Source organism: Scandinavium sp. (assembly GCF_036271055.1).
Taxonomy (GTDB): Bacteria; Pseudomonadota; Gammaproteobacteria; order Enterobacterales; family Enterobacteriaceae; genus Scandinavium.
Genome location: NZ_DATBBJ010000024.1, coordinates 57,672 through 170,961, shown reverse-complemented (window position 1 = coordinate 170,961; position 113,290 = coordinate 57,672). Strand labels below are relative to the sequence as shown.

General features: G+C 53.8%; 97 protein-coding genes, 1 pseudogene and 1 riboswitch (1 of these 99 running past the window's edge). Of the genes and pseudogenes, 53 read left to right on the top strand and 45 right to left on the bottom strand.

Translation table 11 applies throughout. The annotated features are described in order from the left end of the window. The 5 genes from carB to folA form a co-directional block, all read left to right on the top strand. Positions 1-2,228 (top strand): carbamoyl-phosphate synthase large subunit (gene carB, locus VH187_RS02960; RefSeq protein WP_329699988.1); only part of this gene is annotated, 2,228 nt, incomplete at its 5' end. A gap of 187 nt (positions 2,229-2,415) precedes the next feature. After that, positions 2,416-2,649, top strand: coding sequence for a YgdI/YgdR family lipoprotein (locus VH187_RS02955; protein WP_329699987.1), 234 nt, complete (start codon positions 2,416-2,418; stop codon positions 2,647-2,649). A 105-nt stretch (positions 2,650-2,754) separates the two neighbouring features. Next, complete coding sequence (gene kefF / locus VH187_RS02950; RefSeq protein ID WP_329699986.1) at positions 2,755-3,285, top strand: glutathione-regulated potassium-efflux system oxidoreductase KefF; 531 nt, start codon at positions 2,755-2,757, stop codon at positions 3,283-3,285. After that, complete coding sequence (gene kefC, locus VH187_RS02945) at positions 3,278-5,143, top strand: glutathione-regulated potassium-efflux system protein KefC (RefSeq protein WP_329699985.1); 1,866 nt, start codon at positions 3,278-3,280, stop codon at positions 5,141-5,143. The genes kefF and kefC overlap by 8 nt, the downstream gene beginning before the upstream one ends. A 112-nt stretch (positions 5,144-5,255) precedes the next feature. After that, on the top strand, positions 5,256-5,735 hold the full coding sequence (gene folA, locus VH187_RS02940; protein ID WP_329699984.1) for a type 3 dihydrofolate reductase: 480 nt from the start codon (positions 5,256-5,258) through the stop codon (positions 5,733-5,735). A 72-nt stretch (positions 5,736-5,807) separates the two neighbouring features. Here folA and apaH read toward each other — a convergent pair whose 3' ends face one another. The 6 genes from apaH to lptD are packed head-to-tail and all read right to left on the bottom strand — an operon-like array spanning position 5,808 to position 12,538. Then, on the bottom strand, positions 5,808-6,656 hold the full coding sequence (gene apaH / locus VH187_RS02935) for a bis(5'-nucleosyl)-tetraphosphatase (symmetrical) ApaH (RefSeq protein WP_329699983.1): 849 nt from the start codon (positions 6,654-6,656) through the stop codon (positions 5,808-5,810). Positions 6,657-6,660: 4 nt separating this feature from the next. After that, positions 6,661-7,038, bottom strand: a complete 378-nt coding sequence (gene apaG, locus VH187_RS02930; protein WP_329699982.1) for a Co2+/Mg2+ efflux protein ApaG — start codon at positions 7,036-7,038, stop codon at positions 6,661-6,663. 3 nt (positions 7,039-7,041) lie between these two features. Further along, entirely contained in the window at positions 7,042-7,863 is an 822-nt protein-coding gene (gene rsmA / locus VH187_RS02925) for a 16S rRNA (adenine(1518)-N(6)/adenine(1519)-N(6))-dimethyltransferase RsmA (RefSeq protein WP_329699981.1), read from the bottom strand. Then, positions 7,860-8,849, bottom strand: coding sequence for a 4-hydroxythreonine-4-phosphate dehydrogenase PdxA (gene pdxA, locus VH187_RS02920; protein ID WP_329699980.1), 990 nt, complete (start codon positions 8,847-8,849; stop codon positions 7,860-7,862). Before pdxA ends, rsmA begins: the two co-directional genes overlap by 4 nt. Next, on the bottom strand, positions 8,849-10,135 hold the full coding sequence (gene surA / locus VH187_RS02915; RefSeq protein WP_329699979.1) for a peptidylprolyl isomerase SurA: 1,287 nt from the start codon (positions 10,133-10,135) through the stop codon (positions 8,849-8,851). The genes pdxA and surA overlap by 1 nt, the downstream gene beginning before the upstream one ends. 54 nt (positions 10,136-10,189) lie before the next feature. Continuing rightward, on the bottom strand, positions 10,190-12,538 hold the full coding sequence (lptD, locus tag VH187_RS02910) for an LPS assembly protein LptD (RefSeq protein ID WP_329699992.1): 2,349 nt from the start codon (positions 12,536-12,538) through the stop codon (positions 10,190-10,192). A gap of 261 nt (positions 12,539-12,799) precedes the next feature. Here lptD and djlA point away from each other — a divergent pair, with 261 nt between their 5' ends. Continuing rightward, positions 12,800-13,615, top strand: coding sequence for a co-chaperone DjlA (gene djlA / locus VH187_RS02905; protein WP_329699978.1), 816 nt, complete (start codon positions 12,800-12,802; stop codon positions 13,613-13,615). Between the two features lie 234 nt (positions 13,616-13,849). Here the strand turns inward: djlA and rluA are convergent, their stop codons facing one another. From rluA to araB, 7 genes are all read right to left on the bottom strand, one after another. Further along, a complete protein-coding gene (rluA, locus tag VH187_RS02900; RefSeq protein ID WP_329699977.1) occupies positions 13,850-14,509 on the bottom strand; it encodes a bifunctional tRNA pseudouridine(32) synthase/23S rRNA pseudouridine(746) synthase RluA in 660 nt (219 codons plus the stop codon). A gap of 10 nt (positions 14,510-14,519) precedes the next feature. Continuing rightward, on the bottom strand, positions 14,520-17,426 hold the full coding sequence (gene rapA / locus VH187_RS02895) for an RNA polymerase-associated protein RapA (RefSeq protein ID WP_329699976.1): 2,907 nt from the start codon (positions 17,424-17,426) through the stop codon (positions 14,520-14,522). 131 nt (positions 17,427-17,557) lie between these two features. Continuing rightward, positions 17,558-19,915 carry a DNA polymerase II gene (gene polB, locus VH187_RS02890; protein WP_329699975.1) on the bottom strand — a complete coding sequence of 786 codons (2,358 nt, stop codon included), beginning with the start codon at positions 19,913-19,915 and terminating at the stop codon, positions 17,558-17,560. 75 nt (positions 19,916-19,990) lie between these two features. Next, entirely contained in the window at positions 19,991-20,584 is a 594-nt protein-coding gene (locus VH187_RS02885) for a YdcF family protein (protein ID WP_329699974.1), read from the bottom strand. A gap of 59 nt (positions 20,585-20,643) precedes the next feature. Next, positions 20,644-21,339, bottom strand: a complete 696-nt coding sequence (araD, locus tag VH187_RS02880) for an L-ribulose-5-phosphate 4-epimerase (protein WP_329699973.1) — start codon at positions 21,337-21,339, stop codon at positions 20,644-20,646. Between the two features lie 84 nt (positions 21,340-21,423). Further along, positions 21,424-22,926, bottom strand: coding sequence for an L-arabinose isomerase (gene araA / locus VH187_RS02875; RefSeq protein ID WP_329699972.1), 1,503 nt, complete (start codon positions 22,924-22,926; stop codon positions 21,424-21,426). Positions 22,927-22,936: 10 nt separating this feature from the next. Continuing rightward, a complete protein-coding gene (gene araB, locus VH187_RS02870; RefSeq protein WP_329699971.1) occupies positions 22,937-24,643 on the bottom strand; it encodes a ribulokinase in 1,707 nt (568 codons plus the stop codon). 215 nt (positions 24,644-24,858) lie between these two features. On the opposite strand from araB, the gene araC reads away from it, so the two are divergent. Next, positions 24,859-25,710, top strand: coding sequence for an arabinose operon transcriptional regulator AraC (gene araC / locus VH187_RS02865; protein ID WP_329699970.1), 852 nt, complete (start codon positions 24,859-24,861; stop codon positions 25,708-25,710). Between the two features lie 122 nt (positions 25,711-25,832). Continuing rightward, positions 25,833-26,600, top strand: a complete 768-nt coding sequence (locus VH187_RS02860) for a DedA family protein (RefSeq protein WP_329699969.1) — start codon at positions 25,833-25,835, stop codon at positions 26,598-26,600. 21 nt (positions 26,601-26,621) lie between these two features. On the opposite strand, the gene thiQ is transcribed toward VH187_RS02860, so the two are convergent. The 4 genes from thiQ to sgrR all read right to left on the bottom strand — a co-directional run bounded on the left by thiQ (position 26,622) and on the right by sgrR (position 31,825). Beyond that, the gene (gene thiQ, locus VH187_RS02855) at positions 26,622-27,320 is read right to left on the bottom strand and encodes a thiamine ABC transporter ATP-binding protein ThiQ (RefSeq protein WP_329699968.1); all 699 of its coding nucleotides are present in this window, start codon (positions 27,318-27,320) and stop codon (positions 26,622-26,624) included. Next, positions 27,304-28,914 carry a thiamine/thiamine pyrophosphate ABC transporter permease ThiP gene (gene thiP, locus VH187_RS02850; RefSeq protein ID WP_329699967.1) on the bottom strand — a complete coding sequence of 537 codons (1,611 nt, stop codon included), beginning with the start codon at positions 28,912-28,914 and terminating at the stop codon, positions 27,304-27,306. The genes thiQ and thiP overlap by 17 nt, the downstream gene beginning before the upstream one ends. Further along, on the bottom strand, positions 28,890-29,873 hold the full coding sequence (gene thiB, locus VH187_RS02845) for a thiamine ABC transporter substrate binding subunit (RefSeq protein ID WP_329699966.1): 984 nt from the start codon (positions 29,871-29,873) through the stop codon (positions 28,890-28,892). The genes thiP and thiB overlap by 25 nt, the downstream gene beginning before the upstream one ends. Before the next feature lie 31 nt (positions 29,874-29,904). Further along, a riboswitch (TPP riboswitch) is annotated at positions 29,905-30,010 on the bottom strand. Positions 30,011-30,169: 159 nt separating this feature from the next. After that, entirely contained in the window at positions 30,170-31,825 is a 1,656-nt protein-coding gene (gene sgrR, locus VH187_RS02840) for an HTH-type transcriptional regulator SgrR (protein WP_329699965.1), read from the bottom strand. A gap of 87 nt (positions 31,826-31,912) precedes the next feature. Here sgrR and sgrT point away from each other — a divergent pair, with 87 nt between their 5' ends. The 5 genes and pseudogenes from sgrT (at position 31,913) to arsC (ending at position 35,652) form a co-directional block, all read left to right on the top strand. Then, positions 31,913-32,068 carry a glucose uptake inhibitor SgrT gene (sgrT, locus tag VH187_RS02835; protein ID WP_329699964.1) on the top strand — a complete coding sequence of 52 codons (156 nt, stop codon included), beginning with the start codon at positions 31,913-31,915 and terminating at the stop codon, positions 32,066-32,068. 117 nt (positions 32,069-32,185) lie between these two features. Then, on the top strand, positions 32,186-33,364 hold the full coding sequence (locus VH187_RS02830; RefSeq protein WP_329699963.1) for a sugar efflux transporter: 1,179 nt from the start codon (positions 32,186-32,188) through the stop codon (positions 33,362-33,364). A 192-nt stretch (positions 33,365-33,556) separates the two neighbouring features. Next, positions 33,557-33,877, top strand: a complete 321-nt coding sequence (locus tag VH187_RS02825) for a metalloregulator ArsR/SmtB family transcription factor (RefSeq protein WP_329699962.1) — start codon at positions 33,557-33,559, stop codon at positions 33,875-33,877. A 44-nt stretch (positions 33,878-33,921) separates the two neighbouring features. Then, positions 33,922-35,211, top strand: a pseudogene (locus VH187_RS02820) (arsenic transporter). Positions 35,212-35,223: 12 nt separating this feature from the next. Continuing rightward, a complete protein-coding gene (gene arsC, locus VH187_RS02815; protein ID WP_329699961.1) occupies positions 35,224-35,652 on the top strand; it encodes a glutaredoxin-dependent arsenate reductase in 429 nt (142 codons plus the stop codon). 85 nt (positions 35,653-35,737) lie between these two features. Here arsC and leuD read toward each other — a convergent pair whose 3' ends face one another. From leuD to leuL, 5 genes are all read right to left on the bottom strand, one after another. Then, positions 35,738-36,343 carry a 3-isopropylmalate dehydratase small subunit gene (gene leuD / locus VH187_RS02810; protein WP_329699960.1) on the bottom strand — a complete coding sequence of 202 codons (606 nt, stop codon included), beginning with the start codon at positions 36,341-36,343 and terminating at the stop codon, positions 35,738-35,740. A gap of 10 nt (positions 36,344-36,353) precedes the next feature. Then, positions 36,354-37,754, bottom strand: coding sequence for a 3-isopropylmalate dehydratase large subunit (gene leuC / locus VH187_RS02805; RefSeq protein ID WP_329699959.1), 1,401 nt, complete (start codon positions 37,752-37,754; stop codon positions 36,354-36,356). A 2-nt stretch (positions 37,755-37,756) separates the two neighbouring features. After that, positions 37,757-38,848 carry a 3-isopropylmalate dehydrogenase gene (gene leuB / locus VH187_RS02800; RefSeq protein ID WP_329699958.1) on the bottom strand — a complete coding sequence of 364 codons (1,092 nt, stop codon included), beginning with the start codon at positions 38,846-38,848 and terminating at the stop codon, positions 37,757-37,759. Beyond that, positions 38,848-40,419 (bottom strand): 2-isopropylmalate synthase, encoded by a 1,572-nt coding sequence (leuA, locus tag VH187_RS02795; protein WP_329699957.1) that lies wholly within the window; start codon positions 40,417-40,419, stop codon positions 38,848-38,850. Before leuA ends, leuB begins: the two co-directional genes overlap by 1 nt. Before the next feature lie 92 nt (positions 40,420-40,511). Next, entirely contained in the window at positions 40,512-40,598 is an 87-nt protein-coding gene (gene leuL / locus VH187_RS23430; RefSeq protein WP_414713897.1) for a leu operon leader peptide, read from the bottom strand. A 639-nt stretch (positions 40,599-41,237) separates the two neighbouring features. On the opposite strand from leuL, the gene leuO reads away from it, so the two are divergent. The 23 genes from leuO (at position 41,238) to mutT (ending at position 68,418) form a co-directional block, all read left to right on the top strand. Continuing rightward, a complete protein-coding gene (leuO, locus tag VH187_RS02790) occupies positions 41,238-42,188 on the top strand; it encodes a transcriptional regulator LeuO (protein WP_329699956.1) in 951 nt (316 codons plus the stop codon). A 384-nt stretch (positions 42,189-42,572) separates the two neighbouring features. Then, positions 42,573-44,297, top strand: a complete 1,725-nt coding sequence (gene ilvI / locus VH187_RS02785) for an acetolactate synthase 3 large subunit (protein WP_329699955.1) — start codon at positions 42,573-42,575, stop codon at positions 44,295-44,297. Between the two features lie 2 nt (positions 44,298-44,299). Continuing rightward, the gene (ilvN, locus tag VH187_RS02780; RefSeq protein ID WP_329699954.1) at positions 44,300-44,791 is read left to right on the top strand and encodes an acetolactate synthase small subunit; all 492 of its coding nucleotides are present in this window, start codon (positions 44,300-44,302) and stop codon (positions 44,789-44,791) included. A 180-nt stretch (positions 44,792-44,971) separates the two neighbouring features. Further along, positions 44,972-45,976 (top strand): catabolite repressor/activator, encoded by a 1,005-nt coding sequence (gene cra, locus VH187_RS02775; protein ID WP_329699953.1) that lies wholly within the window; start codon positions 44,972-44,974, stop codon positions 45,974-45,976. A gap of 600 nt (positions 45,977-46,576) precedes the next feature. Continuing rightward, complete coding sequence (gene mraZ / locus VH187_RS02770) at positions 46,577-47,035, top strand: division/cell wall cluster transcriptional repressor MraZ (protein WP_329699952.1); 459 nt, start codon at positions 46,577-46,579, stop codon at positions 47,033-47,035. Between the two features lies 1 nt (position 47,036). Further along, positions 47,037-47,978: a 16S rRNA (cytosine(1402)-N(4))-methyltransferase RsmH gene (rsmH, locus tag VH187_RS02765; RefSeq protein WP_329699951.1), complete on the top strand. Its 942-nt coding sequence runs from the start codon at positions 47,037-47,039 to the stop codon at positions 47,976-47,978. Continuing rightward, positions 47,975-48,340 (top strand): cell division protein FtsL, encoded by a 366-nt coding sequence (ftsL, locus tag VH187_RS02760; RefSeq protein WP_110510760.1) that lies wholly within the window; start codon positions 47,975-47,977, stop codon positions 48,338-48,340. The genes rsmH and ftsL overlap by 4 nt, the downstream gene beginning before the upstream one ends. Before the next feature lie 15 nt (positions 48,341-48,355). After that, the gene (locus VH187_RS02755; RefSeq protein ID WP_329699950.1) at positions 48,356-50,122 is read left to right on the top strand and encodes a peptidoglycan glycosyltransferase FtsI; all 1,767 of its coding nucleotides are present in this window, start codon (positions 48,356-48,358) and stop codon (positions 50,120-50,122) included. Then, on the top strand, positions 50,109-51,596 hold the full coding sequence (gene murE / locus VH187_RS02750) for a UDP-N-acetylmuramoyl-L-alanyl-D-glutamate--2,6-diaminopimelate ligase (protein ID WP_329699949.1): 1,488 nt from the start codon (positions 50,109-50,111) through the stop codon (positions 51,594-51,596). The genes VH187_RS02755 and murE overlap by 14 nt, the downstream gene beginning before the upstream one ends. Beyond that, a complete protein-coding gene (murF, locus tag VH187_RS02745; RefSeq protein ID WP_329699948.1) occupies positions 51,593-52,951 on the top strand; it encodes a UDP-N-acetylmuramoyl-tripeptide--D-alanyl-D-alanine ligase in 1,359 nt (452 codons plus the stop codon). Before murE ends, murF begins: the two co-directional genes overlap by 4 nt. After that, positions 52,945-54,027: a phospho-N-acetylmuramoyl-pentapeptide-transferase gene (gene mraY / locus VH187_RS02740; RefSeq protein WP_329699947.1), complete on the top strand. Its 1,083-nt coding sequence runs from the start codon at positions 52,945-52,947 to the stop codon at positions 54,025-54,027. Before murF ends, mraY begins: the two co-directional genes overlap by 7 nt. Positions 54,028-54,029: 2 nt before the next feature. Beyond that, complete coding sequence (gene murD, locus VH187_RS02735) at positions 54,030-55,346, top strand: UDP-N-acetylmuramoyl-L-alanine--D-glutamate ligase (protein WP_329699991.1); 1,317 nt, start codon at positions 54,030-54,032, stop codon at positions 55,344-55,346. Further along, entirely contained in the window at positions 55,346-56,590 is a 1,245-nt protein-coding gene (ftsW, locus tag VH187_RS02730; RefSeq protein ID WP_329699946.1) for a cell division protein FtsW, read from the top strand. The genes murD and ftsW overlap by 1 nt, the downstream gene beginning before the upstream one ends. After that, positions 56,587-57,654 carry an undecaprenyldiphospho-muramoylpentapeptide beta-N-acetylglucosaminyltransferase gene (gene murG / locus VH187_RS02725; RefSeq protein ID WP_329699945.1) on the top strand — a complete coding sequence of 356 codons (1,068 nt, stop codon included), beginning with the start codon at positions 56,587-56,589 and terminating at the stop codon, positions 57,652-57,654. Before ftsW ends, murG begins: the two co-directional genes overlap by 4 nt. 57 nt (positions 57,655-57,711) lie before the next feature. Continuing rightward, positions 57,712-59,187, top strand: coding sequence for a UDP-N-acetylmuramate--L-alanine ligase (gene murC, locus VH187_RS02720; protein WP_329699944.1), 1,476 nt, complete (start codon positions 57,712-57,714; stop codon positions 59,185-59,187). After that, positions 59,180-60,100: a D-alanine--D-alanine ligase gene (locus VH187_RS02715; protein WP_329699943.1), complete on the top strand. Its 921-nt coding sequence runs from the start codon at positions 59,180-59,182 to the stop codon at positions 60,098-60,100. The genes murC and VH187_RS02715 overlap by 8 nt, the downstream gene beginning before the upstream one ends. Before the next feature lies 1 nt (position 60,101). Continuing rightward, positions 60,102-60,941 carry a cell division protein FtsQ gene (ftsQ, locus tag VH187_RS02710; protein ID WP_329699942.1) on the top strand — a complete coding sequence of 280 codons (840 nt, stop codon included), beginning with the start codon at positions 60,102-60,104 and terminating at the stop codon, positions 60,939-60,941. Beyond that, the gene (gene ftsA / locus VH187_RS02705; protein WP_329699941.1) at positions 60,938-62,194 is read left to right on the top strand and encodes a cell division protein FtsA; all 1,257 of its coding nucleotides are present in this window, start codon (positions 60,938-60,940) and stop codon (positions 62,192-62,194) included. Before ftsQ ends, ftsA begins: the two co-directional genes overlap by 4 nt. A 62-nt stretch (positions 62,195-62,256) precedes the next feature. After that, positions 62,257-63,408, top strand: a complete 1,152-nt coding sequence (gene ftsZ / locus VH187_RS02700) for a cell division protein FtsZ (protein WP_329699940.1) — start codon at positions 62,257-62,259, stop codon at positions 63,406-63,408. Between the two features lie 100 nt (positions 63,409-63,508). Continuing rightward, positions 63,509-64,426, top strand: coding sequence for a UDP-3-O-acyl-N-acetylglucosamine deacetylase (lpxC, locus tag VH187_RS02695; protein ID WP_329699939.1), 918 nt, complete (start codon positions 63,509-63,511; stop codon positions 64,424-64,426). 264 nt (positions 64,427-64,690) lie between these two features. Continuing rightward, a complete protein-coding gene (gene secM, locus VH187_RS02690; protein ID WP_329699938.1) occupies positions 64,691-65,191 on the top strand; it encodes a secA translation cis-regulator SecM in 501 nt (166 codons plus the stop codon). A gap of 61 nt (positions 65,192-65,252) precedes the next feature. Further along, on the top strand, positions 65,253-67,955 hold the full coding sequence (gene secA, locus VH187_RS02685; protein WP_329699937.1) for a preprotein translocase subunit SecA: 2,703 nt from the start codon (positions 65,253-65,255) through the stop codon (positions 67,953-67,955). 70 nt (positions 67,956-68,025) lie between these two features. Continuing rightward, on the top strand, positions 68,026-68,418 hold the full coding sequence (gene mutT / locus VH187_RS02680; RefSeq protein WP_329699936.1) for an 8-oxo-dGTP diphosphatase MutT: 393 nt from the start codon (positions 68,026-68,028) through the stop codon (positions 68,416-68,418). On the opposite strand, the gene yacG is transcribed toward mutT, so the two are convergent. From yacG to coaE, 3 genes are read right to left on the bottom strand one after another with little or no spacing between them, the layout of a single operon-like run. Next, positions 68,415-68,609 (bottom strand): DNA gyrase inhibitor YacG, encoded by a 195-nt coding sequence (gene yacG, locus VH187_RS02675; RefSeq protein WP_329699935.1) that lies wholly within the window; start codon positions 68,607-68,609, stop codon positions 68,415-68,417. The genes mutT and yacG overlap by 4 nt on opposite strands. 9 nt (positions 68,610-68,618) lie before the next feature. Continuing rightward, complete coding sequence (zapD, locus tag VH187_RS02670) at positions 68,619-69,362, bottom strand: cell division protein ZapD (RefSeq protein ID WP_329699934.1); 744 nt, start codon at positions 69,360-69,362, stop codon at positions 68,619-68,621. Continuing rightward, on the bottom strand, positions 69,362-69,982 hold the full coding sequence (gene coaE / locus VH187_RS02665; RefSeq protein ID WP_329699933.1) for a dephospho-CoA kinase: 621 nt from the start codon (positions 69,980-69,982) through the stop codon (positions 69,362-69,364). Before coaE ends, zapD begins: the two co-directional genes overlap by 1 nt. Positions 69,983-70,210: 228 nt before the next feature. Here coaE and VH187_RS02660 point away from each other — a divergent pair, with 228 nt between their 5' ends. After that, on the top strand, positions 70,211-71,254 hold the full coding sequence (locus VH187_RS02660) for a GMP reductase (RefSeq protein WP_329699932.1): 1,044 nt from the start codon (positions 70,211-70,213) through the stop codon (positions 71,252-71,254). 36 nt (positions 71,255-71,290) lie between these two features. Here the strand turns inward: VH187_RS02660 and hofC are convergent, their stop codons facing one another. The 4 genes from hofC to nadC form a co-directional block, all read right to left on the bottom strand. Then, positions 71,291-72,490, bottom strand: coding sequence for a protein transport protein HofC (gene hofC, locus VH187_RS02655; RefSeq protein WP_329699931.1), 1,200 nt, complete (start codon positions 72,488-72,490; stop codon positions 71,291-71,293). Then, entirely contained in the window at positions 72,480-73,865 is a 1,386-nt protein-coding gene (gspE, locus tag VH187_RS02650; RefSeq protein WP_329699930.1) for a type II secretion system protein GspE, read from the bottom strand. The genes hofC and gspE overlap by 11 nt, the downstream gene beginning before the upstream one ends. A 10-nt stretch (positions 73,866-73,875) precedes the next feature. Next, positions 73,876-74,313, bottom strand: coding sequence for a prepilin peptidase-dependent pilin (gene ppdD, locus VH187_RS02645; protein WP_329699929.1), 438 nt, complete (start codon positions 74,311-74,313; stop codon positions 73,876-73,878). A 161-nt stretch (positions 74,314-74,474) separates the two neighbouring features. Then, positions 74,475-75,368: a carboxylating nicotinate-nucleotide diphosphorylase gene (gene nadC, locus VH187_RS02640; protein WP_329699928.1), complete on the bottom strand. Its 894-nt coding sequence runs from the start codon at positions 75,366-75,368 to the stop codon at positions 74,475-74,477. An 87-nt stretch (positions 75,369-75,455) separates the two neighbouring features. Here nadC and ampD point away from each other — a divergent pair, with 87 nt between their 5' ends. Both ampD and ampE read left to right on the top strand, forming a co-directional pair. After that, on the top strand, positions 75,456-76,019 hold the full coding sequence (ampD, locus tag VH187_RS02635; protein ID WP_329699927.1) for a 1,6-anhydro-N-acetylmuramyl-L-alanine amidase AmpD: 564 nt from the start codon (positions 75,456-75,458) through the stop codon (positions 76,017-76,019). Next, a complete protein-coding gene (gene ampE, locus VH187_RS02630) occupies positions 76,016-76,870 on the top strand; it encodes a beta-lactamase regulator AmpE (protein ID WP_329699926.1) in 855 nt (284 codons plus the stop codon). Before ampD ends, ampE begins: the two co-directional genes overlap by 4 nt. Before the next feature lie 126 nt (positions 76,871-76,996). Here the strand turns inward: ampE and VH187_RS02625 are convergent, their stop codons facing one another. The 3 genes from VH187_RS02625 to aroP form a co-directional block, all read right to left on the bottom strand. After that, positions 76,997-77,956, bottom strand: a complete 960-nt coding sequence (locus tag VH187_RS02625; protein WP_329699925.1) for a glycoside hydrolase family 43 protein — start codon at positions 77,954-77,956, stop codon at positions 76,997-76,999. Further along, positions 77,953-79,356 carry an MFS transporter gene (locus VH187_RS02620; RefSeq protein ID WP_329699924.1) on the bottom strand — a complete coding sequence of 468 codons (1,404 nt, stop codon included), beginning with the start codon at positions 79,354-79,356 and terminating at the stop codon, positions 77,953-77,955. Before VH187_RS02620 ends, VH187_RS02625 begins: the two co-directional genes overlap by 4 nt. A gap of 225 nt (positions 79,357-79,581) precedes the next feature. Then, entirely contained in the window at positions 79,582-80,949 is a 1,368-nt protein-coding gene (gene aroP / locus VH187_RS02615) for an aromatic amino acid transporter AroP (RefSeq protein ID WP_329699923.1), read from the bottom strand. A gap of 544 nt (positions 80,950-81,493) precedes the next feature. On the opposite strand from aroP, the gene pdhR reads away from it, so the two are divergent. The 5 genes from pdhR (at position 81,494) to VH187_RS02590 (ending at position 89,055) form a co-directional block, all read left to right on the top strand. Continuing rightward, positions 81,494-82,258 (top strand): pyruvate dehydrogenase complex transcriptional repressor PdhR, encoded by a 765-nt coding sequence (gene pdhR / locus VH187_RS02610; protein ID WP_329699922.1) that lies wholly within the window; start codon positions 81,494-81,496, stop codon positions 82,256-82,258. A 134-nt stretch (positions 82,259-82,392) separates the two neighbouring features. Next, positions 82,393-85,056: a pyruvate dehydrogenase (acetyl-transferring), homodimeric type gene (gene aceE, locus VH187_RS02605; RefSeq protein WP_329699921.1), complete on the top strand. Its 2,664-nt coding sequence runs from the start codon at positions 82,393-82,395 to the stop codon at positions 85,054-85,056. 14 nt (positions 85,057-85,070) lie between these two features. Next, entirely contained in the window at positions 85,071-86,966 is a 1,896-nt protein-coding gene (aceF, locus tag VH187_RS02600; protein WP_329699920.1) for a pyruvate dehydrogenase complex dihydrolipoyllysine-residue acetyltransferase, read from the top strand. A gap of 201 nt (positions 86,967-87,167) precedes the next feature. Beyond that, positions 87,168-88,592 carry a dihydrolipoyl dehydrogenase gene (gene lpdA / locus VH187_RS02595; RefSeq protein ID WP_329699990.1) on the top strand — a complete coding sequence of 475 codons (1,425 nt, stop codon included), beginning with the start codon at positions 87,168-87,170 and terminating at the stop codon, positions 88,590-88,592. 190 nt (positions 88,593-88,782) lie between these two features. Next, entirely contained in the window at positions 88,783-89,055 is a 273-nt protein-coding gene (locus VH187_RS02590; protein ID WP_329699919.1) for a hypothetical protein, read from the top strand. A gap of 75 nt (positions 89,056-89,130) precedes the next feature. Here the strand turns inward: VH187_RS02590 and VH187_RS02585 are convergent, their stop codons facing one another. After that, positions 89,131-90,039, bottom strand: coding sequence for a LysR family transcriptional regulator (locus VH187_RS02585; protein ID WP_329699918.1), 909 nt, complete (start codon positions 90,037-90,039; stop codon positions 89,131-89,133). Positions 90,040-90,222: 183 nt separating this feature from the next. Here VH187_RS02585 and VH187_RS02580 point away from each other — a divergent pair, with 183 nt between their 5' ends. Further along, positions 90,223-91,425, top strand: a complete 1,203-nt coding sequence (locus VH187_RS02580) for an MFS transporter (protein WP_329699917.1) — start codon at positions 90,223-90,225, stop codon at positions 91,423-91,425. 294 nt (positions 91,426-91,719) lie between these two features. Here VH187_RS02580 and VH187_RS02575 read toward each other — a convergent pair whose 3' ends face one another. Together VH187_RS02575 and VH187_RS02570 are read right to left on the bottom strand one after the other, a co-directional pair. After that, a complete protein-coding gene (locus VH187_RS02575; RefSeq protein WP_329699916.1) occupies positions 91,720-92,514 on the bottom strand; it encodes a DUF2950 family protein in 795 nt (264 codons plus the stop codon). A 9-nt stretch (positions 92,515-92,523) separates the two neighbouring features. Further along, on the bottom strand, positions 92,524-94,203 hold the full coding sequence (locus VH187_RS02570; protein WP_329699915.1) for a DUF3300 domain-containing protein: 1,680 nt from the start codon (positions 94,201-94,203) through the stop codon (positions 92,524-92,526). Positions 94,204-94,560: 357 nt separating this feature from the next. On the opposite strand from VH187_RS02570, the gene acnB reads away from it, so the two are divergent. Next, complete coding sequence (acnB, locus tag VH187_RS02565; RefSeq protein WP_329699914.1) at positions 94,561-97,158, top strand: bifunctional aconitate hydratase 2/2-methylisocitrate dehydratase; 2,598 nt, start codon at positions 94,561-94,563, stop codon at positions 97,156-97,158. A 171-nt stretch (positions 97,159-97,329) separates the two neighbouring features. Beyond that, the gene (gene yacL / locus VH187_RS02560; protein ID WP_329699913.1) at positions 97,330-97,692 is read left to right on the top strand and encodes a protein YacL; all 363 of its coding nucleotides are present in this window, start codon (positions 97,330-97,332) and stop codon (positions 97,690-97,692) included. Positions 97,693-97,731: 39 nt separating this feature from the next. Here yacL and speD read toward each other — a convergent pair whose 3' ends face one another. The 3 genes from speD to VH187_RS02545 form a co-directional block, all read right to left on the bottom strand. Further along, positions 97,732-98,526: an adenosylmethionine decarboxylase gene (gene speD / locus VH187_RS02555; protein ID WP_329699912.1), complete on the bottom strand. Its 795-nt coding sequence runs from the start codon at positions 98,524-98,526 to the stop codon at positions 97,732-97,734. Next, complete coding sequence (gene speE / locus VH187_RS02550; protein WP_329699911.1) at positions 98,513-99,400, bottom strand: polyamine aminopropyltransferase; 888 nt, start codon at positions 99,398-99,400, stop codon at positions 98,513-98,515. The genes speD and speE overlap by 14 nt, the downstream gene beginning before the upstream one ends. 97 nt (positions 99,401-99,497) lie before the next feature. After that, positions 99,498-99,845: a YacC family pilotin-like protein gene (locus VH187_RS02545; protein WP_329699910.1), complete on the bottom strand. Its 348-nt coding sequence runs from the start codon at positions 99,843-99,845 to the stop codon at positions 99,498-99,500. 145 nt (positions 99,846-99,990) lie between these two features. Here VH187_RS02545 and cueO point away from each other — a divergent pair, with 145 nt between their 5' ends. Then, complete coding sequence (gene cueO / locus VH187_RS02540; RefSeq protein ID WP_329699909.1) at positions 99,991-101,565, top strand: multicopper oxidase CueO; 1,575 nt, start codon at positions 99,991-99,993, stop codon at positions 101,563-101,565. An 80-nt stretch (positions 101,566-101,645) separates the two neighbouring features. Here the strand turns inward: cueO and VH187_RS02535 are convergent, their stop codons facing one another. After that, complete coding sequence (locus VH187_RS02535; RefSeq protein WP_329699908.1) at positions 101,646-104,036, bottom strand: glucose/quinate/shikimate family membrane-bound PQQ-dependent dehydrogenase; 2,391 nt, start codon at positions 104,034-104,036, stop codon at positions 101,646-101,648. 206 nt (positions 104,037-104,242) lie between these two features. Here VH187_RS02535 and hpt point away from each other — a divergent pair, with 206 nt between their 5' ends. Beyond that, a complete protein-coding gene (gene hpt, locus VH187_RS02530; protein WP_329699907.1) occupies positions 104,243-104,779 on the top strand; it encodes a hypoxanthine phosphoribosyltransferase in 537 nt (178 codons plus the stop codon). Positions 104,780-104,864: 85 nt separating this feature from the next. On the opposite strand, the gene can is transcribed toward hpt, so the two are convergent. Further along, positions 104,865-105,527 (bottom strand): carbonate dehydratase, encoded by a 663-nt coding sequence (can, locus tag VH187_RS02525; RefSeq protein ID WP_329699906.1) that lies wholly within the window; start codon positions 105,525-105,527, stop codon positions 104,865-104,867. Positions 105,528-105,633: 106 nt separating this feature from the next. On the opposite strand from can, the gene VH187_RS02520 reads away from it, so the two are divergent. From VH187_RS02520 to VH187_RS02505, 4 genes are all read left to right on the top strand, one after another. Beyond that, on the top strand, positions 105,634-106,560 hold the full coding sequence (locus VH187_RS02520) for an ABC transporter ATP-binding protein (protein WP_329699905.1): 927 nt from the start codon (positions 105,634-105,636) through the stop codon (positions 106,558-106,560). After that, positions 106,557-107,327 (top strand): ABC transporter permease, encoded by a 771-nt coding sequence (locus VH187_RS02515; protein WP_329699904.1) that lies wholly within the window; start codon positions 106,557-106,559, stop codon positions 107,325-107,327. The genes VH187_RS02520 and VH187_RS02515 overlap by 4 nt, the downstream gene beginning before the upstream one ends. Before the next feature lie 161 nt (positions 107,328-107,488). Beyond that, positions 107,489-107,929: a PTS sugar transporter subunit IIA gene (locus VH187_RS02510; RefSeq protein WP_329699903.1), complete on the top strand. Its 441-nt coding sequence runs from the start codon at positions 107,489-107,491 to the stop codon at positions 107,927-107,929. A gap of 62 nt (positions 107,930-107,991) precedes the next feature. After that, positions 107,992-109,239, top strand: coding sequence for a polysaccharide deacetylase family protein (locus VH187_RS02505; RefSeq protein WP_329699902.1), 1,248 nt, complete (start codon positions 107,992-107,994; stop codon positions 109,237-109,239). A gap of 2 nt (positions 109,240-109,241) precedes the next feature. On the opposite strand, the gene panD is transcribed toward VH187_RS02505, so the two are convergent. The 5 genes from panD to pcnB form a co-directional block, all read right to left on the bottom strand. Beyond that, entirely contained in the window at positions 109,242-109,622 is a 381-nt protein-coding gene (gene panD / locus VH187_RS02500; protein WP_329699901.1) for an aspartate 1-decarboxylase, read from the bottom strand. A 126-nt stretch (positions 109,623-109,748) separates the two neighbouring features. Then, positions 109,749-110,603 (bottom strand): pantoate--beta-alanine ligase, encoded by an 855-nt coding sequence (panC, locus tag VH187_RS02495; protein WP_329699900.1) that lies wholly within the window; start codon positions 110,601-110,603, stop codon positions 109,749-109,751. Positions 110,604-110,613: 10 nt separating this feature from the next. Beyond that, the gene (gene panB / locus VH187_RS02490) at positions 110,614-111,405 is read right to left on the bottom strand and encodes a 3-methyl-2-oxobutanoate hydroxymethyltransferase (RefSeq protein ID WP_329699899.1); all 792 of its coding nucleotides are present in this window, start codon (positions 111,403-111,405) and stop codon (positions 110,614-110,616) included. A gap of 75 nt (positions 111,406-111,480) precedes the next feature. After that, complete coding sequence (gene folK, locus VH187_RS02485) at positions 111,481-111,960, bottom strand: 2-amino-4-hydroxy-6-hydroxymethyldihydropteridine diphosphokinase (protein WP_329699898.1); 480 nt, start codon at positions 111,958-111,960, stop codon at positions 111,481-111,483. After that, a protein-coding gene (gene pcnB, locus VH187_RS02480; RefSeq protein WP_329699989.1) for a polynucleotide adenylyltransferase PcnB crosses the window boundary here: on the bottom strand, positions 111,957-113,290 show its 3' portion. It continues 64 nt past the right edge of the window; the window shows 1,334 of its 1,398 coding nt (coding positions 65-1,398); its start codon lies off the right edge, out of view; its stop codon occupies positions 111,957-111,959. The genes folK and pcnB overlap by 4 nt, the downstream gene beginning before the upstream one ends.

The following is a 113,290-nucleotide window of genomic DNA, read 5'->3' as shown; positions in this document are numbered from 1 at the left end:
ACGAACTGATGAACGACATCACCGGTGGCCGTACGCCAGCCTCGTTTGAACCGTCCATCGACTACGTTGTGACAAAAATCCCTCGCTTCAACTTTGAGAAGTTTGTGGGCGCGAACGACCGTCTGACCACGCAGATGAAGTCCGTCGGCGAAGTGATGGCGATTGGTCGCACCCAGCAGGAGTCCTTACAGAAAGCGCTGCGCGGCCTGGAAGTCGGCGCGACCGGTCTGGATCCGAAAGTGAACCTGGACGACCCGGAAGCCCTGACCAAAATTCGCCGCGAGCTGAAAGACGCCGGTGCCGAACGTATCTGGTATGTGGCCGACGCTTTCCGCGCGGGCCTGTCCGTCGACGGCGTGTTCAACCTGACCAACATCGACCGCTGGTTCCTGGTACAGATTGAAGAGCTGGTGCGCCTGGAAGAGAAAGTGGAAGAAATCGGCATCACCGGCCTCGACCACGACTTCCTGCGCATGCTGAAGCGTAAAGGCTTTGCCGATGCGCGCCTGGCTAAACTGGCTGGCGTTCGCGAATCCGAAGTTCGCAAGCTGCGCGAGCAGTACAAGCTGCACCCGGTTTACAAACGCGTGGATACCTGTGCGGCGGAGTTCTCCACCGACACCGCCTATATGTACTCCACCTATGAAGACGAGTGTGAAGCCAACCCGAATAACGACCGCGATAAAATCATGGTGCTGGGCGGCGGGCCAAACCGTATCGGCCAGGGTATCGAGTTCGACTACTGCTGCGTTCACGCCTCGCTGGCGCTGCGCGAAGATGGCTATGAAACCATCATGGTCAACTGCAACCCGGAAACCGTCTCCACCGACTACGACACTTCCGACCGCCTGTACTTCGAGCCGGTCACCTTCGAAGACGTGCTGGAAATCGTCCGCGTTGAGAAGCCTAAGGGCGTCATCGTGCAGTACGGCGGCCAGACTCCGCTGAAGCTTGCGCGTGAGCTGGAGGCCGCAGGCGTGCCAATTATCGGCACCAGCCCGGATGCGATTGACCGCGCCGAAGACCGCGAGCGTTTCCAGCATGCGGTTGACCGCCTGAAGCTGAAACAGCCTGCGAACGCCACCGTAACGACTATTGAAATGGCGGTAGAAAAAGCGGCACACATTGGCTATCCGCTGGTGGTGCGTCCATCCTACGTGCTGGGCGGCCGCGCAATGGAAATCGTCTATGACGAAGTCGATTTACGCCGCTACTTCCAGACCGCGGTTAGCGTGTCCAACGATGCGCCGGTGCTGCTGGACCGTTTCCTCGACGATGCCGTAGAAGTGGACGTGGACGCGATTTGCGACGGCGAAACCGTGCTGATTGGCGGCATTATGGAGCACATCGAGCAGGCGGGCGTACACTCCGGCGACTCCGCATGTTCTCTGCCGGCCTACACGCTGAGCCAGGAAATCCAGGACGTTATGCGCCAGCAGGTGCAGAAGCTGGCCTTTGAACTACAGGTTCGCGGCCTGATGAACGTGCAGTTTGCGGTGAAAGATAACGAAGTCTACCTGATTGAAGTCAACCCGCGCGCCGCGCGTACCGTGCCGTTTGTTTCCAAGGCTACCGGTATGGCGCTGGCGAAAGTTGCGGCGCGAGTGATGGTCGGGCAAACGCTGGTTGAGCAGGGCATGACGAAAGAAATCATCCCGCCTTACTACTCGGTGAAAGAAGTGGTGCTGCCGTTCAACAAGTTCCCGGGCGTTGACCCGCTGTTAGGGCCAGAAATGCGCTCTACCGGGGAAGTGATGGGCGTTGGTCGCACCTTCGCGGAAGCCTTTGCGAAAGCGCAACTCGGCAGCAGCTCCACCATGAAGAAGCAGGGCCGTGCGCTGCTCTCCGTGCGTGAAGGTGACAAAGAGCGTGTGGTTGACCTGGCCGCGAAACTCTTGAAGCAGGGCTTCGAGCTGGATGCGACCCACGGCACCGCTGTCGTGCTGGGCGAAGCGGGCATTAACCCGCGTCTGGTGAACAAGGTGCATGAAGGTCGTCCGCACATTCAGGACCGTATCAAGAATGGCGAATACACCTACATCATCAACACCACCGAAGGGCGTCAGGCGATTGAAGATTCCAAGCTGATTCGCCGCAGCGCGCTGCAATACAAAGTGCACTACGACACCACCCTGAACGGCGGTTTCGCAACAGCCATGGCGCTGAACGCGGATGCCACCGAGAAGGTGATTTCGGTGCAGGAAATGCACGCACAAATAAGTAAATAATCTCGCTGTAGGCCGGGGCAGGCGTAGCCGCCACCCGGCAATATTGACCGGCGGCGCTCTGCCGCCGGGTCTACAAAACACCCTGCTTCAGTTAAGAACCTTCTGGTTTCCCATCTGCGTTCAGTCAGTTAGCCTAAAATGGTTAGACAGATAATCATTCATAAACTGAAGAGCACGGGAGAACACCATGCGTAACCACCTTTTAGTCACCTCACTTTTTGCCGCCGCAGCACTGTTTACCGTAGCCGGCTGTTCCTCTAATCAGGCGGTGAAAACCACCGACGGTAAAACGATCGTCACCGACGGTAAGCCAGAAGTAGACAGCGATACCGGTCTGGTGTCCTACAAAAATGCTGAAACAGGCAAGACTGAGCAGATTAACCGCGATCAGGTTAAATCGATGGGTGAATTAGATAACTAGTTCAGAATTCCCCGATTAGCCCGTCAAGATTATTGACTATTAGCCTGTTGAATTACTGACTACACTCTTTGGTGAAAAGAAGGCAGTAAAACAACAGGCTAATTCATGATCTTAATTATTTATGCGCACCCTTATCCGCAGCATTCGCATGCGAATAAGCGGATGCTTGAGCAGGCAAGGGACATCGACGGCGTAGAAATCCGTTCGCTTTATCACCTCTACCCTGATTTTAATATCGACATCGCCGCGGAACAGGAAGCGCTTTCCCGCGCTGATCTGGTTATCTGGCAGCATCCTATGCAGTGGTACAGCATGCCGCCGCTGCTCAAACTCTGGATCGACAAAGTGCTTTCTCACGGCTGGGCCTACGGGCACGGCGGCACGGCGCTGCGTGGCAAAAGCCTGATGTGGGCGGTCACGACCGGCGGCGGTGAAGATCACTTTGCCATTGGCAACTTCCCGGGATTCGAAATTTTGGCGCAGCCGCTGCAGGCCACGGCGTTGTACTGCGGCCTGAAATGGCTGCCGCCTTTTGCTATGCATTGCACTTTCATCTGCGATGACGAAACGCTGGTCGCTCAGGCACGGCACTACAAACAACGTTTGCTCGAGTGGCAGGAGGTGCGTCATGGATAGTCATACGCTGATTCAGGCGCTGATTTATCTCGGCTCGGCGGCGCTGATTGTGCCGATTGCGGTGCGACTCGGGCTCGGATCCGTGCTTGGTTATCTGATTGCTGGCTGCATCATCGGGCCGTGGGGTTTTCGTTTGGTGACCGATGCCGAAGCCATTTTGCACTTCGCGGAAATTGGCGTGGTGTTGATGCTGTTTGTCATTGGTCTTGAGCTTGATCCGCAACGACTATGGAAACTACGCGCCTCGGTGTTCGGCGGCGGGATGCTGCAAATGGTGGCCTGCGGCGTGCTGATTGGCGTGTTCTGTATGCTGCTCGGCCTCGACTGGAAAGTCGCGGAGCTGATTGGCTTAACGCTGGCGCTTTCTTCTACCGCCATTGCGATGCAGGCGATGAATGAGCGCAATCTCACGGTGTCGCAGCTTGGGCGCAGCGCATTTGCTGTGTTGCTGTTCCAGGATATCGCGGCGATCCCGCTGGTGGCGATGATCCCGCTGCTGGCGGCAAGCGGGGCGTCCACCACACTGGCGGCATTTGGCCTGTCGGCGTTGAAAGTGGCGGCGGCGTTGTTGCTGGTTATTCTGCTTGGACGCTATGTCACTCGGCCTGTTTTGCGTTTTGTAGCCCGTTCTGGCCTGCGAGAAGTGTTCAGCGCCGTGGCACTATTTTTGGTTTTCGGTTTTGGTTTATTGCTCGAAGAAGTCGGCTTGTCGATGGCGATGGGCGCATTTTTGGCAGGCGTTTTGCTGGCAAGCTCCGAGTACCGTCATGCGCTGGAAAGCGATATCGAGCCGTTTAAAGGGCTGCTGCTGGGGCTGTTTTTCATCGGCGTTGGGATGTCTATCGACTTCGGTACGCTAGTGACGCACCCACTGCGCATTCTCATTTTGTTGGCTGGTTTCCTGATCATCAAAGCCGTCATGTTATGGCTGATTGCCCGTCCGCTCGGCGTGCCGAAAGCGCAACGCCGCTGGTTCGCGGTGCTGTTAGGGCAGGGCAGTGAATTTGCATTTGTGGTGTTTGGCGCAGCGCAGATGGCGAAAGTGCTCGACCCTGAATGGGCGAAAGCGCTGACGCTGGCGGTGGCACTGTCGATGGCGGCAACGCCTATTTTGCTGGTGCTGCTATCGCGGATGGAAAAAAATGCCAGTGGCGATGAGCGCGAAGCCGATGAAATTGACGAAGAGCAGCCACGGGTAATCATCGCCGGGTTCGGCCGTTTTGGGCAGATAACCGGGCGTCTGCTGCTGTCCAGCGGGGTGAAAATGGTCATTCTCGATCACGATCCGGACCACGTCGATACGCTGCGTAAATTCGATATGAAGGTCTTTTACGGCGATGCGACACGTGTCGATATGCTGGAATCAGCTGGCGCCGCTCACGCAGAAGTGCTGATTAACGCCATCGACGATCCGAAAACGAACCTCGAGCTGACGGAGCTTGCCAAAGAACATTTTCCGCATTTGCGAATTATTGCCCGTGCGCGCGATATCGATCACTACATCCAACTACGTCAGGCGGGCATTGATGCGCCTGAGCGTGAAACGTTTGAAGGCGCGTTGAAGTCAGGTCGCATGGCGCTTGAAGCGTTGGGGCTTGGTGCGTATGAAGCCCGCGAACGCGCCGATGTGTTCCGCCGTTTCAACGTCAGAATGGTTGAAGAGATGGTGGATATGGCCGAAGAAGACGATGCTTCCTTCGCGGCGGTGTTCAAACGCACCAGCGCGATGCTGACCGATATTATTAATGAAGATCGCAGTAATATGTCGCTCATTCAACGCCACGGCTGGCAGGGAACGGAAGAAGGGAAACACACCGGAAACCCGGCAGACGAACCTGAAACGAAACCTTCGGCTTAACGGGCACTTAGCAAGAAGACGAAAATATTTCGTCTTCTTTACTCTACCGCCAGTCGACGAAGGATTATGCTTTCCGTATAGTGGCGGCAATTTTTACATCCGGGATATTTAAATGATCAGTCTGATTGCGGCGTTAGCGGTGGATCGCGTTATTGGCATGGAAAACGCCATGCCCTGGGACCTGCCTGCCGATCTCGCCTGGTTTAAACGTACGACGTTAAACAAACCAGTGGTAATGGGTCGCCTGACCTGGGAATCCATTGGCCGCCCGTTGCCGGGGCGTAAAAATATCGTCATCAGTAGCAAGCCGGGTACTGACGATCGCGTAGTGTGGGTCAAATCCGTTGATGAAGCCGTTGCTGCCTGTGGCGATGCGGAAGAAATCATGGTGATTGGCGGCGGTCGCGTGTACGAGCAGTTCCTGCCGAAAGCGCAGCGCCTGTATCTGACGCATATTGATGCAGAAGTGGAGGGGGATACCCATTTCCCGGATTACGATCCGGACCATTGGGAATCAACGTTCAGCGAGTTTCATGATGCCGATGAGCAGAACTCTCACAGCTATTGTTTCGAAATTTTAGAGCGTCGTTAAAATTGTAGCCCCGGCAAGCGTAGCGCCGCCGGGGAAAATGCCTGATGGCGCATTACGCATCAGGCCATTCTGTTAAGAAGCGACCGCTTCGTTCTCACCCAAATCGAGATGACGATTCGACGGCTGGGTGAAGATTTTCTTATCTTCCCAACGCAAGCATGTCAGATCCCCGCCCCAGCAGCATCCGGTGTCCAGACCGTAAATCCCTTCTGGCGTACCTTTACCTTCAAGCGATGCCCAATGACCGAAAATCACGCTGTACTCTTGCGTGACCGGACCCGGGATGGCAAACCATGGTTTCAGCGGTGCGGGTGCGTTTTCCGGCGACTCTTTGGTGTACATATCGAGCTGCCCATTCGGGAAACAGTAGCGCATACGCGTGAAGGCATTAGTGATAAAACGCAGTCGTGCCAGGCCTGACAGTTCCGGCGACCAGTGATTCGGCAAATCGCCGTACATTGCATCGAGGAAGAAAGGGTAAGAGTCGCTGCATAAAACTGCTTCAACATCGTGGGCGCAGAGTTCGGCGGTGTCGAGATCCCATTGCGGGGTGATCCCGGCGTGCGCCATCACCAGCTTTTTCTCTCTGTCGACCTGCAACAGTGGCTGGCGACGTAACCAGTTCAGTAATTCGTCAGCGTCGGGTGCTTCGAGCAGCGGCGAGAGCCTGTCTTTCGGCTTGTTACGGCTGATCCCGGCGAAGACCGCCAGCAGATGCAGATCGTGATTACCGAGAACCAGACGGACGCTATCCCCGAGAGATTTCACATAGCGCAGCACCTCGAGCGAGGCCGGGCCACGGGCAACCAGATCGCCTGTCAGCCACAGCTCGTCTTGCCCCGGGGTAAACTCTACCTGCTTTAATAACGCGATCAGTTCATCGTAGCAGCCGTGAACGTCGCCAATAAGGTATGTGCTCATTTTATCAATGGATGAGAGCTGGCACGGCCAGACGGAAAACGGGAATATCGATGCTGAACGGTTTGCCGTCAGCGTCGATCATTTCATAGTGACCCTGCATGGTGCCGAGCGGGGTTTCCAGCACGGCACCGCTGGTGTACTGATATTCATTGCCGGGTTCAATGTGCGGTTGAACGCCAACCACACCTTCACCCTGCACCTCGGTTTCACGACCGTGTCCGTTGGTAATCAACCAGTAGCGCCCAAGTAGCTGCACCGATCCTCGCCCAAGATTGCGAATCGTGACCGTATAGGCAAAAACATAGCGCTCATCATCCGGTGAGGATTGAGACTCAATGTAGACGCTTTGTACCTGGACACAGACGCGGGGCGAATTGATCATGGTTTAGCTCTCCTTCGGGGACGCATTTTCTGACAGCCAGTTTGCCATCCGGCAATACTGAGCCACAGAGATATTTTCTGCACGCATCGTCGGATCAACGCCAAGTTCAGTCAACAACTCGACAGAGAAGATATTGCCGAGGCTGTTGCGAATGGTCTTACGGCGCTGGTTGAACGCTTCGGTGGTGATTCGGCTTAACATGCGAACCTCTTTCACCGGATGCGGCAGCGTGGTGTAAGGCACCAGACGAACCACGGCAGAATCCACTTTCGGCGGTGGCGTAAAGGCGGTTGGCGGTACTTCCAGCACAGGGATAATGTTGCAGTAGTACTGCGCCATCACGCTCAATCGACCATACGCCTTACTGTTTGGCCCTGCAACCAGACGATTGACCACTTCTTTTTGCAGCATAAAGTGCATGTCGGCAATGGCATCAGTATAGCTAAACAGGTGGAACATCAGCGGGGTAGAGATGTTGTACGGCAGGTTACCGAACACGCGCAGTGGCTGGCCTCGTTCCTTCGACAGTGCGCCGAAGTCCATGGTCATGGCATCTTGCTGAAAAATCGTCAGCTTTGGCCCGAGGAACGGGTGCGTTTGCAAACGAGCGGCCAGATCGCGGTCGAGCTCGATGACGGTCAGTTCATCCAGACGTTCGCCAACCGGTTCGGTCAGTGCAGCAAGACCGGGGCCGATCTCAACGATCGCCTGACCTTTCTGCGGATTAATGGCCGAAACGATGCTGTCGATAACAAACTGATCGTTGAGGAAGTTTTGCCCGAAGCGTTTACGGGCTAAGTGGCCCTGATGGACTCGATTATTCATTTAGAGTTAACAATCATTTTGATGGCGAGATTAAGCGCCGTAATAAAACTGCCGACGTTCGCTTTTCCCTGGCCCGCAAGTTCAAGCGCGGTGCCGTGGTCAACGGACGTACGGATAAAAGGTAAACCGAGCGTGATGTTCACAGCGCGGCCGAATCCCTGGTATTTTAGCACGGGCAGGCCCTGATCGTGGTACATTGCCAGCACCGCATCGGCATGGTCGAGATATTTCGGCTGGAACAACGTATCCGCCGGTAGCGGCCCACTCAGATTCATGCCCTTCGCACGCATTTCCTCAAGCACCGGAATGATGGTGTCTATCTCTTCCATCCCCATATGCCCGCCTTCACCTGCATGCGGATTCAGCCCACACACCAGAATATGCGGTTCACGGATGCCAAATTTTGTCCGCAGATCGTGATGAAGGATAGTGATTATCTCACGCAGCAAATCGGGTGTTACCGCATCGCTAATGGCTTTCAGCGGCAGATGAGTCGTCGCTAGCGCCACTCGTAGCTCTTCTGTTGCCAGCATCATCACGACTTTGCGGGTGTGCGAGCGCTCTTCGAAGAATTCGGTATGACCGGTAAACGCGATACCTGCATCGTTGATGATGCTCTTTTGCACCGGTCCGGTAATCAATGCCGCGAATTCGCCTTCAGTGCTGCCATCACAAGCGCGCGCCAGTGTTTCCACCACATACGGGCCGTTCAGAACGTTAAGCGTGCCTGGGATAACGGGAGCCTGAAGGGTGACAGGAAGGAGAGTTAAGGTTCCGGCTTTTTGCGCCACAGGAGTCTGTGAAGCGTCGTAGGGCAGGAGCGTTAACGGCAAACCGAGCATTGCTGCCCGGTTTGTCAGAAGCGTTTCATCGGCGCAGACCACCAGTTCCACAGGCCAGTCAAGCTGAGCCAGTTGTACCACGAGGTCTGGGCCAATCCCGGCGGGTTCGCCGGGCGTGATAACCACACGTTGGGGTTGTATCATTAGTTGCTCAGAATTTTGACGTACGCGCTGGCACGTTGTTCCTGCATCCAGGTTGCAGCTTCTTCAGCAAACTTACGGTTCATCAGCATGCGGTACGCTTTGTCTTTCTGCGCAGCATCGGTGCGGTCAACGTTACGGGTGTCCAGCAACTGGATCAGGTGCCAGCCGAACGAAGAGTGAACCGGAGAACTGATTTCGCCTTTGCTGAGTTTCATCAGCGCATCGCGGAACGCAGGATCGTACATGTCTGGCGTGCCCCAGCCTAAGTCTCCGCCCTGGTTCGCTGAACCTGGATCCTGAGACAGCTCTTTCGCTGCTTTATCGAAGCTGGTTTTGCCGCTCTTAATATCAGCCGCCACTTCTTCCAGTTTCGCGCGAGCCTGGTCGTCAGTCATAATTGGCGACGGTTTCAGCAGGATGTGACGGGAATGCACTTCCGTAACCGAAATATTCTGGCTCTGACCACGCAGGTCGTTCACTTTCAGAACGTGGAAACCGACACCGGAACGGATTGGGCCGACAACATCGCCTTTCTTCGCCGTGCTCAGCGCTTGTGCGAAGATGGATGGCAGTTCCTGAATACGACCCCAACCCATCTGACCGCCTTTCAGCGCCTGTTGGTCTGCGGAATAGGTGATCGCGAGCTTACCGAAATCGGCACCTTTGTTCGCCTGATCGACGATAGAACGTGCCTGAGTTTCAGCTTCACTTACCTGATCGGAAGTCGGGTTTTCTGGCAGTGGGATCAGAATATGGCTCAGATTCAGCTCGGTGCTGGCATCGTTCTGGTTGCCAATCTGTGACGCCAGTGCATCAACTTCCTGCGGCAGAACGGTGATACGACGACGCACTTCGTTATTACGCACTTCAGAGATGGTCATCTCTTTACGGATCTGCGCACGGTAAGTGTTGTAGTTCATCCCATCGTAAGCCAGACGGCTACGCATCTGATCCATCGACATATTGTTTTGCTTAGCGATGTTTGCGATGGCCTGATCAACTTGATCGTCCGTCACTTTTACGCCCATTTTCTGGCCCATTTGCAGGACGATTTGGTCCATGATCAAACGTTCCAGAATCTGGTGACGCAGTGTGGCGTCATCCGGCAACTGCTGACCAGCCTGATTGGCGTTTCCTTTAACGGATTGCATCAAACTATCGACGTCACTTTCCAGTACAACGCCGTTGTTCACGACGGCTGCTACTTTATCGACAACCTGTGGGGCAGCGAAACTGGTATTCGCGACCATGGCGATACCGAGAAGCAGCGTTTTCCAGTTCTTCATACTCTTTCCATTTCAATTAACCGCAAAAGCGGATTACGTTTCTAAACTGTGGCGTTACAAAGAGCTTTGATACGGCATTATGCTCGAGCGCAGCATCTGTTGAGTGCCGAGGCCATAGTTAGAGCTCAGGCCGCGCAGTTCAATATTGAAGCCGATGACGTTATCGTATACGCCCTGGACATTTTTCGAATCCCAACCGTTGAGCTTACGCTCATAACCGAGGCGAAGGGCATAACAGCACGAGTTGTACTGCACACCCAACATTTGATCGGCTGGCTTATTGGCGTTGGTGTCATAGTAATACGCACCGACCACCGACCAGCGATCAACCACTGGCCAACTGGCTGTCATACCGACCTGGGAAATCCCGTCTTTGTACTGTTGCGCCGTGGAGTATGAAGGCAGTGTGGCCTGAATATACTCCGGGCTGGCGTAACGGTAATTCAACTGGACTAAACGGTTTTCATCACGGCGATACTCGACGGTTCCGTTACCGGTCGCAACGTTATCCAAACGGGTATCGTACTGAATGCCACCGCGCAGACCCCATTGATCACTCATGCGCCAATAGGTATCACCGGCCCATACCAAAGAGCCTTTCTGATCGCTTGAAGTCCAGTCGGCACCTTCATCCCCGGTACGTGTTGGGGTGAAGTAGTAGATTTGACCCACAGAAACGTTAAAACGTTCAACTGCGTTTTCATCATATACACGAGACGTAACGCCCGTGGTCACCTGATTCGCCGAGGCGATACGGTCCAGGCCGCTGTAAGTACGGTCGCGGAACAAGCCGCTGTAGTCCGACTGCAGGAGTGTGGAGTCGTACGGCAGAATGTCGCTTTGGTCTTTATACGGGACATACAGGTACTGTACGCGTGGCTCAAGCGTCTGAGTGAAGCCCTGTGACCAGTCCATATCGCGCTCAAAGACCATCTTACCGTCGACTTTGAACTGCGGCAGTACGCGGCTAACGGACTCTTTCAAATCAGTACCATAGCGCGTGTTGTACCAGTCGACATCTTCCTGCTGATAATGTGTGGCCATCAGCTTGGCTTCGGTATCAATACTGCCCCAGCCGTTAGACAGTGGCAGATCGATAGTCGGCTCAAGGTGGACACGCGTCGCTTCTGGCATGTTGTCGTTGGTATTGACGAAATGCACTACCTGACCATAAACGCGCGTGTCGAACGGACCCACGTCATTTTGATAGAAGTTGACGTCAAGCTGTGGCTGAGCGGCGTAAGAATTCGAATTTTGAGTATCAAAGACCTGGAACTGCTTGCTTGATACCGTCGCGTTAAAGTTCTCGACGAAATAGCCAACGCTGAATTTCTGCGTGGCGTAGCCGTCGGTACTTGAACCGTACTTAGAATCGAAATCGTTGAAGTAGTGTGTGTCACTGACCTTGGTATAGTCGGCGTTGAAGCGCCATACCTGGTCCAGAACGCCTGCGTGACGCCAGTAGAAGAGCCAGCGACGGCTATCGTCTTCTCCCGGATAATCATCTTCGTAGACTTTATCTTTATTCAGATAATCGAATTCGAACAGGCCCGAACCGGCTTTGGTCAGATAGCGGAATTCATTCTGCCACTGAATATCACCACGCTTTTCCATATAGTGCGGCGTAATGGTGGCATCGAAGTTCGGGGCAATGTTCCAGTAGTACGGCAGATAAAATTCAGTGCCGTTGTTGCTACTGTATTTCGCGTTCGGGATAAGGAAACCAGAGCGACGCTTGTCACCAATCGGCAATTGCAGATAAGGGCTATAGAACACCGGCACTGGGCCAAGCTTAAAGCGAGCATTCCAGATCTCGGCGACTTGTTCTTCGCGATCCTGAATGACTTCACTGCCGACAACGCTCCAGGTATTTGAACCAGGCAGGCAGGAAGTAAACGTGCCGTTATCGAGAATGGTGTAACGGTTTTCGCCGCGCTGTTTCATGACGTCGGCGGTGCCACGACCCTGACGGTCTACCATCTGATAATCGCCTTTCCAGACGTTCGTATCTTTGGTATTCAGGTTTGACCAGGCTTTAGGACCTTTCAGGATCACCTGATTATCGTCATAGTGTACATTGCCCAGAGCATCCACGGTGCGAACCGGATCCGCCTGACCAGGCGCTTGCTTCTGATGCAACTGCACTTCATCTGCCTGTAAGCGGCTGTTACCCTGATTAATATCGACATTGCCGGTAAATACGGCATCATCAGGGTAATTCCCTTTGGCATGATCGGCGTTGATGGTGACAGGCAGGCTATTAGTATCCCCCTGTACCAGCGGACGGTTATAGCTTGGTACCCCCAGCATACATTGTGATGCGAGGTCGGCCGCCGCGCCCTGTTGACTATACAGAGCACTGGCGATCAGGGTAGCCAGAAGGGTGGGAATACGTTTTTTCATACGTTGTATTTGTTGTTCCGTCATCTGTGGCTTCGCGGCTTGCAAACGGTCTGAGACTAACGTACTCATCGTTAACGCGCCAGTGTTTATCCTGTCGCGTTGAGTCAGTGGCGTTAGGCGCCGTGTAGAATGACGAGTATGATAAAGCAAATTATAGGTTATGTCCTGCACTGACCATCAGGTCATCGCAGTGAAAGTCGTCTTTTATCAAGGCGGAAGCCATTACCTGCGGCATGATGATTTTGACTATCCGGGGAGTCTATGCAGTATTGGGGTAAAGTGATTGGTGTGTCCGTGGCGCTCATGATGGGCGGCGGGTTTTGGGGCGCGGTTCTCGGGCTGTTGATTGGTCATATGTTTGATAAGGCGCGCAGTCGTCGACTCAACTTTTTTGCCAACCAGCAAGAGCGTCAGTCGTTGTTCTTTGCCACGACTTTTGAGGTGATGGGACATCTGACCAAATCCAAAGGGCGTGTCACCGAAGCGGATATTCAAGTCGCCAGCATTCTGATGGATCGCATGAACTTACACGGTGAATCCCGCGTTGCAGCGCAGCATGCGTTTCGCGTGGGGAAAGCGGACAACTATCCGCTGCGTGAGAAGATGCGGCAGTTCCGTGGCGTCTGTTTTGGTCGCTTCGATTTAATTCGGATGTTTCTGGAAATCCAGATCCAGGCAGCCTTTGCCGACGGCTCTTTGCATCCGAACGAGCGTGAAGTGTTGTTCGTCATTGCCGACGAGCTCGGTATTTCTCGCGCCCAGTTCGAACAGTTCCTGAAAATGATGCAAGGCGGTGCGCAGTTTGGCGGAGGCTATCAGCAGCAATCGTCCGGCGGCGGCTGGCAGCAGGCGCAGCGTGGTCCAACGCTTGAAGATGCGTGTAATGTGCTGGGTGTGAAATCGACTGACGATGCCACCACGATCAAGCGCGCGTACCGCAAGCTGATGAGCGAACATCATCCGGACAAACTGGTGGCGAAAGGGTTGCCGCCGGAAATGATGGAAATGGCGAAGCAGAAAGCGCAGGACATTCAGAAAGCGTACGAGCTGATTAAAGATCAGAAAGGATTTAAGTAATTTACAGAAGATGGCTCATTACAGTGCCAGATAAAAAGTAAATCCCTCTCTGCATAACGCCGTTGGTTTTAGAACGAGTTACCCGGGGCGACCACCGGGTTTGGCGTCCCTCCGGGAACCAAATCCCGGTGTTTCCCCTAACTCATTGGCTAAAATGAACGGCGTAATCTCTTAAGAGGTTTTTTTAGTGTATGCAACCTTCTCTTATTGGAGAAGGTCTCCGACCGTTGTGAATCAAAAATCCACAGGTGCTTTAAACGTCATGCTATTACCGAATTGCGGATGAGTAATGGTCAGCATTTCTGCGTGCAACAGCAGACGTGGAGCCATCGCCAGCGCTTCTGGTGTGGCGTAGAAGCGATCGCCCAGAATCGGATGTCCCAGCGCCTGCATATGCACGCGTAACTGGTGAGAACGCCCGGTAATGGGTTTTAGTACCACCCGCGCCGTATTGTCATCGGCGTAATCCAGCACTTCATATTCCGTTTGCGCTGACTTGCCTGTCTCGAAACAGACTTTTTGTTTTGGGCGGTTTGGCCAATCACAAATCAGCGGTAAATCGACCAGACCTTCCGCTTTTTCAGGATGTCCCCAAACTCGCGCCTGATACTGTTTCTTCGGTTCGCGTTCGCGGAACTGGCGTTTCAACTCCCGTTCCGCCGCTTTGGTCAGAGCCACTACAATCACGCCGCTGGTTGCCATATCGAGGCGATGTACCGATTCGGCCTGCGGGAAATCACGCTGAACGCGCGTCATCACGCTGTCTTTGTGATCGTCCAGACGGCCCGGCACGGACAACAAACCGCTCGGTTTGTTGACCACCATGATGTGCTCATCCTGATAAAGCACCACCAACCACGGATCCTGTGGGGGATTGTAGGACTCCAGTACCATAACCTTTTCCTTATTGATGCGTGACGACAATCAGTCGCAGTGCATCGAGACGCCAGCCAGCCTGCGCCAGGGCTTCCATTACCTGCTGACGGTTGCTTTCAATCGCTTCCAGTTCGTCATCACGAATGTTCGGGTTGACGGCTTTCAGCGCTTCCAGACGCGACAGTTCGGCACTCAGTTTGTCGTCGGCTTCCTGGCGTGCGGATTCAATCAGCGCTTTGGCGGTTTTTTCGACCTGTGCTTCGCCCTGTTGCAGAATCGCATGCACGTCCTGCTGCACCGCGTTCACCAGTTTGCTGCCGGTATGACGATTCACCGCACTCAACTGACGGTTGAAGGTTTCAAACTCCACCTGCGCCGCGAGGTTGTTGCCGTTCTTATCAACCAGCATACGCACTGGGGTTGGTGGCAGGAAACGGTTCAATTGAAGTTGTTTCGGCGCTTGCGCTTCAACCACGTAAATCAGTTCAAGCAACAGCGTGCCTACCGGTAACGCTTTGTTTTTCAGCAGAGAAATCGTGCTGCTGCCCGTGTCGCCGGAAAGGATCAGATCCAGACCGTTGCGGATCAGCGGGTGTTCCCACGTCAGGAACTGCGCGTCTTCGCGAGACAGTGCTACGTCACGCTCAAAGGTCACCATGCAGCCATCTTCTGGCAGCCCAGGGAAATCAGGCACCAGCATATGATCACCAGGGGTCAGTACAATCAGATTTTCACCGCGATCGTCCTGATTGATACCAATGATGTCGAACAGGTTCATCGTGAAACTGATAAGTCCGGTGTCGTCATCCTGCTCTTCAATGCTTTCTGCCAGAGCCTGCGCTTTTTCGCCGCCGTTGGAGTTGATCTCCAGCAGACGGTCGCGGCCCTGTTCCAGTTGCAGTTTCAGTGCATCGTGCTGATCGCGGCAGGTTTTGATCAACTCATCAAAGCCTTCGGTGTTTTCCGGCGCGGCCAGATATTCGATCAGCTGCGGGTGGACGCTGTCATAAATAGTGCGGCCCGTCGGACAAGTATGCTCAAACGCATCCAGGCCTTCGTGGAACCAGCGTACCAGAACGGATTGCGCGGTTTTTTCCAGATACGGCACGTGGATCTGAATATCGTGCGCCTGACCGATACGATCCAGACGACCGATACGCTGCTCCAGCAGATCCGGGTTGAACGGCAGATCGAACATCACCAGATGGCTGGCGAACTGGAAGTTACGGCCTTCGGAACCGATTTCAGAGCACAGCAGCACTTGCGCACCGGTATCTTCTTCGCCAAACCACGCGGCGGCGCGATCACGTTCAACAATCGACATGCCTTCATGGAACACGGCGGCACGAATGCCTTCACGCTCGCGCAGCACTTGCTCAAGCTGAAGTGCGGTGGCGGCTTTGGCGCAAATCACCAGCACTTTCTGCGAGCGATGGCTGGTCAGGTAACCCATCAGCCATTCAACGCGCGGATCGAAGTTCCACCATGTACCGGTATCGCCTTCAAATTCCTGATAAATCTGCTCCGGATACAACATGTCGCGGGCGCGTTCTTCCGAAGATTTACGAGCGCCCATGATGCCGGAGACTTTAATCGCGGTTTGGTACTGCGTCGGCAGAGGCAGCTTAATGGTGTGCAGTTCGCGTTTTGGGAAGCCTTTCACGCCGTGGCGGGTGTTACGGAACAGCACGCGGCTGGTACCGTGGCGGTCCATCAGCATAGAAATCAGCTCCTGACGCGCGCTGTCTGCGTCGTCACTCCCGCTGTTTGCCGCATGCAACAATGGCTCAATATCTTGCTCGCCGATGAGTTCACTCAGAGCGTTCATCTGCTCATCTTTCAGTTTCTCACCGCTCAGCAGCAGTGAAACGGCATCCGCGACCGGGCGGTAGTTTTGCTGTTCTTCAACGAACTGCTCAAAATCGTGGAAACGGTTTGGATCCAGCAGGCGCAGACGCGCAAAGTGGCTTTCGAGGCCAAGTTGCTCAGGCGTTGCGGTCAGCAGAAGAATGCCAGGAACGCGTTCGGCAAGCTGTTCGATAGCCTGATATTCGCGGCTCGGTGCGTCTTCGCTCCAGACCAGGTGATGGGCTTCATCGACCACCATGATGTCCCACTCGGCGTCGCACAAGTGTTCCAGGCGCTGCTTGCTGCGGCGCACGAAATCCAGCGAGCAAATCACCAGTTGTTCGGTTTCGAACGGATTATCGGTGTCGTGCTGCGCTTCGGCGTAACGGTCGTCATCAAACAGGGCAAAGCGCAGGTTGAAGCGGCGCAGCATTTCGACCAGCCACTGGTGTTGCAGGGTTTCCGGCACGATGACTAGCACGCGTTCGGCCGCGCCAGAGAGCAATTGTTGATGCAGGATCATCCCGGCTTCAATGGTTTTGCCGAGGCCCACTTCATCGGCCAGCAAAACGCGTGGCGCGTGGCGACGACCCACATCGTGGGCGATATGCAGCTGATGTGGGATCAGGCTAGTGCGCTGACCGCGCAGGCCGCTCCACGGCATACGGTACTCTTCGCTTTGATATTTACGTGCGCGATAGCGCAGCGCAAAGCGGTCCATGCGGTCAATCTGCCCGGCAAACAGGCGATCCTGCGGCTTGCTGAAAATCAGCTTGCTGTCGAGCAGCACTTCACGCAGCACCGTGTTTTCTTCTTCGGTATCCAGACGCATGCCGATGTATACCAGCAGGCCGTTTTCTTCTTTTACCTCGTCAACGCGTAACTGCCAGCCGTCATGGCTGGTGATCGTGTCACCTGGATTGAACATCACGCGAGTGATAGGTGAGTCGTTACGTGCGTACAGGCGGTTTTCCCCGACAGCCGGGTAGAGAAGGGTAACCATGCGCGCATCCAGCGCTACTACTGTCCCTAATCCCAGTTCGCTTTCTGTATCGCTGATCCAGCGTTGACCAAGTGTAAAAGGCATATTATTTGGGCTCTATATCTTCGATTGCAGGCAATAAGTGTCCTCCGCGGAAAAAACCACGGAGCGTCAAAATTGGGGGCCAGGAATGGAAAGGGCGCTATGGTACTGGAAGCCAGGGTGTTAGTCACCTGTCAAAATAGCCCCAGTTGTCCTGTCAGTAGTGTAGCAAAATCGTCGTGGACGAAGGGCAAAATTCCATCGGCGACGGGTTCAAGTTGCTTCGTGAGGTAGTGTTCGTAGTCCAGTGGCGACTGTTGATAAGCCAAAGGTTCGGGGCCGCTGGTGGTCCAGACGTACTTGATGCTGCCGCGCGATTGATACTGCAACGGTCTCCCCAGCCGTGCATTATGCTCATCCGCAAGCCTTGCAGCACGCACGTGGGGTGGAATATTGCGCTGATATTCCGCCAGCGGGCGGCGCAGTTGTTTGCGATACACCAACTGGTCGTCAAGTTCGCCCGCCATCAGCTTATCGACCGTTTCGAGAATGAATTCTTTGTACGGTTCATTGCGGAAGATGCGCAGATACAACGCTTGCTGGAACTGCTGCGCCAGCGGTGTCCAGTCGGTGCGCACGGTTTCCAGCCCTTTAAACACCATTCGTTGTTCATCGCCGGTTTGGATCATTCCAGCATAACGTTTCTTGCTGCCGGTTTCGGTGCCGCGAATGGTGGGCATCAGGAAGCGACAAAAATGGGTTTCGAATTCGAGTTCCATTGCGCTGGTCAGCCCTTGCTTTTGCAGTTCACCGGACCACCAGTTATTGACGAATGTCACCAGATTACGGCCAATTTTCGCCGCATCTTCTTCACTGTGCGCGCCCTTTAGCCAGACAAAGGTGGAATCGGTATCGCCATAAATCACGTCATAGCCCTGCGATTCAACCAGCGCTTTGGTCTGGCGCATGATCGCATGACCGCGCATGGTGATCGACGAGGCAAGGCGAGGATCGAAAAAGCGGCAGGCGCTGGTGCCGAGCACACCATAAAAGGCATTCATGATGATTTTCAGTGCCTGAGAGAGCGGTTTATCGCTGTGGATTTTGGCTTCGTCACGCTCATGCCAGATCTGCCCGACGATATCCGGCAGACAGTGTTTGGTCCGGGAAAACCACGCGCCGAGAAAACCTTCGGTGCTGTGTTCGGCATCCGGCTGCGCCATGCCTTCGACCAGACCGACCGGATCGATAAGGAACGTGCGAATGATCGACGGGTACAGACTTTTGTAATCGAGCACCAGCACCGAGTCGTAAAGACCGGGACGGGAATCCATGACATAACCGCCGGGGCTGGCTTGGGGCGGCACTTCACCAAGATTGGGGGCGACATAGCCGAGTCGATGCATGCGCGGAATATAAAGATGCCCAAAGGCCGCGACTGAGCCGCCGTGCCGATCCGCAGGCAGGCCGTTCATCGTCGCGCGGGCCAGTAAAAATGGCATAATTTCCGTTTTATGGAAAATACGCGTCACCAGCTCGCAGTCTTTGAGATTATATTTCGCGAGTGCAGGCTTATCTTCGGCGAAACGGCGGTCAATTTCGTCCATTCTGTCCCACGGGTTGTCGATAGACTTACCTTCGCCAAGCAACTCGCGTGATACCGATTCCAGTGAAAAGGAAGGGAAGCTCCAGAACGCCGATTTCAGCGCTTCAATGCCGTCAATAATCAGTCGGCCATTCGCCTGCGCGAAGAAAACGCCATTTTTGAAACCGTGCTCTCGCCAGTCAATTTCGACATTCCCGCGCCCAAGCGTCAGCGGGATTCGGTAACGTTCGGCGTGTTTTTGCAGCACTTTGAGATCAAACTGCACGACGTTCCAGCCAATAAGCACATCGGGATCGTGTTCGGCAAACCAGGCGTTAAGCTTTTCGAGCAACTGCGGGCGGCTGGAGACATATTCGAGGGTGAAATCGACCTGTGAGGCGTCGCCGTTTTCCGGCCCGAGCATATACACGATTCGCTGGCCGCAGCCTTCGAGCCCAATGCAATAAAGCTCGCCGTGACGCGTGGTTTCGATATCCAGCGACACCCATTTCAGTGGCGGGCGATACTCCGGGTTCGGTTTCAGGCGTGCGTTGACGAGGGCATTGCCCCGACTTTCGCCTTCAACCCAAACCGGCGCGGTGATGAATCGCTCCATCAGATAGCGCTCAGGTGGACGGATATCCGCTTCATACACGGTAATACCGTCGGCACGCAGCAGTTTTTCCAGCCGCATCAGCTGGCGGTGCGACTGGCAATAGAGGCCAAAAACGGGCTGGCGATGGAAATCTTTCAGGGCGAGCGGCGCAAGACGGGCATCTTTTTCACCGCGCAGCAAACGCTCCGTTTGCGGACGAAAAGATTCAGGAATAAACGCGACGGATTCTTGCGGCGCAAGAGTGACCTGCAGCGGCCCGTTGTCGGTTGCCAGCCAGAACGTCACTTCCGTTCCCTGCGGGGTATCCCGCCAATGACGGGTTAATAGAAAACCTTCTCGCGCCTGCGTCACACACTCTACTCAAATAAAAAAACCAGGCCTGAGTATAGCCTGGTTTAGGTGAGTTTACTGATTTTTTGTACAGTATTATAGCAACCGAAGCGCGGAGTAGCCTGTGTAATAAAAGGCCTCGCGCAGCATAAATGCTGCTTTAGCGGACCATGACTGGATCCGCGATGTGCGGGTTGGCGAACTCCAGCCGTGAATACCATCATCCTGTGCCATCAACATAATGCGCCGCATATGGAGCGGATCGCTGACCAGCAGCGCGGTCTGGAAATGATGTTCATCCATGATGATTTTGGCATTACGCAGATTCTCCCTTGTGATGGTTGAGGTTTCCTCAATCAGCACATCTCCCGGAGGCACACCTTTATCTACCAGGTATAGACGGGCAACCTCGGCATCAGAATACCGGGCTCCAGGGCTCAAACCACCGGTCAGAATCAGGTGTCGCGTGTAGCCATTTTGCCAAAGCCATAGGGCGTGATTGAGCCGCTGCTGGAAAATGGGTGAGGGAACATTTCCAGAAATACCCGCGCCCGCGACGATGGCACAGTCTGCCTGGCGAGTTTCATCTGTTTCGCTGTAGCGATACACGTAAGCAAGGTTGAAAAGGAAAAGGGCTACGACAAACGTAGCAAGCGCGGTAAGGATCCGTTGGGTTATTGTTAGCTTCATGCTGCACTTCGCTGTCCCTCGATAACGATGAGGCGAAGAGTAACATGAAGCTCGTCATGTCACTGCCCGTAATAAGCCTTCGCGCCGTGTTTGCGCAGGTAATGCTTATCCAGCAGCGTTTGTTGCATATCGGGTAGCTGCGGGGCGAGTTGGCGGCAGAAAATCCCCATGTAGGCGACTTCTTCTAGCACGATGGCGTTGTGCACGGCGTCTTCGGCGTTTTTACCCCAGGCGAATGGGCCGTGGGAATGGACTAATACCCCGGGCATTTGCGCGGCGTCGATACCTTGTTTTTCGAAGGTTTCGACAATCACATTTCCTGTTTCCCATTCGTACTGACCGTTGATTTCGGCATCAGTCATTCTGCGGGTACAGGGAATCGCGCCATAGAAATAGTCGGCGTGCGTGGTGCCCGTTGCCGGAATCGACTGTCCGGCCTGCGACCAGATCGTCGCATGGCGGGAGTGGGTGTGAACGATGCCGCCAATAGTCGGAAAAGCCTGATACAGCAGGCGGTGCGTTGGCGTATCGGACGACGGTTTTTTGTTACCTTCCACCACTTCACCCGTCGCCAGACTGACGACAACCATGTCATCGGCGGTCATCAGCGTGTAATCGACGCCGGAAGGTTTGATGATTAACACGCCCTTCTCGCGATTGACCGCGCTGACGTTGCCCCACGTCAGCGTCACCAGATTGTGTTTGGGGAGCTGGAGATTCGCTTCCAGCACCTGTTGTTTTAACTGCTCTAACATGTGCCCTCCTTGCCTGACGGCGCGTTGCTTACCGGGCCTACTACTGCGTAGGCCCGGTAAACGCAGTGCCACCGGGCATCAGCTTCAGCGTTTTGAACCGTAATAGACTTCATTCCAGCGCAGCGCATCTTTAAACGCAGGCAGGCGAGTGTCATTGTCGATAACGGTCAGTTCGATGTTGTGCAGTTCAGCAAACTGGCGCATGTCGTCCAGCGTTAACGCATGACTGAAGACGGTGTGGTGTGCGCCCCCCGCGATGATCCAGGCTTCGGATGCGATTTCCAGATCCGGATGTGCCTTCCACAGCGCGTTCGCCACCGGCAGTTTCGGGAGATTGTGTGGCGTTTTCACGGTTTCGATGGTGTTGACCAGCAGACGGAAACGATCGCCCAGATCAATCAGGCTTGCGACCAGCGCCGGGCCAGTTTTGGTGTCGAAGATCAGACGCGCGGGATCGGCCTTGCCGCCAATGCCGAGATGTTGCACATCGAGGATCGGTTTTTCGGCGGTGGAAATGGTCGGGCAGATTTCCAGCATGTGCGAGCCGAGCACCAGATCGTTACCGTTGTCGAAGTGATAGGTGTAGTCCTCCATAAAGGAGGTGCCGCCCTCGAGGCCAGTCGACATCACTTTCATGATGCGAAGCAGGGCGGCGGTTTTCCAGTCGCCTTCGCCCGCAAAGCCATAGCCCTGCTGCATCAGACGTTGCACTGCCAGCCCCGGAAGCTGCTTAAGGCCGTGCAAATCTTCAAAGGTGGTTGTGAATGCATGGAAACCACCGTCTTCAAGGAAGCGCTTCATGCCGAGTTCAATACGTGCGGCATCCAGCACGTTCTGGCGCTTGTCGCCGTTAACCTGTGCGGCAGCCGTCAGGCGATAGCTGCTTTCATATTCATCCACCAGTGCGTTCACGTCGCCGTCGCTGACTTCGTTCACCACCTGGACTAAATCACCCACCGCCCAGGTATTCACCGAGAAGCCGAATTTAATCTGTGCCGCGACTTTATCGCCGTCGGTCACTGCAACTTCACGCATGTTGTCGCCGAAACGTGCGACTTTCAGATGGCGGGTGTCTTGCTTGGAAACGGCCTGGCGCATCCACGAACCGATTCGCTTGTGCGCCTGCGCGTCTTGCCAGTGACCGGTCACAACGCTGTGTTGTTGACGCATACGCGCGCCGATGAAGCCGAACTCGCGGCCGCCGTGCGCGGTCTGGTTCAGGTTCATAAAGTCCATGTCGATGCTGTCCCACGGCAGCGCGGCGTTGAATTGGGTGTGGAACTGCAGCAGCGGTTTGTTGAGGATCGTCAGGCCATTAATCCACATTTTTGCCGGTGAGAAGGTGTGCAGCCAGACCACCAGACCCGCACACTTATCGTCGTAGTTGGCATCGCGGCAAATCGCCGTTATTTCATCAGGGCGAGTACCGAGCGGTTTGAGCACCAGTTTGCACGGCAGTTTGGCCTCGGCGTTCAGCTCGTTAACGACGTGTTCCGCATGTTGCGTTACCTGACGCAGGGTTTCCGGGCCATACAGATGCTGGCTACCAATCACAAACCACACTTCATAGTTGTTAAAAATGGTCATTTTTATGTCCTTAATGAGTCAGTGCTGCCTGAACCGCCGGCTTGTTGCCCGCCGGGGTCGCAGAAGGGAGATAGTGTTGTTCGGCGCTTTTCGCCCATTGCTGGTAGCGCTGATAAAGCTGTTCGAAGCGCTGTGCCTGAGCAGGGCGAGGTTCGAGCGTATGCTCGACGCTGCTGGCCATTTTTTGCTGCGCGGTTGGAATATCGGCGTACACACCCGCCGCGACGGCGGCAAAAATGGCGGCACCTAATGCGCAGCATTGGTCAGAGGCAACGATTTGCAGCGGACGATTAAGCACGTCGCAACAGGCCTGCATGATCTCCACGTTTTTACGAGCGATACCGCCGAGGGCCATCACGTTGTCGACCGGAATGCCCTGCGAGGTGAAGCACTCCATAATCGCGCGCGCGCCAAAGGCCGTTGCCGCCACAAGTCCACCGAATAATGCCGGGGTGTCTGTCGCCAGATTCAGGTCAGTGATCACGCCTTTCAGACGCTGGTTGGCGTTTGGCGTACGGCGACCGTTAAACCAGTCGAGCACGACGGGCAGATGTTCGAGCGACGGGTTCTGCGCCCATGCGGCGGTGAGTGCCGGAAGTAGTTGTTTCTGGCTGGCTTTGATCTGATCTTTTAGTTCCGGATGCTGCGCGGCGAGTTGTTCCAGCGGCCAGCCGAGAATACGGCCAAACCAGGCATAGATATCGCCAAAGGCCGATTGCCCCGCTTCCATTCCGAGAAAGTCTGGCGTCACGCTGCCATCCACCTGCCCGCAAATGCCCTGCACCGCACGGTCACCCACGCTGGCTTTATCGGCAATCAGAATGTCGCAGGTTGATGTGCCAATGACTTTCACCAGCGTGTTGGGCTGTGCGCCTGCGCCGACCGCGCCCATATGGCAGTCAAATGCGCCGCCGGAGATAACGACGCTTTCCGCTAAGCCCAGACGCTGCGCCCAGTCGGCGTTCAGCGTGCCAACCGGAATATCAGCAGTCCAGGTGTCGGTAAACAGCGGGTAATCGAGATGCTGATTCAGAAGCGGGTCGAGTTCATCGAAGAAACTGGCAGGCGGCAGGCCGTTCCAGCTTTCGTGCCACAGAGATTTGTGCCCGGCGCTACAGCGTCCACGGCGAATATCCTGCGGACGTGTAGTGCCGGAAAGCAGGGCTGGCACCCAGTCGCACAGCTCAATCCAGGACGTAGCAGCTTGCGCCACGCGTTCGTCGGCGCGGGTGACGTGCAGAATTTTGGCCCAGAACCATTCGCTGGAGTAAATGCCGCCAATGTAGCGCGAGTAATCCACTTTGCCCGGTTGATGGCACAGGCGGGTGATGGCTTCGGCCTCTTCTACCGCCGTGTGATCTTTCCACAGCACGAACATAGCGTTCGGATTGTCAGCAAATTCAGGACGCAGTGCCAGCACGTTGCCGTCGGCGTCAATCGGCGCTGGCGTTGAGCCGGTGCTGTCCACACCAATACCGACGACTTCCGCCCGACGGGGGCCGAGGTCGTTCAGCACACTTTTCAGCGCGGCTTCCATTGATTCGATGTAGTCACGCGGATGATGGCGGAACTGGTTATTGGGCGCGTCGCAGTAGCGACCCTCTTGCCAGCGCGGATACCACTCCACGCTGGTGGCGATTTCCTTTCCGCTGGCACATTCCACCGCCAGGGCGCGCACTGAATCACTACCAAAATCGAGGCCAATTGCTATTGCCATCGTGTTGCTCCATGAAGAATGTCAGACATGGTGAAACAGTAGATATCGGGGAAAAAAAGCGTCAGGCGGGAACCGCTAATCTTATGGACAATAATGCTGTTGCGATACAAAGTGTGACGGCGTGCAAATATTCTCGCAGGCCATTTCGCGCTTTTTCGCTTCGCTGGCAATATGGACAATTGATTTCCTGATGAGCGTGCTGAGCGAGCGTTTTTATGCCTGAACTCCAGAATGATCCGTTGTTACCTGGCTACTCTTTTAACGCCCATCTGGTGGCGGGCCTGACGCCGGTTGAAGCCGACGGCTATCTCGATTTTTTTGTCGACCGACCGCTCGGCATGAAGGGCTACATTCTCAATCTGACGGTGCGCGGCGAAGGGGTCATTAACAATCAGGGCAATCAGTTTGTGTGTCGTCCGGGCGATATCGTTTTGTTCCCGCCGGGGGAAATCCATCATTACGGTCGCCATCCGGATGCGAAAGAGTGGCATCACCAGTGGGTTTATTTCCGCCCACGCGCTTACTGGCATGAGTGGTTGATGTGGCCGACGCTGTTTGCTCAAACGGGTTTTTATCGTCCTGACGAAGGACATGACGCGCAGTTTGCCGAGCTGTTCGGGCAGATTATCGATGCCGGGCAGGGCGTAGGGCGTTATTCGGAGTTGCTGGCGATTAACTTGCTGGAACAGTTATTGCTGCGACGCATGGAAGTGATCAACGAGTCACTGCATCCACCGATGGACAACCGCGTGCGCGATGCCTGCCAGTACATTAGCGATCATCTGGCAGACAGCCAGTTCGATATCGCCAGTGTCGCGCAGCATGTTTGCCTGTCGCCGTCGCGCCTCTCACATCTGTTTCGCCAGCAGTTGGGCGTCAGCGTGCTGAGCTGGCGCGAAGACCAGCGCATCAGCCAGGCCAAGCTGTTGTTGAGCACCACACGTATGCCGATAGCCAGCGTCGGGCGCAATGTCGGCTTTGAAGATCAGCTCTACTTTTCCCGCGTTTTCAAAAAATGTACCGGAGCGAGCCCAAGTGAGTTTCGTGCGGGTGTAAACAACGTGTGAAAAAAGTGAACCCCAATGTCGGATTGTCGGTCCTAACCTGTAAACTATTCAGACAATTGATGGCTTGACGTAGCCAGCGCCCCTCGGGAGAATCGCTGCTTCGTTTTCCTACCGGATGCCCTATGCAAGCGTTGCTGGAACATTTCATTACTCAGTCGGTGATGTATTCACTGATTGCTGTCGCGCTGGTCGCGTTTCTCGAGTCTCTGGCATTGGTCGGCTTGATTCTGCCCGGCACCATCATGATGTCGGCGCTTGGGGCGTTGATCGGTAGCGGTGAAGTGAATTTCTGGCAGGCGTGGATGGCGGGGATTATCGGCTGCTTGTTGGGTGACTGGATCTCGTTCTGGCTCGGTTGGCGCTTTAAAAAGCCGCTGCATCGCTGGTCATTCATGAAGAAGAACAAGGCGCTGCTGGATAAAACTGAGCACGCGCTGCATCAGCACAGCATGATAACCGTGCTGATTGGTCGTTTTATTGGCCCGACGCGCCCGCTGGTGCCGATGGTGGCCGGTATGCTCGATTTGCCGATTTCCAAATTCATTATTCCTAACCTTATCGGCTGCCTGTTCTGGCCGCCGGTCTATTTCCTGCCGGGCATTCTGGCCGGAGCGGCGATTGATATTCCTGCGGATGCGCAAAGTGGCAGCTTTAAATGGCTGCTGTTATTGGCGGCGGGGCTGATTTGGCTGGTGGCGTGGCTCGGCTGGCGTCTGTGGCGCAGCGGCAAGTCAGGTGCCGATCGTTTGACTCGCTATTTGCCGCGTGGACGTCTGTTGTGGTTAACGCCAGTGCTGTCTGTGTTGGCGGCTGTGTCGCTGTATATGTTGTTTAAACACCCGTTGATGCCGGTGTATCTGGATATTTTAGGCAAGGTAGTGAGCCGCTAGTCTTGCCCGGTGGCGCTGTTTTTATTTCTGGATACCCAATAAATGCGAGGCACTGGCGTTGCCGCTCATCAGTTCAGCGGTCGCCCCATCCCAGGCAATTCGCCCATCGGCAATTACCAGCGAGCGCGGGGCAATGCTCAGCGCATCTTCCACGCTGTGTGACACCATCAACAGCGTGAGTTGTTGGCGACGGCAAACGTCGCTCACCAGTTGCAGCATCTCCTGACGCAACGCCGGATCGAGTGCCGAGAACGGTTCATCAAGCAACAACACTGGTTGTTCACGCACCAGACAACGAGCCAGGGCCGCACGTTGTCGCTGCCCACCAGACAATTCCCCCGGCAACCTTTCCAGTAAGGATTCAATCCCCATCTGTGAGGCAATCAAATCCAGCTTATGCCGCTGCCCGTCATTGAGTTTGAGCCCCGGATGCATTCCGAGCCCGATATTTTGCCGCACGGTCAGATGACTAAAGAGATTGTTCTCCTGAAACAGCATCGACACCGGACGTTTTGCGGGCGGCGTATAGGTATGCACCTGATTTTCGATAGAAATTGTGCCGCTGTCGGGCGTCAAAAAACCGGCAATCAAATTCAGTAGCGTACTTTTCCCCGCGCCGCTCGGGCCGAGCACGGCGATCTGCTCCCCTTGTTTAACAGAAAGGGTAAAGCGCATCGGCAGATGCTCATACAGCCAGGTGACATCATTGAGTTTTAGCATCACGACCCGGTAGTTTTTCAATCACAGTGAATAACAGGAAACAGAGCATCAGCAGGATGAAGGCCGTTACCGCGCCATCCTGGCTGCGATACGCCCCAATCTGCTGATAAAGATAGAACGGCAACGTGCGGAAATCCTCATTGCCGAACAGTGCCACCACGCCAAAATCGCCAATCGACAACACACAGGCAAACGCCAGCGCCTGAGCGATAGGGCGTTTCAGCGCGCGCAGTTCTACCACCCGAAAACGGGTGAAGCCCTGCATGCCGAGCGACTGGCACAACAGACTGTAGCGCGCGGTGGCATCGCGCATCGGGCTTTCCAGCACTTTCATTGCGTAAGGGATCGCCATCAACGCATTAGTGAAAATCACGATACCGTCGGCGGAAGTGGGCAGGCCGACGCTGTTGTTGAGCAATAAAAAGAAACCCGTTGCCAGCACAATCCCGGGCATGGCGAGGATCAGCATGCCGCTGAGTTCCAGCGCCTGTCCGGCGAAATCACGCTGTCTGGCGCGCAATTCGCGACTGCTCCACAGCAACATCAGCGTCAGCACAACAGATAAAAACCCTGCCGCCACGGCGATTCGCAGCGACGTCCACACTGCTTGCCACAATACGGGCTGCATTAGCACCTGCGGCAAATTGCGGTTCAGGCCGTCGACGATCACGGCTAAAAGCGGCGGCAGCAACAGCAATAACGCACACACAATCAGCAGCGTATCAATAACTCGACTGTGCAACCGGTCGTCCGGATCGCGCCAGCCAGTGTGCTGCGTGTTACCCGGGGCAAGCGATTTGCTTAACCGCTGGCTGATCAGCATCAAACCTAAACAGCACAGCATCTGGACGATGGCCAGCATCGCCGCACGCCCGGGATCGTAATCAAAATTGAGTGCCTGATAGATGGCAAGCTCAATGGTCGTCGCCTGTGGCCCGCCGCCTAATGACAGCACGGTGGCGAAGCTGGCGAAACAAAGCATGAAAATCAGCGCCGCAATAGCCGGGATTTGTCGCCGCATCCACGGCCATTCGATAAAGCGGAAAAACGTAAATCCGCGCATGCCGAGCTGTGCCGCAAGCTGGCGTTGTTCGCCGGGGATTTGTTCCAGCGCCTGCAATAGCAAACGTGTCGCCATCGGCATATTGAAAAACACATGCGCCAGCAAAATGCCCTGTAGGCCATACGGCGAGAAAGACCATTGCCAGCCGAGAAGCTGGAAGAGTTGAGCCAGCCAGCCTTGTCGACCATAAACGCTCAGAATGCCAAACACCGCCACCAGAACCGGCAGGATCAGCGTCATGGCGCATAAGCGCAGCAAGATCTGGCGACCGGGAAAACGACGGCGATACAACGAGCGGGCAAGGAAAATGGCGGGAACGACCGACAGCAGCGCCGAGAGAAACGCCTGCCAGAAAGAGAATCGCACCACGTGCCAGAGATAGCTATCGTGCAGGAAACTGCGCCAGCTTCCTGCCGGAGCGTTAATCCACAGCGCCAAAAAGGCGGCTAGCGCCACGGTCACCATCAACGTGGCGACCGTTACGCCTGGCATCAGCCAGCCAGCGATTACTGGCTGACGGCGCGTTGCCATGCAGCAATCCAGTTCTGGCGTTCAGAGGCGACCTGTTGCGGAGTATATTCCAGCGTCGTTTTCGGTTTCACCAGACCGTTAAAGCCGTCGGGCAGTGCAACCTGAGTCACCGGATACATCCAGTTACCAGCCGGGATCGCTTTCTGGAACGCCGGGCTAACCATAAATTGCAGGAATTTTTCAGCAAGTTGCGGTTGTTTGCTTGCCGCCGTACGCGCCGCCACTTCCACTTGCAGATAATGCCCTTCCGCGAAATCAGCCGCAGCGTAGTTATCTTTTTTCTCTTCGATAATGTGATACGCCGGAGAGGTGGTGTAGCTCAGCACCAGATCGCTTTCGCCTTTCAGGAACAGACCGTAGGCTTCGCTCCAGCCTTTGGTGACCGTAACGGTTTTCGCCGCCAGTTTCTGCCACGCTTCTGGCGCTTTGTCGCCGTACACTTTTTGCATCCACAGCAGCAGGCCAAGCCCCGGTGTGCTGGTTCGCGGATCTTCATAGATCACGCGCCATTTCTGCGGGCTTTCAACTAAATCTTTCAGGCTTTTCGGCGGGTTCTTCAGCTTGTTTTTATCGTACACAAAGGCAAAGTAGCCGTAATCGAACGGTACGAAGGTGTCGTTGTTCCAGCCGCCCGGCACGGTTACGCCCGTTGCAGGCACGCCACTTTTGGCGAACAGACCGGTTTGCGTTGCCGCTTCCAGCAGATTGTTGTCCAGCCCCAGCACCACATCGGCTTTGCTGTTTTTGCCTTCCATTCGCAGACGATTAAGCAGCGACACGCCATCTTCCAGCGCCACGTATTTCAGTTCGCAGTTGCAGTCGGCTTCAAACGCTTTTTTGACAGCAGGCCCCGGGCCCCAGTCAGCGGAGAAGGAATCGTAGGTATAAACGGTGAGAACGGGTTTCGCGAAAACAGGGACGCTAACCAGCGGCAGTAAAGGCAGGAGTTTTTTCAGCACTTTGCACCTCAAAATTAGGGGTGGCAAAGGATTTTGAGATAGCCTCAAATCCCTTCGCCGGCATTATCCGGATCAGGTTCGACGGGTATTATCTCAGCACGCATTCTTTGCAGAACGCAGCACCCCGTTGAGAACGGCGCTATTGTAATGAGTTTGTGACATTTCAGGAAGCCCCCGTCATACTTCGAGCCGCAGCTGCGTTGGCTGCACTCCCTCACCCCAGTCACTTACTTAAGTAAGCTCCTGGGATTCACTCTCTTGCCGCCTTTCTGCAACTCGAATTATTTAGGGGGTGGTTAGGGCTCCGGTGGCGCAAACCATGCAGACTTAAAATCAAACCAGCCTAATGTGTTCATGCGCAGGCCTCGCATACTGCGCTGGCCCTGAATTCTCAGCCAGTGGTGGATGAGCGGCACGATTGAACGCTGGGCGATCAACTGCTGCGACCAATTGGCGAGATTGATCTCCCCGGCCTGCCAGTCGGTAGCGGCCTGTTGCCAGTCCAGCGGAATACAGTGCTGGATAAGCGGCACTTCAAACAATTGAGCAAACAGCGAGAAATCCAGCGGCAGCGTGAAGTTAGCGCTATTGAGCCACATGTCGCTCTGCGCCTCGCCGCGATGCCATTCGTCGTAATCGACTTCCTGGATCTCCAGCGTCACCTGATGTTCAGCAAGCAGACGGCTCATGATAAGCGCGATGTTTTTATGCTCCAGATGTTCCCGATAATAAGTGAGTTTTAACGTTTCCAGGCCAGCGGGTTTATCGCCTTTCCCCGGACGGGCGTGATGCCAGCGCGGCAATAATCCGTACGCCGGGAACCAGTAACCCTGATATTGCTCGTCTGCGTGGTAAAGCAAATTGGCCGGGGAGAGGATCTCGCTCACCCAGCGGCGCACTTCGTCGGATAAACCTTTTTGGCTGCGGGCGTCGAAAAGCAGGTAATAACAACCTTCTTCGAGGCGGCTTTCTACCGCTTTTTCACCTTCTGTTGACCCTTCCAGCGTCAGGCCGCAGGTTACCTCGTCGCCAATTTCCGGCAGCACCCAGACGTTCACTTCGTCGATCAGCGCCCGATAACCGAAGAAATCATCAAAGGCGTGAATTTTTAGCTGGTTTTGATTATTGCGCGCGACTGCGTAAGGACCGGTGCCAATGGGGAGGCTGGAAAAATTGTTCATTGTTTCCCATTCGCGCGGCAGGATCATCGCCGGAATGTGTCCGAGCAGCCACGGCAGCCAGCAGTCCGGTCGAGCGAGATGAATATCCAGCGTCCAGGCGGTTGGTGAATCAATGCGGGAGATGTGGGCATACAGCGGCAAGCTGTTAATGCGCTGCAAAGAAACGATTACGTCATCCATTTCCAGCTCACGACCGTGATGAAAATGAATACCAGGACGAAGATAAAAACGCCAGTGTAAAGGGGAAATCTGCTGCCAGTGGTGGGCTATATCGGCTTCCAGTTCCCCGTTTTCCTCATTTATTCGCGTCAGGGCGCTGAAAATCTGACGCGCAATGTGGGTTTCCGAGCGTCGTAATGGCGTGCCGGGCAGCAGGTTTCGCATGGGGCGATAGTAAAGCACCCGCAGAATATGCCGCCCCTGGCGAAAACTGCGGCCCAAATGTGAGACCAGCATCTGCCGAACGGTGGCTTTATCGCCGACCAGTTGCACTAACTGATCGATACGATCCTGTTCGAGCAAATCTTCCGCGCGCTGTTGCTGGAGCGCCAGCCCGGTATACAGAAACGTCAGGTGTGAGCGCTTACCGCGTCCGGCTTCTGCTTTCCACGTCAGCCAGCCTCTGTCTTCCATGGTATTCAGCAGCGTGCGCATGTGGCGGCGCGAACAACTGAGCAATTCAGCCAGCTCGTTAAGCGTGGTGTCCTGGGATTTTCCGTCACAGCATTGCCATAAGCGGATGAACTGTTGTTGCAGACGACCAGAGGACATAAAAGGGGAACTCCCGGCGAAAACTCAGCAATTTATTTATCCTCATATTAAGCCAATAATTGATTTCGATGAAGTGAGGAGGTGAAGATGAAGAAGCCAACTGTTTGTCAGTTTTATCAACAGTACTTTTTGGCGACACAAGGAGTGTCATGGCTGGCCCGCCTGGTCGCAGGAACGCGTCTGAAAATGCTGGAAGAATTGATGCAGTGGAACGTTACATCCACGGTTTCGGATCGACATTAACTTGACTTGATCATGTGTGACTGAGTATTGGTATCAGGCGATAGCCTTGAAACACCCGCCAGCAGAATGCTACTGCTGGCTTTTTTCGTTTTCTCTTTTTGTACTTAAGGATGGAACATGCTCTGGCTGATGACGATGGGACGACGGCTGAATGGCGTATATGCCGCTTTTATGCTGGTGGCTTTTATGGTCGGCGTGGCTGGGGCATTGCAGGCGCCGACACTGAGCTTGTTTCTCAGCCGGGAAGTGGGCGTGCAGCCGTTCTGGGTCGGACTGTTTTACACCGTCAATGCGATTGCAGGAATTATCGTCAGCCTTGGGTTGGCGAAACGCTCCGATAACCAGGGCGATCGCCGTAAGCTGATTATGTTCTGCTGCCTGATGGCGGTGGGGAATGCGTTGCTGTTCGCTTTCAATCGCCATTATCTGACGCTTATCACCTGCGGCGTTTTCCTTGCCTCTCTGGCGAATACCGCGATGCCACAGCTTTTCGCCCTTGCGCGTGAATATGCCGACAGCTCGGCGCGTGAAGTGGTGATGTTCAGTTCGATTATGCGTGCGCAGCTTTCACTGGCGTGGGTTATCGGGCCGCCGCTGGCCTTTATGCTGGCGCTGAATTACGGCTTTACCACCATGTTTTCCATCGCCGCCGGGATTTTTGTCATAAGCCTGGTGCTGATCGCCTTTGCGCTGCCGTCGGTGGCGCGGGTTGAACAATCAGAAGCCGTGCCGGTTACGGAAATCAGCGGCTGGGGCGATAAAAACGTTCGCATGTTATTTGTCGCTTCCACGCTGATGTGGACCTGCAACACCATGTACATCATCGATATGCCGTTGTGGATCAGCGCAGATTTAGGATTGCCGGACAAGCTGGCGGGAATTTTAATGGGCACGGCGGCAGGGCTTGAGATCCCCGCGATGATCCTCGCGGGCTACTACGTGAAACACTTCGGCAAACGACGGATGATGATTACTGCGGTTGCCGCCGGAGTATTGTTCTATATCGGCCTAATCCTGTTCCACAGCCGTGAAGCGTTGCTGATGTTGCAGTTGTTTAACGCCGTGTTCATCGGCATTGTCGCCGGAATAGGCATGCTCTGGTTCCAGGATTTGATGCCGGGCAGGGCGGGTTCAGCGACGACGTTATTCACCAACAGCATTTCTACCGGTGTGATCCTGGCGGGCGTGATTCAGGGCGCGGTATCACAAAGCTGGGGTCATCAGTATGTTTACTGGGTGATTGCGGCGGTTTCTTTGGCGACGCTGGCGCTGACGTGTCGGGTGAAGGACGTGTGATTTTCTGCAAGTAAGTACGAGACTTCAGTATTCAAATCTGCCGACTGTTTTTGTGCTGCGCCTCAAAGTGGCATTGATGCTTTCATTCTGAGTGTCAATGCCCCCCATGTTTACCACTTTTTATAATCCGTGATATTCAAACAAACACATATGATTTATCATATGTGTATTCTGCGTTTATCAGGAGAAAAAATGCTCCAGCCTGTTCAGCTATTCAAAATTCTGTCGGATGAAACCCGGCTGGCTATCATCATGTTGCTCCGAGAATCCGGCGAACTCTGCGTGTGTGATATCTGTGGAGCGGTTGCCGAGTCTCAGCCCAAAATATCCCGTCATATGGCGATATTGCGCGAAGCGCAACTGGTTATTGATCGTCGGGAGGGAAAATGGATCCACTATCGCCTTTCCCCTCATATGCCTGCCTGGGCCGCAGAGACCATTACGACCACCTGGCATTGTCTTCGGGATGATGTGTGTGGCTGGCTGGCAAAATCGACGACCTCATCCTGCTAAAACACGTGAACACATCTATTTAAACATATGTTATGGAGCCGAAGATGATTCTGGCCGGGACTATTTTTTTACTGACGCTGATACTGGTTATCTGGCAGCCCAGAGGGCTTAATATTGGCTGGAGCGCCAGTATTGGTGCGGTGCTGGCGCTGATCACTGGGGTTATTCATGTGGGCGATATTCCGGTGGTGTGGAATATCGTCTGGAACGCGACGGCGACATTTATCGCCGTGATTATCATCAGTCTGTTGCTTGATGAGTCGGGCTTTTTCGAATGGGCGGCGTTGCATGTTTCCCGCTGGGGCAACGGTCGCGGGCGTTTATTGTTTACCTGGATTGTGCTGCTGGGGGCGGCGGTGGCCGCGTTGTTTGCTAACGATGGCGCAGCCCTGATCCTGACGCCGATTGTGATTGCCATGCTGCTGGCGCTGGGATTCAGCAAAGGAACGACATTGGCGTTTGTGATGGCCGCTGGGTTTATTGCTGATACCGCGAGCCTGCCGCTTATTGTGTCTAATCTGGTGAACATAGTCTCGGCTGACTACTTCCGACTTGGCTTCACGCAATATGCGTCGGTGATGGTGCCTGTCGATATCGCCGCGATTGCCGCCACGCTGGTGATGCTGCATCTCTTCTTTCGCCGTGATATTCCCGCGACTTACGACGTTGCGCTTCTGAAAGCACCCGCCAGCGCAATTTAAGACCCCGCAACCTTCAAAGCGGGGGCGATTGTGCTGGTGCTTTTGCTCGTCGGTTTCTTTGTGCTTGAACCGCTGGGGATCCCTGTCAGCGCGATTGCCGCTGTCGGTGCTGTGATTTTGTTTGCCGTTGCGAAAAGAGGCCATGCCATCAATACCGGGAAAGTCTTACGGGGCGCGCCGTGGCAGATTGTTATTTTCTCTCTGGGCATGTACCTGGTGGTTTATGGGCTGAGAAACGCGGGGCTGACGGAATACCTTTCCAGCGTGCTGAATGTGCTGGCAGAACACGGATTGTGGTCTGCGACGTTTGGCACCGGCTTCCTGACGGCCTTTTTGTCATCGGTGATGAATAACATGCCAACCGTACTGATTGGCGCGTTGTCGATAGACGGGAGTACCGCAACAGGCGTCATTAAAGAGGCAATGATCTATGCCAATATCATTGGTTGCGACCTGGGGCCAAAAATCACGCCGATTGGCAGCCTGGCGACTCTGTTGTGGTTGCATGTGCTGTCACAGAAAAATATGACCATCACCTGGGGATATTACTTCCGCACGGGCGTCATCATGACTCTACCTGTGCTGTTTGTCACTCTGACTGCGCTGGCGCTGCGGCTTTCAGTCACCCTGTAATGAGATACTGATATGAACAACATAACGATCTATCACAACCCGGCCTGTGGCACGTCGCGTAATACGCTGGAGATGATCCGCAACAGCGGCACTGAACCGACCATCATTCATTATCTTGAGACGCCGCCGTCCCATGATGAGCTGGTTAAACTTATTGCCGATATGGGGATTTCTGTACGTGCTCTGCTGCGTAAGAACGTTGAGTCTTACGAACAACTGGGCCTTGCGGAAGATAAATTCAGCGATGAGCAACTCATGGGCTTTATGCTCGACCACCCCATTCTGATTAACCGTCCCATCGTTGTGACACCGCTCGGAACCCGGCTGTGTCGTCCTTCGGAGGTCGTGCTTGATATTCTGCCTGAGTCACAGAAAGGGGCCTTCACGAAGGAAGATGGTGAAAGTGTGATTGATGAAGCAGGGAAGCGAGTAAAACCGTAATCGCTGGACAGTAAATTCAGCGGTACCTGAAAATAAAAAGGGTTCGCATCGGCGAACCCTTTTTGCGAAGCCGAAGCCCCGCACGTTAGCCCATAAACGCAGGCTGTTTGTTTTCGTACTCGGAAATAGCCGCTTCGTGTTGCAGCGTCAGCCCGATGCTGTCCAGACCGTTCAGCATGCAGTGGCGGCGGAAGGCGTCGATGTTAAAGCTGTAAGTCTTATCGCCTGCTTTCACCACCTGCGCTTCCAAATCCACTTCAAACGTCATGCCCGGATTTGCCTGCACCTGTATGAACAGATCGTCGACCTGTTCATCGCTCAGGGTGACTGGCAGCAACTGGTTGTTGAAACTGTTGCCGTAGAAGATGTCGGCAAAGCTTGGGGCAATCACCACTTTGAAGCCGTAGTCGGTCAGCGCCCACGGAGCGTGTTCACGGGAGGAGCCGCAGCCAAAGTTTTCACGCGCCAGCAAAATGGATGCGCCTTTAAACTCCGGGAAGTTCAGCACGAATTCCGGATTGGGCTGCTCGCCTTTGTCGTCGAGGAAGCGCCAGTCGTTGAACAAATGCGCGCCAAAACCGGTGCGGGTTACTTTCTGCAAAAACTGCTTAGGAATGATTGCATCAGTATCTACGTTAGCCGCATCCAAAGGGACAACCAGGCCAGTGTGTTGGGTAAATTTCTCTGCCATGATGCGGTCCTTATTTCATGCTACGAATGTCGGCAAAATGGCCGGTAACGGCAGCCGCTGCGGCCATCGCCGGGCTAACCAGATGCGTGCGACCACCACGGCCCTGACGGCCTTCAAAGTTACGGTTGCTGGTGGATGCGCAGCGCTCGCCCGGATTCAGACGGTCGTTGTTCATCGCCAGGCACATGGAGCAGCCTGGTAAACGCCATTCAAAACCGGCTTCGATGAAAATCTTATCCAGTCCTTCCGCTTCGGCTTGCGCTTTCACCGGGCCGGAGCCTGGCACCACTAACGCCTGCACGCCTGGAGCGACTTTACGGCCTTTAGCGATTTCCGCAGCGGCGCGTAAATCTTCGATACGGGAGTTAGTGCAAGAACCGATAAAGACTTTGTCGATGGTGACGTCGGTCAGCGGTACGCCCGGTTTCAGGCCCATATATGCCAGCGCTTTTTCAGCACTTGCACGTTCCACCGGATCGGCGAACGAAGCAGGATCAGGGATGCTGTCGTTGACAGAAATCACCTGGCCCGGATTCGTTCCCCAGGTAACCTGTGGCGCAATTTCTTCGGCCTGCAAGGTCACAACGGTGTCGAATTTCGCGTCTTCGTCGGTGCTGAACGTTTTCCAGTAGGCAACGGCGTCTTCATAGTTCTGGCCTTTCGGCGCGTGCAGACGGCCTTTCACATAATTAAATGTGGTTTCGTCCGGTGCGACCAGACCCGCTTTGGCACCCATTTCAATCGCCATGTTGCACAGGGTCATGCGGCCTTCCATGGTTAACGCCTGAATGGCATCACCGCAGAATTCCACTACGTGACCCGTGCCGCCAGCGCTGCCGGTTTTGCCGATAATCGCCAGTACGATGTCTTTCGCAGTAATGCCCGGTGCGGCTTTACCGTTGACTTCGATTTTCATGGTTTTGGCGCGGCCCTGTTTCAGGGTCTGCGTGGCCAGAACATGTTCAACTTCGGAGGTGCCGATCCCAAACGCCAGTGCGCCAAACGCACCGTGAGTCGCGGTGTGCGAGTCGCCACATACGATGGTCATGCCCGGCAAGGTAATGCCTTGTTCTGGGCCCATCACGTGCACGATGCCCTGATACGGGTGATTCAGGTCGTACAGTTCAACGCCGAATTCGTTACAGTTCTTGATCAATTCCTGCATCTGAATGCGGGCCATTTCACCGGACGCATTAATGTCTTTGGTCTGCGTGGAAACGTTGTGATCCATCGTCGCGAAGGTTTTGCCCGGCTGGCGCACCGGACGATGGTGCGCGCGCAGGCCGTCAAACGCCTGCGGTGAGGTCACTTCGTGAACCAGATGACGGTCGATATACAGCAATGGGGTTTCGTTTGGCGCTTCGTGCACGATATGCGCATCAAACAATTTTTCATATAACGTCTTCGCCATGATTACACCCCTTGAGCTACATAGCGGGCGATGATGTCGCCCATTTCATCGGTACTGACAGCCGCGTTGCCGCGAGCCAAATCACCTGTGCGCACTCCTTCTTCTAATGCGCGGTTAATGGCGCTTTCGATAGCGTCGGCGGCATCATTGGCATTCAAGCTGTAGCGCAGCAACAGCGCCAGGGAAAGGATCTGCGCAATAGGGTTAGCAATATTTTTGCCTGCGATATCCGGGGCTGAACCACCTGCTGGCTCATACAGACCAAAACCTTGCTCGTTCAGGCTGGCGGAAGGCAACATCCCCATTGAACCGGTGATCATCGCGCATTCGTCAGACAAAATGTCGCCAAACAGGTTGGAGCACAGCAGCACGTCGAACTGCGACGGGTCTTTAATTAACTGCATGGTGGCGTTGTCGATGTACATGTGTGCCAGCTCAACGTCCGGGTACTCTTTGGCGATTTCGTTGACAATTTCACGCCACAAAATGGAGGACTGCAGGACGTTCGCTTTATCAATGGAGGTCACTTTGTGACGACGCTTACGGGCGGATTCAAACGCGATACGCGCGATACGCTCGATTTCAAACCGGTGATACACCTCGGTATCGAAGGCTTTTTCGTGCTGACCGCTGCCTTCGCGACCTTTCGGTTGACCGAAGTAGATCCCGCCCGTCAATTCACGCACGCATAAAATGTCAAAACCGTTGGCGGCGATGTCGGCGCGCAGTGGGCAGAACTCTTCCAGCCCCTGGTACAGTTTGGCCGGACGCAGGTTAGAGAACAGTTTGAAGTGCTTACGCAGTGGCAGTAACGCGCCGCGCTCAGGCTGTTCTGCTGGTGGCAGGTTTTCCCATTTTGGGCCGCCTACGGAGCCGAACAGGATTGCATCGGCCTGCTCACAGCCTTCGACGGTCGCCTGCGGCAACGGTTTCCCATGCTTGTCGATGGCGATACCGCCCACATCATGGTGGCTGGTGGTGATGCGCATATCAAAACGCTGACGAACGGCTTCCAGGACTTTCAGGGCTTGCGCCATCACTTCCGGGCCAATACCGTCGCCCGGCAAAACAGCAATATGGTAATTCTTCGACATTACACGGTTTCCTTTTTGTTCTCGTTATTCTGCGCTTTGCGCTGCAACTCTTTTTCAACTTCATTGGCGCGCCAGATGTTATTCAGCACGTGAACCATCGCTTTGGCGGAGGATTCGACGATGTCTGTCGCCAGACCAACGCCGTGGAAACGACGACCGTTGTATGTCGCAACAATATCCACCTGGCCCAGCGCATCTTTGCCGTGGCCTTTCGCGGTGAGGCCATATTTCACCAGTTCGATGTTGAAGTTGGTGATGCGGTTGATGGCCTGGTAAACCGCATCAACCGGACCGTTACCGTTAGCGGCTTCGGCTTTCACTTCTTCGCCGCAGGCCAGTTTGACCGACGCAGTCGCGATATCGTTGGAGCCTGACTGCACGCTGAAGTAGTCCAGACGGAAATGCTCTGGCTCTTCCTGTTGCTTGTTAATGAAGGCCAATGCTTCCAGGTCGTAGTCGAAAACCTGACCTTTTTTGTCGGCCAGTTTCAGGAAGGCGTCGTACAGATTGTCCATGCTGTAATCGGACTCTTTGTAGCCCATTTCATCCATACGGTGTTTCACTGCCGCACGACCGGAACGAGAGGTCAGGTTCAATTGCACCTGATTCAGGCCGATAGATTCCGGGGTCATGATTTCGTAGTTTTCGCGGTTTTTCAGCACGCCGTCCTGGTGAATACCGGAGGAGTGGGCGAAGGCCCCGGTGCCAACAATCGCTTTGTTTGCCGGAACCGGCATGTTGCAAATCTGGCTGACGGTCTGGCTGGTGCGCCAGATTTCGTTGTGATTGATGCGGGTCTGCACGTTCATGATGTCTTTGCGGACCTTAATCGCCATGATCACTTCTTCCAGCGAACAGTTACCCGCGCGCTCGCCAATACCGTTCATCGCGCCTTCGACCTGACGTGCTCCTGCATGAACTGCGGCAATGGCGTTGCCGACAGCCAACCCTAAATCGTCATGGGTGTGAACGGAGATGATGGCTTTATCAATGTTGGGTACGCGCTCGTACAGGCCGGAAATGATGTTGGCGAACTCGAACGGCATGGTATAGCCGACAGTGTCTGGAATGTTGATGGTGCGAGCGCCAGCGTTGATCGCCGCTTCAACCACGCGAGACAAATCTTCAATCGGCGTGCGGCCTGCATCTTCGCAAGAGAACTCAACGTCGTCGGTGTAGTTGCGAGCGCGTTTAATCATATAGATCGAACGTTCGATGACTTCGTCCAGCGTGCTGCGCAGCTTGGTGGCGATGTGCATCGGCGACGTGGCGATAAAAGTATGGATCCGGAATGCTTCCGCTACTTTCAGCGATTCAGCGGCAACATCAATATCTTTCTCGACACAGCGGGCCAGCGCGCAAACGCGGCTATTTTTGATGGTGCGTGCAATGGTCTGAACGGACTCGAAATCGCCAGGGGAAGAGACAGGGAAACCGACTTCCATCACATCAACGCCCATACGTTCGAGGGCCAGCGCGATTTGCAGTTTCTCTTTCACGCTCAGACTTGCCTGTAATGCCTGTTCACCGTCACGTAAGGTGGTATCGAAGATAACGACTTGTTGGCTCATGGTTTTAGGTCCTTGTCAGTCTTTGGTCGCCTTGCTACGAGCATAAAAAAACCCGCGCTAAGGCGCGGGTTTTAGTCTTACTGGATGATGACTTAACGCAAAATGTCGCCCACCAGTCTACCGCGCAGAGTGAATGCGTTTAGTAGTAGTAGGCTGGTGAAACGAGAGGTGCGTGTCATTGCGTCATGCTCCAGATGAATTCGATGTCTATTAGTGGTACTGGATATGCAGATTGATGTCAATCTTTTCTGAGATGACCAGGTGGTTGTCTGACGCTTTAATCAGAAAATTCTTTGGCTAATTGTGCTAGTGTTGGTTTTTTTTATCGCATATTATTTCAGGGATCATTCATGTCTTTAATAAAATGAATCAAACAACAATATTTTTTTTCATCTGGAAACGGACAGTATTGCTGGGGCTGCGTTTGTAACGCAATGATATAGTGACAGTTAATGAAGTAAGATTGTAGGATTTAGGAATTTTCATAGATAATTGATAATCAATTGTTATGTGGCAACTGTTTTTTTAAATTGCAGCATTAAGAATATCGAATTGGTCTTGTGCAAAAGTGCTGTTGTTTATTTGCCTGGTTTATGATTAAAATTCATCTACAAAGCACGCGTTATTGTTTGGCGGTTAATTGAACGTGGTTGAGTCTCCTGTTTACCACGGTTCTTGTTGCTCTGCAGGTTGAACTTTATAAATTCCTAATTTTCTCTGTGTCTCTTCTTCTGAATGTATATGCGTGTTAAATCATATTCTCAGTATTTATTGCTGTACCCAGGTAAAGGGAGTTAAGTGTGACAGTGGAGTCAAGTATGATCGTTGAAAAAGAAGCCCCCCCATCAAGTTCTGGTCAGGAACATGCTCGCCTACAGCTCCGTTCAGTGGACCTCAATTTACTGACAGTATTTGATGCGGTTATGCAGGAACAGAATATTACGCGTGCGGCGCATCTGTTGGGAATGTCACAGCCTGCCGTCAGTAATGCCGTGTCTCGCCTGAAAGTGATGTTCAACGATGAACTGTTTGTACGCTACGGGCGCGGGATTCAACCCACGGCGAGAGCCTCTCAACTTTTTGGTTCAGTCCGTCAGGCATTGCAATTAGTACAGAATGAGTTACCAGGGTCAGGGTTTGAGCCTGTTAGCAGTGAGCGTGTGTTTAATCTTTGTGTTTGCAGTCCATTAGATAATTCATTGACCTCATTAATTCTTAATAATGTGAACGAGGTCGCACCGAATATCCATTTAGTATTTAAGTCCTGCTTAAATCAAAATACAGAACACCAGTTGCGTTACCAGGAGCTGGAGTTTGTAATCGGTTATGAAGAGTTCCGCCGTCCTGAATTTGCCTGTGTCCCTCTTTTCAGAGATGAGATGGTGCTGGTTGCCAGCGCAAACCATCCTCGACTTGTTGGGCCGCTGAAAGAAAGTGATATTTATCGTGAAGAGCATGCTGTTGTTTCTTTGGAACGTTATGCCTCTTTCAGCCAGCCCTGGTATGACACGGTAGAGAAACAGTCACGCGTTGCTTATCAAGGTATGGCATTAGTCAGCGTATTAAATGTTGTGTCACAGACCGAACTGGTGGCAGTGGCGCCACGCTGGTTGGCCGAAACATTTATTAATAAGCTTAATATTCAGATCTTGCCATTACCGATGAAATTAAACAGCCGAACCTGTTTCCTTTCGTGGCATGAAGCCGCTGGCCGGGATAAAGGTCATAAATGGATGGAGGAGTTGCTGGTGTCGGTGTGCAGCCATTAATTTCTGAGCGGTAAACCAGATGCGAATGTGTCTGGTTTATCCTGCTGATGTGCTTAATATCGATATATTATTCTAATGTGTTTTCCTTGAGTCTTTTACCGCTGCATTAAAAATGCATGATCCCCTGCTATTTGTCTTTTCCTCCGAGTTTTTTCCAGCATCTTTTCTCCTTTCTGAAGCATTCCACCATTTAGCGTGAATGCATCTTTCTTTTCTTCTGTATGGCGCTGTTCAGGCGACCAGATGGCTGATTGCCTGCCCGAGAGCGAGCGGTTATGTTAAGGAAATGCTGTCATTCTAAAATCAATGGGGCGCGATAAAACCCTGTTGTATGGCGATGCGAAAATGAGTTTCGCCGTCATTAACCAAGCCTGGAGGCAAAGCATGGAGATGTTGTCTGGCGCCGAGATGGTCGTTCGATCGTTAATTGATCAGGGCGTGAAGCAGGTATTTGGCTATCCTGGCGGCGCAGTGCTCGATATTTATGATGCGCTGCATACCGTTGGTGGAATTGATCATGTGCTGGTTCGCCACGAACAAGCCGCCGTGCATATGGCTGATGGCCTGGCGCGTGCGACGGGTGAAGTCGGAGTTGTGCTGGTGACGTCCGGTCCCGGTGCGACCAATGCGATCACCGGGATTGCGACAGCCTATATGGATTCTATTCCCTTAGTGATCCTTTCCGGACAGGTTGCGACTTCGCTGATTGGTTACGATGCCTTTCAGGAGTGCGACATGGTCGGCGTTTCCCGCCCGGTGGTAAAACACAGCTTCCTGGTCAAACAAACAGAAGATATCCCCGGCGTGCTGAAAAAGGCGTTTTGGCTGGCGGCCAGTGGTCGACCTGGCCCGGTGGTGGTTGACCTACCGAAAGATATTCTGAGCCCGGCCAATAAGCTGCCATACAGCTGGCCTGACGCGGTCAGCATGCGCTCTTATAATCCAACCACAACAGGCCATAAAGGCCAAATTAAGCGTGCATTGCAAACGTTAATTGCAGCCAAAAAACCGGTGGTTTACGTTGGTGGCGGGGCGATTACATCGTCGAGCGAAGCGGTATTACGCACGCTGATTGAAAAACTGAATTTGCCTGTCGCTTCATCATTAATGGGGTTAGGCGCATTTCCGGCGACTCACCGGCAGGCGCTGGGCATGCTCGGGATGCATGGAACGTATGAAGCCAACATGACCATGCACAACTCCGACGTGATTTTTGCCGTCGGGGTTCGCTTTGACGACCGCACGACCAACAATCTCGCAAAATACTGCCCGAACGCGACCGTGCTGCACATCGATATCGATCCAACCTCTATTTCCAAAACTGTGTCTGCCGATGTGCCGATTGTGGGCGATGCGCGTCAGGTGCTGGAACAGATGCTTGAGTTGCTGGAGCAGGAAACGACGACGCAGCCATTAGATGATATTCGTGACTGGTGGCAGCAGATTGAGCAGTGGCGTGCGCGTCAATGCCTGAAATACGACACGCAGAGTGAACATATCAAGCCTCAGGCGGTGATCGAAACCATCTGGAAACTGACCAACGGTGAAGCCTACGTTACGTCCGATGTCGGCCAGCATCAGATGTTTGCGGCACTTTATTATCCGTTTGATAAACCGCGTCGCTGGATAAATTCAGGTGGTCTCGGCACCATGGGCTTCGGTCTGCCCGCTGCGCTGGGCGTTAAGATGGCGCTTCCAGAGGAAACGGTGGTCTGCGTTACCGGCGATGGCAGCATTCAGATGAATATTCAGGAACTGTCGACGGCGCTTCAGTATGAGTTGCCTGTGCTGGTGCTTAACCTGAATAACGGCTATCTCGGAATGGTGAAGCAGTGGCAGGACATGATCTATTCTGGTCGCCATTCGCAGTCTTATATGTCATCACTGCCTGATTTTGTTCGTCTGGCTGAGGCCTACGGACATGTTGGGATCCGCATCAGCGACCCGAAAGAGCTTGAAGCGAGGCTGAGTGAAGCGCTGACCCAGGTGCGCAACAACCGCCTGGTCTTTGTGGATGTGATTGTCGATGGCAGCGAGCATGTCTATCCGATGCACATTCGCGGCGGCGGTATGGATGAAATGTGGTTGAGCAAAACGGAGAGAACCTGATTATGCGCCGGATACTATCAGTCCTGTTGGAGAATGAATCAGGTGCTTTATCGCGCGTGATTGGGTTGTTCTCTCAGCGTGGCTATAACATTGAAAGCCTGACGGTCGCCCCAACCGACGATCCCACGCTTTCCCGCATGACCATTCAGACGGTCGGTGATGCGAAAGTGATCGAGCAGATCGAAAAACAGCTGCACAAACTGGTGGACGTTTTGCGCGTTAGCGAATTGGGGCAGGGCGCGCATGTTGAGCGCGAGATCATGCTGGTGAAAGTGCAGGCCAGCGGTTATGGGCGTGAAGAAGTAAAGCGCAATACCGAGATCTTCCGTGGGCAGATAATCGACGTCACACCATCTATCTACACCGTCCAATTGGCGGGCACCAGCGATAAGCTGGATGCTTTCCTGGCGTCATTGCGCGATGTCGCACGGATAGTAGAAGTCGCGCGTTCAGGCATCGTTGGCTTGTCCCGCGGTGACAAGATAATGCGATAAGCCTACGTTTCCTCCGAAATACGTAGCCCGACCTCAGATGTCGGGCTTTTTTTTGCGAAATCAGCGGTAAGTGTCGATAAAAGCGGTTGCCGCTGTGGACATTCTGCGCTTAGATGTTATGGAATTTATTCCATGATTTAACAATGGTTATGGATCGTACATTTTAAGCAAGGGGCAATTGTGAAACTGGATGAAATCGCGCGGCTTGCCGGCGTGTCACGCACCACGGCGAGCTATGTGATCAATGGAAAAGCGAAACAGTATCGTGTCAGCGATAAAACTGTCGATAAGGTCATGGCCGTTGTGCGCGAGCATAACTATCATCCTAACGCCGTTGCCGCTGGCTTGCGTGCGGGTCGTACTCGCTCAATTGGCCTCGTTATTCCTGATCTCGAAAACACCAGTTACACCCGCATTGCGAATTACCTTGAGCGTCAGGCGCGCCAGCGTGGTTATCAACTGCTGATCGCGTGTTCTGAAGATCAACCAGACAACGAAATGCGCTGTATTGAGCATCTTCTGCAGCGCCAGGTGGATGCGATTATCGTCTCCACGTCTTTGCCACCTGAACATCCTTTCTATCAACGCTGGGCGAACGATCCTTTCCCGATCGTGGCACTTGATCGCGCGCTCGATCGTGAACATTTCACCAGTGTGGTCGGTGCGGATCAGGAAGACGCCGAAGCATTGGCTACTGAATTGCGTAAATTTCCTGCGGATACGGTGTTATATCTCGGTGCATTGCCAGAGTTGTCGGTGAGCTTCCTGCGTGAACAAGGTTTCCGCACGGCCTGGAAAGATGACCCACGTGAAGTGAATTATCTTTACGCCAACAGCTATGAGCGTGAAGCCGCGGCACAGTTGTTTGAAAAATGGCTGGAGACGCATCCTATGCCGCAAGCGCTGTTTACCACGTCGTTTGCGCTGCTGCAGGGGGTCATGGACGTCACGTTGCGTCGTGAAGGAAAACTGCCTTCTGAGCTGGCTATTGCCACCTTTGGGGATCACGAGTTGCTCGATTTCCTTCAGTGTCCGGTGTTGGCTGTGGCGCAACGTCACCGCGATGTAGCCGAACGCGTGCTGGAAATCGTACTGGCAAGCCTTGATGAACCGCGTAAGCCGAAACCAGGTCTCAGCCGAATTCGTCGTAATCTGTATCGTCGCGGTAGTCTCAGCCGCCGATAGGCCATTCAGGAAAGGCAATAGCGTTAAATTGCCTTTCCCTTTTCCTCCAGAAAAAGATGAAAATTCTTATTCAGACAATTCCCTAAAATTCCGTCATTCTCTATTAATTTTTCGTTATAAAAAGATTTAGCGGGATTAATTTAGGTTAATAAAAAGTAAAGAACGGTTCGTTTTGTATTGTTTTGTTACATTCATGTCGCCTTTTGCAGAATTAACAGTCACTTCATCGATCCTCACACATTTCCTCACGCTTTACGGGCCTCCGGCTGGTAGAAACAGTTCTGCCAAGGGCTATTAACGCGGGAGAGAATGTCCTAAAATGCCGCGCACGTCGCAAACTGACACTTTATATTTTCACCTTTGTGAAATTGGGTTGTTCAAAATCGTTACGAACCTGTTGGTTTTTTTCTTGCCACTATTCATGACGTTATTTTGCCTCGTTCGCTGGACAGAAATTAAACAGGGCGAATATTGGTGCCCTTTATTGAGTTTTTCAACTCGTATAGCACCAGTGCTGGCTTGACAAGCTTTTCCTCCGCTCCGTAAACTCCTTTAGTGGGGATTTGTGGGTGAAAGTGGAGAAAAAGGGGTGAGGCTGGCATGTTCCGTGGAGCTGCATTAGTCAATCTCGACAGCAAAGGGCGCTTAGCGGTGCCGACCCGATACCGGGATTTGCTGCTTGAGAACGCTACAGGTCAAATGGTTTGCACCATTGACATCCATCACCCATGCCTGCTGCTTTACCCTCTGCCTGAATGGGAAGTCATCGAGCAAAAATTGTCGCGACTGTCGAGCATGAATCCCGCAGAACGCCGCGTACAGCGTCTGTTGCTGGGACATGCCAGCGAATGTCAAATGGACAACGCCGGTCGTTTGCTGATTGCGCCGGTTTTACGGCAACACGCCGGACTGACGAAAGAAGTGATGCTGGTCGGACAGTTCAACAAGTTTGAACTGTGGGATGAAACGACCTGGTATCAACGGGTCAAGGAAGATATCGATGCTGAGCAGTCCGCCTCCGGAGAGTTGTCGGAGCGGTTGCAGGACTTGTCCTTATAAAATGATGGAAAATTTTAAACATACAACGGTACTGCTGGACGAGGCTGTCAACGGCCTGAACATTCGTCCTGACGGTATTTACATTGACGGCACTTTTGGTCGCGGTGGCCACTCACGCCTGATCCTTTCGCAGCTTGGCGCGCAAGGGCAGTTGCTGGCTATCGACAGAGATCCAGAAGCTATCGCTGTGGCGAATGCCATCGATGACCCTCGCTTTTCCATCGTGCATGGACCTTTTTCTGCGCTGGGTGACTATGTCACCGAGCGTAATCTTGTTGGCAAGATCGACGGTATTTTGCTTGATCTTGGTGTCTCTTCACCGCAGCTCGATGATGCTGAGCGCGGCTTCTCCTTCATGCGTGATGGACCGCTGGATATGCGCATGGATCCGACGCGTGGACAGTCAGCCGCTGAATGGCTGCTGAATGCAGACGAAGCCGATATCGCCTGGGTGATTAAAACCTTTGGCGAAGAACGTTTTGGCAAACGCATCGCACGCGCCATCGTTGAGCGTAATCGCCTTGAGCCCATGACTCGCACCAAAGAACTGGCGCAGGTGATTGCGGCGGCGATGCCAGTGAAAGACAAATTCAAACATCCTGCGACCCGTACTTTCCAGGCGGTGCGCATCTGGGTGAACAGTGAACTTGAGGAAATAGAGCAGGCGCTAAAAAGCTCGCTCGGCGTGCTGGCCCCGGGAGGGCGGCTCTCCATCATTAGTTTCCACTCGCTGGAAGACCGTATTGTTAAACGCTTTATGCGTGAACAAAGCCGCGGTCCGCAAGTTCCGGCAGGGTTACCGATGACCGAAGAGCAACTCAGGAAGCTGGGTGGCCGTCAGTTGCGAGCATTAGGCAAGTTGATGCCGGGCGAAGAAGAAGTGGCAGAGAATCCACGCGCTCGTAGTTCAGTGCTGCGTATTGCAGAGAGGACGAACGCATGATCAGCAGAGTGTCAGAAGCCCTAAGCAAAGTGAAAGGGTCGTTAGGAAGCAACGAGCGCCATGCTTTGCCTGGCGTGATCGGCGACGATCTTTTGCGGTTTGGGAAGCTGCCACTCTGCCTGTTCATTTGCATTATTTTGTCGGCGATAACCGTGGTGACGACAGCGCACCACACCCGTTTGCTCACAGCACAACGTGAACAACTGGTTCTGGAACGCGACGCTCTGGATATCGAGTGGCGAAACCTGATCCTTGAAGAGAATGCACTCGGCGATCACAGCCGTGTTGAGCGGATCGCGACGGAGAAGCTGCAAATGCAGCATGTCGATCCTTCCCAGGAAAACATCGTTGTACAAAAATAAGGATTATCGCGACGCATGAAAGCAGCGGCAAAGACGCTTAAACAAAAACGTCAAGAACCACAGGCCAACTTTATCGGTTGGCGTTTTGCGTTGCTGTGCGGCTGTATTTTGCTGGCGATGGCTTTCTTGTTGGGCCGCGTGGCCTGGTTGCAGATAATCAACCCGGATATGCTGGTGCGCCAGGGCGATATGCGTTCCCTACGCGTGCAGGAAGTGACCACTTCTCGCGGCATGATAACCGACCGTTCTGGTCGCCCACTGGCGGTGAGTGTGCCGGTGAAAGCTATTTGGGCTGATCCGAAAGAATTGCACGATGCGGGCGGTGTCAGCATCGATAACCGCTGGAAGGCGCTGGCCGATGCGCTGAATATGCCGCTCGATCAGCTGGCGTCACGCATTAATACCAACCCGCGTATGCGCTTTATTTATCTGGCACGTCAGGTGAACCCTGATTTGGCAGATTACATCAAAAAGCTGAAGCTACCGGGGATTCATCTGCGCGAAGAGTCCCGCCGTTACTATCCTTCGGGCGAAGTGACTTCTCACCTTATCGGCTTCACCAACGTTGACAGCCAGGGCATTGAAGGCGTCGAAAAGAGCTTCGATAAATGGCTAACCGGTCAATCTGGTGAGCGTATCGTGCGCAAAGACCGCTATGGCCGCGTCATTGAAGATATCTCGTCCACGGACAGCCAGGCGGCGCATAATCTGGCGTTAAGCATCGACGAACGTTTACAGGCTCTGGTTTACCGCGAACTGAACAACGCCGTGGCGTTTAACAAAGCGGAGTCCGGCAGTGCGGTACTGGTCGATGTGAATACCGGTGAAGTGCTGGCGATGGCGAACAGCCCGTCATACAACCCGAACAATTTTACCGGTACGGCGAAAGACGTCATGCGTAACCGCGCCATCACCGATGTGTTCGAACCGGGTTCAACTGTAAAACCCATGGTGGTGATGACCGCTTTGCAGCGCGGTATCGTCAACGAAAGCACGGTGTTAAATACCGTGCCGTATCGAATTAACGGCCACGAAATCAAAGACGTGGGGCGTTACAGTGAATTGACCCTGACCGGGGTACTACAGAAGTCGAGTAACGTCGGTGTCTCCAAGCTGGCGTTAGCGATGCCGTCCTCAGCGTTAGTAGATACTTACTCACGTTTTGGATTGGGAAAGGCGACCAATTTGGGGTTGGTCGGAGAACGCAGTGGCTTATATCCTCAAAAACAACGGTGGTCTGACATAGAGAGGGCCACCTTCTCTTTCGGCTACGGGCTAATGGTAACGCCGTTACAGTTAGCGCGAGTCTACGCGACAATTGGCAGCTATGGGCTCTATCGCCCACTGTCGATAACCAAAGTTGATCCCCCGGTTCCCGGTGAACGTATCTTCCCGGAACCTATTGTTCGTACCGTTGTGCATATGATGGAAAGCGTGGCGCTGCCTGGCGGCGGCGGCGTGAAGGCAGCGATTAAAGGCTATCGCATCGCCATCAAAACCGGTACGGCGAAAAAAGTGGGACCCGACGGCAAATACATCAACAAATACATTGCTTACACTGCGGGCGTTGCGCCAGCCAGTAACCCACGTTTTGCGTTAGTGGTGGTGATTAACGATCCGCAAGCAGGTAAGTACTACGGCGGTGCCGTTTCCGCGCCAGTGTTTGGTGCCATCATGGGCGGCGTTCTTCGCACCATGAACATCGAGCCGGATGCGCTGGCGACGGGCGAAAGAAATGAATTTGTGACTAATCAAGGCGAGGGAACAGGTGGCAGATCGTAATTTGCGCGACCTTCTTGCTCCGTGGGTGCCAGGCGCACCGGAGCGGGCACTGCGAGAGATGACACTCGACAGCCGTGTAGCGGCGTCGGGCGATCTCTTCGTGGCTGTTTTAGGTCATCAGGCGGACGGGCGTCGATATATCCCGCAGGCGATAGCGCAAGGCGTGGCAGCCATTATTGCTGAAGCAAAAGATGAGGCCACCGATGGTGAAATCCGTGAAATGCACGGTGTGCCGGTCATCTATCTCAGCCAGCTTAACGAACGTTTGTCGGCTCTGGCCGGGCGCTTCTATAACCAGCCTTCTGAACAGTTACGTCTGGTGGGCGTCACCGGGACGAACGGCAAAACCACGACCACGCAGTTGCTGGCACAGTGGGCGCAGTTGCTCGGTGAAACCAGTGCGGTGATGGGAACCGTGGGCAATGGCCTGCTGGATAAAGTCATCCCGACGGAAAATACCACCGGTTCTGCGGTAGACGTGCAGCATGTGCTGTCTGGTCTGGCAGAGCAGGGCGCCACTTTTGGCGCAATGGAAGTCTCTTCACACGGTCTGGTTCAGCATCGGGTCTCTGCGCTCAAATTTGTCGCATCCGTGTTTACCAATCTCAGCCGCGATCATCTCGATTATCACGGCGACATGGAACAGTACGAAGCGGCGAAGTGGATGCTCTATTCCACGCACCATTTTGGTCAGGCGATTATCAACGCCGATGACGAAGTGGGCCGCCGTTGGCTGGCAAAATTGCCGGATGCCGTCGCGGTGTCGATGGAAGATCATATCAATCCGAATTGTCATGGACGTTGGCTGAAAGCCACTGCGGTGCGTTATCACGACGCAGGCGCAACCATTCAATTTGACTCCAACTGGGGTCACGGTGAAATCGAAAGCCGCCTGATGGGCGCCTTCAACGTCAGCAATTTGCTGCTGGCGCTGGCGACGCTGTTGGCGCTGGAGTATCCGCTGGCTGATTTGCTGAAAACCGCTGCGCGTTTACAGCCAGTTTGTGGTCGTATGGAAGTGTTCACCGCGCCGGGTAAACCGACGGTGGTCGTTGATTACGCTCATACGCCTGATGCGCTGGAGAAAGCGCTTGAAGCGGCTCGCCTGCACTGCGCGGGCAAGTTGTGGTGCGTGTTTGGTTGCGGCGGCGATCGCGATAAAGGCAAACGTCCGCTGATGGGCGCGATTGCCGAAGAGTTTGCGGATATCGCCGTGGTGACAGACGACAACCCACGCACTGAAGAGCCACGCGCCATTATCAACGATATTCTTGCCGGTATGCTCGATGCGGGCCATGCGAAAGTGATGGAAGGCCGTGCCGAAGCGGTGACCGCTGCCATCATGCAGGCCAAAGAAAACGACGTTGTGCTGCTGGCCGGTAAAGGCCATGAAGATTATCAGATCGTGGGCAATCGTCGCCTCGACTATTCTGACCGCGTGACTGCGGCGCGTTTGCTGGGAGTCGTCGCATGATCAGCATTACGCTAAGCCAAATCGCCGGGATCCTGAACGGCGAACTGCAAGGTCCGGACACCACGATTGATGCGGTGACCACGGACACGCGCAAAATCACAGCTGGCTGCCTGTTTGTGGCGCTGAAAGGCGAGCGATTCGACGCACACGATTTTGCCGAACAAGCGAAAGAAGCGGGCGCAGGCGCGCTGTTGGTGAGTCGTAAACTCGACTGCGCTTTGCCGCAGGTCATCGTGAAAGACACGCGTCTGGCGTTTGGCGAACTGGCAGCATGGGTTCGTCAGCAGGTGCCAACGCGCGTTGTGGCGTTAACCGGTTCTTCCGGTAAAACCTCGGTGAAAGAGATGGCTGCGTCCATTCTCAGCCAGTGCGGTAATACGCTGTACACCGCAGGCAATCTGAACAACGACATCGGTGTGCCGATGACGCTGCTGCGTCTGACCAAAGAACATCAATATGCCGTGATTGAACTGGGGGCGAACCATCAGGGTGAAATCGCCTGGACTGTAGATTTGACGCGTCCGGAAGCGGCGCTGGTTAACAATCTGGCGGCGGCACATCTCGAAGGCTTTGGTTCTCTGGCCGGTGTTGCGAAAGCGAAAGGCGAAATCTTCACGGGTCTGCCGCTGGACGGCATCGCCATTCTGAATGCGGACAATAACGACTGGCTGAACTGGCAGAGTGTTATTGGCGATCGCAAAGTGTGGCGCTTCTCACCGAATGCGGCGAACAGTGATTTCACCGCCAATAACATTCACGTCACCAGCCACGGCACCGAATTCACCGTGCAGACGCCTGTAGGCGATATCGACGTTCTGCTGCCGTTACCGGGTCGTCACAACATCGCCAATGCGCTGGCAGCCACGGCGCTAACGATGGCAGTGGGTGCGGATTTGAAGGCAGTGAAAGCGGGCCTCGCCACATTAAAAGCCGTTCCGGGGCGTCTGTTCCCGATTGAACTTGCCGAAAATCAGTTGCTGCTGGATGACTCCTATAACGCTAACGTCGGGTCGATGACCGCAGCGGCGCAAGTGCTGTCAGAAATGCCGGGCTACCGCGTGTTTGTAGTGGGCGACATGGCAGAACTGGGCGATGAAACCGTTGCCTGTCATCACCAGGTAGGCGAAGCGGCAAAAGCGGCAGGGATCGACTGCGTGATAAGCGTAGGCACGCTCAGCAAAACAATTAGCGACGCCAGCGGCGTGGGCGAGCATTTCGCCGACAAACCCGCAGCGATTGAGCGCCTGAAAGCACTCGTCGCAGAGCATCAAATCATCACTATTTTAGTGAAAGGTTCACGTAGCGCTGCCATGGAAGAGGTGGTTTGCGCACTACAGGAGAACGGAACATGTTAGTTTGGCTGGCCGAACATTTGGTCAAGTATTACTCCGGCTTTAACGTCTTTTCCTATCTGACGTTTCGCGCCATCGTCAGCCTGCTGACTGCGCTGTTCATCTCCCTGTGGATGGGCCCGCGTATGATTGCCCGTTTGCAAAAATTATCCTTCGGTCAGGTCGTGCGTAACGACGGTCCGGAGTCGCATTTCAGTAAGCGCGGCACGCCAACGATGGGCGGGATCATGATCCTGACAGCGATTGTGGTGTCGGTTCTGCTGTGGGCTTACCCATCTAACCCGTACGTCTGGTGCGTGCTGACGGTACTGGTGGGCTACGGCATCATCGGTTTTGTCGATGATTACCGCAAAGTCGTGCGTAAAGACACCAAAGGCCTGATTGCCCGCTGGAAGTATTTCTGGATGTCGGTGATTGCGCTCGGCGTGGCGTTTGCCCTGTATATGGCCGGCAAAGATACGCCAGCGACTGAGCTGGTGGTGCCGTTCTTTAAGGACGTGATGCCGCAGCTCGGCATTTTCTACATTCTGCTGGCCTACTTTGTGATTGTCGGGACCGGCAACGCGGTGAACCTGACGGACGGTCTGGACGGTCTGGCTATCATGCCAACAGTGTTCGTCGCGGGCGGCTTCTCGCTGGTGGCGTGGGCGACCGGTAACATGAACTTCGCCAACTACCTGCACATTCCTTATTTACGCCATGCGGGTGAGCTGGTGATCGTCTGTACGGCGATTGTCGGGGCCGGTTTAGGCTTCTTGTGGTTTAACACCTATCCGGCTCAGGTCTTCATGGGCGATGTCGGTTCTCTGGCGCTCGGCGGCGCGCTCGGCATTATCGCCGTGTTACTGCGTCAGGAATTCTTGTTGGTGATCATGGGCGGTGTATTTGTCGTCGAAACCCTGTCGGTGATTTTGCAGGTCGGCTCCTTCAAGCTGCGCGGTCAGCGCATCTTCCGTATGGCACCTATCCATCACCACTATGAACTGAAAGGCTGGCCGGAACCGCGCGTGATCGTGCGCTTCTGGATTATCTCGCTGATGCTGGTCCTGATTGGCCTGGCAACGCTGAAGGTACGTTAATGATGGCTGATTACCAGGATAAAAACGTTGTCATCATCGGTCTGGGAATGACCGGGCTTTCCTGCGTGGATTTTTTCCTCGCGCAGGGTGTGACGCCTCGGGTGATGGATACCCGCGCAACGCCTCCGGGGCTGGATAAGCTGCCGGAAGAAGTGGAACGTTTTGTCGGTGGTCTGAATGATGACTGGCTGTTAGCGGCAGATTTAATTGTCGCCAGTCCTGGTATGGCGCTGGCTCACCCTTCATTAAGCGCCGCTGCGGATGCAGGCGTGGAAATTGTCGGCGATATCGAACTGTTCTGCCGTGAAGCGCAGGCACCGATCATTGCGATTACCGGTTCGAACGGCAAAAGCACGGTGACGACGCTGGTTGGCGAAATGGCGAAAGCCGCAGGCGTGAACGTGGGCGTGGGCGGCAATATTGGCCTGCCAGCACTGATGCTGTTGGATGTGTCACGCGAGTTGTATGTACTTGAACTCTCCAGTTTCCAACTGGAAACGACCACCAGCCTTGAAGCGGTTGCGGCGACGATCCTCAACGTGACTGAAGATCATATGGATCGCTATCCGTTTGGTCTGCAGCAGTATCGCGCCGCCAAACTGCGTGTATATGAAAATGCAAAAACCTGTGTGGTGAACGCTGATGATGCGCTGACCATGCCGGTTCGTGGCGCTGATGAGCGCTGCGTCAGCTTTGGCGTCAACATGGGTGACTATCACCTGAATCGCCAGCAAGGTGAAACCTGGTTGCGCGTGAAGGGCGAGAAAGTCCTCAACGTGCGCGAAATGAAACTCACCGGCCAGCACAACTATAGCAATGCGCTGGCGGCGCTAGCTCTGGCTGACGCAGCCGGGTTACCACGGGCCAGCAGTCTGAAAGCGCTGACCACCTTTACCGGTCTGGCGCACCGTTTCCAGTTGGCGCTGGAACATAATGGCGTGCGTTGGATCAACGACTCGAAAGCGACCAACGTCGGCAGTACCGAAGCGGCGCTGAATGGCTTACACGTTGATGGCACGTTGCATTTACTGCTGGGTGGCGACGGGAAATCTGCGGATTTCACGCCGCTCAAAACCTGGCTGAAAGGCGATAACGTTCGCCTGTGGTGCTTTGGCCGTGACGGCGATGCGCTGGCGAGTCTTCGCCCTGATGTGGCCGTTCGCACCGAAACGATGGAAGAAGCGATGCGCCAGATTGCGCCGCAGTTGCAACAAGGCGATATGGTGCTGCTTTCACCGGCTTGTGCCAGCCTCGATCAGTTTAAGAATTTTGAACAGCGCGGGGATCTCTTTACCCGCCTGGCGAAGGAGCTTGGCTAATGCGTTTCTCTCTCCCTAGCCTGAGAATGCCTCGCATGCCGGGATCTGGCGTTTTTGTCTGGCTGTTTACGGCGTTAAAGGGCTGGGTGATGGGCTCCCGGCAGAAAGATACCGACAGCCTGGTCATGTACGATCGCATGCTGTTATGGCTGACACTCGGCCTAGCAGCGGTAGGTTTTATCATGGTGACGTCGGCATCAATGCCGGTTGGTCAGCGTCTGGCAAACGATCCGTTTCTGTTCGCCAAGCGTGATGGTTTGTACATCGTGCTGGCTTTCTGTCTGGGTTTGGTCACGCTGCGTTTGCCGATGGCATTCTGGCAGCGGCACAGCACTGCGATGTTGATTACCGCAATCGCCATGCTGCTGATTGTACTGGTTGTGGGGAGTTCGGTTAACGGTGCATCACGCTGGATTGCTTTTGGTCCGCTGCGTATTCAGCCTGCTGAATTTACCAAGCTGTCGCTGTTTTGCTATATCGCTAACTATCTGGTGCGTAAAGGGGACGAGGTTCGAAATAACCTGCGCGGCTTCCTAAAACCGATGGGCGTGATTTTTGTGCTGGCGATTCTTTTACTGGCGCAGCCTGACCTCGGTACGGTGGTGGTGCTGTTCGTGACCACGCTGGCGATGTTGTTCCTCGCGGGTGCGAAGCTGTGGCAATTTATCGCCATTATCGGCATGGGGATCTCAGCGGTGGTTCTGCTGATCCTCGCAGAACCTTACCGTATCCGCCGTGTGACCTCTTTCTGGAACCCGTGGGAAGATCCATTCGGCAGCGGCTATCAGTTGACACAGTCCCTGATGGCCTTCGGTCGCGGTGAAATGTGGGGGCAGGGCCTCGGTAACTCGGTGCAGAAACTGGAGTATTTACCGGAGGCACACACCGACTTCATCTTCGCCATCATCGGTGAGGAGTTGGGGTATATCGGTGTGGTACTGGCGCTTTTAATGGTATTCTTCGTCGCTTTCCGCGCCATGTCTATTGGCCGAAAAGCACTGGAGCTGGACCAGCGTTTCTCCGGTTTTCTGGCCTGTTCGATTGGTGTGTGGTTCAGTTTCCAGGCGCTGGTTAACGTTGGTGCGGCGGCGGGTATGCTGCCGACCAAAGGCCTGACACTGCCGCTTATCAGTTATGGTGGTTCCAGTCTGCTTATTATGTCGACGGCCATTATGTTCTTGTTACGAATTGATTATGAAACGCGTCTGGAAAAAGCGCAGGCGTTTACTCGAGGTGTTCGATGAGCGGTCAGGCTAAGCGGTTGATGGTGATGGCAGGTGGAACCGGCGGGCATGTATTCCCGGGGCTGGCTGTGGCTCACCATCTGATGGAACAGGGCTGGCAGGTTCGCTGGCTCGGTACCGCCGATCGAATGGAAGCAGACTTAGTACCGAAGCACGGCATCGACATCGATTTCATTCAGATTTCAGGTCTGCGTGGAAAAGGCCTCAAGGCAATGCTATTTGCGCCGATACGTATCTTCACCGCCTGGCGTCAGGCACGCGCAATTATGCAGCGTTTTCAGCCAGATGTGGTGCTGGGCATGGGCGGTTATGTGTCTGGCCCTGGTGGTCTGGCTGCCTGGTCGCTGGGTATTCCTGTGGTGCTGCATGAGCAGAACGGAATTGCCGGGCTGACCAACAAATGGCTGGCAAAAATCGCGACGACCGTCATGCAGGCATTTCCTGGCGCCTTCCCGAAAGCAGAAGTTGTGGGAAACCCGGTGCGTACCGATGTGCTGGCGCTGCCTTTGCCGGAACAGCGCCTCAGCGGGCGTGAAGGCGAAATTCGCGTGTTGGTTGTCGGTGGCTCTCAGGGCGCACGCGTTCTTAACCTCACGTTGCCGCAGGTTGCGGCGCAACTGGGCGAACGCGTAACTATCTGGCACCAGAGTGGCAAGGGTGCGCAGCAGACCGTGGAGCAGGCTTATGCTGAGGCCGGTCAGCCGCAGCACAAGGTCACCGAATTTATCGACGATATGGCTGCCGCCTATGCCTGGGCCGACGTGGTGGTTTGTCGTTCTGGCGCATTGACGGTGAGCGAAATCGCCGCCGCCGGTTTGCCCGCGATTTTCGTGCCGTTCCAGCATAAAGACCGACAGCAGTACTGGAATGCGTTGCCGTTGGAGAAAGCCGGCGCTGCGAAGATTTTTGAGCAACCGCAATTTACCGCGGATGCCGTTGCCAGCACCCTTGAAGGCTGGGACAGAAAGACATTGCTGGACATGGCTGAGCGCGCACGAGCCGCCGCTATTCCAGATGCGACCGAGCGGGTCGCTAAAGCAGTAAGCCTGGCAGCCCAGGCTTAATCATCGCAGCGCCTTTTGCGCTGCACGAATTTTTAAGTAGTCGATGGCGTTGAGAGAATGAATACACAACAACTGGCAAAACTGCGTTCCATAGTGCCCGAGATGCGTCGCGTCCGGCACATTCACTTTGTTGGCATCGGTGGTGCTGGCATGGGCGGTATTGCCGAAGTGTTGGCTAACGAAGGATATCAGATTAGCGGTTCGGATCTTGCGCCGAACCCGGTGACTCAGCAGCTGACGGCGCTGGGTGCCACGATCTATTTCAACCATCGCCCTGAAAATGTGCGCGATGCAAGCGTCGTGGTTGTGTCGAGTGCAATTTCTGCGGATAACCCGGAAATTGTTGCGGCCCACGAAGCGCGTATTCCGGTTATTCGTCGCGCCGAAATGCTGGCTGAGCTGATGCGTTTTCGCCATGGTATCGCTGTCGCTGGTACGCACGGTAAAACGACGACCACTGCGATGGTGTCGAGCATTTATGCCGAAGCGGGCCTGGATCCGACTTTCGTCAACGGCGGTCTGGTGAAAGCGGCTGGCGTACACGCACGTTTAGGCCATAGCCGTTATCTGATTGCGGAAGCCGATGAGAGTGATGCGTCATTCCTGCATTTGCAGCCGATGGTGGCGATTGTCACCAATATCGAAGCCGACCACATGGATACCTACCAGGGCGACTTTGAAAATTTAAAGCAGACGTTCATTAATTTCCTGCACAACTTGCCGTTTTATGGCCGTGCGGTGATGTGTGTTGACGATCCGGTTATTCGTGAGCTGTTGCCACGTGTGGGTCGTCAAATCACCACTTACGGATTCAGCGAAGACGCTGACGTGCGTGTTGAAGACTATAAACAAATTGGCGCTCAGGGCCACTTTACGCTGATTCGTCAGGATAAAGCGCCGCTGAACGTCACGCTGAACGCACCGGGTCGCCATAACGCGCTGAATGCAGCGGCATCGGTGGCGGTGGCGACTGAAGAAGGCATCGAAGACGAAGCCATTCAACGTGCGCTGGAAAGTTTCCAGGGAACAGGTCGTCGCTTTGATTTCCTTGGTGAATATCCACTGGAAGGCGTTAACGGTAAAAGTGGTACAGCGATGCTGGTGGATGACTACGGTCACCATCCGACCGAAGTGGACGCCACCATTAAAGCTGCACGTGCGGGCTGGCCGGACAAAAATCTGGTCATGCTGTTCCAGCCACACCGTTATACCCGTACGCGTGACCTGTACGACGATTTTGCTAACGTGCTGACGGAAGTCGATGCGCTGCTGATGCTGGAAGTCTATTCAGCGGGCGAAGCAGCGATTCCGGGTGCGGATAGCCGCTCGCTGTGCCGTACCATTCGTGGTCGCGGTAAAGTAGACCCTATTTTGGTGTCAGATCCGGCGAAAGTCGCTGAAATGCTGGCGCCTGTATTGACCGGCAATGACCTGATTTTGATTCAGGGTGCGGGAAATATCGGCAAAATCGCGCGTAACTTAGCTGAAATCAAACTCAAGCCGCAAACTCAGGAGGAAGAACGTCATGGCTGATAGAATCGCTGTCCTCCTTGGAGGCACGTCCGCTGAGCGTGACGTTTCGCTGAATTCGGGTGCGGCTGTATTGGCGGGTTTACGTGAGGCAGGCATTGACGCCCACGGCATCGATCCGCGTGATACCGATGTGACTCAGCTGAAAAAAGACGGTTTTAAGAAAGCGTTTATTGCGCTGCATGGTCGGGGTGGGGAAGATGGGACGCTTCAGGGTTTACTGGACCTGATTGGCTTGCCTTACACCGGAAGCGGCGTGATGGCATCCGCGCTTTCAATGGACAAACTGCGCAGCAAACTGCTGTGGCAGGGCGCGGGCTTGCCTGTTGCGCCATGGGTTGCGCTAACGCGTACTCAGTTCGCACAAGGCCTGTCTCAGGACGTGCAACAGCGCATTTCTGCGCTCGGTTTACCGCTAATCGTGAAGCCGAGTCGTGAAGGCTCAAGCGTTGGGATGTCCAAAGTTGACGAAAGTGCTGCACTTCATGAGGCGCTAACGCTGGCTTTTCAGCACGATGAAGAAGTTCTCATCGAAAAATGGTTAAGCGGGCCGGAATTTACGGTAGGCGTACTCGGTGAAGAAATTTTACCGTCGGTTCGCATCCAACCCGCTGGAGTCTTCTATGATTATGAGGCGAAGTATCTCTCTGACGAGACGCAGTATTTCTGCCCTGGTTGTGAAGATCCGGCGCATGAAGACGAAATGAAGGCCCTGGTACTGAAAGCATGGAACATTCTCGGCTGTTCAGGCTGGGGGCGAATTGATGTTATGCAGGATAGCGATGGTCAGTTATATCTGCTGGAGGCGAATACGTCCCCAGGGATGACCAGTCACAGCCTGGTGCCGATGGCGGCACGTCAGGCAGGCATGAGCTTCTCGCAATTGGTGGTACGTATTTTGGACCTGGCGGGTTGATATGTCGCAGGCAGCACTGAACACACGGAATCGTGAAGAAGAAGAGGATGATATCGCTTCTTCACGCAGAAATAATGGAACGCGTCTTGCAGGGATTGTGTTCCTGCTCGCGGTATTATGCACCGTGTTGATGAGCGGCTGGATGGTGCTGAGCTGGATGGAAGACGCTTCGCGCCTGCCTTTATCCAAGCTGGTTGTCACCGGGGAAAGGCACTACACGCGTAATGATGATATTCGCCAGGCGATACTGGCGCTCGGTCCGCCGGGCACGTTCATGACTCAGGACGTGAATATCATTCAAAGCCAGATTGAGCGTCTGCCCTGGATTAAGCAGGCAAGCGTTCGTAAGCAGTGGCCGGACGAATTGAAGATTCATCTGGTTGAATATGTGCCGATTGCACGGTGGAATGATCAGCATATGGTCGACAATGAGGGTAACGCATTTAGCATACCCGCAGATCGTACCAGTAAGCAGAATCTGCCTATGTTGTATGGCCCGGAAGGCAGCGAGAACGAAGTGTTGCAGAGTTATCGCGACATGGGACAGATGCTGGCGAAAGAGAAGTTTACGTTGAAAGTCGCGGCGATGACCGCACGTCGGTCCTGGCAGCTGACGTTGAATAACGACATTAAGCTGGATCTGGGACGTGGCGATACAGTGAAACGACTTGAGCGCTTTTTAGAACTTTATCCTGTTCTACAGCAGCAGGCGCAGACCGATGGCAAACGGATTAGCTACGTTGATTTGCGTTATGACTCAGGCGCGGCAGTAGGCTGGCAGCCCGCTCCCGGAGTGGATACAACTCAACAACAAAATCAGGCACAGGCAGAGCAACAATGATCAAAGCGACGGACAGAAAACTAGTAGTAGGACTGGAAATTGGTACCGCGAAGGTAGCCGCTTTGGTAGGGGAAGTTCTGCCCGACGGAATGGTGAATATCATTGGCGTGGGCAGTTGCCCATCCCGGGGTATGGATAAAGGCGGTGTGAACGACCTGGAATCCGTGGTGAAATGCGTACAGCGCGCCATCGACCAGGCGGAACTGATGGCAGATTGCCAGATTTCTTCAGTGTATCTGGCGCTTTCAGGCAAGCATATTAGCTGTCAGAATGAAATCGGGATGGTGCCGATCTCAGAAGAAGAAGTGACGCAGGAAGACGTTGAGAACGTGGTGCATACGGCTAAGTCTGTTCGCGTACGCGATGAGCACCGTGTTCTGCATGTGATCCCGCAGGAGTACGCCATTGATTACCAGGAAGGGATCAAAAACCCGGTGGGCTTGTCTGGCGTGCGTATGCAGGCAAAAGTGCACTTGATCACCTGCCACAACGATATGGCGAAGAACATTGTTAAAGCTGTGGAACGTTGTGGCCTGAAAGTTGATCAACTTATTTTCGCCGGGCTGGCGTCGAGCTACTCCGTATTGACGGAAGATGAACGTGAGCTGGGCGTCTGCGTGGTTGATGTCGGCGGTGGTACAATGGATATCGCTGTCTATACTGGCGGTGCGCTGCGTCATACCAAAGTTATTCCCTACGCAGGGAATGTGGTGACCAGCGATATCGCTTACGCTTTCGGTACGCCGCCAAGTGACGCCGAAGCGATTAAAGTTCGCCATGGCTGTGCGCTGGGCTCTGTCGTAGGAAAAGACGAAAGCGTGGAAGTCCCAAGTGTGGGCGGTCGTCCACCGCGTAGCCTGCAGCGTCAGACGCTGGCAGAGGTTATCGAGCCGCGCTATACCGAGCTGCTTAACCTGGTGAACGAAGAGATTTTGCAATTGCAGGAACAGCTGCGCCAACAGGGTGTCAAACACCACTTGGCCGCAGGAATTGTTCTGACCGGTGGTGCGGCGCAAATTGAAGGCCTGGCGGCCTGCGCCCAACGCGTGTTCCATACGCAGGTGCGCATCGGCGCGCCGCTGAACATCACCGGACTGACGGATTATGCCCAGGAGCCGTACTATTCAACGGCTGTGGGTCTGCTGCACTACGGAAAAGAGTCTCATTTGAGTGGTGAAGCAGAAGTGGAAAAACGTGTCGCAGTGAGTTCGTGGATCAAGCGAATTAATACCTGGCTGCGAAAAGAGTTTTAATTTTTTAAGAGAGCGTCGAAAATTAGCGCTCTCAGGCGACAGGCACAAAACGGAGAGAAACTATGTTTGAACCTATGGAACTGACCAACGACGCGGTGATTAAAGTCATCGGCGTCGGTGGTGGCGGTGGCAACGCCGTCGAACACATGGTGCGCGAGCGCATTGAGGGTGTTGAATTCTTCGCAGTGAACACTGACGCTCAGGCGTTACGTAAAACAGCTGTCGGCCAGACTATCCAGATTGGTAATTGTATTACCAAAGGTCTGGGTGCTGGTGCAAATCCGGAAGTGGGTCGCAACGCGGCTGACGAAGACCGTGAAGCACTGCGTGCAGCCCTGGAAGGCGCTGACATGGTGTTTATCGCTGCTGGCATGGGCGGCGGTACGGGTACGGGTGCGGCACCTGTTGTGGCTGAAGTAGCCAAAGATTTAGGTATTCTGACTGTTGCTGTCGTGACTAAGCCTTTCAACTTTGAAGGCAAGAAGCGTATGGCGTTTGCGGAGCAGGGTATCTCCGAGCTGTCCAAGCATGTGGACTCGCTTATCACCATTCCTAACGACAAGCTGCTGAAAGTGCTGGGTCGTGGCATTTCCCTGCTGGACGCCTTTGGCGCGGCGAACGATGTGCTGAAAGGCGCCGTTCAGGGTATCGCTGAACTGATCACCCGTCCGGGTCTGATGAACGTCGACTTTGCAGACGTGCGCACCGTGATGTCCGAAATGGGCTACGCGATGATGGGCTCTGGCCTGGCAAGCGGTGAAGATCGTGCAGAAGAAGCGGCTGAAATGGCTATCTCTTCTCCACTGTTGGAAGATATCGACCTGTCTGGTGCGCGCGGCGTGCTGGTTAACATCACCGCTGGCTTCGACCTGCGTCTGGATGAGTTCGAAACCGTCGGTAACACCATCCGTGCATTTGCATCGGATAACGCGACCGTGGTTATCGGTACTTCCCTGGATCCAGACATGAACGACGAGCTGCGTGTGACTGTTGTTGCTACTGGTATTGGTATGGACAAACGTCCAGAGATTACCCTGGTGACCAACAAGCAACAGCAGCAGCCAGTGATGGATCGCTACCAGCAGCACGGCATGTCGCCGTTGACGCAGGAGCAGAAACCGGCCGCTAAAGTGGTTAACGACAATACGCCGCAGACCACCAAAGAACCGGATTATTTGGATATCCCAGCATTCCTGCGTAAGCAAGCTGATTAAGAATTAGCTGGAATTTGGGCATCTGCGCTCTTTGTGCTAAACTGGCCTGCCGAATGTATAGTACACTTCGGTTGGATAAGTAATTTGGCGAGATTATACGATGATCAAACAAAGGACTCTTAAACGTATCGTTCAGGCGACTGGCGTCGGTTTGCATACCGGCAAGAAGGTCACACTGACGTTGCGCCCTGCGCCGGCAAATACCGGGGTCATCTATCGTCGCACCGACTTGAATCCACCGGTTGATTTTCCGGCAGATGCCAAATCTGTGCGTGATACAATGCTCTGTACTTGCCTTGTCAACGAGCATGACGTGCGGATTTCAACGGTTGAGCACTTAAACGCCGCCCTGGCCGGGCTGGGTATCGACAACATCATGATTGAAGTCGATGCGCCAGAAATCCCGATCATGGATGGTAGCGCTGCCCCGTTCGTTTATCTGCTGCTCGACGCAGGGATTGATGAACTGAACTGTGCGAAGAAATTTGTACGCATTAAAGAAACAGTTCGCGTTGAAGACGGCGACAAATGGGCTGAATTCAAGCCGTACAATGGTTTTACGTTGGATTTCACCATCGACTTTAACCATCCGGCGATTGACGGCAGCAACCAGCGTTACGCTATGAACTTCTCTGCGGATGCATTCATGCGTCAGATTAGTCGTGCACGTACTTTCGGTTTCATGCGTGATATCGAATATCTGCAGTCCCGTGGCCTGTGCCTGGGCGGCAGCTTCGATTGTGCCATCGTTGTTGACGATTATCGCGTATTGAACGAAGACGGTTTGCGCTTCGAAGATGAATTTGTACGCCACAAAATGCTGGATGCTATCGGTGACCTCTTCATGTGTGGTCATAATATCATCGGTGCGTTTACCGCGTATAAATCAGGGCACGCCCTGAATAATAAGCTGCTGCAAGCAGTCCTGGCTAAACAGGAAGCTTGGGAGTTCGCAACCTTCGAAGACGAAGCTGAATTGCCACTGGCGTTCAAAGCACCGTCAACGGTTCTGGCTTAAGCCTTACCGTTCTGTAAATTTCGACTGGTAACCTGGTACTCTCTCCGTCCAGGGAGCCAGTCGTTTTTTCTTTTTAGCCTCTGATAACTCTCCCTTTAGTCACTTCTTGTCATTTCGCGGCCTCAAACCCGTGCGAACGCTGTTTTCTTAAACACTTTTCCTCTCGGTTTACCGTCATTCCTGCTGCTGGCGCGAGCCATTAATGGTACTATCCTGATGTATAAACATTTTGACGGGTTGCCTGGCAATCAAGGTGAAAGGTAAGTGAGCGGAATACTGACGCGTTGGCGACAGTTTGGTAGACGATACTTCTGGCCGCATCTCCTGTTGGGGATGGTCGCGGCAGGGTTCGGCTTGCCTGCGATTGCTAATGCCGCAGAATCTGCACCCACCAAAACCGCCAGCAGCCACACTGCCGCGACGAAGGTCAACTTCACGCATTTGGCTCTGCTGGAGAGCAATCGTCGTCCAACGTTTACCGTCGATTACTGGCATCAACACGCCATTCGCACGGTCATCCGTCATCTTTCCTTCGCGATGGCGCCACAGGCGTTGCCCGCGGCGGAAGCCTCTGCTCCACTCGAAGTTCATCACCTGGCCCTGCTGGATACGCTCAGCGCTCTGCTGATGCGCGAAAGCCAGCCGCCGGTCATTGTTCGGTCAGTCGCCAGGCAAACTGAATTCCCTTCATATCACGCTTTTTCTGTCAGTGCCTGGGTAAGCCAGGTGCACGGCATTCGTGCCGGACCTCAACGCCTTAGCTGAATAAAAAAAACTTCATCTAATAACTAAGACTCCGCATCGCGGGGCGATTGAGATTCTAACTATGCTTAATTTACTCACCAAAGTTTTCGGTAGCCGTAATGACCGTACACTGCGTCGTATGCGCAAAACCGTAGTACAAATCAATGCCATGGAACCTGAGCTGGAAAAGCTCTCCGATGACGAACTGAAAGCCAAAACCGAAGAATTCCGTGCGCGTCTGGAGAAAGGCGCGACAGTAGAAAGTCTGATTCCTGAAGCGTTTGCGGTTGTACGCGAAGCAAGTAAACGTGTCTTCAACATGCGTCACTTCGACGTACAGCTGCTCGGCGGTATGGTGCTGAACGATCGTTGCATCGCGGAAATGCGTACTGGTGAAGGTAAAACCCTGACCGCAACGCTGCCTGCCTATGTCAACGCCCTGTCCGGTAAAGGCGTTCACGTGGTCACCGTCAACGACTATCTGGCACAGCGTGATGCTGAAAATAACCGCCCACTGTTCGAATTCCTCGGTATGAGCGTGGCAGTGAATATGTCTGGTATGCCTGCTCCCGCTAAGCGCGAAGCGTATGCCGCCGACATCACCTACGGCACCAACAACGAATACGGTTTTGACTACCTGCGCGATAATATGGCTTTCAGCCCGGAAGAACGCGTGCAGCGTAAACTTCACTATGCGTTGGTGGATGAGGTGGATTCAATCCTCATCGATGAAGCGCGTACCCCGCTTATCATCTCTGGTCCGGCTGAAGACAGCTCCGAGATGTATAAGCAGGTGAACAAAATTATCCCGCATCTGATCCGTCAGGAAAAAGAAGACTCCGACACCTTCCAGGGTGAAGGTCACTTCTCTGTAGACGAAAAAGCGCGCCAGGTGAACATCACCGAACGCGGTCTGGTACTGGTTGAAGAACTGCTGGTGCGCGAAGGCATCATGGAAGAAGGCGAGTCCTTGTACTCCCCAACCAACATCATGCTGATGCATCACGTGACTGCCGCGTTGCGCGCGCACGTGCTGTTCACTCGCGACGTTGATTACATCGTAAAAGATGGCGAAGTCATCATCGTCGATGAGCACACTGGCCGTACCATGCAAGGCCGTCGCTGGTCTGATGGTCTGCACCAGGCTGTTGAAGCCAAAGAAGGTGTGGATATTCAGAACGAAAACCAGACGCTGGCTTCCATCACCTTCCAGAACTACTTCCGTCTGTATGAAAAACTGGCGGGTATGACGGGTACTGCGGATACCGAAGCGTTTGAGTTTAGCTCCATCTATAAACTTGATACCGTAGTCGTGCCAACTAACCGTCCGATGATCCGTAAAGATATGCCGGATCTGGTCTATATGACCGAAGCCGAAAAAATTCAGGCGATCATCGAAGACATCAGAGAGCGTACTGCCCAGGGCCAACCGGTACTGGTGGGCACCATCTCTATCGAGAAATCCGAAGTGGTTTCTCATGAACTGACTAAAGCAGGCATTAAGCACAACGTTCTGAACGCCAAGTTCCACGCCAGCGAAGCAGACATTGTTGCTCAGGCGGGTTATCCGTCTACCGTCACCATCGCCACCAACATGGCGGGTCGTGGTACGGACATCATGCTCGGTGGTAGCTGGCAGTCAGAAGTTGCACAGCTGGAAGCGCCGACCGAAGAGCAAATTGCTCACATCAAAGCCGACTGGCAGGTTCGTCACGATGCCGTTCTGGCAGCCGGTGGCCTGCATATCGTGGGTACTGAGCGTCACGAATCTCGTCGTATTGATAACCAGTTGCGTGGCCGTTCAGGTCGTCAGGGTGATGCCGGTTCTTCCCGCTTCTACCTGTCGATGGAAGATGCGTTGATGCGTATTTTCGCCTCGGATCGTGTCTCTGGCATGATGCGTAAACTGGGTATGAAACCAGGCGAAGCGATTGAGCATCCATGGGTCACCAAAGCGATTGCTAACGCTCAGCGTAAAGTTGAAAGCCGTAACTTTGATATTCGTAAGCAACTGCTGGAATATGATGATGTGGCTAACGATCAGCGCCGTGCGATTTACTCCCAGCGTAACGAGCTGCTCGACGTATCCGATGTAAGCGAAACCATCGCCAGCATTCGTGAAGACGTGTTTAAAGCGACCATTGATGCACACATTCCTCCGCAGTCGCTGGAAGAAATGTGGGATATCGAAGGCCTGCAAGAACGCCTGAAAAACGATTTTGATCTTGATTTGCCGATTGCTGAATGGCTTGATAAAGAGCCAGAGTTGCACGAAGAAACGCTGCGCGAGCGCATTCTGACAAGCGGCATCGAAGTTTATCAGCGCAAAGAAGAAGTGGTTGGCGTTGAGATGATGCGTCACTTCGAGAAAGGCGTCATGCTCCAGACCCTCGACTCCCTGTGGAAAGAGCATCTGGCAGCGATGGACTACCTGCGTCAGGGCATCCATCTGCGTGGCTATGCGCAGAAAGATCCTAAGCAAGAGTACAAGCGCGAATCGTTCTCTATGTTCGCCGCGATGCTGGAGTCACTGAAATATGAAGTGATCAGCACGCTGTGCAAAGTCCAGGTGCGTATGCCGGAAGAAGTTGAAGCGATGGAAGAACAACGTCGTGAAGAAGCTGAACGTCTGGCGCAGATGCAGCAGCTCAGCCATGCCTCTGATGACACGGCAGCGGCAGAATCGCTGGCGGCAGAAACCGGCGATCGCAAAGTGGGTCGTAATGATCCATGCCCTTGCGGTTCAGGTAAAAAATATAAGCAGTGCCACGGTCGTATCAGCTAAGCTCAGCTGAATACCAATATCTGCGAAACTAAGGCGCTGGTGACAGCGCCTTTTTTATGGAATGAAGACAATGAAAAAACTGCAAATTTCTACCGGGATCCTGCGCAATGCTGCGGGAGAAATTTTTATTACCCAGCGTGCTGCGGATGCGCACATGGCTAATATGTGGGAATTCCCTGGCGGAAAAATAGAAGAAGGCGAAAGCCCTGAATTAGCGCTGGCGCGAGAATTGTACGAAGAAGTGGGGATTTTGCCGGAGTCGGCGATGCTGTTTGATAAGCTGGAATACCAGTTTCCGGATCGTCACATCACGCTGTGGTTCTGGCTGGTGGACAGCTGGCAGGGCGAACCCTGGGGTAAAGAGGGGCAGCCGGGGCGCTGGGTTGCACAGAAAGATTTGTTGGCAGAAGAGTTTCCTCCTGCCAACGAACCGGTTATCGCCAAACTGATTGCTGAGGCTTAAAGCTGTTCCTCGCTCCAGTCGTCACTCTCAGAGAGGTCACCGGAGCTGGGAATGCGCTTCTCTTCATCAGCCCATTCACCTAAATCAATGAGCTGGCAGCGCTTGCAACAGAAGGGGCGAAACGGACTCTTTTCGTCCCAGATAATGCTTTTGCCACAGGTCGGGCAATTGACGGTAATAGTGTCACTCATAGTGTCTCCTTAACAACAGGCCAGTTCGAAATCCAGGCGTTCTGGCACGAGGCCATTTTCGCTGTCCAGTGGCAGGAAGCGAATGGCAAAACGGCTCTTGTGGCCGGAGATTTGGGGATAAAGCTGCTCGTTAAGTTCAAGCTGCAAGCGTAAAAGATCAGCGTCTTCACCGTTATCCTGGAAGAAGCCATTAAGGCTGGTCTGCTTACGGAACGGCGCAGAGTTGCGGATTAGATCGAGGAGCAGGGTCAGTGCCTGAATGACAGGCTCAAGGCTTTCCAGCCAATAGGTGACCTGCGTATCGCGCTGTGTTTGCGGAGCATGCAGCCACATATGCAGCGAGGGCAGATCGAAGCTACAGCAACCGCCCGGAATGCTCAGACGTTGGCGGACAAGGCCAACCAATTTGTCTTCACGCAAGAGTTGGCCCACGCGCGGGGCGGTCATAAGAATGCTGCTACTGTTTTTTAGCTGAAGGCGAAGGGCTTCAATACGGCTTTTATCAACGCCGGGCACTTCATCCCACTGTTTCAGCTTACGTTGCTGGCGTTCCAGCTCTTTCAGTAAATCTGTGCGAACTTCACCCCGTTCGAACACATCCAGTAAGTCCCCGATATTTCTAAAAAAATGCAAGGCGCTGGCATGATCCCTGACCGGCAGGTTGCAATTCAGCTGCTGAACCAGAAACTCAATGCGAAGCCAGGTACGCATCTTCTCATTCAGGGGATGTTCAAAAAGGACGTGGGTGTGCATTACAATTTTTCCTGTGAATCGGCCTGATGCGCCAGCTTCAGATAGCGGGCGTGCAGGCGGGCTACATCCAATGCAATGGCATCGGGTGCGCCGTTGTTATCAATGATGTCATCCGCCACGGCAAGACGCTGTTCGCGTGATACCTGGGCGGCAAGGATCTGTCTTGCATGTTCTTCTGACACATTATCTCTGTGCATCGTGCGCTTGAGCTGCGTTTCCTCAGAAACATCCACCACTAACACCCGATTTGCTTTCTGCCAGAGTTGATTCTCTACCAACAGCGGAACAACCCACAGGACATAAGGCGATGTAGCCTGTTGCATTTGACGCTGTGTTTCCTGCTGGATCAATGGGTGGAGAAGGGCATTGAGCCATGATTTTTCAGCCGCGTGCGTGAAAATGCGCTCTCGCAATTGACGGCGGTTCAAACCACCGTCAGGGAGGCACATGCCTGTGCCAAAGCGGTCGACAATAGCCTGCAATGCTGGCGTGCCGGGTTCCACAACCTGACGGGCGATAATATCGGCATCAATCACGTTAATTCCCAGGTCAGCAAAAGCCTGTGCGACGGTGCTTTTTCCGCTACCGATGCCACCTGTTAACGCCACTGTATACCCCATGACACCCTATCCTTTGAAGAATAACCGCTATAAATCAATTGGTTATTTTTTGAACCTACGGCAACCAACGTGTCCAACGTGAAAATCGCTGTCCACCAGGTAAATTTGTACGATTGTAGCGTAAAAAAAGTGAAAATCGCAGTCTTGCGAAGGGATGATTACTGCGTATGATAACGTCACTGGAGTTGTGCTTAGTCCATTTTTGCCTCTAACCCCAGGAATCCCTACATGCGTATCGAAGAAGATTTGAAGTTAGGCTTTAAAGACGTTCTTATCCGCCCTAAACGCTCTACCCTCAAAAGCCGTTCCGAAGTTGAACTGGAACGCGAATACACCTTTAAGCATTCTGGCAAGACCTGGTCTGGCGTACCTATCATTGCTGCGAACATGGATACCGTCGGCACTTTCGCGATGGCAAAAGCACTGGCCTCCTTTGGTATTCTGACCGCCGTTCATAAACACTATTCTGTTGAAGACTGGAAAGCTTTTACCGCGAGCGTGTCGGAAGACATCCTGAAGCATGTCATGGTTTCTACCGGGACTTCCGAAGCTGATTTCGACAAAACGAAACAGATTCTGAATCTGCATTCGTCGCTGAATTTTGTGTGTATTGATGTTGCAAACGGCTATTCCGAACACTTCGTGCAGTTCTTGTCGAAAGCACGCGAAGCCTGGCCGAGCAAAACTATCTGTGCAGGCAACGTGGTTACGGGCGAAATGTGCGAAGAGCTGATCCTCGCGGGCGCTGACATCGTTAAAGTCGGTATCGGCCCTGGCTCTGTTTGCACCACACGTGTAAAAACGGGCGTTGGTTATCCGCAGCTCTCCGCAGTGATTGAATGTGCTGATGCGGCGCACGGTCTTGGCGGTCAGATCGTCAGTGACGGTGGCTGTACGACACCGGGTGACGTAGCGAAAGCCTTTGGTGGCGGCGCTGATTTCGTGATGCTCGGCGGTATGCTGGCAGGTCACGAAGAAAGCGGGGGAACCGTAGTGGAAGAAGACGGCGAAAAATTCATGCTGTTCTACGGGATGAGTTCCGAGTCTGCAATGAACCGTCACGTCGGTGGCGTTGCCAAATACCGCGCAGCGGAAGGCAAAACGGTTAAGCTGAAATTACGTGGCCCGGTGGAAGATACCGCTCGCGATATCCTCGGTGGTCTGCGTTCTGCATGTACCTATGTGGGTGCATCACGTCTGAAAGAACTGACTAAACGTACGACCTTTATCCGCGTGCAGGAACAAGAGAACCGCGTGTTCAACAGCCTGTAATGCCGTAAAGCGCTGGCGTAGTTTCTGCGCCAGCAATTATCCTCCACTGATTGCATCCCCCAAATGAAATATCGGCAGATACATCGCCACCACCAGCGTCCCGATAATTACTCCTGTCACCAGTAACATCACGGGCTCCAGCAGTGTCGCCAGGTTATCCGCCTGCTGATGCGTTTGCTCACTGTGATAATGCGCCAGATTCCCCAACATTTTATCGAGTGAGCCAGACACTTCTCCCGTTCTGATGAGTTGCTTACACAGTGGGGTAAAGACAGTTTGCTTCTCCATTGCCTGCCAGATTGCGCTTCCCTGAGCGATGGATTCGCTTGTCTGCTGGATGACACTACGCCACCAAGGGCAACTCAGCGTCTTTTCCACGCTTTCAAGCCCCTGCAAAAAGGGGATCCCTGCGTTCTGCGTGAGCGCAAGAACGGTATAAATTTGACTGAGCATTTGCCCGCGAATCAACCCGGAAACCACTGGAAATCTTAGTAATAACCGTGGACGGATCATTTGCCAGCGTGGACTTCGTCGCAAGATAGGGCGCAGTAAAAAGGGCAGGAATGCGAGTGCAATAATCAACGGTAGCCCTTGCTGTACCGCACTGGACATAGCCATTACCGCCTGGGTCAGCATGGGAAGCGGCGTGTTAAATGTGCGGTAGATGGCGGCGAATTCCGGCAGCACGAAACCACTCATACCAATGACCACTAATAGCGCGAGCAACAAAATGATCAGCGGGTAGCGTAGCGCTTTTTTCACTTTTTGAGCCAGCTTCTGCTGCTCCTCTTGTTGACGAGCGAGGTGTGCGCAACAGTAGTCCAGCTTGCCCGTCATTTCTCCGGCCTGAATCATGGCGTGATAGAGCGGAGAAAATGCTTCCGGCCATTGTTGCATGGCGACAGAAAGCGACTGCCCTTGGGCAAGCTGCCCGGCGAGATCCTGCATCAGGGCTTGCCATTGCGCGATGGGATGTTGTTCCGCCAACAGCAGTAAACTCTCCGAAAGCGTCAAGCCCGCTTGTAACAGTGTGGCTAGCTGCTGCATAAGTTCGCTGGCATATTGCGATTGCCATTGTGATTTTCGAATCGCCTTGCGCGTTAATTCCAGCGGGTGAATGCCATCACGTTGGGCAGATTCCATCGCCACCATTTTATTTTCTGCCCACACACAGCCCTGTCGTGCCTCACCTTGTTCTGACAATCCGCGCCAATACCAGAGTTGTTTAGTCGCCATGTGGCATTCCCAATACCCGCAGCAACTCTTCAACCGTGGTTTGTCCCTGTTCCACGGCTTCGCAACCGTGTTCGAAAAGAGTCATCATGCCGGAATCACGTGACAGTCGTTCCAGTGCTTCCGGGCTGGCACCGTTGATGATGGCTTGCTTTAACGGTTGGGTAACCGTCAGGACTTCGAACAAGGCCACCCGGCCATGATAGCCACGATAGCAGCGCTCGCAGCCTTTGCTCTTCCAGCGTGGTAATGCGCGGGGCCATAACGATGGGGGGAACTCGCTGTACTGTCCTTCCGGCGTTCGGCAGTGCGGGCATAATCGCCGCACCAGCCGTTGCGCAATCACCAGCAATAGCGCGGAGGAGATCATCCAGCGTGCCACGCCCATTTGTTGCAGCCTGGTCAACGTTTCGCTGGTGGAATTGGTATGCAGCGTGGATAACACTAGATGGCCTGTCTGCGCGGCTTTGATAGCGATTTCGGCGGTTTCCGCATCGCGAATCTCCCCGACCATTACCACGTCTGGATCCTGGCGCAATAACGCTCTTAACACGTTCTGAAACGTCAGCCCCGCACGAGTATTGATTTGCGTCTGGTTGATGCCATCGAGAGGGATCTCCACCGGATCTTCGACGCTGCACAAATTGATCTCCGGTTTATTCCGTTCCTGTAGCGCGCTGTATAAAGTGACGGTTTTGCCGCTGCCGGTCGGGCCGGTGACCAGCATCAGCCCCTGCGGTTGGTTTATCGACTGACGAAATGCCTGGAGCTGCGCCTGATTCATGCCCAGCACGTTGATATCCAGCGCCTGTTTCACCTGATGCAGAAGGCGAAGGACGACTTTTTCTCCTCCTCGGCAGGGAAGTGTCGCGATGCGAAAAGAGACCGTGCGTCCGTTGATGTCGACGCTAAATTGTCCATCCTGCGGCAGTCGCCGCTCGGCGATATCCAGATTACCTAAGACTTTAAGCCGGGCGATCAGCGGCGCACTGAGCGTAGGAGAGAAATCGGGCAATGGGTGAAGCACGCCATCGACCCGCAACCGCACACGTAGCACTTCTTCCCCGGGTTCAACGTGAATATCGGAGGCTCGTTGTTGTAGCGCCTGCTGGAACGTCTGGTTCAGCAGTTCCACAACGTTGGCGTTGTCATCACGCGCGGCGGGCAGATGCGAATCTTGCGAAGTGTGCAGATGCTGATCCATCCTGGACTGATCCCAGCACTCAATATCAATGCGTTTTTGCGTAGCGAACCGCAGCGAATCCATTAATTCGGCAGGCGGTGGGCCGACCACTGCGATATTCAACACCCGCTCGTCGCTGCTGAGCAGCACCGCACGGTGCCGCTGACACAGGCTGAGAAGTTTATCGTGTTTCATCTTTTTGCCCTCAGGAAGCGTCGAAACGGAACACGTCTTCGCACGCCTGTTTCAACGCGCTATCGCTGGCGATATTGCAGGTGCGTTGCCAGCCCGTGATGCCATTGGTGTTGTCCCAGGCGGGTTTCAACGTAACGCTGAGTCCGTTAAGGCTTTCCTGGCCTGTTAGCGTCACGGTGCCCTGGACAACTTCCATTCCTGAAACATAACGGCTGGTGGTCGGGGCGGGGATACCGTTGCTGCCACCATCACAGGGCGTGATCCCGCCATGATCGAGCGCGCAGAGTTCAATCGCGGTGCGGTAGGGCATAAACGTTTGCAGCATGTCGGTGAGTGCCGCTTTGCGCAGGTAATTTTGGTAAGCCGGAATGCCGATGGCGCTCAGAATGGCAATAATGCCGATCACAACCATCAGTTCTATTAAGGTGAATCCTTGCTGTTTGTCCATGAATGGCTCCTTGTTTGACGGGAGCACTTTGGCAACTAGCGTTGGAGATTGCGAAGGGCAAAAATGAAAACGGGAAGGGTGCTTCTGAAATATTTTACGGTTTGCAGTGGGCTTGCGAAAAGCTGCGAAGGCGATCGTAAATCGCCTTCGCAGAGAACGCTTTATTTAAAGCGCATCGACAAATCGAGTGCCTGTACGTGCTTAGTTAGCGCGCCCACCGAGATATAGTCCACGCCGGTTTCAGCAAATTCACGAATGGTGTCGAACGTCACGTTGCCGGACACTTCAAGTTGCGCCTGACCGTTGGTTCTCTTCACCGCTTCGCGCATTTGGTCCGTTTCGAAGTTATCGAGCATGATGATATCAGCCCCGGCTTTCAACGCGGCCTCCAGCTCTTCCATGTTTTCCACTTCAACTTCAACCGGCACATCCGGATGCAGCCAGAAGGCTTTTTCCACCGCCTGACGTACTGAGCCAGAGGCAATAATGTGGTTTTCTTTAATCAGGAACGCATCGGATAACCCCAGGCGATGATTAGCGCCACCGCCGCACAGCACCGCGTATTTCAGTGCAGTACGCAGGCCCGGTAAGGTTTTACGGGTGTCGAGCAGTTGGGTTTTGGTGCCGTCGAGTAAATTCACATAACGACGCACCACGCTTGCCACGCCGGAAAGTGTTTGCACGAAATTCAGCGCGGTGCGCTCGCCGGTTAACAGCACGCGTGACGGGCCATTAAGTTCAAATAAAGGCTGGTTTTCGACCAGCAAGTCGCCATCGTCCACATGCCAGTTGATGCTGACATCATCTCCGGCAAGCTGAATAAACACTTCTTCGACCCAGCGCTTGCCACAAAATACGCCCGCTTCACGGGTGATCACCACTGCGTGAGAGCGCGTGTCTTCTGGTAACAGTTGAGCGGTGATGTCATTCGCGGCATTCACTTCGCCGCCTAAATCTTCACGTAGCGCATGGGCTACAGCGGCAGGGATATCGAGGTTAATTCGTTCCAGCAGCGCGTCACGACGATGCTCCGGATTGTAGCGGCGAGGCGGCATGAGAAAACTCCAAATGGTAAGGAATCATAAGTTATAAACATGCTACTCTGAACCGGATTTCAGCACCATATATTAAGGAGAGCCCGCATGCAGTTACACGGTGGCTGGCTGGAGGATGCCCGACGCGTCCCTTCGCCACATCATGATTGCCGCCCGGATGATGAAGCGCCAACGTTGCTGGTGGTGCACAATATCAGTTTGCCGCCAGGTGAGTTTGGCGGCCCGTGGATTGATGCATTATTCACAGGAACAATCGATCCTGAGGCTCATCCTTTCTTTGCTGAGATCGCACATCTGCGGGTCTCGGCCCATTGCCTGATCCGCCGCGATGGTGAAATCGTCCAGTATGTCCCGTTTGATAAACGCGCCTGGCATGCGGGTGTGTCGAGCTATCAGGGACGCGAAAAATGTAATGATTTTTCGATTGGCATTGAACTGGAAGGCACCGATACTCTGGCCTATACCGACGAACAATATCAGCAACTTGCGGCCTTGACCCAGTTACTGATGACGGCTTACCCGGCGATTGCCAGCAACATCACGGGCCACAGCGATATTGCCCCGGTGCGTAAAACTGACCCCGGCCCGGCGTTTGACTGGACACGTTTTCGGGCGCTGGTGAATCACCCGTCAGATAAGGAGATGACATGACGCTGTTTACGACGTTACTGGTGCTGATTGCCGAGCGCCTGTTCAAACTTGGCGAGCACTGGCAACTCGATCATCGACTGGAAGTATTGTTCCGTCGTATCAAAAATTATTCCTTTTCTGTGACCTTGCTGATGGCTGTTGCCGCGATGGCGATTGTGTATCTGATTCAGCGAGCATTGTTTGGTCTGTTGTTCAATGTCCCGTTGCTGGTGGTGTGGATCCTTGTTGGGCTGTTGTGCATCGGCGCGGGCAAAGTGCGTTTGCATTATCACGCTTATTTGAAAGCCGCCTCCCGTGACGATGCCCATGCGCGAGACGCGATGGCCAGCGAATTGACGCTGATCCATGGCGTGCCGCCCGGCTGTGACGAACGAGAGTTTCTGCGTGAACTGCAAAATGCGCTGTTGTGGATTAACTACCGTTTCTATCTGGCACCGCTGTTCTGGTTCGTGGTCGGTGGTCCGTTTGGGCCGGCAACGCTGATGGGCTACGCATTTCTACGCGCATGGCAAAGCTGGCTGGCGCGCTATCAAACACCGCGCGATCGCCAGCAGTCTGGTGTCGATGCGATTTTGCACGTGCTCGATTGGGTGCCGGTGCGTTTGGTCGGCGTAGTGTATGCGTTGATTGGTCACGGTGAAAAAGCGCTGCCAGCCTGGTTCGCCTCGCTCGGCGACCGTCACTCTTCGCAGTATCAGGTGTTGACGCAACTGGCGCAGTTCTCACTGGCTCGTGAACCGCACGTTGATAAAGTCGCAACACCAAAAGCGGCGGTGTCGATGGCGAAGAAAGCGTCCTACGCAGTAGTGGTGATCATGGCGCTGCTGACAATTTACGGCACATTGGTATAAATCCCCGTCATCCTTCAAGCTGTAGCGGCGTTGACTGCACTCTACTACCTCCGGTCACATAGTGTATCTATGCTCCCGGGGATAGCAGAGTTTGCCGCCTTGCTACAGTTCGAATGATTTAAGGGATTATATCGAAACGGAAGAATCCGCATGCGGGATGCCAAAATCAGGCATCCCGTTTTCATTCCAGCGAACGATTTTCAGGCGAGTGTGACGATTCGGGTCATACAGCGGGTCGCCTTCAATTTCGGTGTAATTGCGAGCGTGATACACCAGCACATCTTCGCCGTCCGGCGTTTGCGTAAAGCTGTTGTGCCCTGGCCCGTATTGCCGGTTTTCGTAACTGGTAGTGAACACCGGCTGCGGCGATTTATGCCAGTTGCTGGACTGCATCGGGTCGGCTTCGATATCGATCCACAGCAAGCCCATGCAGTAATTTTCATCGGTCGCACTGGCGGAATAGCTCACAAAGAGTTTATCGCCGTGAACCACGACCGCCGGGCCTTCGTTGACCAGAAAACCCCGGCACTCCCAGTCAAACTCTGGTTTGCTGAGCATCAGCGGCTGGCCTTTAATCGTCCACGGGTTTTCCAGCTCCGCCAGATACAGATTCGAGTTTCCGGCAATATCCGGCGCTTTTTGCGCCCATAAATACCACTGCTTTCCCTGATGTTTGAAAGTAGTGGCATCAAGTGCAAAGGTATCGAACGGCGTTTTCACCTGACCTTTTTCCTGCCACGTACCGGTCAACGGATCGGCGTCATGACAGACCAGCGCAAACATTCGGTGCTGGAACATGCCCAAAGCATCCAAATCATGCGTGTGGGTGGCGGCGAAATAGATTACCCAGGTGCCGTCGATGTTGTGCAGCTCCGGGGCCCAAATCAGCTGACTCATCGGGCCGTTGTCGGGCTTGCGCCACACCGTGACAGGCTTCGCAGTGCGTAAACCATCAATGTCAGTCGCGCGGCGGATCTCCAGTCGATCATATTCCGGCACTGAAGCCACGAAGTAATACAGGCCTGCGTGGCGCAGGATGAACGGGTCTGCGCGCTGTTCAATAAAAGGGTTCGGCCATTGGCTCATTGTGGTTTCCTTATCAGTTCAGCCTGTTGCTGATAGTCACTCAGTTCGCGGTAGTTCTGGCGACGTTTTTCCAGATCTGTCTGGATCTGCTTCATCATTTCGCGGTCCACTTTCAACAGGCGAACCACGCCTGCGGTAATCAGATAACCGACGCCAGGGATCACGCTGAACAGTAAAACAATCCCGTTAAGTGCATCCGGGCTTTGCGCTTTCGCACTCGCATCGTAACCGTACCAGGAAAGCAGGAAACCGACCATCGCACCTGCGACAGCCAGCCCCACCTTCAGGAAGAACAGGTTGCCGGAGAAGCTGATCCCGGTAATGCGTTTGCCGGTTTTCCACTCACCGTAGTCATCCACATCCGCCATCAGCGACCAGTGCAGCGGCGACGGGATCTGATGCAGGATGTTGAGCAGGAAGTAGAGCACCATAATCATCATCGTGGCTTTAGGGTCGAAGAAGTAGAACGCGCACGAGAAAATGGCCAGCGCGATGTTGGTCCAGAAGAACACTTTCAGTTTGCACCAGCGGTCGGTCAGCACTTTCGCCAGCATACTGCCGATCATCATGCCCACCACGCCGAGGCTGATAAACAGGGTGGCGAAATGGGTGCTTTGCTGCATCACCCAGGTGACGTAATACATCGTCGCCGCCATGCGAATAAAGCCGGGGCAGACGTTGCTCAGCGTCAGCAGCAGAATGCGCACCCACTGATCGTTTTTCCACACATCTTTCAGGTCACGCTTAATTTCATCGTTAGTTTGCACTGCCGGGCGGACACGTTCACGTACGGTCGCAAAACTGAACAGGAACATACACATGCCGATAAATGCCAGCACGGTCATCGCCATTTGATAGCCTTTGGCTCTGTTATCCCCGCCAAACCAGTCGGCCATTGGCAGCAACGTCAACGACAGCAGAAGTGTCGCGATGCCCACCATTACGAAACGGTAAGACTGGCACGCCACGCGTTCTTTTGGGTCGTTGGTGATCACGCTGCCAAGCGAGCAGTAAGGGATGTTGATCGCTGTATAGGTAATCGACAGCAGGAAATAGGTGACGAAGGCATAGATAACTTTGCTGCTGTAGCTCCAGTCCGGAGTGGTGAACATCAGCACGCTGAATAACGCATAAGGGAAGGCAATCCACAGCAGCCATGGGCGAAAGCGTCCGTATTTGCTGCGCGTTCTGTCCGCCAGTGCGCCCATAATCGGATCGGTGACGGCATCAATAACGCGAATCGACAGCAGTAGAACGCCGACCAGCGCAGGCGCCAGGCCAAAGATGTCGGTATAAAAGTAGTTAACAAACAACATAATGGCGCCGAAGATGATGTTGCACCCCGCGTCACCCATGCCATAGCCGATTTTTTCTCTGACCGATAATCTGTTGTTTTCCATCGACACTTCCCCGCAATGAGATATGTCACGATTATTCGCTGGCTATGTAAATAATGCGTTGCAGGAATGCGGCGATGATATGGACAAATGAGCTGCAGGGGAGAAAGTGTGAAGCAGGTAACATGCTGCTGTAGCGGTTTTCACCCGCTACAGCATGTGGATAATCAGCCTAACTCAGTGGCGGGAACCACTCGGCTACGCTTATACCCGTTCAGCGTGAAGAGATTAAGCGCGGACGGCTTTAGCCCCTCTCTGTTTAACCATGTAGCCAATTCCGAGGATAACGATCCACACCGGGATCAGATACACGGAAATCGCCATGCCCGGAGTCATCAGCATGATGACCAGCACGGCGGCAACGGTAAACAGGCAAATCCAGTTCCCCAGCGGATAGAACAGAGCAGGGAAGCGAGTGGCGACGCCCTGTTTCTGCTTCGCGCGGCGGAATTTGATGTGTGCCAGGCTAATCATCGCCCAGTTGATAACCAGGGCAGAAACCACCAGTGCCATCAACAGACCGAACGCCGATTCCGGTGCCAGGTAGTTGATCAGCACGCACAAAGCGGTGAACAGCGCAGAGACCAGAATGGTATTCACCGGCACGCCACGCTTGTCGACTTTGCTCAGCGCTTTCGGGGCGTTGCCCTGTTGTGCCAGGCCGAACAGCATACGGCTATTGCAGTAAACGCAGCTGTTGTAAACGGAGAGCGCTGCGGTCAATACCACCACGTTCAGAGCGTTTGCTACAAAAGTGTCACCCAGTTCGTGGAAAATCAGCACGAACGGGCTGGTATCTGCGGTTACGCGCGTCCACGGCAGCAGGGAGAGCAACACTGCCAGCGAGCCTACATAGAAAATCAGGATACGGTAGATAACCTGGTTGGTGGCTTTCGGGATGCTTGTCTGCGGGTCATCGGCTTCAGCGGCAGTGATGCCGACCAGCTCCAGGCCGCCAAACGAGAACATGATGATCGCCATCATCATCACCAGCCCTTGTATGCCATGAGGCAGGAACCCGCCTTGCTCCCACAAGTTGCGTACGGTTGCCTGCGGGCCGCCGTTGCCGCTGAACAGCAACCAGCCACCGAACAGGATCATCGCTACCACCGCGACGACTTTGATTATCGCAAACCAAAACTCCATCTCGCCGAACACTTTTACGTTGGTCAGGTTGATGAGGTTAATGGCGACGAAGAATACCGCAGCCGACGCCCAGGTTGGGATTTCAGGCCACCAGAACTGGATGTATTTCCCGACCGCCGTTAACTCGGCCATCGCCACCAGAACGTACAAAACCCAGTAGTTCCAGCCAGAGGCGAAACCGGCAAAGTTGCCCCAGTATTTATAGGCAAAGTGGCTGAATGACCCGGCTACCGGCTCTTCAACCACCATTTCACCTAACTGACGCATGATCAGAAAGGCCACAAAACCTGCGATCGCGTAACCGAGAATGATCCCCGGTCCAGCGGATTGAATCACGGAGGCGCTACCCAAAAACAGGCCCGTTCCGATAGCTCCACCCAGCGCAATAAGCTGAATGTGGCGGTTTTTGAGGCCGCGCTTCAGCTGTTCGCCTTGCTGTTGACCTTCCATTATGAAACCTCGTGAGTGATTGTTTTTTCTACGCTTTGGTTAAGCGCGTGTCATTATGAACTTCCATATCCTGTACATTATTTTTTACAGAGCGGAAGGGTGAAAATTGCGTGTGAGTATTCCGCTGCTTGGAGAATAGTGGTAAGTGCCGCTGAATGCACCTGCTTTGTGCAAGGGTGCTGTCGAGTTGGATAAAAAGAAACCAAATGTAAATGGGGTAAGGGTCTGAACTTGCCGTTTTCTATTCATCCGTTAGGGGAAAAGGGTGAATGATCATGCACTTTCTGAGGTGTTGAATCGGTTCAGATTGCAAAACTTTTCGTTTCTATAACGTTAAATCTGCCCCTTTAGTGGTAAACGCGACATTTGTGCAAAGTTACATTACTGAAACGTTATTTCTGTAAGGTTGTTAAAATGTGCCGGGTTTACTGATTTCAATCAAAACCTGTATGGACAGAAGGTGAATACTTTGTTACTTTAGCGTCACGAACTATGAATTGGTAAGACCAATTGACTCCGGGTAAATGGCTTAAGACAGGGAACCATGGCCTACAGCAAAATCCGCCAACCAAAATTATCTGACGTGATCGAGCAGCAGCTGGAGTTTTTGATTCTTGAGGGGACTCTGCGCCCCGGTGAAAAACTTCCACCTGAACGCGAGCTGGCAAAACAGTTCGACGTTTCCCGTCCCTCTCTGCGTGAGGCGATTCAACGTCTCGAAGCGAAGGGCTTACTGCTTCGTCGCCAGGGCGGCGGTACCTTTGTCCAAAGTAGTCTGTGGCAGAGCTTCAGCGATCCGCTGGTAGAATTGCTCTCCGATCACCCTGAATCCCAGTTTGATTTACTGGAAACCCGCCACGCGCTGGAAGGTATTGCCGCGTACTATGCTGCTTTGCGCAGCAACGAAGAAGATCGTACGCGCATCCGCGAGCTGCACAACGCGATTGAAGTCGCCCAGCAGTCTGGCGATCTCGATGCCGAATCCAACGCCGTCGTCCAGTATCAAATTGCCGTCACCGAAGCCGCTCATAATGTGGTCTTACTTCATCTGCTACGCTGCATGGAACCCATGCTGGCGCAGAACGTTCGACAGAACTTTGAATTGCTGTATGCCAGCCGGGAGATGCTCCCGTTGGTCAGCAGCCATCGCACCCGAGTTTTCGAGGCGATAATGGCTAAGGAGCCGGAGCAGGCGCGTGAAGCGTCGCATCGTCACCTGGCCTTCATTGAGGAAATCTTGCTGGACCGCAGCCGTGAGCAAAGTCGTCGTGACCGCTCACTTCGCCGCATACAGCAACGAAAGGACTAGCAGCACTATTTTTAAGCGCCAGTTTTTAGAGCGCGGCAACTAAACGCAGAACCTGTCTTATTGCGCTTTTACCTGAAAACGCAATGGGACAGGTTCCAGACAAATCAACGATTAGATAGATAAGGAATACCCCCATGTCAGACCGTTTACAAAATGACGTGGATCCGATCGAAACTCGCGACTGGCTACAGGCGATCGAATCGGTCATCCGTGAAGAAGGTGTTGAGCGTGCTCAGTATCTGATTGATCAGCTGCTTTCCGAAGCCCGCAAAGGCGGTGTGAGCGTGGCAGCTGGTGCCGGGGCAAACAATTATGTGAACACGATTGCCGTTGAAGATGAACCGGAATACCCGGGTAATCTGGATCTGGAACGCCGTATCCGTTCAGCTATCCGCTGGAACGCGATCATGACCGTTCTGCGCGCGTCCAAGAAAGACCTGGAACTGGGTGGTCACATGTCCTCCTTCCAGTCTTCTGCGACCGTTTACGAAGTGTGCTTTAACCACTTCTTCCGTGCTCGCACCGAGAAAGACGGCGGCGACCTGGTATACTTCCAGGGCCACATCTCTCCGGGCGTTTACGCACGTGCCTTCCTTGAAGGTCGTCTGACTGAAGAGCAGATGAACAACTTCCGTCAGGAAGTTCACGGTAAAGGTCTGTCCTCTTACCCGCACCCGAAACTGATGCCAGAATTCTGGCAATTCCCGACCGTTTCTATGGGGCTGGGCCCAATCGGTGCGATCTACCAGGCTAAATTCCTGAAATATCTGGAACACCGTGGCCTGAAAGATACCTCTGAGCAGACCGTTTATGCCTTCCTCGGCGACGGTGAGATGGACGAACCAGAATCCAAAGGTGCTATCACCATCGCGACCCGCGACAAACTGGATAACCTGTGCTTCATCATCAACTGTAACCTGCAGCGCCTTGATGGCCCGGTCACCGGTAACGGCAAAATCGTTAACGAACTGGAAGGCATCTTCGCGGGTGCTGGCTGGAACGTGATTAAAGTCATGTGGGGCGGTCGTTGGGATGAGCTGCTGCGTAAAGACACCAGCGGTAAGCTGATTCAGCTGATGAACGAAACCGTTGATGGCGACTACCAGACCTTCAAATCCAAAAACGGCGCCTACGTACGTGAGCACTTCTTCGGTAAATATCCTGAAACCGCTGCACTGGTTGCCGACTGGTCTGACGATCAGATCTGGGCGCTGAACCGTGGTGGTCACGATCCGAAGAAAGTCTACGCTGCACTGAAAAAAGCGCAGGACACCAAAGGTCAAGCGACCGTTATCCTGGCCCATACCATCAAAGGTTACGGCATGGGTGATACCGCTGAAGGTAAAAACATCGCTCACCAGGTGAAGAAAATGAACATGGACGGCGTTCGTTACGTCCGCGATCGTTTCAACGTGCCGGTGTCCGATGCTGATATCGAAAAACTGCCATACGTGACCTTCCCGGAAGGTTCAGAAGAACACACCTATCTGCACGCACAGCGTCAGAAACTGGGTGGCTACCTGCCGTCTCGTGTGGTGAACTTCTCCGAGAAACTGGAAATGCCAGCACTGGCAGATTTCCAGCAACTTCTGGAAGAGCAGAACAAAGAGATCTCTACCACTATCGCTTTCGTGCGTGCCCTGAACGTGATGCTGAAGAACCCGTCTATCAAAGACCGTCTGGTTCCGATCCTCGCCGATGAAGCGCGTACCTTCGGTATGGAAGGTCTGTTCCGTCAGATTGGTATCTACAGCTCCAACGGCCAGCAGTACACCCCGCAGGACCGTGAGCAGGTAGCGTATTACAAAGAAGACGAGAAAGGTCAGATCCTGCAGGAAGGTATTAACGAGCTGGGCGCAGGCGCATCCTGGCTGGCTGCTGCGACTTCTTACAGCACCAACAACCTGCCGATGATCCCGTTCTACATCTACTACTCCATGTTCGGCTTCCAGCGTATCGGCGATCTCTGCTGGCAGGCTGGCGATCAGCAGGCTCGTGGCTTCCTGGTCGGCGGGACTTCCGGTCGTACTACCCTGAACGGTGAAGGTTTGCAGCACGAAGATGGTCACAGCCATATTCAGTCTCTGACTATCCCGAACTGTATCTCTTACGATCCATCTTACGCGTACGAAGTGGCGGTCATCATGCATGACGGTCTGGTTCGCATGTACGGTGAGAAACAAGAGAACGTGTTCTATTACATCACCACGCTGAACGAAAACTACCACATGCCAGCAATGCCGGAAGGCGCCGAGGAAGGTATCCGTAAAGGTATCTACAAACTCGAAACCGTTGCCGGTAGCAAAGGTAAAGTTCAGCTGTTGGGCTCCGGTTCTATCCTGCGTCACGTTCGTGAAGCAGCGCAGATCCTGGCGAACGACTACGGCGTAGGTTCTGACGTGTACTCCGTCACTTCCTTCACTGAACTGGCCCGTGACGGTCAGGACTGTGAGCGCTGGAACATGCTGCACCCGCTGGAAACTCCACGCGTTCCTTACATCGCTCAGGTGATGAACGACGCGCCAGCTGTGGCATCAACTGACTATATGAAACTGTTTGCTGAACAGGTTCGTACTTATGTACCGGCTGATGATTACCGTGTACTGGGTACTGATGGCTTCGGTCGCTCCGACAGCCGTGAAAACCTGCGTCACCACTTCGAAGTTGATGCTTCGTATGTTGTGGTTGCAGCCCTGGGCGAACTGGCTAAACGTGGCGAAATCGACAAGAAAGTGGTGGCAGACGCTATCACCAAATTCAACATCGATGCAGATAAAGTTAACCCGCGTCTGGCGTAAGAGGTAAAAGAAGAATGGCTATCGAAATCAATGTGCCGGACATCGGGGCTGATGAAGTTGAAATCACCGAGATCCTGGTCAAAGTAGGCGACAAAGTTGAAGCAGAACAGTCGCTGATCACCGTAGAAGGCGACAAAGCCTCTATGGAAGTTCCGTCTCCACAGGCTGGCATCGTCAAAGAGATCAAAGTCTCTGTCGGTGACAAAACCGAGACCGGTAAACTGATCATGATTTTCGATTCCGCCGACGGTGCAGCAGCAGCTGCACCTGCCAAGGCAGAAGAGAAGAAAGAAGCGGCGCCTGCTGCTGCCCCGGCTGCGGCTGCGGCGAAAGACGTTAACGTACCGGATATCGGCGGCGACGAAGTTGAAGTTACCGAAATCATGGTCAAAGTCGGCGACACCGTTGCCGCTGAGCAGTCGCTGATCACCGTTGAAGGCGACAAAGCCTCAATGGAAGTGCCAGCACCGTTCGCGGGTGTGGTGAAAGAAATCAAAATCAATACGGGCGACAAAGTGTCTACCGGTTCCCTGATTATGGTCTTTGAAGTCGCGGGCGCGGCTCCTGCTGCCGCTCCGGCACAGGCTGCTGCACCAACCGCTGCCGCTGCCGCTGCACCTGCTGCGTCTGGCGCGAAAGACGTTAACGTTCCGGATATCGGCGGTGACGAAGTTGAAGTGACCGAAGTGATGGTGAAAGTGGGCGATAAAGTTGCCGCTGAGCAGTCACTGATCACCGTTGAAGGTGACAAGGCTTCAATGGAAGTCCCGGCACCGTTCGCGGGCGTGGTGAAAGAAATCAAAATCAACACGGGCGACAAAGTGTCTACCGGTTCTCTGATTATGGTCTTCGAAGTGGAAGGCGCAGCGCCTGCCGCGGCTCCGGCTGCTGCACCAGCGGCGGCGGCTCCAGCTCCGGCGAAAGCAGCACCTGCTGCGGCCCCGGCGGCAAAAGCGGAAGGCAAATCTGAGTTCGCTGAAAACGACGCTTACATTCATGCGACTCCGCTGATTCGCCGCCTGGCGCGCGAATTCGGTGTGAACCTGGCGAAAGTGAAAGGCACCGGTCGTAAAGGCCGTATCCTGCGCGAAGACGTTCAGGCTTACGTGAAAGACGCAGTGAAACGTGCGGAATCCGCTCCTACTGCTGCCACTGGCGGCGGTCTGCCTGGCATGCTGCCATGGCCGAAAGTGGACTTCAGCAAGTTTGGCGAAATCGAAGAAGTGGAAATGGGCCGTATCCAGAAAATCTCTGGCGCGAACCTGAGCCGTAACTGGGTGATGATCCCGCACGTTACCCACTTCGACAAAACCGATATCACCGATCTCGAAGCGTTCCGTAAGCAGCAGAATGACGAAGCGGCTAAGCGCAAGCTGGATGTGAAATTCACGCCTGTCGTGTTCATCATGAAAGCCGTTGCGACTGCACTTGAGCAGATGCCACGCTTCAACAGCTCCCTGTCCGAAGACGGTCAGAAGCTGACGCTGAAGAAATACATCAACGTCGGTGTAGCGGTTGATACGCCGAATGGTCTGGTTGTTCCGGTCTTCAAAGACGTGAACAAGAAGAGCATCACCGAGCTGTCTCGTGAGCTGATGGCGATTTCCAAGAAAGCGCGTGATGGCAAGCTGACCGCAGGCGAAATGCAGGGCGGTTGCTTCACTATCTCTAGCCTGGGCGGTATCGGGACAACTCACTTCGCGCCAATCGTTAATGCGCCGGAAGTAGCTATCCTCGGTGTGTCCAAGTCGGCGATGGAGCCGGTGTGGAATGGTAAAGAGTTCGTTCCGCGTCTGATGATGCCGATGTCTCTCTCCTTCGACCACCGTGTGATCGACGGCGCTGATGGTGCTCGCTTCATTACCATCATCAACAACACCCTGGCCGATATTCGTCGCCTGGTGATGTAAGCGAAAAAGCCGGCCAATCGGCCGGCTTTTTTCTGGTAATCTCATTACGTACTATGAGGTTATCGCTGCAAAAGACAATTCGTTTGCCGTTTGTTGTTTCAAAATTGTTAACAATTTTGTAAAATACGGGCGGATAGAACGTCCCGGTGGCAATGGGCGTTAAAGACCAGGGACCGCCGGAAATAAATTACAGAGGTCATGATGAGTACTGAAATCAAAACTCAGGTCGTGGTACTTGGGGCAGGCCCGGCAGGCTATTCCGCTGCCTTCCGTTGCGCTGATTTAGGTCTGGAAACCGTCATCGTCGAGCGTTACAGCACCCTCGGTGGTGTTTGTCTGAACGTCGGCTGTATCCCTTCTAAAGCGCTGCTGCACGTAGCCAAAGTTATCGAAGAAGCCAAAGCGCTGGCTGAACACGGTATCGTCTTCGGCGAGCCGAAAACCGATATCGACAAGATTCGTACCTGGAAAGAGAAAGTGATCACTCAGCTGACTGGCGGCCTCGCGGGTATGGCGAAAGGCCGTAAGGTCAAAGTGGTTAACGGTCTGGGTAAATTCACCGGGGCTAACACCCTGGAAGTGGAAGGCGAAAACGGCAAGACTGTTATCAACTTCGACAATGCGATCATCGCGGCGGGTTCCCGTCCGATCGAACTGCCGTTCATTCCGCATGAAGATCCACGCGTTTGGGATTCCACCGATGCGCTGGAACTGAAAACCGTACCAAAACGCCTGCTGGTTATGGGTGGCGGTATCATCGGTCTGGAAATGGGTACTGTTTATCACTCTCTGGGTTCAGATATCGACGTGGTTGAGATGTTCGACCAGGTGATCCCGGCGGCCGACAAAGACGTGGTGAAAGTCTTCACCAAACGCATCAGCAAGAAATTCAACCTGATGCTGGAAACCAAAGTGACTGCCGTTGAAGCGAAAGAAGACGGTATTTACGTTTCCATGGAAGGCAAAAAAGCCCCTGCTGAAGCGCAGCGTTATGACGCCGTGCTGGTAGCAATCGGCCGTGTGCCGAACGGTAAAAACCTCGACGCAGGCAAAGCTGGCGTGGAAGTGGACGACCGTGGCTTCATCCGTGTTGATAAGCAGCTGCGCACCAACGTGCCACACATCTTTGCTATCGGCGATATCGTCGGTCAGCCAATGCTGGCGCACAAAGGTGTTCACGAAGGTCACGTGGCAGCAGAAGTTATCGCGGGCATGAAGCACTATTTCGACCCGAAAGTGATCCCATCGATCGCCTACACTGAGCCAGAAGTTGCCTGGGTAGGTCTGACCGAGAAAGAAGCGAAAGAGAAAGGCATCAGCTACGAAACCGCCACCTTCCCGTGGGCTGCTTCTGGCCGTGCTATCGCTTCTGATTGCGCAGACGGTATGACCAAACTGATTTTCGACAAAGAAACTCACCGTGTTATCGGTGGTGCAATTGTCGGGACTAACGGCGGCGAGCTGTTGGGTGAAATCGGTCTGGCTATCGAAATGGGCTGTGACGCAGAAGACATCGCGCTGACCATCCACGCTCACCCGACTCTGCACGAGTCCGTGGGGCTGGCGGCAGAAGTGTTCGAAGGGAGCATCACCGACCTGCCGAACGCCAAAGCGAAGAAGAAATAAGATTTCATTCTGTAAGAAGCGGCCTTCGGGCCGCTTTTTTTATCTCTGCACAAACGCCGCCAGCACACAGCGCAGCGGTAAGTCGTTTATTTAAAAACATTTCTGCGTAAATATCTGTGCACATCTGCTCATCATTATGACAATAGTCACGCGCTAAACTGATAGCGTACAAACTATTATGAGGTGTGCCATGAAAACCCTTTTGACTACCGCAGTGCTTGCCACAACGTTGCTTTCAGGCCTGGCCTTTGCTGACGATCCGGTTATTCCGTGGGCGGATAACAGCGGCGGTACTGAAACGACCCATATTGCGGCGGTAGGCCAGAACCTGAATGGGCAACATCAGGCTGTTACCCAAACGCAGGAAGGCGTATGGGCTGCCAACTCAGGAAGCATCAAAGCAGATGAAGAAGTGCTGACAGCGGCTCACCCTTCGGTTGGGGCCCCATCGCCGACTAACTGATGAGCGAATTAAAAAGCAGAAGAGATGGAATGACTTCTGCTTTTTTGTGCTCGCATGTGAAGCGCCGTATCGCTTTTATTCTTTGAGCGATGAATCCCTCGGTTTAAATTTTTCCTTCTCGATAGTTTCCACAATAAAATCAATCAGCAGCTTAAGCGCTGAGTTTTCATGCGGCTGGCTTTTGGTAATCAAAAAAATGTCCCGGTAGAAATGATCCCCCAATGAAACAGCGGTGACGCCTGGTTCTGTCGACACGAAGGTCATATCGGGCAGAAGCGTCACGCCTAAGCCTTGCCGGACGAAATTGAGGGCGGTACTAGGATGGGAAAACTCATATTTCACCAACGGCTCAATCTTGTTTTCTGCCAGATAATCCAGAATCTGTTTTTCATAGCGCGATTTGCTGACAATGAGATCCTGCTGGTGTAAATCCTTCAGCGTAAATTTTCTGTTTTTCCGGGCGGTCGGATGATTATCTGAAACGATGAGTTTGAAGTGGTCTTTAAATAAAGGAACGCTGTGCACGCCGCTGGATTCTGTATCCACAAAACCCAAATCAAACTCTCCTGCTTTGACATCCTCATTAATTTTATGGTTATTTTCTTCATGGAGAATTAATTCTATATGGGGATAACGCTGCGCAAACAGACGCACCACGTTCGGTAGGATTCGTACCAGAATACTCGAGAAGCAGCCGAGATGCAGGGTGGCCCGTAACTCTGTTTTGTCCAATGCCGCTAAGTGATGGATCTCTTCTATTTCGTAGAGAATTTGGGTAAAGCGCTCAAGGATACTTTTCCCGACAGGCGTTAACGACAGGCCCTTACGGCGGTTGCGCGCCAGTAATATCACGCCCAGTTCGGCCTCAATGCCTGCCACCGCCTGACTGACGGCGGACTGTGACATATGTAATCGCTCACCCGCTTTGGTAAAACCGCCACATTCGACCGTCTGAACAAAAGCCATTATTTGCGTTAGTGTCATAAGTTAATCCTTATGAACTGAATAAGAATGATTAATTTTACTACTTTTAACTTTCGGCGTAAATTGTATTTATCAAATGGAAATGCCAACAGATGCCGCCGCTGACATGAGGTTCTTTATTCTCTCGCTGCCTGTTCAGGCGAAAACGACAAGGATGGACCGCTACAGATAATGCGAGGAATCATGAAAGAGAAACTTTGGACAAAGAATTTCACTGCGATAACAACGATAAGTTTTGTTATTTTCTTTGTCTTTTACATACTGCTTATTTTACTTCCTATTTATATTACCGAACAACTGCATGCTAATGCGGACCAGGCTGGGTTGTTGGTCACGACATTCTTAATTGCCGGGATAATTACCCGACCGATTGCCGGTCATTGGGTTGGAAAATATTCGAATAAAAAGATCCTGGTGATTTCATCTTTGTTCTTCGCCGCGATTACGATGCTCTATCCATTCTTTCATTCAATAACCAGCCTGTTGGCGGTTCGTATTCTGCATGGTTTTTCTTTCGGCGTGATCACGACAGTGAAGGGTACCATTTCTGCCCGGCTTATCCCCACTTCGCGCAGAGGCGAAGGCATCAGCTTTTTCTCGCTGGCGATGGGACTGGCGATGGTCGTAGGGCCTTTTATCGGGATTAACATGGCCCGTTTCCATTATTTCGGCCCGGCATTCATCTTATGCATCGTTGCTGCGGTGGTGGGAATTGCTCTGTCATTAATGATCAAAGTGAATGAGCATCATATTTCGCACCCGGCAACACATAAGAAAGAAGGCATTGCCGGGTTGTTTGATCGTAAAGCGCTGCCGTTTGCCTTTATTGCCTTTTTGATGACGTTTGCCTACTCCGGGATCTCCGCATTTTTGTCCTTATATGCCCGTGAGATTAACCTGATGTCGGCTGCCAGTAACTTCCTGTTGTGTTATGCCGCTTTCCTGATGTTCTGCCGACTGTTTACCGGCAACATTTGTGACAAGCATGGTGCTGGTTTTGTGGTTTACCCTTGCATGCTGATCTTTGTCGCCGGTCTTATTGTTCTGGGCTGGACGTCGACGAGTTTTATGATGGTGATCGCGGGCGCGCTTATCGGTATTGGCTATGGTTCCGTCACGCCGATTATCCAGACGCAAATCATTAATTCGGTGGAACATCACAAAGTCGGTGTGGCGAATTCTTTGTTCTTTAATGCCATGGATTTAGGTCTGGCCGTGGGGGCGTTAATCTTCGGTTTGATTATCGGCCATCTTGGTTATCGTGTTATCTATTATACAGGTGCGGTGCTGGTGCTTATTTCGATGCTGTATTACTTCCTGTACGTGAAAAGAAGTGCTCAGTCGGTGATTTGTCAGACTGGAATGCTTATTGAGGAGAAAGAATGAATCAGCGACTTTATCGTTTTACGGGCGTGTGGTTATTGTTGATGATGGCTTTTATTTTTTGCTCCCGTCTGCTCTTACAGTAACACCACAGAATAGCAAAGAAGCACCAACGGAAATGAGGGTGAAATATGAGCGATGACTTGTCAGGACTTTTCTTTACCTGGGTTGGTTTGATAGTTGTGATTTTATTTTTCTTTGCGCTGACCTGGTGATAAAGAGGAGTGATAAAACCACACTGGCGTCAGGCAGGGCTATAAAATAAGAAGGGTTCACAATGCGTGAACCCTTTTGTCTTTACTGTTCTATTTCCTGCCAGGGTTTTTCCGGGGCAAAAGCTTTAATGGCTTTTGCTTTCTGCGCCGAAAGTGGACCGCCGTCCATCTGCCAGACCTTATCGTTCTCATCAATCATGAAACTCATGATCCCGGTTTCACCGTATGTTACCGGCCAGGCAATTAGCGCGAAGCCCTGCTTGTCGGTATCAGGAATAATGCGGAAACGATAGCCGTGGTAGCCCGCATCGGGTTCTACTGGACTATAGGCCGGGCCTAATGGACTTGGGTCATCGCCCGGCTGAGTCGGCCAGTAAAGCCCGTCTTTTTCGCCTTCAGTGCTTAACAGCTTCTGCGCATAGACCTGGAAGCGTTGGTGATAATCATTTTGCGCATCCACGTAGGCGTGCATGGCCTGAATCGCCGACAGTTCATTGCGGCCGATTTCGCGCGTCTGGATCTCATCTTCCGCCTGCGCCATATCGAAATGCCAACCCTCAGCCGTTTTCAGCATCGGGATGGGCAACTGCCACTCTTCACGGCCTACGTTCAGATGGGCGGTGTCGCCCTGTTCAATAATCTTGTGACCGACTTTCCAGTCACGCAAAAAACGGGCGACTGCTTCCGGGTCTGCTTCTTGCTGCGGCAAATACTGCCGCCAGTTTTCGCCGAGTAAATCATTCAATGCTGTATCGTTCTGAGTAGATACAGCATCCGCGAGCGCGGTAGCCGCTTTTTCCGGCGTAGTAAAATTCTGCTGGGCGAAGGCGGGCAGGGCAAACAGCGCCAACCAGCCAGAAATCATTAATTTTTTCATGGCTTTTCCTTAGCGATGACGCAGTTCGCGATGTTGACCGGCGTGCTGCTGAACCGCTGCGCGCTGATTATTATTCAGGTGTGCCGTGTTACGGCTTTGCGTTCCACGTTGTTGTTGAGCGGACCAGGACGGCGACCGACTGTCATTGCCGCTGAACGCATTAGAACGCGCGTTTTGCACTTTTTGCTGGCGTTGCTGATGTTGCTCAGGCGTGACAGTTGAACGGTGCTGCTGGACCTGTGATTTCGCCGCTTCACGGTGCTGCTTCTGCTGCGCGGTAGGGTTCTGCACGTGCGACTTCGCATTATCCCGGCGCTGTTGCTGTTGCGCTGATGGGTTTTGCAACTTGTCTTTCGCTGCGGCCCGATTCTGCGGTGTGTCGTAACCACGATAGTTGCTGCGCTGAGTGATATTATTCAGTTGCTTCGAGGCCGCCTGACGCTGGGCATCACGGTTTCCCGCAACAGCTGTGGCTGCACCCCCCGCCGTCAGACCTGCTGCCGCACCGTTATGGGTACGCTGCTGGAACTGATTCAATGCTGCCTGACGCTGATCCGTAGTGTGTTGCGTCGCACTCAGGCCACCCGGCACGTTAGTCTGATGGAAGCGCTGCGACACGTTGTTATTCGGATACGGCACGTTATTGCGATAGGCCGGATTGTGTTGCCAGTTGGAATTATTGCCATTCAGACGCTGGTTGCCGAAATGGTTATAACGGTTCACATCGATGTTGATGTTGTTGTTTCCACCGCCGTGATAGCCGCCATCGTGGTGATCATAGTCATCATGATGGTGGTAATCATCATCCCAATCGATGCTGCTGAACAGGGCATAGGTGGTTGCTACGCCGAGGCTGTAACCAAAGCCATTCACAAAGCTGTTGGTGAACTGCTGGCCCGGCGTGGGCGGCAGATACACAGGCGGATACGACGTGCTTGGCCAGGTGCCGTACACCGTATTCGGGTTGTACGTTGGCACATACACCACGTTCGGATCGGCAGATTCAATCTTGATAACCTGGGTTGCCGGTGCTGACTCGACAACGGTCGTGTTGGTTTGTGTTGGCGTGGCAGAGGACGTCACCGGAGGCGGGGTGACTTTGGTGGTCGTCACTTTTTGCTGTGGCGACGATTTTAACGTTCCGGTTTGCTGAGCAACGGCACGCAGTTTCTGCACGGAATCCATCACGTCCTGTGGCTGCGCCAGAAACGCATTGCCCAAATCTTGTACCCACTGCGGATTTTCACCCATCAATGACAGCAGCGCAGGGAAAGCAACCAGCGATTTTACGCTTGGGTCCCACGGCTGATTGCCGACGGCCTGCACAGCAGCATCGCCCTGCATGGTTGGGTTATCCTGCGACCACTGCACGGCCTGTAACACGTTGGTTGGGTAGGTTGACGCCATCAGCACCTGCGACAGCAGGTTATCAGGGTAGAGTGCAACCGGGGCCGTTAGCTGATCGATCTGCGCCGGGGTAAAAGTGGCAGCAACGGGCTGCGCGCCAGCAGGCGTGGGTGCTGCAACCGGTGGCGTTGCAACGACAGCAGGCGCGGCGGGTTGTGCGACAGGAGCGGGAGCTGGAGGTGTTTCCGCAGCCCGGCTTTTGACATACAGCGTTCCTGCAGCGGCTAATAGCCCGGCGCTACAAATCAGCGCAAGGATGTGGGGCTTAAAAGGCAACGTCATGTGGTTCTCCTGGCACAAAAATTTGGCCTGTTACAGAGAGTATTGCCGAAAATGGCAGCGTTGCCGGGAGTATAGGGAGACTTATTTTTTGTTTTTGACTTTTGTGGGGATTTTGCTCAGTTCTTACATTTCCATAAGAATTATTCTGTCCAAAATAAATCTTTCAGCCCGCAGTTATGAGCTTTCACGATTCAGCTTATTTTTTAATGTTGCTTTTTTGTAAACGGATTAACACCCCTACTAAATCCTGCTATGCTGCCCGACGCGGTATCGGGCATGTACCCTACTAACTGCTGTCTCACAGGAGCGTGAAGAGAACGCCGGCCGCATATGACAATGAGAGCGAGGAGAACCGTCGTGCTAGAAGAATACCGTAAGCACGTAGCTGAACGTGCCGCCGAGGGGATTGTTGCAAAACCTTTAGATGCAACCCAAATGGCCGCACTCGTCGAGCTGCTGAAAGCGCCGCCTAAGGGCGAAGAAGAATTCCTGTTAGATTTGCTGATCAACCGAGTCCCACCAGGCGTAGACGAAGCTGCCTACGTGAAAGCCGGATTCCTTGCCGCCGTCGCCAAAGGCGAGACCACTTCCCCACTGGTAACCCCTGAGAAAGCTATCGAACTGCTGGGTACTATGCAGGGCGGTTACAACATTCATCCGCTGATTGACGCGCTGGACAGCGCCACGCTGGCACCGATTGCCGCGAAAGCTTTGTCTCAAACCCTGCTGATGTTCGATAACTTTTACGATGTAGAAGAAAAAGCGAAAGCAGGCAACGGCTATGCGAAGCAGGTGATGCAATCCTGGGCTGATGCCGAATGGTTCCTAAACCGTCCGCAATTGGCTGAAAAAATCACCGTTACCGTATTCAAAGTGACCGGTGAAACCAATACCGATGACCTGTCTCCGGCACCGGATGCCTGGTCTCGTCCGGATATCCCGCTGCACGCCCTGGCAATGCTGAAAAATGCCCGCGAAGGCATTGTGCCTGATCAGCCAGGTGCCGTTGGTCCGATTAAACAAATCGAAGAACTGAACAAAAAAGGTTTCCCGCTGGCCTACGTCGGTGACGTGGTCGGGACCGGCTCTTCCCGTAAATCTGCCACCAACTCGGTGCTGTGGTTTATGGGCGATGACATTCCTAACGTGCCGAATAAGCGCGGTGGCGGTCTGGTGCTGGGCGGCAAAATTGCGCCAATCTTCTTTAACACCATGGAAGATGCAGGCGCGCTGCCAATTGAAGTGGACGTGAACAACCTGAACATGGGCGACGTGATTGACGTTTACCCGTTCAAAGGTGAAGTGCGTAACCACGAAACCAACGAACTGCTGGCAAGCTTTGAGCTGAAAACCGACGTACTGATCGACGAAGTCCGTGCCGGTGGCCGTATTCCGCTGATCATCGGTCGCGGCCTGACGACTAAAGCGCGTGAAGCGATGGGCTTGCCGCACAGCGACGTGTTCCGTCACGCGAAAGATGTCGCCGAAAGCACTCGCGGTTATTCGCTGGCGCAGAAAATGGTCGGTCGCGCATGCGGCACTGCCGGTGTGCGTCCTGGCGCATATTGCGAACCGAAGATGACGTCTGTCGGTTCACAGGACACCACCGGTCCAATGACCCGTGATGAATTGAAAGATCTGGCGTGTCTGGGCTTCTCTGCGGATCTGGTGATGCAGTCCTTCTGCCACACTGCCGCGTATCCGAAGCCGGTTGACGTGACCACGCACCATACGCTGCCTGACTTCATCATGAACCGTGGCGGCGTCTCTCTGCGTCCGGGCGATGGTGTTATCCACTCGTGGCTGAACCGTATGCTGCTGCCGGATACCGTGGGCACTGGCGGTGATTCCCATACCCGTTTCCCAATCGGTATTTCCTTCCCGGCGGGATCTGGCCTGGTGGCGTTTGCTGCTGCGACAGGCGTGATGCCGCTCGATATGCCGGAATCTGTACTGGTGCGCTTCAAAGGCAAAATGCAGCCGGGCATCACTCTGCGTGACCTCGTACATGCGATCCCGCTGTATGCGATCAAACAGGGTCTGCTGACCGTTGAGAAGAAGGGTAAGAAAAACATCTTCTCTGGCCGCATTCTGGAAATTGAAGGTCTGCCGGATCTGAAAGTCGAGCAGGCATTCGAACTGACCGATGCGTCCGCCGAACGTTCTGCTGCAGGCTGTACCATCAAACTGAACCAGGCACCGATCGAAGAGTATCTGAACTCCAACATCGTGCTGTTGAAGTGGATGATTGCCGAAGGTTACGGCGACCGCCGTACGCTGGAACGTCGTATCCAGGGCATGGAAAAATGGCTGGCGGATCCGCAACTGATGGAAGCCGATGCTGATGCGGAATACGCAGCGGTGATCGACATCGATCTGGCGGATATTAAAGAGCCAATTCTGTGTGCGCCGAACGATCCGGACGATGCGCGTCTGCTGTCTGACGTGCAGGGCGAGAAAATCGACGAAGTGTTTATCGGTTCTTGCATGACCAACATCGGTCACTTCCGCGCGGCGGGTAAACTGCTCGACAACCACAAAGGCCAGTTGCCCACTCGCCTGTGGGTCGCACCGCCAACTCGTATGGACGCTGCACAGCTCACCGAAGAAGGCTACTACAGCATCTTTGGTAAGAGCGGTGCGCGTATCGAGATCCCGGGCTGTTCACTGTGTATGGGTAACCAGGCGCGTGTGGCAGATAACTCGACGGTGGTTTCCACCTCAACGCGTAACTTCCCGAACCGCTTAGGTACAGGTGCCAACGTGTTCCTGGCTTCTGCTGAACTGGCAGCTATTGCGGCGCTGATTGGTAAACTGCCAACGCCGGATGAGTATCAGACGTTCGTGGCGCAGGTCGATAAGACCGCCGTCGACACCTATCGTTATCTGAACTTCGATAAGCTTTCCCAGTACACCGAGAAAGCGGACGGCGTGATTTTCCAGACCGCGGTCTAATGTAGGCCGGGCATATCCGGCTTATAAAAGACAAAACCCCGTTTCTTATGAGGCGGGGTTTTTTATTTTCTCTTCCGACACCCGCCACGCTTTTTTTCTTTCTCTCAACTGCGATAATTACAGCATGGGTACAATGCAGCGGTGACGCGTTGCCCTTGAGAGGAAAAGACAATGGAATACGAATTTCTGCGCGACATTACCGGAGGCGTAAAAGTGCGGATGTCGATGGGCCACGAGGCCGTCGGGCACTGGTTCAACGAAGAGGTGAACGATAATTTAGCGCTACTGGACGAAGTCGAACAGGCGGCTCAGACGGTAAAAGGTACGGAGAACTCCTGGCAGCAGACGGGCCATGAATACACTGTCTGGCTGGACGGCGAAGAAGTGATGGTGCGCGCTAATCTGATGGAAATATCCGGCGATGAGATGGAAGAGGGGATGAGCTACTACGACGAGGAAAGCTTGTCGATGTGTGGTGTCGAAGACTTTCTTTTGGTCATTGCGGCGTACCGCAAATTCATCAACCAGAAATAATGGTTTAACGGTGCGGAGCATCCTTGCTCCGCCTGCGGATCACACGGCGGGCATATTCCGACCGGAGTAGATTTCGCGCATCTCTTTCCAGAGCAGGTCAGTAATGGCCTTGCGCTCTTCTTCGCTCAAATCTTCCGGTTTGGTGTGGAACATGTAATGTTTCAGGTCGAACTCTTTCAGCAGCATCTTGGTGTGAAAAATGTTTTCCTGATACACGTTCACATCCAGCATGTCATACAGCGCCTTCATGTCGTCGGACATAAAGTTCTGAATGGAGTTAATTTCGTGATCGATAAAATGCTTCATGCCGTTCACGTCACGGGTAAAGCCGCGGACGCGATAATCGATGGTCACGATATCCGACTCCAACTGGTGGATCAGATAATTTAACGCATTCAGCGGTGAAATCACCCCACAGGTGGACACTTCAATATCGGCGCGGAAGGTACACAGACCGCCTTCTGGATGGCTTTCCGGATAGGTATGCACGCAGATATGGCTTTTATCGAGATGGGCAACCACGGCTTCCGGCAGCGGGCCGGGGTGTTCAGTGGTGTCGATCAGATGCGGATCAACCGGCTCTTCGCTCACCAGAATGGTGACGCTGGCACCCTGCGGTTCGTAATCCTGACGCGCGATGTTCAGGATATTGGCGCCGATAATTGAGCAGGTTTCTGACAGAATTTCGGTCAGACGGTTGGCGTTATAGAGTTCATCGATATAGGCGATATAACCATCGCGCTCTTCTGCTGTTTTCACGCAGCAGATATCGTAAATACAAAAACTCAGGCTTTTGGTCAGGTTGTTAAAGCCATGCAGTTTAAGCTTTTTCAATTGGGTTCACCTCCTCAGATGCAGACAGTGCGTTCTGCAAGTATTGCGGTAGGGCAAAGGCCGCGGTGTGGATCGCCGGATTGTAATAACGGCAGGTCAAGCCAGCTTGATGGAACCGGGCCTGGATTATCTCGGTGGAGAGATGGCGCAGCGCCTCGTTGTCCGTCGCCCAGGCAAAGGTCATGATGCCGCCGTAATAGGTCGGGATCGCCGCCTGATAGAAACTCACATCCTTAAAGTAGTGGCTGAGTTTGCGGTGACTGTCGAGCGCTTCATCTTGTTGCAGAAAGCATACACCGTTCTGCGCAACGAAAATCCCGCCCGGGTTCAGGCAGCGTTTGCAGCCTTCATAGAACGCCGAGGTAAACAGGCTTTCGCCCGGCCCGATGGGGTCGGTGCAGTCGGAGATGATCACATCAAACGTTTGCGTCGTCTGGTTAACAAAATTGACGCCATCGTCAATGACCAGGCTGAAACGCGGATCGTCATAGCTTCCGGCATTGTGGTTGGGCAAATACTGGCGGCAGAAGGAGACCACGCCTGCATCGATTTCCACCATGGTGATGGTCTCGATATGTTTGTGACGGCTCACTTCGCGCAGCATCGCGCCATCGCCGCCGCCGATAATCAGCACGTGTTTTGCGTGACCGTGGGCCAGCAGGGGAACGTGAGTCATCATTTCGTGATAGATAAACTCATCGCGCTCGGTGGTTTGCACTACGCCGTCCAGCGCCATTACGCGCCCAAATGCGGCGTTCTCGAAGATAATCAGATCCTGATGATCGGTTTTCTCGTGATACAGCACTTTATCAACGGCAAAGTACTGACCAAACTGATCGTGCAGCGTTTCATGCCACAGTGTGGTGTCGGTCATGGCGGGATTTCTCCTTCGTTAACGCCCTTTTAAAACGGGCGCAACATAGTAGCCAACAATGACCGGTGATGCACGGTCATTATTTCAGCAGAAAGGATTACTTAACGTAGGCGAGCAGGCTCAGGGAATCACGAGCCAGTGCTTTGCACTTTTTGGAAGTCGGTATGCGAATGCCGCTGAGATCGCGGTAACTGTCTTCGCCGAGTGCCTTCATGTTAAAGGTGTCGTAGTTGCTCAGATCCCACTGATTTTGCTGGGCAAAAAAGACCAAAGCACGACGAATTTGCTGGTTCGGCAGATTTTGATAGCCACAGTCGTTTTTCAGGAACACAAATACCGCCGTCAGATCGGCCATATCTTCGGCCTCGGATTCGCTCAGTGCATAGCTGTTAGCGGAGATAGCGAGCAGCGTTCCGAGTACCACAGTTCTAAAAAACGTCTTCATTTTAGTTACCAATGCATCCACGAAATTCAACGTTAGCATACTTCTAAATGCCGCGCAGGGCTTTATTGAAGGGATTATGCTTGACCTTCCGGTAAGGGAAAGGTTTAAGCTCAAGAATTCGCCAGCATACGTAAAGGGAGTGAAGATGCAACGTCGTGAATTTATCAAATTGGCCACCGCCGTGGGTGTCGCCAGCGCATTACCGATATGGAGTCGAAGTGTACTGGCTGCCGATCGCCCCGCGTTACCGATTCCCAATTTACTCACCGCCGATTCCCGCAGCCGCATCTCACTGACGGTGCAAAGTGGCAAAACACAGTTTGGCCCGCATAACGCCACGACATGGGGCTATAACGGCAATCTGTTAGGTCCCGCGCTGCAATTGCAGCAGGGTAAAGCGGTCACTGTCGATATCCACAATCAACTGGCAGAAGAGACCACCCTTCACTGGCACGGACTGGAAATTCCCGGAGAAGTGGACGGCGGCCCGCAGGGGGTCATCAAACCCGGCGCAACACGTACCGTGACGTTTACCCCAACGCAACAGGCCGCGACTTGTTGGTTCCATCCGCATCAGCACGGCAAAACCGGGCATCAGGTGGCGATGGGGCTGGCGGGGCTGGTCCTGATTGAAGATCCCTTCCTTCATTCGCTGTTGCTGCCGAAACAGTGGGGCATCGACGATGTGCCGGTGATCATCCAGGACAAGCGTTTCAGCGTGAACGGAGAGATTGATTATCAGCTCGATATCATGACCGCTGCCGTCGGCTGGTTTGGCGATACGCTGCTCACCAACGGCGCGATTTATCCGCAGCATGCCGCGCCAAAAGGCTGGCTGCGTCTGCGTTTGCTGAACGGCTGTAATGCCCGTTCGATGACGCTGGCGACCAGCGATAACCGTCCACTGTATGTGATTGCCAGCGACGGCGGTTTGCTGTCTGAACCGGTCAAAGTCTCTGAACTGCCGATGCTGATGGGCGAACGCTTTGAGGTGCTGGTGGACACCAGCGACGGCAAACCTTTTGACCTCGTGATGCTGCCAGTGAATCAGATGGGCATGGCGATCGCGCCGTTCGATAAAGCGCATCCGGTGATGCGCATTCAGCCGCTGCCGATCCCGGCCTCTGCCAAACTGCCTGATGTGCTGGCGTCGATCCCTGCCTTGCCATCGCTCGATGGGCTGACTCAGCGCAAATTCCAGCTGTCGATGGACCCAATGCTCGACATGATGGGCATGCAGGCGTTGATGAAAAAATACGGCAAGCAGGCGATGGGCGGTATGGACCACGGACAGATGATGGGCCATGGCGACATGAAAATGGACGGCATGGATCATGGCAACATGGGCCAGATGAATCACGGTAGTAAAGGCTTTGATTTCCACAACGCCAACCGCATCAACGGCCAGGCTTTCGACATGAACAAGCCAATGTTTGCCGCCAGCCGAGGGCAGTTCGAGCGCTGGACGATTTCAGGTGAGGGCGACATGATGCTGCATCCGTTCCACATCCACGGCACGCAATTCCGCATTCTGTCGGAAAACGGTAAGCCGCCAGCGGCCCATCGTGCAGGCTGGAAAGATACGGTGAGAGTGGAAGGTGCGGTGAGCGAAGTGTTGGTGAAATTCGACCATGAAGCATCGAAAGAACATGCCTATATGGCGCATTGCCATCTGTTAGAGCATGAAGACACCGGCATGATGCTCGGATTTACGGTGTAAAAAAGCCGGGTGGCGGCTAACGCCTGACCCGGCTTACGTTTTTTGGCCCGGCAAGCATCGCGCCGCCGGGCAATTTCATCTTACTTCGCGTCGTCCGGCAAAGCGTAGGCCACAATGTAGTCGCCCATCTTCGTACCAAACGAACCGTGACCGCCTGCTGAAATGACAACGTACTGCTTGCCATTCGCTTCATAGGTCATCGGCGTTGCCTGTCCACCCGCTGGCAGACGGCCTTCCCACAGCTTGTCACCGTTGGTCATGTTGTACGCGCGCAGATAGTTATCTGCGGTTGCTGCAACAAACAGGACGTTACCGGCGGTGGAAATTGGGCCACCCAGCATCGGCATACCCAGATTGAATGGCAGTTTAAACGGCAGCGGGAACGGCAGGCTGTCCTGCGGTGTACCGATACGTTTTTTCCATGCGATCTGGTTGGTTTTCAGATCCAGAGCAGAGATATAACCCCAGCCCGGTTGTTTACACGGCAGGCCAAATGGCGACAGGAACGGATTCAGCGTCACGCCATACGGCACGCCGTACTGCGGTTGAATACCGGTTTCGGTGCCAGAACCTTTCGCATCTGTTGGTGGCTCAATCGGGTTACCCGGACCGCGTGGCATCAGACGTGACACAAACGGCAGGGCAATCGGGTTAGCAATCGCAACCTGACGATTCGGGTCAACGGAAATACCACCCCATTCGAACATCCCCAGGTTACCCGGGAACACCAGCGTGCCTTGCTCAGACGGCGGCGTGAAGATGCCCTCGTAGCGCAGTTTGTGGAACATCACGCGGCACACCAGTTGGTCAAACATGGTCGCGCCCCACATATCCGCGCCGCTCATATCTTTCTTCGGACGGAAAGTGAGGTCGGAGAACGGCTGAGTCGGGCTCAGACGATCGCCTTTTGCAGGACCTTGTGGAACCGGTTTTTCCGGTGCAGGCACGACGAGTTGACCATTACGACGGTCGAGTACGAAGATGTTGCCGGTTTTCGCAGGCGCATAAACCACTGGAACGGTTTTACCGCCGACGTTGATATCAGCAAGCGTTGGCTGTGACGGCTGGTCCATATCCCACAGATCGTGGTGAACGGTCTGGTAACTCCACGCCAGTTTACCGGTGGTGGCATTCAGCGCCACAATCGCGCTTGCGTAGCGTTCCTGCTCAGGTGTGCGGTTCCCGCCCCAGATATCCGGCGTCGTTACGCCCATCGGCAGGTAAACTATGTCCAGTTTCGCGTCATAGGCGGCAGGCGCCCAGGAGTTCGGCGAATTCAGGCTGAACTTGTGTTCATCGTTCGGGATAGCGTTCGGATCTTTCGCGCCCGGATCGAAGGCCCACAGCAGTTTGCCGGTGTTCACGTCGAAACCACGAATCACACCAGACGCTTCACGCGTGGAGAAGTTATCGGTGACGGAACCAGCAATGACGATGACTTTATCGGTCACAATCGGCGGCGACGTTGGCTCGTACATGCCTGGCGTCGTCACTGGCTGGTTGGTTTGCAGGTTCAGCACACCTTTGTTGCCAAAGCTTTCGCACAGCTTACCAGTATCGGCATTCAGCGCGAACAGACGACCGTCGTTCACTGGCAGCAAGATACGGCGCGGGCAGTCCGCAACCACATCCGCAGGCGCGCTATCGGCTTTCGCTTCGTGATAAGAGACGCCACGACAGGTCACGTGCTGGAAGAAGGTATTGGTATTGAGCTGCGGATCGAAGTGCCATTTCTCTTTACCCGTTGCCGCATCCAGAGCGAACACGCGCTGGTGTGCAGAGCAAAGATAAAGCATGTTGCCCACTTTAATTGGCGTCACTTCGTTGGTGATTTCACCTGGATCGTTCGGCTGTTTCAGGTCGCCGGTCCGGAAGACCCACGCTTCTTTTAACTGGTGAACGTTATCGGCGTTGATCTGCTTGAGTGGCGACCAGCGTTGACCTTCCTGGTTACGCCCATACGCAGGCCAGTCCTGATCGGCGACCTGAGAAATCGGTGCCGCTGGTGTCACTTCTGTGCTCAGCGTGCCATTGATTTCCTGCGGATCGTGGAAGCCCGCCCAGGTCAGAATGCCTGCGGTAATCAGCAGAACCACCACCAGTGCGGCAACTGCACCCGCCGAAGGTACGATCAGACGACGCCAGACAAATGGCAAAATCAGCCATATGCCGAAGAACACCAGAATATCGCTGCGCGGCGTCAGCGCCCAGAAGTCGAAGCCGACTTCCCAGACACCCCAAATCATGGTCGCCAGCAGCACCAGCGCATACAACCATAATGCTGAACGTTGGCCCCGCCACAGCATCACGGTGACAGCCAGCATCACCAGACCTGCGATTGGGTAATACCAGGAGCCGCCCAGTGATACGAGCCAGACTCCGCCGATTAAAAGATACAGCCCGCAAAAGGCTGCAAACAGCGCCGTCAACTTCACAAGAAGTCCGCGCTGTTGTGTTTTTGTTTCCGCCATAGAAAGCACACCTATAATTCGTTAATTTTTTAGTAGCAATTAAGTATAGGATTTAACAAGTGTGATCGGAATCACAAATTGAGCTTTCTTATCACATCCACCCGATAAAGGGTTTTACTGGTATACTGCATGGCTTGCCGATCAAGGGCGTGTACATGAGTGCATGCGGTTGATAGATTTATCTCTGAAATCAGATGGTTAGTTATATGAAACACACTGTTGAAGTGATGATCCCGGAAGCGGAGATCAAAGCACGTATCGCCGAATTAGGCCGTCAAATTACCGAACATTATCAGGACAGCGGCAGCGAAATGGTGCTGGTTGGCCTGTTGCGTGGCTCATTTATGTTCATGGCGGACCTGTGCCGTGAAGTGCACGTCTCTCACGAAGTCGATTTTATGACGGCTTCCAGCTACGGCAGCGGGATGTCGACCACCCGTGATGTGAAAATCCTCAAAGACCTGGACGAAGATATTCGCGGCAAAGACGTGCTGATCGTCGAAGACATTATCGATTCTGGTAATACGCTGTCGAAAGTACGCGAAATCCTCAGCCTGCGTGGACCGAAATCGTTGGCGATTTGTACTCTGCTCGATAAACCGACCCGTCGCGAAGTCGACGTCCCGGTTGAGTTCGTTGGCTTCTCGATCCCTGACGAATTTGTTGTCGGCTATGGCATTGATTACGCGCAGCGTTATCGCCATCTGCCGTACGTCGGGAAAGTGGTGTTGCTGGACGAGTAAAAAATAAATCGCCCGGTGGTGCTAACGCAAACCGGGTAGAAGTAGGCCGGGCAAGGCGAAACCGCCACCCGGCTTTTTTGCAGATTTATTTGTGGTTAATGTGGCGAGTATGCAGATTGGACAGCGCTTTACGGTAGCCCTGTTCCAGGCTTTCGCGGTTGGTCGAGTTGACGTCGAGATCGCGCAGCAAACCGTCGTGAATACCGTAAGCCCAGCCGTGGATGGTCACTTTCTGCCCACGTTGCCAGGCTGAACGCATAATCGTTGAGTGACCAAGGTTATACACCTGCTCCATCACGTTCAGTTCGCACAGAGTATCCATGCGACGCTCTTGCGGCATTTCGCCGAGCAATGAACTGTGCTTGTACCAGATGTCACGAATGTGCAGTAACCAGTTGTCGATCAGACCCAATTCAGGGTTCTCAACCGCCGCCTGCACGCCACCACAACCATAGTGACCACAAATGATGATGTGTTCGACTTCCAGCACATCTACCGCATACTGAACGACAGACAGGCAGTTTAAATCGGTGTGAATCACCAGGTTGGCTACGTTACGGTGAACAAAGAGTTCGCCCGGCTCCAGACCTGTCAGACGTTCAGCGGGAACGCGACTGTCGGAGCATCCAATCCATAGAAAGCGCGGTTTTTGCGCCTGTGCCAGTTTCTCAAAAAAACCGGGATCCTCTTCCACCAGCATTTTTGACCATAGTGCATTGTTGCTGATGAGTGTATCTATGTCGTTCATGGAAGTTAATGACCTGTAACCAAGTAAGTGCGTTGCGCTAATATAGGTCAACTCGGCTTTATTTAAAACCACACATCGATTGCAAGCTTTTAAAAAGAGAAAATGAATGACCATTGCACTTGAATTGAAACAGCTTAAAAAAACCTATCCAGGCGGCGTTCAGGCGCTGCGGGGAATCGACCTGACGGTCGAAGCAGGGGACTTTTATGCGCTGCTCGGGCCCAACGGTGCGGGGAAATCCACGACTATCGGGATTATCAGCTCGCTGGTGAACAAAACCTCCGGCCAGGTCAACGTCTTCGGCTACGATCTGGCGAAAGACGTGGTCAACGCTAAACGCCAGCTCGGGCTGGTGCCGCAGGAATTCAACTTCAACCCGTTTGAGACTGTACAACAAATAGTCGTCAACCAGGCCGGTTACTACGGCGTAGAACGCAAAGACGCGATTGAACGTAGCGAAAAGTACCTGAAACAGCTCGATCTGTGGGAAAAACGCAACGAACGTGCACGGATGCTGTCCGGTGGGATGAAGCGCCGTCTGATGATCGCCCGTGCGCTGATGCATGAGCCGAAACTGCTGATTCTGGATGAACCGACGGCGGGCGTGGATATCGAACTGCGCCGTTCTATGTGGGGCTTCCTGAAAGATCTTAACGATAAAGGCACCACCATCATCCTGACCACCCACTATCTCGAAGAAGCCGAAATGCTGTGCCGTAACATCGGCATCATTCAACACGGTGAGCTGGTGGAAAACACGTCGATGAAAAACCTGCTGTCGAAGCTAAAATCGGAAACCTTCATTCTCGATCTGGCGGCTAAAAGCCCGCTGCCGAAGCTGGAGGGCTATCAGTACCGTCTGGTCGACACGTCAACGCTTGAAGTGGAAGTGCTGCGTGAGCAGGGCATTAACAGCGTATTTTCTCAGCTAAGCGCGCAGGGCGTGCAAGTTTTAAGTATGCGTAACAAGGCTAACCGTCTGGAAGAGCTGTTCGTCACGCTGGTTCATAGTAAGTCAGGAGAACAGGCATGATGCAGCTGTATTGGGTAGCGCTCAAAAGTATCTGGGCCAAAGAAATTAACCGCTTTATGCGGATCTGGATCCAGACTCTGGTTCCACCGGTCATCACCATGACCCTCTATTTCATCATCTTCGGTAATCTGATCGGTTCACGGATTGGCGACATGCATGGCTTCACCTACATGCAGTTCATCGTGCCGGGTCTGATCATGATGGCGGTGATCACCAACGCCTATGCCAACGTAGCGTCGTCGTTCTTTAGCGCCAAATTCCAGCGCAATATCGAAGAACTGCTGGTGGCTCCGGTGCCGACGCACGTGGTGATCGCCGGTTATGTCGGCGGTGGCGTGGCGCGTGGGTTGTGTGTGGGCGTGCTGGTCACGGCGATTTCGCTGTTCTTCGTTCCGTTCCAGGTTCACTCGTGGTTGTTTGTCGGCCTGACGCTGCTGCTGACGGCGATTCTGTTCTCGCTGGCGGGTCTGTTGAACGCGGTGTTCGCCAAAACGTTTGACGATATCAGCCTGATCCCAACCTTCGTGCTGACACCGCTGACCTATCTCGGTGGCGTGTTCTATTCACTGACGCTGCTACCGCCATTCTGGCAGGCGCTGTCGCACCTGAACCCGATTGTGTACATGATAAGCGGCTTCCGCTTTGGCTTCCTCGGTATTAGCGACGTTCCGCTGTTCACGACCGTGGGCGTTTTAGTGGTGTTTATCATCGCGTTTTACGCGCTGTGCTGGTATCTCATCCAGCGCGGTCGTGGGCTGCGTAGCTAAGTTGGTTTTCGTGTGCCGGGCGGCACTTTGTTTGCCCGGCCTACGGAGAAAGTCTCAGTTCGGCTCTCTGAACCTTCGCTTTCGGCAAACCAAACCTTGATCGAAAGCACCCCTCCTCAACCTTCACTCCGCTAAACTACTTGCCTGCTAAGGAGTGGGCTATGTTAGGTTGGGTGATTACCTGTCATGACGATCGCGCGCAGGCGCTACTTGATCGACTGGAAAAGAAATTTGGGCCGCCGCCACAATGCCAGGCGGTGAGTTTCTGGCGTGGGCTCAGCAGCAATATGCTTAGCCGCATGATGTGCGATGCGCTGCATCAAACCGACTCCGGCGAAGGCGTTATTTTTCTGACCGACAGCGCAGGCGATGCACCGTATCGTGTCGCTGCATTAATGAGCCATAAACATTCCCATTGCGAAGTGATCTCCGGCATTAACTATCCGCTTATCGAAATGATGCTGCCAATGCGTGAAACCCTCAGCAGTGCGGCGTTTCGCGATACTATCGTTGAGCACGGTTTTCCCGATGTCAGCAGCCTGTGGCATCAGCAGCAAAAAAATCCGCCTTTCGTTCTCCTGCATGACCTGTATGCGAATTAGCCGTTGGTATTAACGCGGCTTTTGTTACACTAATGACTGACTTATCGCACCGGTTAGAGCGCATGCTGATTCGCGTTATATTTTCCTTTCTGATCTTTATCTGTGGCACGGCGTCGGCCAGTTTGCTGAGCCAGCACGGACAGCCCGCCCGCTATATGCAAACCACCGAAGATGCCATTATTTGGGCGCAGGTTGGCAACGATGTTGTTACCGTCGGGAATATCAGCGCAGGGCAAATCCTCGCGGTGGTGCTGACTGCTGCTGATTACTACGAATTCAGTTTTGGCTTTGGTACGGGCTTCATCGATAAAGGACACCTTGAGCCGGTACAAGGCAAACAACGCGTAGAAGACAGCCTCGGCGACCTGAATAAGCCCCTCAGCAATCAGAATCTCATCACCTGGCGTGATACCCCGGTTTATAACGCGCCGAATGTGGGCAGTGCGCCGTTTGGCGTGCTGGCGGAAAACCTGCGCTATCCGATCATCGCCAAACTTAAAGATCGGCTGAACCAGACCTGGTATCAGATCCGCATCGGTAACCGGCTGGCGTGGATAAGCAGCCTCGATGCGCAACAGGACAGCGGTATTCCGCTGCTGACTTACCATCATATTTTGCGCGATGAAGAAAATACCCGTTTCCGCCATACATCGACCACGACCTCGGTGCGTGCATTCAGCAACCAAATGACATGGCTGCGCGATCAGGGCTATACCACGCTGACGATGTACCAACTCGAAGGGTACATCCGCAATAAAATGAATTTGCCAGCGCGTTCGGTGGTGATTACTTTCGATGACGGACTGAAATCGGTAAACCGCTACGCGTATCCGGTATTGAAAGAGTACGGCTTCAAAGCGACGGCGTTTATCATTTCATCCCGTATTAAAGGGCATCCGCAGAAGTGGGACCCGAAATCGCTCCAGTTTATGAGCGTTTCCGAATTGAAACAGATTCAGGATGTATTCGATATCCAGTCGCATACGCATTTCCTGCATCGCGTAGACGCCGGGCGTCGGCCGATTTTATTGAGCCGCAGCTATCATAATATTCTGTTCGATTTTGAGCGTTCACGCCGCGCCCTGAGCCAGTTCAACCCGCATGTGCTGTATCTTTCGTACCCGTTTGGCGGTTACAACACCACGGCGGTGCAGGCGGCAAATGACGCCGGTTTTCATATGGCGGTGACGACGGTGAAGGGGAAGGTAAAACCGGGCGATAATCCGTTCTTACTGAAACGCTTGTACATCTTAAGAACGGATTCGTTAGAGACGATGTCGCGGCTGATCAGCAATCAGCCGCAAGGGTAGGATTACGCTACCTGCACCGGAATGGCTTTCGCAGTGCGTTTCATTTCGTTGTCACCTTCGAAGTAAGCGACATTTGGACGCCAGCTGCGAGCTTCTGCGTCAGACATGGTGACAAAGCTTGCGATAATCACGATGTCGCCGACGCTGGCGCAATGCGCTGCCGCACCGTTCACAGAAATGATTCTGGAGCCACGTTCGGCGGCAATCGCATAGGTCGAGAAGCGTTTACCGTTGGTCACATTCCAGATATCAATGGCTTCGTTTTCCAGGATACCGGCGGCGTCGAGGAAATCCTGGTCGATGGCGCAAGAGCCTTCATAATGCAGGTCCGCCTGAGTGACTTTTACGCGGTGGAGCTTGCCCTGCAGCATAGTGCGAATCATAACTTTACCTTTACCTTCACGGAGCTGTGTCGGGTGACGCTTCGCTTACCCGACCTACGTAGGCCCGGCGAGTTTTGCGCCGCCGGGCGTATTTCAAGGCAGTATTGCCCGTTTTTTAACCCCTGTCTACTGGGTTAATTCAACCGTTTTATTGTCGATAAGACGCGCCTGACCGAGCCATGCCGCCATCAGGATCACCGCGCGTGGGCTGGTTTCAGACAGCGGTAGCAGAGTGTCGGCATCGCGAATCTGAATGTCGTCGGCGCGGAAGCCTTTTTCAGTCAGTGCCTGTTCAGCCAGGGCGATCATCTCTTCCAAATCGCGTTCACCCGCCAGCAGTTTTTCGGCGATACCGTTCATCACTTTACTCAGGCCCGGCGCGATTTTACGCTGGTCGTTAGTGAGATAACCGTTGCGCGAGCTTAACGCCAGACCATCTTTGGCGCGCACCGTCGGTACGCCGACGATGTCGATGTCGTAGCCCATATCGGTCACCATTTTGCGGATCAGCGCCAACTGTTGGAAATCTTTCTCGCCAAAGCAGGCTACGTCCGGCTGTACGAGATTAAACAGCTTGCTGACAATGGTGGACACGCCACGGAAATGGCCCGGACGGCTCGCACCTTCCAGCATGGTAGAAATGCCCGGCACATCGACAAACGTTTGGGTATCCGTGCCCTGCGGATAAATATCGGACGGGGCAGGGGCGAACACAAAATCGACTTTGCGTTTGTTCAGCTTCTCGCTGTCTTCCTGCAAGGTGCGCGGATAGCGGGCCAGGTCGTCGGCGCGATCGAACTGCATCGGGTTAACGAAGATACTGACCACCACCACATCGGCGCGATCTTTGGCTTCATCAACCAGTTTCATATGCCCATCGTGCAGGTTGCCCATGGTCGGCACCAGCGCGATGCGCTTGCCTTCCTGACGCAGACGACGGATATGCTGGCGCAGCAGCGGCAGGGTTTCGATAATCAGCACAACAAACTCCTTAATGGAAACTGTGTTCTTCGCCCGGATACACCCCGGACTCGACCTCGGCAATATACTGCCGCACGGCGGCACGCATGTCGCCTGCATCGGTCAGGAAATTTTTGGCAAATTTAGGAATATGGCCGCCAGTAATGCCGAATGCGTCATGCATCACCAGAATCTGACCGTCAGTCACGTTGCCTGCACCAATGCCGATAACCGGAATGGTCAGCGCTTCGGTGATGCGTTTCGCCAATGCGACGGGCACACATTCCAGCACCAATAACTGAATACCTGCGGCTTCCAGCGCCAGCGCATCGTCAAACAACGTTTGTGCCGCATCGCCACGGCCCTGAACTTTATAGCCGCCGAAGACGTTGACTGACTGCGGCGTGAGGCCGAGATGACCACATACTGGCACGGCGCGCTCGGCGAGCATTTTCACCGTTGGCGCAAGCCAGGCACCGCCTTCCAGTTTCACCATGTTTGCGCCCGCGCGCATCACCACGGCTGAATTCTCAAATGCCTGTTCCGGCGTGGCATAAGCCATAAAGGGCAGGTCAGCGAGCAACAGACAATTGGGCGCGCCGCGACGAACGGCGCGGGTGTGGTAAGCGATATCTTCTACGGTGACAGGCAACGTGGAGTCGTGGCCCTGAACCGTCATACCCAATGAATCACCAACCAGCATGACGTCGATCCCGGCATCGGCGAACAGTTTCGCGAAGCTGAAATCATAAGCGGTGATGGTGGCGAAGCGTTTCTTTTCCTGTTTGCATTTCTGCAGCAGGGAGATGGTGGTGGGTTTCATAGCGTTTCCTGATAACGAAAGCCGAATCTAGCGGCATTGTATCAGTCAGATGGATGTCGGCAATGGTTTTGCCGTTTACCAATGGTGCGGTTTTGAGCAGTCGAGGTTTTGCAGCAGGGTCGTCAGCGAAGTACCGTTGGGGAAGATGAGATCGGGGGCTATTTCTGCCAGCGGCCACAGCATAAAGCCGCGATTATGCATGTCGTAATGCGGCACGGTCAGACGCTCGGTGTTCAGCGTCAGATCGCCAAACAGCATGATATCGAGATCTAATGTGCGTGGACCCCAACGCTCGTCTTTGCGTACGCGACCTTGCTGGAGTTCAATGCGTTGGGTGCTATTGAGCAGTGCTTCTGGCTCAAGATCTGTATCAAGTGCCACGGCGGCATTCAGATAATCAGGTTGATCCTGCGGGCCGAGTGGGGGCGTGCGGTAAAACGACGACACGGCGGCAATCGCCGTGTGCGGGATTTCGCCGAGGGCGGCAATCGCTGCATTCACCTGATCGAGTGGTGACGCCAGATTGCTGCCAACGGCGATATAAACGCGTGTCACGCGCTGCCGCCTGAACGTGGGGCGCGTTTGCGTGGACGACGATGGCGACGACGTGCGGCTGGCTCTTCATCCAGGCCGTTGAGCATGTCTTTTTGTGCCGGTGGTGCAGCCACCTGGAATTCGCCCCACCACTGCGTCAGACGTTGCAGTTCGTGGTTGCCTTCGGCTTCCGCACGCAGTGCCAGCAAATCGTAGGCCGCACGGAATTTCGGGTGCTCCATCAGCTTCCACGCACGTTTACCCTGACGACGGGACATCCGTAACTGGAGCTGCCAAATATCGCGCACCAGTGTGGTAATACGTTTCGGGATCGCCAGAGAACGGCAGCCTTCATCCAGCACATCGTTCATTGCCAGCGCGAAGGCGTCGAAATAGGCCAGACCGCTTTCCTGGGCGATGCGCTGCGCGGTTTCCAGCAACGGATACCAGAACATCGCGGCAAACAGGAACGCCGGGTTAACGCGCATGTCGTTGTGAATGCGGTTATCGGTGTTTTTCAGCACCTGGCTGATGATGCGTTCCATCGGGCTATCACCGTTTTCGGTGAAGTAGCGGGTGATGGTCGGGAACAGCGGCTGGAACAGGCTGTATTCACGCAGCAGTTTATAGGTTTCGAAACCATAACCCGCTTGCAACAGCTTGAGGGATTCTTCAAACAAGCGCGCCGGAGGCACGTCATTGATCAGCGTCGCCAGACGCGGGATTGGCTCGGCGGTGTCCGGGCTGATACGCATATCCAGTTTGGCGGCAAAACGTACCGCGCGGAGCATACGCACCGGATCTTCACGATAGCGGGTTTCCGGATTGCCAATCAGGCGAATCACGCCATCCTGCAAATCACGCATCCCGCCAACGTAATCGCGGACGCTAAAGTCGGCCACGCTGTAATAAAGGCTGTTGATGGTGAAGTCGCGGCGCTGAGCATCTTCTTCAATTGAACCGAAGATGTTATCGCGCAGCAGCATGCCATTTTGGCCGCGCTGCGAGGTGGCGCGATCATCCGGGGAACCGTCGTGGTGACCACGGAAGGTAGCGACTTCAATGATTTCCGGGCCAAACATCACGTGAGCCAGACGGAAACGGCGACCGACCAGACGGCAGTTGCGGAACAGTTTACGCACTTGTTCCGGCGTGGCGCTGGTGGTCACGTCAAAATCTTTGGGTTTTTTGTCCAGCAGCAAATCACGCACGCCGCCGCCGACGAGATACGCTTCGTAGCCCGCCTTGTTCAGACGGTAGAGCACCTTGAGGGCATTTTCACTGATATCTTTGCGGGAAATGGCGTGCTGATCGCGTGGAACCACCGCCATTTCAGGTCTTACGTCGACGG

Excerpts from the sequence above, each read along its gene's own strand:
- VH187_RS02955 (WP_329699987.1), top strand. The coding sequence starts at position 2,416 with ATGCGTAACCACCTTTTAGTCACCTCACTTTTTGCCGCCGCAGCACTG.
- kefF (WP_329699986.1), top strand. The coding sequence starts at position 2,755 with ATGATCTTAATTATTTATGCGCACCCTTATCCGCAGCATTCGCATGCG.
- kefC (WP_329699985.1), top strand. The coding sequence starts at position 3,278 with ATGGATAGTCATACGCTGATTCAGGCGCTGATTTATCTCGGCTCGGCG.
- folA (WP_329699984.1), top strand. The coding sequence starts at position 5,256 with ATGATCAGTCTGATTGCGGCGTTAGCGGTGGATCGCGTTATTGGCATG.
- apaH (WP_329699983.1), bottom strand. The coding sequence starts at position 6,656 with ATGAGCACATACCTTATTGGCGACGTTCACGGCTGCTACGATGAACTG.
- apaG (WP_329699982.1), bottom strand. The coding sequence starts at position 7,038 with ATGATCAATTCGCCCCGCGTCTGTGTCCAGGTACAAAGCGTCTACATT.
- rsmA (WP_329699981.1), bottom strand. The coding sequence starts at position 7,863 with ATGAATAATCGAGTCCATCAGGGCCACTTAGCCCGTAAACGCTTCGGG.
- pdxA (WP_329699980.1), bottom strand. The coding sequence starts at position 8,849 with ATGATACAACCCCAACGTGTGGTTATCACGCCCGGCGAACCCGCCGGG.
- surA (WP_329699979.1), bottom strand. The coding sequence starts at position 10,135 with ATGAAGAACTGGAAAACGCTGCTTCTCGGTATCGCCATGGTCGCGAAT.
- lptD (WP_329699992.1), bottom strand. The coding sequence starts at position 12,538 with ATGAAAAAACGTATTCCCACCCTTCTGGCTACCCTGATCGCCAGTGCT.
- djlA (WP_329699978.1), top strand. The coding sequence starts at position 12,800 with ATGCAGTATTGGGGTAAAGTGATTGGTGTGTCCGTGGCGCTCATGATG.
- rluA (WP_329699977.1), bottom strand. The coding sequence starts at position 14,509 with ATGGTACTGGAGTCCTACAATCCCCCACAGGATCCGTGGTTGGTGGTG.
- rapA (WP_329699976.1), bottom strand. The coding sequence starts at position 17,426 with ATGCCTTTTACACTTGGTCAACGCTGGATCAGCGATACAGAAAGCGAA.
- VH187_RS02885 (WP_329699974.1), bottom strand. The coding sequence starts at position 20,584 with ATGAAGCTAACAATAACCCAACGGATCCTTACCGCGCTTGCTACGTTT.
- araD (WP_329699973.1), bottom strand. The coding sequence starts at position 21,339 with ATGTTAGAGCAGTTAAAACAACAGGTGCTGGAAGCGAATCTCCAGCTC.
- araA (WP_329699972.1), bottom strand. The coding sequence starts at position 22,926 with ATGACCATTTTTAACAACTATGAAGTGTGGTTTGTGATTGGTAGCCAG.
- araB (WP_329699971.1), bottom strand. The coding sequence starts at position 24,643 with ATGGCAATAGCAATTGGCCTCGATTTTGGTAGTGATTCAGTGCGCGCC.
- araC (WP_329699970.1), top strand. The coding sequence starts at position 24,859 with ATGCCTGAACTCCAGAATGATCCGTTGTTACCTGGCTACTCTTTTAAC.
- VH187_RS02860 (WP_329699969.1), top strand. The coding sequence starts at position 25,833 with ATGCAAGCGTTGCTGGAACATTTCATTACTCAGTCGGTGATGTATTCA.
- thiQ (WP_329699968.1), bottom strand. The coding sequence starts at position 27,320 with ATGCTAAAACTCAATGATGTCACCTGGCTGTATGAGCATCTGCCGATG.
- thiP (WP_329699967.1), bottom strand. The coding sequence starts at position 28,914 with ATGGCAACGCGCCGTCAGCCAGTAATCGCTGGCTGGCTGATGCCAGGC.
- sgrR (WP_329699965.1), bottom strand. The coding sequence starts at position 31,825 with ATGTCCTCTGGTCGTCTGCAACAACAGTTCATCCGCTTATGGCAATGC.
- sgrT (WP_329699964.1), top strand. The coding sequence starts at position 31,913 with ATGAAGAAGCCAACTGTTTGTCAGTTTTATCAACAGTACTTTTTGGCG.
- VH187_RS02830 (WP_329699963.1), top strand. The coding sequence starts at position 32,186 with ATGCTCTGGCTGATGACGATGGGACGACGGCTGAATGGCGTATATGCC.
- VH187_RS02825 (WP_329699962.1), top strand. The coding sequence starts at position 33,557 with ATGCTCCAGCCTGTTCAGCTATTCAAAATTCTGTCGGATGAAACCCGG.
- arsC (WP_329699961.1), top strand. The coding sequence starts at position 35,224 with ATGAACAACATAACGATCTATCACAACCCGGCCTGTGGCACGTCGCGT.
- leuD (WP_329699960.1), bottom strand. The coding sequence starts at position 36,343 with ATGGCAGAGAAATTTACCCAACACACTGGCCTGGTTGTCCCTTTGGAT.
- leuC (WP_329699959.1), bottom strand. The coding sequence starts at position 37,754 with ATGGCGAAGACGTTATATGAAAAATTGTTTGATGCGCATATCGTGCAC.
- leuB (WP_329699958.1), bottom strand. The coding sequence starts at position 38,848 with ATGTCGAAGAATTACCATATTGCTGTTTTGCCGGGCGACGGTATTGGC.
- leuA (WP_329699957.1), bottom strand. The coding sequence starts at position 40,419 with ATGAGCCAACAAGTCGTTATCTTCGATACCACCTTACGTGACGGTGAA.
- leuL (WP_414713897.1), bottom strand. The coding sequence starts at position 40,598 with ATGACACGCACCTCTCGTTTCACCAGCCTACTACTACTAAACGCATTC.
- leuO (WP_329699956.1), top strand. The coding sequence starts at position 41,238 with ATGATCGTTGAAAAAGAAGCCCCCCCATCAAGTTCTGGTCAGGAACAT.
- ilvI (WP_329699955.1), top strand. The coding sequence starts at position 42,573 with ATGGAGATGTTGTCTGGCGCCGAGATGGTCGTTCGATCGTTAATTGAT.
- ilvN (WP_329699954.1), top strand. The coding sequence starts at position 44,300 with ATGCGCCGGATACTATCAGTCCTGTTGGAGAATGAATCAGGTGCTTTA.
- mraZ (WP_329699952.1), top strand. The coding sequence starts at position 46,577 with ATGTTCCGTGGAGCTGCATTAGTCAATCTCGACAGCAAAGGGCGCTTA.
- rsmH (WP_329699951.1), top strand. The coding sequence starts at position 47,037 with ATGATGGAAAATTTTAAACATACAACGGTACTGCTGGACGAGGCTGTC.
- ftsL (WP_110510760.1), top strand. The coding sequence starts at position 47,975 with ATGATCAGCAGAGTGTCAGAAGCCCTAAGCAAAGTGAAAGGGTCGTTA.
- VH187_RS02755 (WP_329699950.1), top strand. The coding sequence starts at position 48,356 with ATGAAAGCAGCGGCAAAGACGCTTAAACAAAAACGTCAAGAACCACAG.
- murF (WP_329699948.1), top strand. The coding sequence starts at position 51,593 with ATGATCAGCATTACGCTAAGCCAAATCGCCGGGATCCTGAACGGCGAA.
- mraY (WP_329699947.1), top strand. The coding sequence starts at position 52,945 with ATGTTAGTTTGGCTGGCCGAACATTTGGTCAAGTATTACTCCGGCTTT.
- murD (WP_329699991.1), top strand. The coding sequence starts at position 54,030 with ATGGCTGATTACCAGGATAAAAACGTTGTCATCATCGGTCTGGGAATG.
- ftsW (WP_329699946.1), top strand. The coding sequence starts at position 55,346 with ATGCGTTTCTCTCTCCCTAGCCTGAGAATGCCTCGCATGCCGGGATCT.
- murG (WP_329699945.1), top strand. The coding sequence starts at position 56,587 with ATGAGCGGTCAGGCTAAGCGGTTGATGGTGATGGCAGGTGGAACCGGC.
- murC (WP_329699944.1), top strand. The coding sequence starts at position 57,712 with ATGAATACACAACAACTGGCAAAACTGCGTTCCATAGTGCCCGAGATG.
- VH187_RS02715 (WP_329699943.1), top strand. The coding sequence starts at position 59,180 with ATGGCTGATAGAATCGCTGTCCTCCTTGGAGGCACGTCCGCTGAGCGT.
- ftsQ (WP_329699942.1), top strand. The coding sequence starts at position 60,102 with ATGTCGCAGGCAGCACTGAACACACGGAATCGTGAAGAAGAAGAGGAT.
- ftsA (WP_329699941.1), top strand. The coding sequence starts at position 60,938 with ATGATCAAAGCGACGGACAGAAAACTAGTAGTAGGACTGGAAATTGGT.
- ftsZ (WP_329699940.1), top strand. The coding sequence starts at position 62,257 with ATGTTTGAACCTATGGAACTGACCAACGACGCGGTGATTAAAGTCATC.
- lpxC (WP_329699939.1), top strand. The coding sequence starts at position 63,509 with ATGATCAAACAAAGGACTCTTAAACGTATCGTTCAGGCGACTGGCGTC.
- secA (WP_329699937.1), top strand. The coding sequence starts at position 65,253 with ATGCTTAATTTACTCACCAAAGTTTTCGGTAGCCGTAATGACCGTACA.
- mutT (WP_329699936.1), top strand. The coding sequence starts at position 68,026 with ATGAAAAAACTGCAAATTTCTACCGGGATCCTGCGCAATGCTGCGGGA.
- yacG (WP_329699935.1), bottom strand. The coding sequence starts at position 68,609 with ATGAGTGACACTATTACCGTCAATTGCCCGACCTGTGGCAAAAGCATT.
- zapD (WP_329699934.1), bottom strand. The coding sequence starts at position 69,362 with ATGCACACCCACGTCCTTTTTGAACATCCCCTGAATGAGAAGATGCGT.
- coaE (WP_329699933.1), bottom strand. The coding sequence starts at position 69,982 with ATGGGGTATACAGTGGCGTTAACAGGTGGCATCGGTAGCGGAAAAAGC.
- VH187_RS02660 (WP_329699932.1), top strand. The coding sequence starts at position 70,211 with ATGCGTATCGAAGAAGATTTGAAGTTAGGCTTTAAAGACGTTCTTATC.
- hofC (WP_329699931.1), bottom strand. The coding sequence starts at position 72,490 with ATGGCGACTAAACAACTCTGGTATTGGCGCGGATTGTCAGAACAAGGT.
- gspE (WP_329699930.1), bottom strand. The coding sequence starts at position 73,865 with ATGAAACACGATAAACTTCTCAGCCTGTGTCAGCGGCACCGTGCGGTG.
- ppdD (WP_329699929.1), bottom strand. The coding sequence starts at position 74,313 with ATGGACAAACAGCAAGGATTCACCTTAATAGAACTGATGGTTGTGATC.
- nadC (WP_329699928.1), bottom strand. The coding sequence starts at position 75,368 with ATGCCGCCTCGCCGCTACAATCCGGAGCATCGTCGTGACGCGCTGCTG.
- ampD (WP_329699927.1), top strand. The coding sequence starts at position 75,456 with ATGCAGTTACACGGTGGCTGGCTGGAGGATGCCCGACGCGTCCCTTCG.
- ampE (WP_329699926.1), top strand. The coding sequence starts at position 76,016 with ATGACGCTGTTTACGACGTTACTGGTGCTGATTGCCGAGCGCCTGTTC.
- VH187_RS02625 (WP_329699925.1), bottom strand. The coding sequence starts at position 77,956 with ATGAGCCAATGGCCGAACCCTTTTATTGAACAGCGCGCAGACCCGTTC.
- VH187_RS02620 (WP_329699924.1), bottom strand. The coding sequence starts at position 79,356 with ATGGAAAACAACAGATTATCGGTCAGAGAAAAAATCGGCTATGGCATG.
- aroP (WP_329699923.1), bottom strand. The coding sequence starts at position 80,949 with ATGGAAGGTCAACAGCAAGGCGAACAGCTGAAGCGCGGCCTCAAAAAC.
- pdhR (WP_329699922.1), top strand. The coding sequence starts at position 81,494 with ATGGCCTACAGCAAAATCCGCCAACCAAAATTATCTGACGTGATCGAG.
- aceE (WP_329699921.1), top strand. The coding sequence starts at position 82,393 with ATGTCAGACCGTTTACAAAATGACGTGGATCCGATCGAAACTCGCGAC.
- aceF (WP_329699920.1), top strand. The coding sequence starts at position 85,071 with ATGGCTATCGAAATCAATGTGCCGGACATCGGGGCTGATGAAGTTGAA.
- lpdA (WP_329699990.1), top strand. The coding sequence starts at position 87,168 with ATGAGTACTGAAATCAAAACTCAGGTCGTGGTACTTGGGGCAGGCCCG.
- VH187_RS02590 (WP_329699919.1), top strand. The coding sequence starts at position 88,783 with ATGAAAACCCTTTTGACTACCGCAGTGCTTGCCACAACGTTGCTTTCA.
- VH187_RS02585 (WP_329699918.1), bottom strand. The coding sequence starts at position 90,039 with ATGACACTAACGCAAATAATGGCTTTTGTTCAGACGGTCGAATGTGGC.
- VH187_RS02580 (WP_329699917.1), top strand. The coding sequence starts at position 90,223 with ATGAAAGAGAAACTTTGGACAAAGAATTTCACTGCGATAACAACGATA.
- VH187_RS02575 (WP_329699916.1), bottom strand. The coding sequence starts at position 92,514 with ATGAAAAAATTAATGATTTCTGGCTGGTTGGCGCTGTTTGCCCTGCCC.
- VH187_RS02570 (WP_329699915.1), bottom strand. The coding sequence starts at position 94,203 with ATGACGTTGCCTTTTAAGCCCCACATCCTTGCGCTGATTTGTAGCGCC.
- yacL (WP_329699913.1), top strand. The coding sequence starts at position 97,330 with ATGGAATACGAATTTCTGCGCGACATTACCGGAGGCGTAAAAGTGCGG.
- speE (WP_329699911.1), bottom strand. The coding sequence starts at position 99,400 with ATGACCGACACCACACTGTGGCATGAAACGCTGCACGATCAGTTTGGT.
- VH187_RS02545 (WP_329699910.1), bottom strand. The coding sequence starts at position 99,845 with ATGAAGACGTTTTTTAGAACTGTGGTACTCGGAACGCTGCTCGCTATC.
- cueO (WP_329699909.1), top strand. The coding sequence starts at position 99,991 with ATGCAACGTCGTGAATTTATCAAATTGGCCACCGCCGTGGGTGTCGCC.
- VH187_RS02535 (WP_329699908.1), bottom strand. The coding sequence starts at position 104,036 with ATGGCGGAAACAAAAACACAACAGCGCGGACTTCTTGTGAAGTTGACG.
- hpt (WP_329699907.1), top strand. The coding sequence starts at position 104,243 with ATGAAACACACTGTTGAAGTGATGATCCCGGAAGCGGAGATCAAAGCA.
- can (WP_329699906.1), bottom strand. The coding sequence starts at position 105,527 with ATGAACGACATAGATACACTCATCAGCAACAATGCACTATGGTCAAAA.
- VH187_RS02520 (WP_329699905.1), top strand. The coding sequence starts at position 105,634 with ATGACCATTGCACTTGAATTGAAACAGCTTAAAAAAACCTATCCAGGC.
- VH187_RS02515 (WP_329699904.1), top strand. The coding sequence starts at position 106,557 with ATGATGCAGCTGTATTGGGTAGCGCTCAAAAGTATCTGGGCCAAAGAA.
- VH187_RS02510 (WP_329699903.1), top strand. The coding sequence starts at position 107,489 with ATGTTAGGTTGGGTGATTACCTGTCATGACGATCGCGCGCAGGCGCTA.
- VH187_RS02505 (WP_329699902.1), top strand. The coding sequence starts at position 107,992 with ATGCTGATTCGCGTTATATTTTCCTTTCTGATCTTTATCTGTGGCACG.
- panD (WP_329699901.1), bottom strand. The coding sequence starts at position 109,622 with ATGATTCGCACTATGCTGCAGGGCAAGCTCCACCGCGTAAAAGTCACT.
- panB (WP_329699899.1), bottom strand. The coding sequence starts at position 111,405 with ATGAAACCCACCACCATCTCCCTGCTGCAGAAATGCAAACAGGAAAAG.